At 72.7% G+C, this 84,161-nt stretch carries 77 protein-coding genes; 33 read left to right on the top strand and 44 right to left on the bottom strand.

Annotation, left to right across the window (positions count from 1 at the left end):
• Positions 1-521 precede the first annotated feature (521 nt).
• Positions 522-1,523: a tryptophan--tRNA ligase gene (gene trpS / locus AB0C73_RS32295; protein ID WP_362536943.1), complete on the top strand. Its 1,002-nt coding sequence runs from the start codon at positions 522-524 to the stop codon at positions 1,521-1,523.
• On the opposite strand, the gene AB0C73_RS32290 is transcribed toward trpS, so the two are convergent.
• On the bottom strand, positions 1,490-2,494 hold the full coding sequence (locus AB0C73_RS32290; protein WP_362536942.1) for a helix-turn-helix domain-containing protein: 1,005 nt from the start codon (positions 2,492-2,494) through the stop codon (positions 1,490-1,492). The two genes, trpS and AB0C73_RS32290, sit on opposite strands and share 34 nt — an antisense overlap.
• A 75-nt stretch (positions 2,495-2,569) precedes the next feature.
• Between AB0C73_RS32290 and AB0C73_RS32285 the strand changes: the two genes are divergently transcribed.
• The gene (locus tag AB0C73_RS32285) at positions 2,570-3,175 is read left to right on the top strand and encodes a cysteine hydrolase family protein (RefSeq protein ID WP_362536941.1); all 606 of its coding nucleotides are present in this window, start codon (positions 2,570-2,572) and stop codon (positions 3,173-3,175) included.
• Between the two features lie 16 nt (positions 3,176-3,191).
• On the opposite strand, the gene proC is transcribed toward AB0C73_RS32285, so the two are convergent.
• From proC to AB0C73_RS32260, 5 genes are all read right to left on the bottom strand, one after another.
• Complete coding sequence (gene proC / locus AB0C73_RS32280; RefSeq protein WP_362536940.1) at positions 3,192-4,001, bottom strand: pyrroline-5-carboxylate reductase; 810 nt, start codon at positions 3,999-4,001, stop codon at positions 3,192-3,194.
• Positions 4,002-4,085: 84 nt separating this feature from the next.
• Positions 4,086-4,823, bottom strand: a complete 738-nt coding sequence (locus tag AB0C73_RS32275; RefSeq protein ID WP_362536939.1) for an ABC transporter permease — start codon at positions 4,821-4,823, stop codon at positions 4,086-4,088.
• Positions 4,820-5,734 carry an ABC transporter ATP-binding protein gene (locus AB0C73_RS32270; protein WP_362536938.1) on the bottom strand — a complete coding sequence of 305 codons (915 nt, stop codon included), beginning with the start codon at positions 5,732-5,734 and terminating at the stop codon, positions 4,820-4,822. The genes AB0C73_RS32275 and AB0C73_RS32270 overlap by 4 nt, the downstream gene beginning before the upstream one ends.
• Positions 5,735-5,826: 92 nt before the next feature.
• The gene (locus AB0C73_RS32265; RefSeq protein ID WP_362536937.1) at positions 5,827-6,390 is read right to left on the bottom strand and encodes a hypothetical protein; all 564 of its coding nucleotides are present in this window, start codon (positions 6,388-6,390) and stop codon (positions 5,827-5,829) included.
• 61 nt (positions 6,391-6,451) lie between these two features.
• Entirely contained in the window at positions 6,452-6,706 is a 255-nt protein-coding gene (locus AB0C73_RS32260) for an SH3 domain-containing protein (protein ID WP_362536936.1), read from the bottom strand.
• A 180-nt stretch (positions 6,707-6,886) separates the two neighbouring features.
• On the opposite strand from AB0C73_RS32260, the gene AB0C73_RS32255 reads away from it, so the two are divergent.
• Positions 6,887-9,040, top strand: coding sequence for a PQQ-binding-like beta-propeller repeat protein (locus AB0C73_RS32255; RefSeq protein WP_362536935.1), 2,154 nt, complete (start codon positions 6,887-6,889; stop codon positions 9,038-9,040).
• A gap of 534 nt (positions 9,041-9,574) precedes the next feature.
• On the opposite strand, the gene ilvD is transcribed toward AB0C73_RS32255, so the two are convergent.
• The 4 genes from ilvD to AB0C73_RS32235 form a co-directional block, all read right to left on the bottom strand.
• Entirely contained in the window at positions 9,575-11,428 is a 1,854-nt protein-coding gene (gene ilvD / locus AB0C73_RS32250; RefSeq protein WP_362536934.1) for a dihydroxy-acid dehydratase, read from the bottom strand.
• Positions 11,429-11,635: 207 nt separating this feature from the next.
• Positions 11,636-12,283, bottom strand: a complete 648-nt coding sequence (locus AB0C73_RS32245; RefSeq protein WP_362536933.1) for a TetR family transcriptional regulator — start codon at positions 12,281-12,283, stop codon at positions 11,636-11,638.
• Complete coding sequence (locus tag AB0C73_RS32240) at positions 12,280-13,104, bottom strand: sugar phosphate isomerase/epimerase (RefSeq protein ID WP_362536932.1); 825 nt, start codon at positions 13,102-13,104, stop codon at positions 12,280-12,282. The genes AB0C73_RS32245 and AB0C73_RS32240 overlap by 4 nt, the downstream gene beginning before the upstream one ends.
• Positions 13,105-13,875: 771 nt before the next feature.
• Positions 13,876-14,802, bottom strand: coding sequence for a Ppx/GppA phosphatase family protein (locus AB0C73_RS32235; RefSeq protein WP_362536931.1), 927 nt, complete (start codon positions 14,800-14,802; stop codon positions 13,876-13,878).
• Between the two features lie 149 nt (positions 14,803-14,951).
• Between AB0C73_RS32235 and AB0C73_RS32230 the strand changes: the two genes are divergently transcribed.
• On the top strand, positions 14,952-15,752 hold the full coding sequence (locus AB0C73_RS32230) for a hypothetical protein (protein ID WP_362536948.1): 801 nt from the start codon (positions 14,952-14,954) through the stop codon (positions 15,750-15,752).
• Positions 15,753-15,777: 25 nt separating this feature from the next.
• On the opposite strand, the gene AB0C73_RS32225 is transcribed toward AB0C73_RS32230, so the two are convergent.
• Positions 15,778-17,517: a hypothetical protein gene (locus tag AB0C73_RS32225; protein ID WP_362536930.1), complete on the bottom strand. Its 1,740-nt coding sequence runs from the start codon at positions 17,515-17,517 to the stop codon at positions 15,778-15,780.
• A gap of 363 nt (positions 17,518-17,880) precedes the next feature.
• Between AB0C73_RS32225 and radA the strand changes: the two genes are divergently transcribed.
• Positions 17,881-19,284 carry a DNA repair protein RadA gene (gene radA, locus AB0C73_RS32220; RefSeq protein ID WP_362536929.1) on the top strand — a complete coding sequence of 468 codons (1,404 nt, stop codon included), beginning with the start codon at positions 17,881-17,883 and terminating at the stop codon, positions 19,282-19,284.
• Positions 19,285-19,664: 380 nt separating this feature from the next.
• A complete protein-coding gene (gene disA / locus AB0C73_RS32215) occupies positions 19,665-20,723 on the top strand; it encodes a DNA integrity scanning diadenylate cyclase DisA (protein WP_362536947.1) in 1,059 nt (352 codons plus the stop codon).
• Positions 20,724-20,809: 86 nt separating this feature from the next.
• Here disA and AB0C73_RS32210 read toward each other — a convergent pair whose 3' ends face one another.
• Complete coding sequence (locus AB0C73_RS32210; protein WP_362536928.1) at positions 20,810-21,625, bottom strand: hypothetical protein; 816 nt, start codon at positions 21,623-21,625, stop codon at positions 20,810-20,812.
• A 188-nt stretch (positions 21,626-21,813) separates the two neighbouring features.
• On the opposite strand from AB0C73_RS32210, the gene AB0C73_RS32205 reads away from it, so the two are divergent.
• The 6 genes from AB0C73_RS32205 to cseC all read left to right on the top strand — a co-directional run bounded on the left by AB0C73_RS32205 (position 21,814) and on the right by cseC (position 27,285).
• Complete coding sequence (locus AB0C73_RS32205) at positions 21,814-22,476, top strand: phosphatase PAP2 family protein (protein WP_362536927.1); 663 nt, start codon at positions 21,814-21,816, stop codon at positions 22,474-22,476.
• 33 nt (positions 22,477-22,509) lie between these two features.
• The gene (locus tag AB0C73_RS32200; protein WP_362536926.1) at positions 22,510-23,538 is read left to right on the top strand and encodes an A/G-specific adenine glycosylase; all 1,029 of its coding nucleotides are present in this window, start codon (positions 22,510-22,512) and stop codon (positions 23,536-23,538) included.
• Positions 23,539-23,805: 267 nt separating this feature from the next.
• Positions 23,806-24,423 carry a SigE family RNA polymerase sigma factor gene (locus tag AB0C73_RS32195; protein ID WP_362536925.1) on the top strand — a complete coding sequence of 206 codons (618 nt, stop codon included), beginning with the start codon at positions 23,806-23,808 and terminating at the stop codon, positions 24,421-24,423.
• Positions 24,411-25,100, top strand: a complete 690-nt coding sequence (locus AB0C73_RS32190) for a hypothetical protein (protein WP_362536924.1) — start codon at positions 24,411-24,413, stop codon at positions 25,098-25,100. The genes AB0C73_RS32195 and AB0C73_RS32190 overlap by 13 nt, the downstream gene beginning before the upstream one ends.
• Positions 25,101-25,183: 83 nt before the next feature.
• Positions 25,184-25,885, top strand: a complete 702-nt coding sequence (gene cseB, locus AB0C73_RS32185; protein ID WP_362536923.1) for a two-component system response regulator CseB — start codon at positions 25,184-25,186, stop codon at positions 25,883-25,885.
• Complete coding sequence (gene cseC, locus AB0C73_RS32180; protein WP_362536922.1) at positions 25,882-27,285, top strand: two-component system sensor histidine kinase CseC; 1,404 nt, start codon at positions 25,882-25,884, stop codon at positions 27,283-27,285. Before cseB ends, cseC begins: the two co-directional genes overlap by 4 nt.
• Before the next feature lie 122 nt (positions 27,286-27,407).
• Here the strand turns inward: cseC and AB0C73_RS32175 are convergent, their stop codons facing one another.
• Positions 27,408-29,009, bottom strand: coding sequence for an MDR family MFS transporter (locus tag AB0C73_RS32175; RefSeq protein ID WP_362536921.1), 1,602 nt, complete (start codon positions 29,007-29,009; stop codon positions 27,408-27,410).
• 115 nt (positions 29,010-29,124) lie between these two features.
• On the opposite strand from AB0C73_RS32175, the gene AB0C73_RS32170 reads away from it, so the two are divergent.
• On the top strand, positions 29,125-29,688 hold the full coding sequence (locus tag AB0C73_RS32170; RefSeq protein WP_362536920.1) for a helix-turn-helix domain-containing protein: 564 nt from the start codon (positions 29,125-29,127) through the stop codon (positions 29,686-29,688).
• Positions 29,689-29,702: 14 nt separating this feature from the next.
• On the opposite strand, the gene AB0C73_RS32165 is transcribed toward AB0C73_RS32170, so the two are convergent.
• Positions 29,703-30,419 (bottom strand): M23 family metallopeptidase, encoded by a 717-nt coding sequence (locus AB0C73_RS32165; RefSeq protein WP_362536919.1) that lies wholly within the window; start codon positions 30,417-30,419, stop codon positions 29,703-29,705.
• A 465-nt stretch (positions 30,420-30,884) separates the two neighbouring features.
• Here AB0C73_RS32165 and AB0C73_RS32160 point away from each other — a divergent pair, with 465 nt between their 5' ends.
• Together AB0C73_RS32160 and AB0C73_RS32155 are read left to right on the top strand one after the other, a co-directional pair.
• The gene (locus tag AB0C73_RS32160; RefSeq protein WP_362536918.1) at positions 30,885-31,229 is read left to right on the top strand and encodes a trypco2 family protein; all 345 of its coding nucleotides are present in this window, start codon (positions 30,885-30,887) and stop codon (positions 31,227-31,229) included.
• Positions 31,226-34,072 carry an NACHT domain-containing protein gene (locus AB0C73_RS32155; RefSeq protein ID WP_362536917.1) on the top strand — a complete coding sequence of 949 codons (2,847 nt, stop codon included), beginning with the start codon at positions 31,226-31,228 and terminating at the stop codon, positions 34,070-34,072. The genes AB0C73_RS32160 and AB0C73_RS32155 overlap by 4 nt, the downstream gene beginning before the upstream one ends.
• An 86-nt stretch (positions 34,073-34,158) precedes the next feature.
• Here the strand turns inward: AB0C73_RS32155 and AB0C73_RS32150 are convergent, their stop codons facing one another.
• The gene (locus AB0C73_RS32150) at positions 34,159-36,681 is read right to left on the bottom strand and encodes an ATP-dependent Clp protease ATP-binding subunit (RefSeq protein WP_362536916.1); all 2,523 of its coding nucleotides are present in this window, start codon (positions 36,679-36,681) and stop codon (positions 34,159-34,161) included.
• A 462-nt stretch (positions 36,682-37,143) separates the two neighbouring features.
• Here AB0C73_RS32150 and AB0C73_RS32145 point away from each other — a divergent pair, with 462 nt between their 5' ends.
• Positions 37,144-37,791 (top strand): SCO3374 family protein, encoded by a 648-nt coding sequence (locus AB0C73_RS32145; protein ID WP_362536915.1) that lies wholly within the window; start codon positions 37,144-37,146, stop codon positions 37,789-37,791.
• Here AB0C73_RS32145 and AB0C73_RS32140 read toward each other — a convergent pair.
• The 10 genes from AB0C73_RS32140 to AB0C73_RS32095 form a co-directional block, all read right to left on the bottom strand.
• Positions 37,770-38,108 carry an Lsr2 family protein gene (locus AB0C73_RS32140; protein ID WP_362536914.1) on the bottom strand — a complete coding sequence of 113 codons (339 nt, stop codon included), beginning with the start codon at positions 38,106-38,108 and terminating at the stop codon, positions 37,770-37,772. The two genes, AB0C73_RS32145 and AB0C73_RS32140, sit on opposite strands and share 22 nt — an antisense overlap.
• Before the next feature lie 154 nt (positions 38,109-38,262).
• On the bottom strand, positions 38,263-38,832 hold the full coding sequence (locus AB0C73_RS32135; protein WP_362536913.1) for an amino-acid N-acetyltransferase: 570 nt from the start codon (positions 38,830-38,832) through the stop codon (positions 38,263-38,265).
• A 9-nt stretch (positions 38,833-38,841) separates the two neighbouring features.
• On the bottom strand, positions 38,842-39,300 hold the full coding sequence (locus AB0C73_RS32130) for a BlaI/MecI/CopY family transcriptional regulator (RefSeq protein WP_362536912.1): 459 nt from the start codon (positions 39,298-39,300) through the stop codon (positions 38,842-38,844).
• Between the two features lie 147 nt (positions 39,301-39,447).
• The gene (locus AB0C73_RS32125; protein WP_362536911.1) at positions 39,448-39,630 is read right to left on the bottom strand and encodes a hypothetical protein; all 183 of its coding nucleotides are present in this window, start codon (positions 39,628-39,630) and stop codon (positions 39,448-39,450) included.
• 14 nt (positions 39,631-39,644) lie between these two features.
• On the bottom strand, positions 39,645-40,244 hold the full coding sequence (locus tag AB0C73_RS32120) for a hypothetical protein (RefSeq protein WP_362536946.1): 600 nt from the start codon (positions 40,242-40,244) through the stop codon (positions 39,645-39,647).
• A 150-nt stretch (positions 40,245-40,394) separates the two neighbouring features.
• Complete coding sequence (locus AB0C73_RS32115; RefSeq protein WP_362536910.1) at positions 40,395-41,201, bottom strand: type III pantothenate kinase; 807 nt, start codon at positions 41,199-41,201, stop codon at positions 40,395-40,397.
• On the bottom strand, positions 41,201-42,220 hold the full coding sequence (nadC, locus tag AB0C73_RS32110) for a carboxylating nicotinate-nucleotide diphosphorylase (protein ID WP_362536909.1): 1,020 nt from the start codon (positions 42,218-42,220) through the stop codon (positions 41,201-41,203). Before nadC ends, AB0C73_RS32115 begins: the two co-directional genes overlap by 1 nt.
• Positions 42,217-43,956: an L-aspartate oxidase gene (locus tag AB0C73_RS32105; RefSeq protein WP_362536908.1), complete on the bottom strand. Its 1,740-nt coding sequence runs from the start codon at positions 43,954-43,956 to the stop codon at positions 42,217-42,219. The genes nadC and AB0C73_RS32105 overlap by 4 nt, the downstream gene beginning before the upstream one ends.
• On the bottom strand, positions 43,953-44,975 hold the full coding sequence (panC, locus tag AB0C73_RS32100) for a pantoate--beta-alanine ligase (protein ID WP_362536945.1): 1,023 nt from the start codon (positions 44,973-44,975) through the stop codon (positions 43,953-43,955). Before panC ends, AB0C73_RS32105 begins: the two co-directional genes overlap by 4 nt.
• 32 nt (positions 44,976-45,007) lie before the next feature.
• On the bottom strand, positions 45,008-45,997 hold the full coding sequence (locus tag AB0C73_RS32095; RefSeq protein ID WP_362536907.1) for a DUF2520 domain-containing protein: 990 nt from the start codon (positions 45,995-45,997) through the stop codon (positions 45,008-45,010).
• A 127-nt stretch (positions 45,998-46,124) separates the two neighbouring features.
• Between AB0C73_RS32095 and AB0C73_RS32090 the strand changes: the two genes are divergently transcribed.
• Together AB0C73_RS32090 and AB0C73_RS32085 are read left to right on the top strand one after the other, a co-directional pair.
• On the top strand, positions 46,125-47,321 hold the full coding sequence (locus tag AB0C73_RS32090) for a beta-eliminating lyase-related protein (RefSeq protein ID WP_362536906.1): 1,197 nt from the start codon (positions 46,125-46,127) through the stop codon (positions 47,319-47,321).
• Positions 47,322-47,974: 653 nt separating this feature from the next.
• Positions 47,975-49,069 (top strand): DUF5937 family protein, encoded by a 1,095-nt coding sequence (locus AB0C73_RS32085; RefSeq protein WP_362536905.1) that lies wholly within the window; start codon positions 47,975-47,977, stop codon positions 49,067-49,069.
• Positions 49,070-49,080: 11 nt separating this feature from the next.
• Here the strand turns inward: AB0C73_RS32085 and AB0C73_RS32080 are convergent, their stop codons facing one another.
• From AB0C73_RS32080 to AB0C73_RS32070, 3 genes are read right to left on the bottom strand one after another with little or no spacing between them, the layout of a single operon-like run.
• Complete coding sequence (locus tag AB0C73_RS32080) at positions 49,081-49,689, bottom strand: ATP-binding protein (RefSeq protein WP_362536944.1); 609 nt, start codon at positions 49,687-49,689, stop codon at positions 49,081-49,083.
• Between the two features lie 13 nt (positions 49,690-49,702).
• Entirely contained in the window at positions 49,703-50,383 is a 681-nt protein-coding gene (locus tag AB0C73_RS32075) for a response regulator transcription factor (protein ID WP_362536904.1), read from the bottom strand.
• Between the two features lie 21 nt (positions 50,384-50,404).
• Positions 50,405-51,610, bottom strand: a complete 1,206-nt coding sequence (locus AB0C73_RS32070; RefSeq protein ID WP_362536903.1) for a sensor histidine kinase — start codon at positions 51,608-51,610, stop codon at positions 50,405-50,407.
• Between the two features lie 232 nt (positions 51,611-51,842).
• On the opposite strand from AB0C73_RS32070, the gene AB0C73_RS32065 reads away from it, so the two are divergent.
• Together AB0C73_RS32065 and AB0C73_RS32060 are read left to right on the top strand one after the other, a co-directional pair.
• Positions 51,843-52,811 (top strand): SAM-dependent methyltransferase, encoded by a 969-nt coding sequence (locus AB0C73_RS32065; RefSeq protein WP_362536902.1) that lies wholly within the window; start codon positions 51,843-51,845, stop codon positions 52,809-52,811.
• A 5-nt stretch (positions 52,812-52,816) separates the two neighbouring features.
• Positions 52,817-53,959: an NADH-quinone oxidoreductase subunit D gene (locus AB0C73_RS32060; protein WP_362536901.1), complete on the top strand. Its 1,143-nt coding sequence runs from the start codon at positions 52,817-52,819 to the stop codon at positions 53,957-53,959.
• 69 nt (positions 53,960-54,028) lie between these two features.
• Here AB0C73_RS32060 and AB0C73_RS32055 read toward each other — a convergent pair whose 3' ends face one another.
• The 4 genes from AB0C73_RS32055 to AB0C73_RS32040 all read right to left on the bottom strand — a co-directional run bounded on the left by AB0C73_RS32055 (position 54,029) and on the right by AB0C73_RS32040 (position 57,585).
• Entirely contained in the window at positions 54,029-55,096 is a 1,068-nt protein-coding gene (locus AB0C73_RS32055; protein ID WP_362536900.1) for a hypothetical protein, read from the bottom strand.
• A 131-nt stretch (positions 55,097-55,227) separates the two neighbouring features.
• Positions 55,228-56,220 (bottom strand): ABC transporter substrate-binding protein, encoded by a 993-nt coding sequence (locus AB0C73_RS32050; RefSeq protein WP_362536899.1) that lies wholly within the window; start codon positions 56,218-56,220, stop codon positions 55,228-55,230.
• Positions 56,217-56,888 carry an ABC transporter permease gene (locus AB0C73_RS32045; protein WP_362536898.1) on the bottom strand — a complete coding sequence of 224 codons (672 nt, stop codon included), beginning with the start codon at positions 56,886-56,888 and terminating at the stop codon, positions 56,217-56,219. The genes AB0C73_RS32050 and AB0C73_RS32045 overlap by 4 nt, the downstream gene beginning before the upstream one ends.
• 1 nt (position 56,889) lies before the next feature.
• Complete coding sequence (locus tag AB0C73_RS32040; RefSeq protein WP_362536897.1) at positions 56,890-57,585, bottom strand: ABC transporter permease; 696 nt, start codon at positions 57,583-57,585, stop codon at positions 56,890-56,892.
• Positions 57,586-57,715: 130 nt separating this feature from the next.
• Here AB0C73_RS32040 and AB0C73_RS32035 point away from each other — a divergent pair, with 130 nt between their 5' ends.
• Entirely contained in the window at positions 57,716-58,717 is a 1,002-nt protein-coding gene (locus AB0C73_RS32035; protein ID WP_362536896.1) for an ATP-binding cassette domain-containing protein, read from the top strand.
• Here the strand turns inward: AB0C73_RS32035 and AB0C73_RS32030 are convergent.
• The gene (locus AB0C73_RS32030) at positions 58,704-59,819 is read right to left on the bottom strand and encodes an alpha/beta hydrolase-fold protein (RefSeq protein WP_362536895.1); all 1,116 of its coding nucleotides are present in this window, start codon (positions 59,817-59,819) and stop codon (positions 58,704-58,706) included. The two genes, AB0C73_RS32035 and AB0C73_RS32030, sit on opposite strands and share 14 nt — an antisense overlap.
• Positions 59,820-59,998: 179 nt before the next feature.
• Here AB0C73_RS32030 and AB0C73_RS32025 point away from each other — a divergent pair, with 179 nt between their 5' ends.
• From AB0C73_RS32025 to AB0C73_RS32000, 6 genes are all read left to right on the top strand, one after another.
• Positions 59,999-61,843 carry a phosphatidylglycerol lysyltransferase domain-containing protein gene (locus tag AB0C73_RS32025; protein WP_362536894.1) on the top strand — a complete coding sequence of 615 codons (1,845 nt, stop codon included), beginning with the start codon at positions 59,999-60,001 and terminating at the stop codon, positions 61,841-61,843.
• Between the two features lie 41 nt (positions 61,844-61,884).
• A complete protein-coding gene (gene folP, locus AB0C73_RS32020; RefSeq protein WP_362536893.1) occupies positions 61,885-62,748 on the top strand; it encodes a dihydropteroate synthase in 864 nt (287 codons plus the stop codon).
• Positions 62,745-63,209, top strand: coding sequence for a nuclear transport factor 2 family protein (locus AB0C73_RS32015; RefSeq protein WP_362536892.1), 465 nt, complete (start codon positions 62,745-62,747; stop codon positions 63,207-63,209). The genes folP and AB0C73_RS32015 overlap by 4 nt, the downstream gene beginning before the upstream one ends.
• 133 nt (positions 63,210-63,342) lie before the next feature.
• Positions 63,343-63,702, top strand: a complete 360-nt coding sequence (gene folB / locus AB0C73_RS32010) for a dihydroneopterin aldolase (RefSeq protein WP_362536891.1) — start codon at positions 63,343-63,345, stop codon at positions 63,700-63,702.
• Complete coding sequence (gene folK, locus AB0C73_RS32005) at positions 63,699-64,298, top strand: 2-amino-4-hydroxy-6-hydroxymethyldihydropteridine diphosphokinase (protein WP_362536890.1); 600 nt, start codon at positions 63,699-63,701, stop codon at positions 64,296-64,298. The genes folB and folK overlap by 4 nt, the downstream gene beginning before the upstream one ends.
• A gap of 50 nt (positions 64,299-64,348) precedes the next feature.
• The gene (locus tag AB0C73_RS32000; RefSeq protein WP_362536889.1) at positions 64,349-64,846 is read left to right on the top strand and encodes a DUF3180 domain-containing protein; all 498 of its coding nucleotides are present in this window, start codon (positions 64,349-64,351) and stop codon (positions 64,844-64,846) included.
• A 7-nt stretch (positions 64,847-64,853) separates the two neighbouring features.
• On the opposite strand, the gene folE is transcribed toward AB0C73_RS32000, so the two are convergent.
• The 6 genes from folE to dacB all read right to left on the bottom strand — a co-directional run bounded on the left by folE (position 64,854) and on the right by dacB (position 72,430).
• Positions 64,854-65,459 (bottom strand): GTP cyclohydrolase I FolE, encoded by a 606-nt coding sequence (folE, locus tag AB0C73_RS31995; RefSeq protein WP_362536888.1) that lies wholly within the window; start codon positions 65,457-65,459, stop codon positions 64,854-64,856.
• Between the two features lie 111 nt (positions 65,460-65,570).
• A complete protein-coding gene (gene ftsH / locus AB0C73_RS31990; protein WP_362536887.1) occupies positions 65,571-67,595 on the bottom strand; it encodes an ATP-dependent zinc metalloprotease FtsH in 2,025 nt (674 codons plus the stop codon).
• A gap of 184 nt (positions 67,596-67,779) precedes the next feature.
• Positions 67,780-68,319, bottom strand: coding sequence for a hypoxanthine phosphoribosyltransferase (gene hpt, locus AB0C73_RS31985; protein ID WP_265865395.1), 540 nt, complete (start codon positions 68,317-68,319; stop codon positions 67,780-67,782).
• Between the two features lie 50 nt (positions 68,320-68,369).
• On the bottom strand, positions 68,370-69,407 hold the full coding sequence (tilS, locus tag AB0C73_RS31980) for a tRNA lysidine(34) synthetase TilS (RefSeq protein ID WP_362536886.1): 1,038 nt from the start codon (positions 69,405-69,407) through the stop codon (positions 68,370-68,372).
• Between the two features lie 207 nt (positions 69,408-69,614).
• Positions 69,615-70,754, bottom strand: coding sequence for a zinc-dependent metalloprotease (locus AB0C73_RS31975; protein ID WP_362536885.1), 1,140 nt, complete (start codon positions 70,752-70,754; stop codon positions 69,615-69,617).
• A 116-nt stretch (positions 70,755-70,870) separates the two neighbouring features.
• Positions 70,871-72,430 (bottom strand): D-alanyl-D-alanine carboxypeptidase/D-alanyl-D-alanine-endopeptidase, encoded by a 1,560-nt coding sequence (gene dacB / locus AB0C73_RS31970; RefSeq protein ID WP_362536884.1) that lies wholly within the window; start codon positions 72,428-72,430, stop codon positions 70,871-70,873.
• A 105-nt stretch (positions 72,431-72,535) separates the two neighbouring features.
• Here dacB and AB0C73_RS31965 point away from each other — a divergent pair, with 105 nt between their 5' ends.
• Positions 72,536-73,027, top strand: coding sequence for an inorganic diphosphatase (locus AB0C73_RS31965; RefSeq protein ID WP_362536883.1), 492 nt, complete (start codon positions 72,536-72,538; stop codon positions 73,025-73,027).
• Positions 73,028-73,153: 126 nt separating this feature from the next.
• Positions 73,154-74,926, top strand: a complete 1,773-nt coding sequence (locus tag AB0C73_RS31960; RefSeq protein WP_362536882.1) for a threonine/serine exporter family protein — start codon at positions 73,154-73,156, stop codon at positions 74,924-74,926.
• A gap of 177 nt (positions 74,927-75,103) precedes the next feature.
• Here the strand turns inward: AB0C73_RS31960 and AB0C73_RS31955 are convergent, their stop codons facing one another.
• Positions 75,104-75,808, bottom strand: coding sequence for a VTT domain-containing protein (locus AB0C73_RS31955; protein ID WP_362536881.1), 705 nt, complete (start codon positions 75,806-75,808; stop codon positions 75,104-75,106).
• Between the two features lie 271 nt (positions 75,809-76,079).
• Between AB0C73_RS31955 and AB0C73_RS31950 the strand changes: the two genes are divergently transcribed.
• From AB0C73_RS31950 to AB0C73_RS31940, 3 genes are all read left to right on the top strand, one after another.
• Positions 76,080-76,448 (top strand): YbjQ family protein, encoded by a 369-nt coding sequence (locus AB0C73_RS31950; protein ID WP_362536880.1) that lies wholly within the window; start codon positions 76,080-76,082, stop codon positions 76,446-76,448.
• A gap of 7 nt (positions 76,449-76,455) precedes the next feature.
• The gene (locus AB0C73_RS31945) at positions 76,456-77,751 is read left to right on the top strand and encodes an ion channel protein (protein WP_362536879.1); all 1,296 of its coding nucleotides are present in this window, start codon (positions 76,456-76,458) and stop codon (positions 77,749-77,751) included.
• An 81-nt stretch (positions 77,752-77,832) separates the two neighbouring features.
• Positions 77,833-79,251 (top strand): glutamate decarboxylase, encoded by a 1,419-nt coding sequence (locus tag AB0C73_RS31940; protein ID WP_362536878.1) that lies wholly within the window; start codon positions 77,833-77,835, stop codon positions 79,249-79,251.
• A 120-nt stretch (positions 79,252-79,371) separates the two neighbouring features.
• On the opposite strand, the gene AB0C73_RS31935 is transcribed toward AB0C73_RS31940, so the two are convergent.
• The 4 genes from AB0C73_RS31935 to AB0C73_RS31920 all read right to left on the bottom strand — a co-directional run bounded on the left by AB0C73_RS31935 (position 79,372) and on the right by AB0C73_RS31920 (position 83,198).
• A complete protein-coding gene (locus AB0C73_RS31935; protein ID WP_362536877.1) occupies positions 79,372-79,983 on the bottom strand; it encodes a PadR family transcriptional regulator in 612 nt (203 codons plus the stop codon).
• 54 nt (positions 79,984-80,037) lie between these two features.
• A complete protein-coding gene (locus AB0C73_RS31930) occupies positions 80,038-80,619 on the bottom strand; it encodes a DinB family protein (RefSeq protein ID WP_362536876.1) in 582 nt (193 codons plus the stop codon).
• 127 nt (positions 80,620-80,746) lie between these two features.
• On the bottom strand, positions 80,747-82,231 hold the full coding sequence (locus AB0C73_RS31925) for an aldehyde dehydrogenase family protein (protein ID WP_362536875.1): 1,485 nt from the start codon (positions 82,229-82,231) through the stop codon (positions 80,747-80,749).
• A gap of 94 nt (positions 82,232-82,325) precedes the next feature.
• Positions 82,326-83,198, bottom strand: a complete 873-nt coding sequence (locus AB0C73_RS31920; protein ID WP_362536874.1) for a helix-turn-helix transcriptional regulator — start codon at positions 83,196-83,198, stop codon at positions 82,326-82,328.
• 325 nt (positions 83,199-83,523) lie between these two features.
• On the opposite strand from AB0C73_RS31920, the gene AB0C73_RS31915 reads away from it, so the two are divergent.
• A complete protein-coding gene (locus AB0C73_RS31915) occupies positions 83,524-84,039 on the top strand; it encodes an ATP-binding protein (protein ID WP_362536873.1) in 516 nt (171 codons plus the stop codon).
• Positions 84,040-84,161 lie beyond the last annotated feature (122 nt).

Genomic DNA, 84,161 nt, shown 5'->3' with positions numbered 1-84,161 from the left:
GGGCCCTTCCGGCGGTTCCGACTCTATCAGATCCTTTCGGCGTCTGATTCCCAGTCAGCGGGTTTGTCTTCCCGGCCCGTTGGGCCGTTCCGACGAGTGAGACTTTAGCGGATTCCTTGCCTCCGAGCTAATCGGGGGCCGGCGCTCAAACCTTCGAACGCGGATTCCTCATTTCGCAAAAATGCACGGAAAGGCAAAACGGCGACGACGAATCGACACCATCAGGCGTTGAGTGGTTCTTGCGGAATCGCTGTCCGGGGCCGACCGGGGTCGGTGCTCACGTCGGACAACTCGGAGAACACTACGGATCGGGGAATCCCGTGTCAACCCGGGGCCCAGGGCGTAGCCTGTGCGTATGACAACGCATGCGCACAGCACTCAGTGGTGGGCCGCCTGACCGGCGGCCCGTAGCTCACGCATGCAGACAACGGCCGCCGCCTCGGCGGCCGTTCGCGTATCCCCCTCCGGGAGCCCGGCCGACGAGCCGGCGGGCATCCGACGAGAGAGGGACATCCAAGGCCATGAAGCGGATCTTCAGCGGGGTCAAGCCGACCGGGCATCTGACGCTGGGCAACTACCTCGGGGCCGTACGGCGGTGGGTCGAGGTCGACCAGCACCAGGCGGACGCGCTGTTCAGCGTGGTGGACCTGCACGCGCTGACCGTCGAGCACGATCCGGCGCGGGTGACACGGCTGAGCCGGCAGGCGGCGACGCTGCTGCTCGCGGCCGGGCTCGACCCCGAGCGCTGCACCGTCTTCGTACAGAGTCATGTGGACGAGCACGCGCGACTCTCGTACCTGATGGAGTGTGTGGCCACGGACGGCGAGATGCGGCGCATGATCCAGTACAAGGAGAAGAGCGTCCGGGCGCAGGCGTCCGGGCAGAGCGTGCGGCTCTCGCTGCTGACGTATCCGGCGCTGATGGCGGCCGACATCCTCGCGTACGGGACGGACGAGGTGCCGGTGGGTGAGGACCAGACGCAGCACGTGGAGCTGGCGCGGGATCTGGCGGTGCGGTTCAACCACCGGTACGGGCAGGTGTTCACGGTGCCCAAGGCGGTGAACCCGGTGGTGGCCGCGCGGGTCATGGATCTGCAGGACCCGACCTCGAAGATGGGGAAGTCGCACGAGAACGGGGCCGGGATCATCTATCTGCTCGACGACGCCGACACCGTGCGACGGAAGATCATGCGGGCCGTGACGGACAGCGGGCGGGAGGTCGTCTACGACCGGGAGACCAGTCCCGGGGTCGCGAACCTGGTGGATCTGCTGGCCGCCGCCACCGGCTGCCGCGGTCTGGCCGAGCTCGCCGACACGTACGACTCGTACGGCGCCCTGAAGAAGGACACCGCTGAGGCGGTCGTCGAGCTGCTGCGGCCGGTGCGGGAGCGGCACGCCGAGCTGGCGGCGGATCCGGGGTACGTGGAGAAGGTGCTGCGGGCCGGGGCCGAGCGGGCGCGCGGGATGGCGCGGCCGGTGGTCGACCGGGCCTATCGGGCGATCGGGCTGTTGCCGGCGTTCTGACGGAAGGCCTGACGGAACGCCAGGCGGTAGTCGCGCGGGCTGGTGGCGAGGTGCGAGGCGAAGTGCTGGCGCATCGTGACCTCGCTGCCGAAGCCCGCGCGGCGGGCCACCTCGGGGAGGGGGTGGTCGGTGCGTTCGAGGAGCTTCTGAGCGGCGGCCACGCGCTGGGCGATCAGCCAGCGGGCGGGGGTGGTGCCGGTCGTCGCCTGGAAGTGGCGGGCGAAGGAGCGCGGGGACATGCCGGCGCGGGCGGCGAGGCTCGCGACGGTGTGCGGCTCGTCGAGGTGGGCGAGGGCGTGGGCGCGTACGGCGGCGAGGGCGTCGGCGTCGCGGTCGGCGCGCGGGGTGGGGCGCTCGATGAACTGGGCCTGGGTGCCGGTGCGGAACGGGGCGGTGACCATGGCGCGGGCGATGGTGGCGGCGACCTCGGCACCGTGGGCCGTACGGACCAGGTGGAGGCAGAGGTCGATGCCCGCGGCCGTACCGGCGGAGGTCCAGATGCCGGTGTCCTCGACGAACAGGGCCTCGGCCTCGACGGTCACGCGGGGGTGGCGGGCGGCGAGGGCCGGGGCGAGGCGCCAGTGGGTGACGGCGCGGCGGCCGTCGAGGAGCCCGGCGCGGGCGAGGACGAAGGCACCGGCGCAGAGGGAGGCGACGGGGATGCCGTTGGCGTGGGCGCGGCGCAGTGCGTCGAGGACGGGGGCGGGGAGGTCGGCGTCGGGGTCCTCGATGCCGGGGACGAGCACGAGGTCGGTGGGGGTGAGCTCGTCGAGCCAGGTCAGGGGGCGGTCGGGGGTGAGGCTGAGGCCGCCGCGGATCGGGACGGGGGCGGTCGGGTCGGCGGCGGCGCGGCGGAGGTCGAAGGCGGGGACGCCGCGGCCGGTGCGGTCGTTGCCCCAGACCTCGGTGATGACGGAGACGTCGAAGGCGCGGATGCCGGGGAAGGCGAGGAGGGCGACGCGTTGCGGCATGGCTGGCAGTAAACCATCGATCGATGGCTTTCGCGCCTCTGGGGCCGGACTCCGGACGGCGGCAGGATTCAGGGCATGGAGATCACGGAGAACATCACGGTCGAGAACAACGCGGCGCTCATCGTCATCGACGTCCAGAAGGGCTTCGAGGACGCCTTCTGGGGCCGGCGGGACAACCCGGAGGCCGAGCAGAACATGGCGGCGCTCATCGACCGCTGGCAGGAGACGGGGCGGCCGGTCGTCTTCGTACGGCATGACTCGCCGCGGGCCGGTTCGCCGCTGGCCCTGGGGACCGAGGGCAACGAGCTCAAGGACTTCGTCGAGGAGCGGCGGGGCAAGGGGTCGGGGCCTGAGCTGTTCGTCACCAAGACCGTGAACTCGGTCTTCTACGGGGAGCCGGACCTGGACACCTGGCTGAAGGGTGCGGGAATCCGGCAGTTCGTGATCGTCGGGATCCAGACCAACATGTGCAACGAGACGACCGCGCGGATGGGCGGCAACCTCGGCTACGACGTGCTGTTCCCGCTCGACGCGATGCACACCTTCGACCTGGCCGGCCCGTTCGGGTGGAAGCAGTCGGCGGAGGAGCTGACCCGGGCGACGGCGGTGTCGCTGCACGGCGGGAAGTTCGCCCGGGTCGTGACCACGGAGGACGTGCTGAAGGGGACCGTGGCGGAGTAAGGCTCAGCCGTAGGGCTCAGCCGTTGCCGGAGGCGAGCTCGCGGCTGCGGTCGCGGGCGGCCTCCAGGGCGGCGATGAGGGCGGCCCGTACCCCGTGGTTCTCCAGCTCGCGGATGGCGGAGATGGTGGTGCCGGCCGGGGAGGTGACGGCCTCGCGGAGCTTGACCGGGTGCTCGCCGCTGTCGCGGAGCATCACGGCGGCGCCGATGGCGGCCTGGACGATCAGGTCGTGGGCCTGGGCGCGGGGCAGGCCGAGGAGGATGCCGGCGTCGGTCATGGCCTCGACGAGGTAGTAGAAGTACGCCGGGCCGGAGCCGGAGAGGGCGGTGGCGGCGTCCTGCTGGGACTCGGGGACGCGCAGGGTCTTGCCGACGCCGCCGAAGATCTCCTCGGTGTGGACGAGGTGCTCGGGGGTGGCGTGGCTGCCGGCGGAGATCACCGACATGCCCTCGTCGACGAGCACGGGGGTGTTGGGCATGACGCGGACCACGGGGGTGCCCGCGGTCAGCCGCTCCTCGATGAAGGCGGTGGTGATGCCGGCGGCGGCGCTGACGATCAGGCGGTCGGCGGTGACGTGCGGGGCGAGCTCGTCGAGCAGGCGGCCCATGTCCTGGGGCTTCACGGCGAGGATGAGGGTGTCGGCGCGCTTGGCGGCCTCGGCGTTGGAGACGGCCTCGACGCCGTAGCGGGCGCGGAGCTCCTCGGCGCGCTCCGCTCGGCGGGTGGTGACGAGGAGGTCGGCGGGGCGCCAGCCGGCGCGGATCATGCCGCTGAGGAGCGCTTCACCGATCTTGCCGGTGCCGAGGACTGCGACGGTCTGGGTCATGGCTCTGTTCACCTCGCCGGAGGGGGTACGTGCGGCCATCCTCGCACCGGCCGCTCTCCGGGTGCCGACCTGTCCGAGGGGCGGTCACGCCGTCCGGCGGCGGAGGGTCGCGGCGCCGAGGGCCAGGACCAGGACGGCGCAGCCGGCGACGATCAGGACGTCGCGCAGGAAGTCCGCGGTGACGTCGGTGTGGCGCAGGACCTCGTTCATGCCGTCGACGGCGTACGACATGGGCAGGACGTTCGAGATGCCTTCGAGCACGGGGGCCATCTGGTCGCGCGGGGTGAACAGGCCGCACAGCAGCAGCTGCGGGAAGATCACGGCCGGCATGAACTGGACGGCCTGGAACTCGGACGCGGCGAAGGCCGAGACGAAGAGGCCGAGGGCGGTGCCGAGCAGCGCGTCGAGCAGGGCGACCAGGAGCAGCAGCCAGGGCGAGCCGACGACGTCGAGGCCGAGGAACCAGATGGCGAGGCCGGTGGCGAGGACCGACTGGACGACGGCGATCAGGCCGAACGCGAGGGCGTAGCCGGCGATGAGGTCGCCCTTGGCCAGGGGCATCGCGAGGAGGCGTTCGAGGGTGCCGGAGGTGCGCTCGCGCAGGGTGGCGATCGAGGTCACCAGGAACATGGTGATCAGCGGGAAGATGCCGAGCAGCGAGGCGCCGATGTTGTCGAAGGTCTGCGGGCTCCCGTCGAAGACGTAGCGGAGCAGGAAGAGCATCACGCAGGGCACGAGCAGCATCAGCGCGATCGAGCGCGGGTCGTGGCGGAGCTGGCGCAGGACGCGGGCGGCGGTGGCGAGGGTGCGGGCGCTGCTCATCGGCGGGGCTCCTCGGTGGTGGTACGGGTCTGGGCGCGGGTGGCACCGGTGGCGTCGGCACCGGATCCGTCGGCACCTGAGCCACCAGCGGCGTCAGCACCAGCGGCTCCGACAGCGGAGGCGGCGCGGGCCGCGGCGGCGTCGACCAGGTGGAGGAAGGCGTCCTCGACGGTGGCGGTGTCGTTGCGGCGCCGGAGCGCCTCGGGGGTGTCCTCGGCGAGCAGTTCGCCCTCGCGGAGCAGGAGCAGCCGGTGGCAGCGCTCGGCCTCGTCCATGACGTGCGAGGAGATCAGGAGCGTGGTGCCCCGGTCGGCGGCGATGCGGTGGAACAGGTCCCACAGGTCGCGGCGGAGCACGGGGTCGAGGCCGACGGTGGGTTCGTCGAGGACGAGGAGTTCGGGGGTGCCGAGCAGGGCGACGGCGAGCGAGACCCGGCTGCGCTGGCCGCCGGAGAGGCGGCCGGCGAGGGCGTCGGCGTGGGAGGCGAGGTCGACGTCGCCGATGGCCCGCTCGACGGCGTCGCGGCGTTCGGCGCGGTGCGGGCGGCCGGGGAGCAGAACGGCGGCGAAGTAGTCGAGGTTCTGGCGGACGGTGAGGTCGTCGTAGACGGACGGCGCCTGGGTGACGTAGCCGATGCGGGAGCGCAGGGCGGGGTCGCCGGCGGGGCGGCCGAGGACGTCGAGGGTGCCGGTGACCTTGGCCTGGGTGCCGACGATCGCGCGCATCAGGGTGGTCTTGCCGCAGCCGGAGGGGCCGAGGAGGCCGGTGATCCGGCCGCGCGGGACGGCGAAGTCGAGGCCGCGCAGGACGGGGCGGTCGCCGCGGACGACGGTGAGGGCGGACGCGGTGATGGCGGCGGTGGCGGTGGCCTGGGCGGCCTCCGGGCCGCCCTCACCCACTTTATTCATCATGCGATGAATAATGGGCCTGAGGGTGCCGCACGTCAAGGACCCCCGGACGGTGAACGTCCGGGGGTCCTCGGGAAGTCTTTTCGGGGCGGAGATCAGCCGCGCTTCGGCCTCTTGCGGCCGGGCGAGCGGTCGGCGGGGCGGCCCGCCGGGGCCGGGCGGCCCGCCGGATTGCCCGTGCTCTTCGCACGGCGCTTCTCGAAGCGGGCGAGCGCCTCCTCGTACTCCGTGCGCCGCAGCTTCTCGCCGGGCGCCTCGGAGAGACTGCGGACGAAATAGGCGAGCAGCGAGCCGACGAAGCCGATGGCCTTCAGGCTGCGCAGCGCCTCCTCGCGGGCCGGGTCGGCCGGGCGGTGGACGAAGCCCTCCCAGGTCTTGCGGAAGGCGATCGCGCTGCAGATCGCGAACATCACGACCACCAGCGTGTTCACGAAGCCGCCGATCTTCGCGATCTCCAGGCCCTGGTAGGCGAAGCGCAGCACCAGGCAGCCGGCGCCCACGGCGGCCAGCGAGCCGACCGCCACGCCGGCCCGGCGCAGCCCGTAGCCACCGCTGTGGTCCACCCAGGTCGTACCGAAGAAGCGGAGCTCCTCGGGCCGCGGCCCGGCGGGGGTGGCGGTGGCGGTCCTGCTCTGCTTGTCGTCGCTTGCGTCGCTCACGGGATCGATTATCCCCGGGGCGGCGGAAAACCGACGTCAGCGGCGGCAGGACCGACGGGGATCAGCAGCGGCCGGCGACGAAGCCGTCGCTGCCGGTGTGCACGTACGCGTCGGAGACGTACTCCGCCCCGTCGTCGATCTTGTCCCAGATGTTCGTGGTGCCGTACGGGCCGGAGACCCACGTGCCGTACGTCTGGCAGTAGACCGCCACCGTGGCGTCGAGCGGCAGGGTGCGGATGATCGGGTACTGGGTGCCCGGGCCCGAGCGGACGTTGAGCCGGACCCCGGGCGCGACCGGGTAGCGCTGGATGCTCATGGATTCCTCCCCCGTTGGCCGGAAAGCGCCCCCGTACGACCCGTACGAAGCGCTCCCCCGGATTTCACTCACTGCGACGCGCAGGCTAGCAAGCCCCACCGACATCGGCCGCACCATGGACTAGGCTCCGTGCGTCGCGCGGGCGCGCGGACATGACGGGGAACCACACGGGGGTCGGCGATGCCGCCGTTGCGCAAGACCGGTGCCGACCGGGAAGCCGAAGGGCCCGACTACGCGGGCGAGTACCGGCTCCAGGCCTGTCTCGGCGCCGGCGGCATGGGCGTCGTCCATCTCGCCACCTCCGCCTCGGGCCTGCGGCTCGCGGTCAAGGTGGTGCACGAACAGTACGCGGAGGACCCCGAGTTCAGGGCCCGCTTCCGGCAGGAGGTCGCGGCCGCGCGGCGGGTCAGCGGGGCCTTCACCGCGCCCGTCGTGGACGCCGACCCCGATGCCGTACGCCCCTGGATGGCCACCCTCTACGTGCCCGGCCCCACCCTCGCCGACCAGGTGAAGCGGAGCGGCCCGCTGTCCCCCGCCGAACTGCGCCGGCTCACCGCCGGGCTCGCGGAGGCGCTGCGCGACATCCACCGGGCGGGCGTGGTGCACCGCGACCTCAAGCCCAGCAACGTGCTGCTCACCGACTCCGGTCCGAAGGTCATCGACTTCGGGATCTCGCGGCCCGTCGACAGCGATCTGCGCACGGAGACCGGGAAGCTGATCGGCTCGCCGCCCTTCATGGCGCCCGAACAGTTCCAGCGCCCCAGGGAGGTCGGGCCGGCCGCGGACGTCTTCGCGCTCGGGTCGGTGCTCGTGCACGCGGCGACCGGGCACGGGCCCTTCGACTCGGAGAGCCCGTACATCGTCGCGTACCAGGTCGTGCACGACGAGCCCGATCTGACGGGCGTTCCGGAAGAGCTCGCCCCGCTCGTCGCGCGCTGCCTCGCCAAGGAGCCCGGCGAACGGCCCACTCCCGCCGAGATCATGGCGGCGCTGCTGCCGCCCTCGTACGAGGCGGCGGCCTTCATACCGGCCCAGCGGCGCCCCGTCCTCCCCCCAGCCGACCCCGGGGCCGACGCCGGTGCCGCCTGGGACGCCGACACGCCCGTACGGGCCGTCGCCCCCGCGGCCGCGGCCCGGCGGCGCAGGCGGCGACGCGTGCCGCTCGCCGTCGCCGCCGCGCTGGTGCTCGCCGCCGGCGGCACCGTCGCCGCCCTGTCGTACGGCGGCGGGTCCGCGCCCGCCCCGCCGCACCCCGCCGAGGCCGCGAAGACCTTCAGCGGCTGGCGGACGGCCCTGCAGAAGGGCGGCGAGCCCGCCGCCCCCGCCTGTGTCCACGACGGCGGCGCGCTCTACTGCTCCGCGCGCGGGATCGCCGCCGCCCGGCTCGACCCGGCCACCGGGCGGATCGTCTGGTCCCGCCCCGGGCCCGCCGGCGAGATGCCGCCGCCGGCCCCGGCCCCGCTGGCCGGCGGCCGGATCGCCGCCGGACCGGCGCCGGGCGAGCTCCGTACGTACGGCGCCGACGGCACCCCCGGCTGGCAGCGGACCTCGAAGGGCAGCCGGCCCGAGAGCCCCCACGCCGCCGGGGACGTCCTCGTCCTCTCCGACGGCACCGCCGTGCTGCGGGCCGTCGACGCGGCCACCGGCCGGGAGCTGTGGCACCACGCGCTGCGCGGGCACCCGTACCCGGTGCCGGGGGCGTACGACCCGGCCACCGGGCTGCTCACCGTCACCGAGGTGCTCGCCGACGGCCGCCACACGCGCGTGAGCACCGTCCGGCCGCGCACCGGCGAGGTCGTCCGGCAGATACGGCTCACCGGCGCCCTCTCCCCCGCCGACGAGGTGCGGGACGGGGCTCTGGTCCTGGCCGCCGTGAACCCCGAGGGGCTCGCCGAGGCCGTCGTGCGCTACGGCCTCGCGGACGGCTCGGTCCACCGGACGGCCCTGCCCTACCCGGTCGACAGCCCGTCGCTCGCCGCGCACGGGAACGTCGTCCACCTGCTCACGTCCGGCGGGCGGCTGAGCGCCCTCGACGTCTCCGGGGCCCGGGGCCGCCTCCTGTGGGAGCTGGAGACCGCCGCCACGCACGTCTCCGCCCCCGTCGTCTCCCCCGACGGCACCCGCCTGTACCTGTCCGCCCCCGACGGCCGCCTCCTCGCCGTCGACGCCCACCGCGGCACCCTCCTCGGCCAGACCTCCCCCCGCCTGGCCGACGGCCGCCTCTCCACCGCCTCCCGCTTCCCGGCCCCGACCCTCGCCGACGGCCACGTGTACGGCACGGCACCGGACGGCTCGGTCTTCGCGGTGGACGCGGGGGATCCTGGGGGCTGGTAGCCCCCGGGGGGGGTGCGGGCGGGGCCGGGCGGGGCCGGGGGCTTCGCCCGGCCGGCCAGCGGGCGGTCCGGCGAGGCACCGGGCCGCCGCCACGACAGGCCCTGGGGCCGCAGGCCCGGGGCGGGGGGGCCGGGGGCGGCCGAGCCGCCGCTCCGGCGAACGCCCGGGGCACAGGCCTGGGCGCAGCCCAAGGCCCGAAGCTGGGGCACGCAGCGAGCCCGGGACTACCGGACCACCCGGGCCGGAGACCGGTGGCCGGGGGCTTCGCCCGGCCGGCCAGCGGGCGAGGCGGCGAGGCGCCGGGCCGCCGCCACGGCGAACGCCCAAGGCCGGAGGCCCGACCCGGGAGCCGGGCCGCCGGCCGACCCGGCCGACTGGCGAGGCACCGGGCCGCCGCCACGGCGAGCCCTCGGGCCGCAGGCCTGAGGGCCAAAGCCCGGGCGCAGGCCCCAGTGCACGCCCCGCGCGCGAAACGGCGGTGGTCGGGGCCCCGCGGGGTCCGGGTCACCGCCGTTTCGGCTGCGGTCCCGGCCGTCAGGCCAGCTTCGTCACGTCGCGCACCGCGCCCTTGTCCGCGCTCGTCGCCATCGCCGCGTACGCGCGCAGCGCCGCCGTGACCTTGCGTTCGCGGTTCTTCGGAGCGTAGACGCCGCCGAGGGCCTCGCGGCGGGCGGTCAGGGTCGCGTCGTCGACGAGGAGGTCGATCGAACGGTTCGGGATGTCGATGCGGATGCGGTCGCCGTCCTCGACGAGGGCGATGGTGCCGCCCGAGGCGGCCTCCGGGGAGGCGTGGCCGATGGAGAGGCCCGAGGTGCCGCCGGAGAAGCGCCCGTCGGTGACGAGGGCGCAGGTCTTGCCGAGGCCGCGGCCCTTGAGGAAGGAGGTCGGGTAGAGCATCTCCTGCATGCCGGGGCCGCCCTTGGGGCCCTCGTAACGGATGACGACCACGTCACCGTCCTTGACCTGCTTGTTGAGGATCTTCTCGACGGCCTCCTCCTGCGACTCGCAGACGACCGCCGGGCCCTCGAAGGTCCAGATCGACTCGTCGACGCCGGCGGTCTTCACCACGCAGCCGTCGACGGCGATGTTGCCGCGCAGCACGGCCAGGCCGCCGTCCTTGGAGTAGGCGTGCTCGACGGAGCGGATGCAGCCGGCCGCCGCGTCCACATCAAGGGTGTCCCAGCGCTCGGACTGGGAGAAGGCCTCGGCCGAGCGGACGCAGCCGGGGGCCGCGTGCCACAGCTCGACGGCCTCCTCGGACGGAGACCCGCCGCGCACGTCCCAGTTCTTCAGCCAGTCCGCGAGGGACGGGCTGTGGACGGCGTGCACGTCCTCGTTGAGCAGGCCCGCGCGGTGCAGCTCGCCGAGGATCGCGGGGATGCCGCCGGCCCGGTGCACGTCCTCCATGTAGTACGTGCCGCGCGGCGCGACGTTCGGGGCGACCTTGGCCAGGCACGGCACGCGGCGCGAGACCGCGTCCATGTCCGACAGGCCGTAGTCCAGCTCGGCCTCCTGCGCGGCGGCCAGCAGGTGCAGGATCGTGTTGGTGGAGCCGCCCATGGCGATGTCGAGGGCCATCGCGTTCTCGAAGGCGGCCTTCGTCGCGACGGAGCGCGGCAGGACGGACGCGTCGTCCTCGTCGTAGTAGCGGCGCGTGATGTCGACGATGGTGCGCGCGGCGTTCTCGTAGAGCGCCCGGCGCGCCGTGTGGGTGGCGAGGACGGAGCCGTTGCCGGGGAGGGAGAGGCCGATGGCCTCGGTCAGGCAGTTCATCGAGTTGGCGGTGAACATGCCGGAACAGGACCCGCAGGTCGGACAGGCGCTCTCCTCGATACGGAGGATGTCCGCGTCCGACACCTTGTCGTTGACGGCCTCGGAGATCGCGTCGACCAGGTCGAGCGTACGGACCGTGCCGTCGACGAGCGTCGCGCGGCCGGACTCCATGGGGCCGCCGGAGACGAAGACCGTCGGGATGTTGAGGCGCAGCGACGCCATCAGCATGCCGGGGGTGATCTTGTCGCAGTTGGAGATGCAGATCAGGGCGTCGGCGCAGTGCGCCTCGACCATGTACTCCACGCTGTCCGCGATCAGGTCGCGGGAGGGGAGGGAGTAGAGCATGCCGCCGTGGCCCATGGCGATGCCGTCGTCCACGGCGATCGTGTTGAACTCGCGGGCGATGCCGCCCGCGGCCGTGATGGCCTCGGAGACGATCCGGCCCACCGGCTGGAGGTGGGTGTGGCCGGGGACGAACTCGGTGAAGGAGTTCGCCACCGCGATGATCGGCTTCCGCCCGATGTCCGCGCCCGGTACACCGGAGGCGCGCATAAGGGCGCGGGCGCCCGCCATGTTGCGGCCGTGGGTGACTGTGCGGGACCTCAGCTCGGGCATCGTCGCTCGCTCCTCGTGATGGGTGGGTCTGGAGTCGAGCGTACGCTTCGACTCCAAGATCTGGACGTCCAAGTCCATAGTGCGGACGGTAGTCGGGAGGTGCCGGGCCGGGCCGGTCGGCCCGGGGGCCGGTCCGGCGGCTCGGGGGTCCGTCCGGCGGTCCGATGGCTCGGTGGTCCGGCGATCCTCGGTCCGCCGATCCCCCGCTCAGCTCTCCGTCAGATAGCGCTGCAGCGTCGGCGCCACCTGCGCCACGATCGCCTCCGGGTCCGCCGACGCCAGCGGCTCCACCTGGATCACATACCGCAGGATCGCGATCCCGATCATGTGCGAGGCCGCCAGCTCCGCCCGGAACTTCGGATCCGGTACGTCGAGTTCGCCGGCGATCCGCTCCAGGAGCCGGCGCAGTACGAAGCTCCGCAGCACCTTCGCCGCCGCCTCGTGCGTCAGCGCCGACCGTACGACGGCGAGCAGCGGGGCCCGCGACGCCGGGTTCTCCCACACGCCGATGAAGAAGCGGGCCAGGCGCTCGCCGATCGCCTCGCGCGGGCCGCCGAGGATCGCCGGGACCGCGACCGTCGGCTCGAAGGAGACCTCGATCGCCGCCGCGAAGACCTCGTCCTTCGTCCCGTAGTAGTGGTGCACGAGCGCCGGGTCGACCCCGGCCGCCTTCGCGATGCCGCGCACCGAGGTCTTGTCGTACCCCTTCTCGGCGAACAGCTCCCGCGCCGCCGCCAGGATCCGCTCCCGCGCGCCCGGGCCGCCGCCGGCCGCCGCCGTACGGGAGGGGCGGCCGCGGCGCCGGGGCGCCTCGTCGGCCGGACCGGTCCGGCTGGTCGGAGCGTCGTCGCTCACGCGCGCGTGCCCCTCGACGCGGCGGCCAGGTGGAGCCGGGTGAAGGCCAGCGCCTCGGCGAGGTCGGCCTCGCGTTCGGCGGAGGACATCGCGCGCCGGGTGTTGACCTCGATCACGACATGGCCGGAATAGGCGTTGCGGGCGAGGTGCTCCAGGAGCTCCGCGCACGGCTGGTTGCCCCGGCCCGGCACGAGGTGCTCGTCCTTCGCCGACCCGCGCCCGTCGGCGAGGTGGACATGGCCGAGGCGGTCGCCCATGCGGTCGATCATGGCGAGGGTGTCGGTGCGGGCGGTCGCGGTGTGCGAGAGGTCGATCGTGAAGTGCCGGTAGTCGCCCTTGGTGACGTCCCACTCGGGGGCGTACGCGAGCATCTCGCGGTCCTTGTAGCGCCACGGGTACATGTTCTCGACGGCGAACCGGACGTCCGTCTCGTCCGCCATCCGCCAGATGCCGGTGACGAAGTCCCGGGCGTACTGGCGCTGCCAGCGGAACGGCGGGTGCACGACGACGGTCGACGCGCCCAGCTTCTCGGCCGCCGCCTGGGCGCGCTGGAGCTTGACCCACGGGTCGGTGGACCAGACGCGCTGGGTGATCAGGAGGCAGGGCGCGTGCACGGCGAGGATCGGCACCTGGTGGTAGTCCGAGAGCCGGCGCAGCGCCTCGATGTCCTGGCTGACCGGATCGGTCCACACCATGACCTCGACGCCGTCGTAACCGAGGCGCGCGGCGACCTCGAAGGCCGTCGCCGTCGACTCCGGATACACCGAGGCCGTCGACAGGGCGACCTTCGCATCCGGGATGCGCACCGCTGGTTCTGCCACGGGGACAGGGTACGGGGCGGGGCTGTGGGCCGGGGCGTGGTTCCGGTCACGCGCGGGGCGGGCGCCCGGCCTGGCGGCGGTCTCTCGGGCGCGGGCGCCGGACGAAGCCCCGGCCGTACCGGGGGGCGCGGGTGGGAGGCAGTGCCAGGCCTCGGCGGAGCCGGGCAGAGCCCGGCTCCGTTGGAGGCGGGACCGCGGCGGAACGGGCCCTCGGGCTCAGGGAGCCGGGCGGAGCCCCGGCCCCGGCCGCAGCTGAGGCGCGGAACCCGGCCTGCCCCGCCGAACCCGGGCCGCGGGCGGACAGCCGGCCAAAGCCCAGCCGTGGACCCCGCCGACGCCGGCGGCGTCCGCGAGGACGGAGAGCCCGGCGTACGGGTGGCCGGGGTTCGGCGGAACGGGACCTCGGGCAGTGGGTTGCCCTCGGGGAGGAAGGAGGAGGTCTTGTCGATCGTGGTGTTGTTGGAGCCGGCCAGGTCGGCCGAGCCGCCCCACAGCTCCGGGACCACCGCGCCGAGCGCCTGCAGCACCTTGCCGGAGGCCGCACGCGTCGCGACACCCTTGCTGGTCTCGAAGACCGGGGGCTCAGGGAGCCAGGCTGCGCCCCGGCCCCGGGCCCGGCGCGCAGCCTGGCGGCGGCCCCTCAGGCGCGGGGATCGGGGCGGAGCCCCGGCGCGGGCCGCGCGCGGGGCCCGGCCCGCGCCCGCCGAGCCCGGCCCGTACGGGGCGGATGGGGGCGTCGTCGGAGACCAGGCCCCACCCCACGCCGTACGCCTACGGCAGGTGGTCCAGCCTCCGCAGGATCACGCCCTCCCGCAGCGCCCACGGGCAGATCTCCAGGCGGTCCACGCCGAAGAGGTCCATCGCGCCCTCGGCGACGAGCGCGCCCGCCAGGAGCTGGGCGGCGCGGCCCTCGGAGACGCCCGGGAGGAGGGCGCGCTCGGGGGAGGTCATCGCGGCGAGGCGCGGCACCCACTCCTCCAGGGCCGTCCTGGACAGGGTGCGCTGGACGTAGAGGCCCTCGCCGGAGCCGGGGGCGCCGGCGATACGGGCGAGCTGCTTGAAGGTCTTCGAGGTGGCCACCACGTGGTCGGGCCGGCCGAAGCGGCTGAACTCGCCGACCGTACGGGCGATCTGCGCCCGGACATGCCGGCGCAGCGCCTTCACGTCGGCGGCGTCCGGCGGGTCGCCGGGCAGCCAGCCCTTGGTGAGCCGGCCGGCGCCGAGCGGCAGGGAGACGGCCGCGTCGGGCTCCTCGTCGATGCCGAAGGCGACCTCCAGGGAGCCGCCGCCGATGTCGAGGAGGAACAGCTTCCCCGACGACCAGCCGTACCAGCGCCGGGCGGCCAGGAAGGTGAGCCGGGCCTCCTCCGGGCCGGTGAGGACCTGGAGCGCGATGCCCGTCTCCTCGTACACGCGGGCGAGGACCTCGTCGGCGTTGCTGGCCTCGCGGACCGCGGAGGTCGCGAAGGGCAGGACCTCCTCGCAGCCCTTGTCCTCGGCGGCGGTGAGCGCGTCGCGGACCGTGGCGACGAGCCGCTCCACGCCCGCCTCGGCGATGGCGCCGCGCTCGTCGAGCAGCTCGGCGAGGCGGAGCTCCGCCTTGTGGGAGTGGGCGGGCAGCGGGCGGGCGCCGGGGTGGGCGTCCACCACCAGCAGATGCACTGTGTTCGAACCGACGTCGAGGACTCCGAGTCTCATGGACGGAAACGCTACTGCGCGAGCCGCATACGCTTGGTGTCGTGCCAAAGACGAAAAAGGCGAAGCCGGGCAAAGCCAGTGCCGACGAGAGTGCAGCGAAGGCCGTGACGGACGTGAAGGCCGCGCGGACCGCGCACGCGGCCAAGGCCGTGAAGGCGGTCAAGGCCGGGAAGAAGCGCGCCAAGGACGCCGGGCCCGACGAGCCCGACGAGAAGGGCCTGGACTTCCCCCGCGCGTGGGTGGAGTTCGCCGACCCGGCGGACGAGGAGCAGGTCTACCGCTGTGACCTGACCTGGCTCACGTCCCGCTGGACCTGCATCTTCGGCAACGGCTGCCAGGGCATCCGGGAGGGCCGGGCGGACGACGGCTGCTGCACGCTGGGCGCGCACTTCTCCGACGAGGACGACGAGAAGCGGGTCGCCGGGCACGTGGCGCGGCTGACGCCGGAGCTGTGGCAGTTCCACGACGTGGGCACGGAGACCGGCTGGGTGCAGGTCGACGAGGACGGCGAGCGGCAGACCCGCCGCTGGCAGGGCTCGTGCATCTTCCAGAACCGGCCCGGTTTCGCGGGCGGCGCGGGCTGCTCGCTGCACATCCTGGCGATGCAGGAGGGCCGGGAGCCGCTTGAGACCAAGCCGGACGTGTGCTGGCAGCTGCCGGTGCGGCGGACGTACGACTGGATCGAGCGGCCGGACGACACCAAGGTGCTCCAGGTGTCGATCGGCGAGTACGACCGGCGCGGCTGGGGCCCGGGCGGCCATGACCTGCACTGGTACTGCACCACGGCGAGCTCGGCGCACGTCGGCGCGGAGCCGGTGTACGTCTCGTACCGGCCCGAGCTCGTCGAGATGATGGGCCGGGCGGCGTACGACGTGCTCGTCGGCCTGTGCGAGGCGCGGCTGGCCTCCCAGCTGCCGCTGGTGGCACCTCACCCGGCCGATCCCGCCTAGATCTCCTGGATCTCAGCCGGCCCCCTCAGCTCTGGGAGGGCGCCGGGTCCGTGCTGCCGCCCGGGGAGCCGGTGGACGACGAGTCCGTCGGCGCCGGGGTGGGCTCGGTCGTCGGCGGCTCGGTCGTGGGCTCGCCGGTGGGCGGCTCGGTCGTCGGATCGGTGGTGGGTTCGGTGGTCGGCGGCTCGGTCGGCGGCTCGCTGGTGGGCGGGGTCGTCGTCGGCTCGTCCGTCCGGGGCGGCGGGGTGGTGGGGTGCGTCGTCGTGGGCGGCGGGGTCGCCCCGTACCCGTCGATCCGCACCACCGCGCCCGAGGGGTTCACGCCGACCCGGGCGCTCCAGGCGCCGGCCGGCTCCCGCGAGCGGTCGACGAAGATCCGTACGGTGACCGACTCGCCCGGGCCGAGGGTGCCGGAGGCCTGGCTGACGTACAGCCACGGCGCGTCCGACCAGAGCGCCCAGGTGCCCGGGGTGCCGCCCTCGTTGGTGAGGGTGAGCAGGGTCGTCGCGCCGTTGCCGCGCGCCGTGACGGTGATCTGCGCGGGCGCGGGCTGTCCGGGCACGGCCGGGCCGGTGGGCGCGCCGGGGCTGATCACCTCGACGGAGACGTCCGGGGAGCGGCTGCCGCGGGTGAAGCGCGGGTCGGGGGTGGTGCGGGCGTTGCCCGCGTTCTCGTAGCGGTCGTACGGGCGCTTGCCCGAGCCGCCCTGGGTGTCGCCCGGCCCGTCGGCCTCGCGGGCGCTGATTCTGGCCCCGTCCGGGCCCTCGTCGCCGGCCGGGGTGCCGCGGTACGAGGTCCACAGCGCGAGCACCGGCGCGGCGACGACCGCGGCGACCACGGTGGTGGTGACGGCCCTGGCCCGCATCCGGTCGCGGCGGGCCGCGTGGTCCTTCGGGTCGAGCGGGAAGCCGGTCGGGCCGAATCGGGGCGCACCCGCGCGTGCGCGCGGGACGTGCAGCATCGCGACGTACGCGGCGGCGCGCGGCGCCTCGACGATCGGCAGGCCGCCGGCCGCCGGCACGGCGGCCGCGCCCGGCCAGGGCCCGGCGGCGCCGGCCCGTTCGGCGGCCCGGCGGCAGCGCGGGCAGTCGTCCACGTGCCGCACCAGCTCGGCGCGCAGCGCCGCCGAGAGCAGCACCTGGTGGTCCCCGGTGAGCCGGGCCACGGTCGGGCAGTCGCCGGTCTCGACGACGGCGAGGGCGGCCCGGGTGCGCTCCACCTCGCAGCCCGCGGAGGACAGCAGCTCACGGGCGGCGACCGGGTCGAGCGACAGGACGGCCGCGACCTCGCCGGCCCCGAGCCCGTGGCGTACGGCCAGCTCCAGGGCCTCCCGCTGCTCGGGCGTCGTCCCCGCGGCCTCCGGCCAGGCCAGCGCGGCGAGCTCGCCCCGGCGCCGCTCGGCGACCTCCTGCGAGACCCGGGGCGGCGCGGGCGCGGCGACGGCGGGCCGGCCGGTGTGCGCACCCTTGTGCACGCCCTGCCGACGGCGCCGCTGCTCGCCGAGGCTGCGCAGACAGGCCCAGCGCGCGAGCGCGTAGAGCCAGGCCCGCCGTCCGCTCTCGTCCGACGGGCAGCGCCCGTGGTGCCGCTCGGCCACGGCGAGGACGTCGCCGAGGACGGCGGTGGCGGTGTCGTGGTCGCAGAGCACCGAGAGGCAGTAGGTGAACAGGCCGTCCAGATACGCCTCGTAGCGCGCGGGAGGCCGCCGGCCGAGGGTCCGGGGGCCGCCGGTGCGGGTGGGGTGTTCCAGCCTGCTGCTCGTCACTGGGCGACCGTAGGCAGGAGGAAGGGGGCACTTCTCACCGCTTGCATGCTTTTAATCCGTACGGGTGAAGCCGTCATCCGAAAGGGGACACGCGGGCCCCGAGCTCGGGCCAGAGCCCGCTCGTGCGTGGTTGCGGCACGGCGTCCGCGCGCGTCGTTGCGGCGTGGCGTCCGCAACGCCGGCGGGGGCCGCGCCGGGCGCGACGCGGGCCACGCAGGGCGCGACGCGGGTCGGGCCGGGCGGGCCGGGTGGGTCCTGGGCGGCTCGGACGGCGCCCCGGTGCGGGTCCCGGTGCGGGCCCGGGTGCGGGCCCCGGTGCGGGCCCGGGCGGGGTTGTCAGTGGGGGCCGCTACGGTGTCGGTCATGGCTGCTCGTACCAAATCCGCCAAGGACCGGCCGTCCTACCGCTGCACCGAGTGCGGCTGGCAGACCGCGAAATGGCTCGGTCGCTGCCCCGAGTGTCAGGCCTGGGGGACGGTCGAGGAGTACGGCACGCCCGCCGTGCGGACCACCGCCGCCGGGCGGGTGTCGTCCGCCGCGCTGCCCATCGGGCAGGTCGACGGGCGGCAGGCGACCGCCCGGGGCACCGGTGTCGCCGAGCTCGACCGGGTGCTCGGCGGCGGGCTCGTGCCCGGCGCCGTCGTGCTGATCGCGGGCGAGCCGGGCGTCGGCAAGTCGACGCTGCTGCTCGACGTCGCCGCCAAGGCCGCGAGCGACGAGCACCGCACCCTCTATGTGACGGGCGAGGAGTCCGCGAGCCAGGTCCGGCTGCGCGCCGACCGGATCAACGCGCTCAGCGACCACCTCTATCTGGCGGCCGAGACCGACCTGTCCGCCGTCCTCGCGCACCTGGACGAGGTCAAGCCCTCGCTGCTGATCCTGGACTCGGTGCAGACCGTCGCCTCCCCCGAGATCGACGGCGCGCCCGGCGGCATGGCGCAGGTCCGCGAGGTGGCCGGCGCGCTGATCCGGGCCTCCAAGGAGCGGGGCATGTCCACCCTGCTCGTCGGCCATGTGACCAAGGACGGCGCCATCGCGGGCCCCCGGCTCCTGGAGCACCTGGTCGACGTGGTGCTGCACTTCGAGGGCGACCGGCACGCGCGCCTCCGCCTGGTCCGGGGCGTGAAGAACCGGTACGGGGCCACGGACGAGGTCGGCTGCTTCGAACTGCACGACGAGGGCATCACCGGGCTCGCCGACCCCTCCGGGCTCTTCCTGACCCGGCGTGACGTGGCCGTGCCCGGCACCTGTCTGACCGTGACCCTGGAGGGCCGCCGGCCGCTCGTGGCCGAGGTGCAGGCGCTGACGGTGGACTCGCAGATCCCGTCGCCGCGCCGGACCACCTCCGGTCTGGAGACCTCCCGGGTGTCGATGATGCTGGCCGTCCTGGAGCAGCGCGGCCGGATCAGCGCGCTCGGCAAGCGGGACATCTACAGCGCGACGGTGGGCGGCGTGAAGCTGTCCGAGCCCGCCGCCGACCTGGCCATCGCCCTCGCGCTCGCGTCCGCCGCGAGCGACACCCCGCTGCCGAAGAACCTGGTCGCGATCGGCGAGGTCGGCCTCGCGGGCGAGGTGCGCCGGGTGACCGGCGTCCAGCGGCGCCTCGCGGAGGCGCACCGGCTCGGCTTCACCCACGCCCTGGTCCCGTCCGACCCGGGCAAGGTGCCGGCCGGCATGAAGGTCACCGAGGTCGCGGACATGGGCGACGCCCTGCGGGTCCTGCCGCGCGGCCGCCGCCCGCGCGCGGAGGCGGAGGAGCGGGGGTAGGACGGTACGGCCTCCGGCACACCACCTCCCGTACGGGCACGGCTGGGGGGCCGGACGGTGGTTAGGCGCGAGCCGGACGGGGCATGAACGGCGGGTCCGTCCAGGGCCCGGTGGCGAAGGTTCGCCACCGCCCGCCGGGGGTCCGTACGGCCTCCCGGCTACGGTCGAGCGGGGCGCGCACAGCGCGTTCGCCCGGGCCCGAAAGGTGCCCGGCACACGCCCCGCGCGGGCGCCGTGACCGCGCTTCGCGGTGTGCGGGCGCGAAGGGCCTGCGGCGCGGGGCCCGGGGCGGCGGGGCGGTGTCGCTAGACTTTGCCCTGGTCTCGCCCATCCGTACGAGCCGGAGGAGTCTAGTGGCAGCCAAGGACAACGAGGCACTGATGCGTGCGTCGCTCAGCGCCGTCGCCCCCGGCACCGCCCTCCGCGACGGGCTCGAACGCATTCTCCGCGGCAACACCGGCGGTCTGATCGTGCTCGGCATGGACAAGACCGTCGAGTCGATGTGCACCGGCGGATTCGTCATCGACGTCGAGTTCACCGCCACCCGCCTGCGCGAGCTGTGCAAGCTCGACGGGGCGCTCGTCCTCGACAAGGACATCTCGAAGATCCTGCGGGCCGGCGTGCAGCTGGTGCCCGACGCGTCGATCCCCACCGAGGAGACCGGCACCCGGCACCGCACCGCCGACCGGGTCTCCAAGCAGTGCGGCTTCCCCGTCGTCTCCGTCTCCCAGTCGATGCGTCTGATCGCCCTGTACGTCGACGGCGAGCGCCGCGTCCTGGAGGAGTCGGGCGCGATCCTGTCCCGGGCCAACCAGGCCCTGGCGACCCTGGAGCGCTACAAGCTGCGCCTGGACGAGGTGGCCGGCACGCTCTCCGCCCTGGAGATCGAGGACCTCGTGACCGTCCGGGACGTGACCGCGGTCGCGCAGCGCCTGGAGATGGTGCGCCGGATCGCCACCGAGATCGCCGAGTACGTGGTGGAGCTCGGCACCGACGGGCGGCTGCTCTCGCTCCAGCTCGACGAGCTGATCGCGGGCGTGGAGCCGGAGCGCGAGCTGGTCATCCGCGACTACGTGCCCGAGCCGACGGCCAAGCGCTCCCGCACGGTCCCCGAGGCGCTCACCGAGCTGGACGCGCTCACCCACGCCGAGCTGCTCGAACTGCCGATCGTGGCCCGCGCCCTCGGCTACAGCGGTTCCATGGAGACCCTGGACTCGGCGGTCTCGCCGCGCGGCTACCGGCTGCTCGCCAAGGTGCCGCGGCTGCCCGGCGCGATCATCGAGCGGCTCGTGGAGCACTTCGGCGGGCTGCAGAAGCTGCTCGCGGCGAGCGTGGACGACCTGCAGACCGTGGACGGCGTCGGCGAGGCCCGGGCGCGCAGCGTCCGTGAGGGCCTGTCGCGGCTCGCGGAGTCCTCGATCCTGGAGCGGTACGTCTAGTCTCCACTGCCTTACGGGAGAGGCCCCGGGACGAGTCGTCCCGGGGCCTCTCCCGCAGATGCACGGACTCTCGGTCCTTCAGTCCTTCAGTCCTTGTCGAGGCGGAACGACGCCACCGACACCTTCAGACCCGGCACCGCCGCCTCCGCCAGGTAGGTGCCCGGGGCGGCCTCACCGGGCGGGACGCTCACGCACTGCGGGGCGCTGTGGTGGCGGTCCCACTCCACGGTGTGGGTGATCTCGGACTTGGCGGGGACCTTGAGGAACAACGGGGCCGCGGCGGCCGGGCAGTCCTTGGAGGACCACAGCACGCCCTCGGTGCCACGGACCGTCAACACCGCGTTCTTCGGGCCGAGATCGACCTTGCAGTCGACGGCCGAGGTGTTGGTCACCCGCAGCTGGAAGCGCGGCTTCTCGCCCGGCGCGTAGCCCGGCTTCGCACTCGCCGCGCTCAACCGCAGGGCGCCCGCAGTGCAGTTCGGCAGCGGGGAACCGGCCGGAACCTGCTGTCCGGCGCCGGTGCCCGCGCCGCCCGCGCCGTCCGTGTCGCCGTTCTTGCCGCCGGCCGAGGCCCCGGCGTCCGTACCGCCGTCGCCGCTGCCGGCACCGCTGCCGTCACCGCCCGCGGGGTCCTCCTCGTCCGAGCCCGACCCCGACTCGTCGCGGCCTCCGGGCTGTTGGCTGATCGCCGGGCCGGTGCCGGAGGGCCCGGGAGTGATGGCGGGGGCGGGCGAGGAGCCGTTGGCGGAGTCCTCGGCCTTCTTGCCTCCGCCGCCGCCGCGGGACGTGAACGCCCAGACGGCGATCAGCGCGAGCAGGGCAACCAGGCACAGCGCCACGGCCCTCCGACGCCAATAGATGGAGGAGGGAAGCGGCCCGACCGGATTGCGCAGTGATCCCACGTCACGAACCTTACGAGAGATCGGGGCCAACTCCCGCCCCCCATGCCGCTCCAGGCACCAAGTTTTGCCGATGATCACATTCGCACCCCTCCTCGCACCGCTTCCTCGCACCCCTCCTTTCGCCGCGGCACGGGCGTCACCGATGGGCCGGGGCACGGTGATCCAGGCGCCGGATAACGTCATCGACCATGGACAACCTGCCCCAGCTCTCCGACGGCCTGTATCTCGACATCAGCGAGTTCGCCCACACCACCCCGCACTGGTTCCAGAAGATCGCGGAGGTGTGGACCGAACTCGGGCTGCTGCTCTTCGGGGTGCTGTTCGTCGCCGGCTGGTGGCGCACCCGCCGCCGTTCCCCGGACGCGATGGCCCTCGCCCTGCTCGCCCCGCTCGCGACCGCCTTCGGTTACGTGGTGAGCGAGGGCCTCAAGTCCCTGGTGGACGAGGAGCGTCCGTGCCGCGCGGTGGCCGGGGCACCCGTCTCGCTGGTCGCCTGTCCGCCGCACGGCGACTGGTCCTTCCCCAGCAACCACTCGGCGATCGCCGGGGCCGCGGCCGTCGCGCTCGCGCTGTCCTGGCGCGGGATGGTCTGGCTGACCGCGCCGATGGCCCTGCTCATGGCCTTCTCCCGGGTCTTCGTCGGTGTCCACTACCCGCACGACGTGACGGTCGGCCTGCTCGCCGGCGGCGCGGTGGCGTTCGTGGCCGTGAAGGCGGGCCGGCGGCCGCTCCTCGCCCTGGTCGGGACGGCCCGGTCGAGCCGTAACGGCGCGGTGGTGTGGTGCGTGGGGAGCGGGGTGCGCTCGCACGCCTCCGCGCGCCCCGTGGGTGCGCGCCACGGCGCGCGCTGATCGTCCGGCGGACGTGCCAGGATCGGAGGTGCCATGACTTCCCACGACGCCTCCTCCCCCGCCCCCGGCGCCCCCAGCGACGCCCCCGCCCCCACCCCCGACGACGCGGCCGTGCCCTCCGCTGCTCCCGGCACCGCCGCCGCTCCGCTCGACATCGCTCCACTCGACATCGCTCCGCTCGACGTCGCGCCCGCCGCGCTGCACGGGCCCGTCCTCGCCTGGTTCGACCGGCACGCCCGCGATCTGCCGTGGCGCCGCCCCGAGGCCGGGGCGTGGGGCGTGATGGTCAGCGAGTTCATGCTCCAGCAGACCCCGGTGGTCCGCGTGCTCCCGGTGTACGAGCAGTGGCTGGCGCGCTGGCCGCGCCCTGCCGACCTCGCCGCGGAGGCGCCGGGTGAGGCGGTGCGCGCCTGGGGCCGGCTCGGCTATCCGCGCCGGGCGCTGCGGCTGCACGCGGCAGCGGTGGCCATAAAGGAACGGCACGGCGGTGACGTACCGAGCGATCACGGGCAGTTGCTCGCGCTGCCGGGGATCGGCGAGTACACGGCCGCGGCGGTGGCGTCCTTCGCGTACGGGCAGCGCCACGCGGTGCTCGACACCAATGTGCGGCGGGTGTTCGCGCGGGCGGCGACCGGTGTGCAGTACCCGCCGAACGCGACCACGGCCGCCGAGCGGCGCCTGGCCCGGGCCCTGCTGCCGGCCGACGAGCCGACGGCGGCCCGTTGGGCGGCTGCCTCCATGGAGCTGGGCGCCCTGGTGTGCACGGCGAAGAACGAGGAGTGCGGGCGCTGTCCGGTGGCGGAGGTGTGCGTGTGGCGTCTCGCGGGTAAGCCCGCTCACGAAGGACCGCCGCGCCGCGGCCAGACGTACGCGGGCACGGACCGGCAGGTGCGGGGCAAGCTGCTCGCCGTCCTGCGCGAGGCCGTGGACCCGGTGCCGCAGGCCGCGCTCGACGCGGTGTGGGACGAGCCGGTGCAGCGGGCCCGGGCGCTGGACGGCCTGGTCGCGGACGGCCTGGTGGAGCCGCTGGAGGGCGGCCGCTACCGGCTCCCGCTGGGCTGACGGACGGGTCGGCAGCCGGGCCGGCGACCGGGCCGGCCGCCGGGCTGATCCGTACATCCGGATGCCCGGCCCGGACCGCGCCTTCGATCCCAAGGAAGCGGAACCTTTGAATCCGCTGTTACACAACCGATGGACAGCCGTGCGTCCGCCGACGGCTGCCCCGCACAGCCTCGTGACAACTGCTCCGTAGCGTCGTCGGCGTAAGGGATCAGGGCAGAGACCAGGTCACTGACCAGGGCTGGTCACGGGGATCGGAGGCGGTTCGGGATGGCGCACGGCGAGACGCTCGGCGAGGTGCTCGACTTCGAGGAGTACGTACGTACACGGCAGGACGCGCTGCTGCGCAGCGCCCGCCGGCTCGTGCCCGACCCGGTGGACGCCCAGGACCTGCTGCAGACCGCGCTGGTCCGTACGTACGGACGCTGGGACGGCATCGCCGACAAGTCGCTGGCCGACGCGTACCTCCGCCGGGTCATGATCAACACCCGGACCGAGTGGTGGCGCGCCCGCAAGCTCGACGAGGTGCCCACCGAGCAGCTGCCCGACGCCCGCGTCGAGGACGCCACCGAGCAGCACGCCGACCGGGCGCTGCTGATGGACATCCTCAAGGTGCTCGCGCCGAAGCAGCGCAGCGTGGTCGTGCTGCGGCACTGGGAGCAGATGAGCACCGAGGAGACGGCCGCCGCGCTCGGCATGTCGACCGGTACGGTGAAGAGCACGCTTCACCGCGCTCTGGCCCGACTGCGCCAGGAGCTGGAGAGCCGGGCCGCCGACGGCGACGCCCGGGCCCTGGACACCTGTGCGCTGAAGCGGACGACGACCGTACGGCGGGGCGACGACGTACGGCGAGGCGACGAGCGGAAGCAGGAGCGGTGCGCGGCCTGAGACCAGGTGGGAGTGGCAGGGAGCAGGCGGCGGGTGGCGCGGCGGTGGCCGGGCTCGCCGCCTTCGGCCTGCTCGTGGCCGGCTGCTCGACCGGGGGCACCGGCTCGCGCGACGAGGGCGCGGCCCGGCCCGACCAGGTCGCCTCGACGGTCCCGGCCACCCCGAGCCCGTCCGTCCCGGGCGGCGAGGACACGCCGGCGCGGGCGGCGAAGCGGGTGGACCCGATCGCGCTGATCAAGAACGATCCGAAGGTCGGGGCACGGCTCAAGGCCGACCTCAAGCCGTGCACGGCGGACGCCTACCCGGTGGACACCTCGTACGGGAACCTCACGAACTCCGCCTCCCCCGATGTCGTCGTCAACGTGATGACCTGCGGGGACGCGGTCGGCCTCGGCACGTTCGTGTACCGCGAGGAGAACAACGCGTACACGAACGTCTTCGTGGCCGAGGACGCGGCGGTGTACGGGACGATCGACCGGGGGGATCTGATCGTCACCAAGCAGGTGTACGCGAAGGGCGACCCGGTCGCCTATCCCTCGGGCGAGGACGTGATCACGTACCGCTGGTCGGGGAACAGGTTCACCCAGCACGACTGGGTGCACAACGAGTACAGCAAGGCGGTCGGCGACGGCATCGCCGACGGCGCGGCCGCCCCGACCGAACCCCCCGCGGGCTGACCCTCGCCTCGCTCCCCCTCTTCGCACGCGGACAGACTGTGCACGCAGGCAGAGCAGACAGAAAGGCACCAGGAAGGCGCACCATGGCCGAGACCCATGTCCTGTTCGTCGAGGACGACGACGTCATCCGTGAGGCCACCCAGCTCGCCCTGGAGCGGGACGGCTTCACGGTGACCGCCATGCCCGACGGGCTCTCCGGTCTCGAGGCCTTCCGCGCGAACCGGCCCGACATCGCGCTGCTCGACGTGATGCTGCCCGGCATGGACGGCGTGAGCCTGTGCCGGCGCATCCGCGACGAGTCGACCGTGCCGGTGATCATGCTGTCGGCGCGGGCCGACTCCATCGACGTCGTCCTGGGCCTTGAGGCGGGCGCGGACGACTACGTCACCAAGCCCTTCGACGGCTCCGTGCTCATGGCCCGGATCCGCGCGGTGCTCCGCCGCTTCGGCCACGCGGGCGGGAACGGCGCCGGGGACGGCGACGCGGCGGGCGCCGACTGCGGGGTGCTGGTCTTCGGTGACCTGGAGGTCGACACCGAGGGCATGGAGGTGCGCCGGGCCGGCGCGCCGGTCGCCCTCACGCCCACCGAGATGCGGCTGCTGCTCGAGTTCTCGTCCGCGCCCGGCACCGTGCTCTCCCGGGACAAGCTCCTGGAGCGGGTCTGGGACTACGGCTGGGGCGGCGACACCCGGGTCGTGGACGTCCATGTGCAGCGGCTGCGCACCAAGATCGGCCAGGACCGGATCGAGACGGTCCGCGGCTTCGGCTACAAGCTCAAGGGATGAGCCTGGTCGAGGAGCCGGTCAGGCCCCGGCTCGGGAAGCCGTTCGGGAAACCGTTCGGGAAGCCCTTCGGGAAGCGGCTGCGCCGGAGGAAGGCCCTGCGTACGGGCGTCCGCTGGAAGATCGCCGTCGCCATCGCGGGGGTCGGCGCGCTCGTCGCGGTCACCCTCAGCCTGGTCGTGCACAACGCGGCCCGGGTCTCCATGCTCGACAACGCCCGTGACGTGCAGATGTGGCGGCTGGTCTTCGCGCAGCGGGTCTACGAGACCTCCAAGCCGAAGGAGCCGCGCTTCGGCACCAAGCTCAACGACCCCGCGCTGCCGCCCCAGCTCGACCAGCTGATGCACGACGGGCGCCGCGGCACGTACGTACAGGAGCACCGCAGCGGCCCGCCGGACGTGTGGGCGGCCGTGCCGCTCGCCAACGGCGACGTGCTGTCGCTGCACGTGCCCTTCGCCGACCGCAGCGCCACGATCATGAACGACCTCGACCGCGCCCTGATCATCGGCTCGGTGTCGGTGGTCGTCGGCGGCTGCGCGCTCGGCGTGCTCATCGGCGGGCAGCTCTCCCGGCGCCTGCGCAAGGCCGCCGCCGCCGCCGGCCGGGTCGCCCAGGGCAACACGGACGTACGGGTACGGCACGCGATCGGCGGCGTCGTACGCGACGAGACCGACGAGCTGGCCCGCGCCATCGACGCCCTCACCGACGCCCTGAACGAGCGGATCGAGGCCGAGCGCCGGGTCACCGCGGACATCGCGCACGAGCTGCGCACCCCCGTGACCGGGCTGCTCACCGCCGCCGAGCTGCTGCCGCCGGGCCGCCCGACCGAGCTGGTACGGGACCGGGCGCAGGCGATGCGGACCCTGGTCGAGGACGTCCTGGAGGTGGCCCGGCTCGACAGCGCGTCGGAGCGGGCCGAGCTCCAGGAGCTCGCGCTCGGCGAGTTCGTCGAGCGCCGGGTACGGGCGCTCGACCCGGACGCGGTCGTCCGCGTCGTCCACGAGTCCTGGGTCAACACCGACCCGCGGCGCCTGGAGCGCATCCTGGGCAATCTGCTCGCCAACGCGGCCAAGCACGGCAAGGGCCCGGGCCCGGTGGAGGTCACGGTCGAGGGCCGGGTGGTACGGGTCAGGGACCACGGCCCCGGCTTCCCCGAGGCGCTCCTCAAGGACGGCCCGAGCCGTTTCCGTACGGGCAGCAGCGACCGCTCGGGCCAGGGCCACGGCCTGGGCCTGACCATCGCGACCGGCCAGGCCCGGGTCCTCGGCGCCCGGCTGACCTTCCGCAACGCGGCGCCCGAGGGCACGCCGGACGGGGCGGGCGGCGCGGTGGCGGTGCTGTGGCTGCCGGAGCACGCGCCGACGACCACGGGGAGCTTTCCGATCCTGCGGTTAGCCGACTGAGCCGTACATCCGCGCAAGCGGCGCACATCCCAGAGGCGTACGAACGACGGCCCCCGGTGTCCCTGCGGACACCGGGGGCCGTCGGTCTTCCGGCCGGACGGGCGCGCCGGCCCTGGCCGCGCCTAGGCGGTGGCCTTCAGGGTCTTCGCCTCGGCCTGCTCGGCGTCGGCGGGGGCGTCCTGCTCGCTCTCGTCCTTCTTCGGAAGGCCGGTGCCGCGCAGCGCCACCTCCTTGACGAAGAAGGCGAGGACGAAGCCGAGGACGGCCACGATCGAGCCGACCAGGAAGGCCGAGTGCGTACCGGCGGCGACCGCGTGCTGGTAGGCCTCGCGGAGCGCGGCCGGCAGCTTGGCGAGGCTCGCGGCGTCGAGCTGGGCCGAGCGCTCGGTGAGCTGGGAGCCGCCGCGGGCGGCCATCTCGTTCTGGACCTGGTGGTTGAAGAGCGCACCCATGATCGCGACGCCGAAGGAGGAGCCGAGGGTCCGGAACAGGGTGGTCGAGGAGGAGGCCACGCCCATGTCCTTCATCTCGACGCTGTTCTGCGCGACGAGCATGGTGATCTGCATCAGGAAGCCCATGCCCGCACCGAGCACGGCCATGTAGAGGCCGGAGGTGAAGCGGGTGGTGCCGGTGTCCATGGTGGAGAGCAGGAACAGGCCCGCGACCATGAACGCGCCGCCGATGATCGGGAAGATCTTGTACTTGCCGCTGGTCGTGGTGACCCGGCCGGCGACCATCGAGACGACCATCATCGAGAGCAGCATCGGCAGGAGCAGCAGACCCGAGTTGGTCGCGGAGGCGCCCTGCACGGACTGCTGGAACAGCGGCAGGAAGAGCACCGCGCCGAACATCACGAAGCCGGTGAGGAAGCCGATCACGGACATCAGGGTGAAGTTGCGGCTGCGGAAGATGTGCAGCGGCATGATCGGGTCGCTCGCGCGGGTCTCGGTGAAGAGGAAGGCCCCGAGGGCGACGACGCCGCCGACGGCGAGGCCGATGATGGTGGCCGAGCCCCAGGCGTACTCGGTGCCGCCCCAGGTGGTGACCAGGACGATCGCGGTGATGCCGACGGTCAGCAGCGCGGCGCCGAGGAAGTCGATGCGGGTGCCGGCGGCGCGCTCCTTGCGGGGCAGGTGGAGCACGGTGGCGAGCATCGCGAGGGCGACGACGCCGAGCGGCAGGTTGATGTAGAAGGACCAGCGCCAGCCCCAGTGGTCGGTGATGGAGCCGCCGACCAGCGGTCCGCCGATCATGGCGAGCGCCATGATGCCGGCCATCATGCCCTGGTACTTGCCGCGGTCCCGGGGCGGGATGAGGTCGCCGATGATCGCCATGACGCCGACCATCAGACCGCCGGCGCCCAGGCCCTGGACGGCACGGAAGCCGATGAGCTGGCCCATGTCCTGGGCCATGCCGCTGAGCGCGGAGCCGATCAGGAAGATCACGATCGAGGTCAGGAAGACGCTTTTGCGGCCGAACATGTCGCCGAGCTTGCCCCAGATCGGGGTCGAGGCGGCGGTGGCCAGGGTGTAGGCGGTGACGACCCAGGAGAGGTGTTCCAGGCCCCCGAGCTCGCCGACGATCGTCGGCATCGCGGTGCCGATGATCATGTTGTCCAGCATCGCGAGCAGCATCGCGATCATCAGGGCGAGGAGCACGACGCGGACGCTGCGCGGCGGTGCGGCCTCCCCCTCGGCTGCCTCGGTTTTCACTGTCGTCGTCATCTTGTCCCCTTGCGTCACTTACTTGCCGCCCGGCTAGTTACTACACTGGGGAAGGTAGACCCGTAACTTGCCGGTCGTCAAGTAAGTTTGTGTGTCAGCGAGGGAAACGAGAGACATGGCCCAGGCCCGAGGCAACACCCGCCAGCGCATCCAGGACGTGGCTCTCGAACTCTTCGCCGAGCAGGGCTACGAGAAGACCTCACTGCGCGAGATCGCCGAGCGCCTCGACGTCACGAAGGCGGCGCTCTACTACCACTTCAAGACCAAGGAAGACATCATCGTCGGGATCTTCCAGGACCTGGCGCGCCCGATCGACGAGCTGGTGGCCTGGGCGTCCGAGCAGCCGCGCACCCTGGAGACCAAGAAGGAGATCCTGCGCCGCTACCACGGGGCGCTGACGCAGGCGGCCCCGCTGTTCCGCTTCATGCACGAGAACCAGGCGACCGTACGCGACCTGAGCATCGGAATGACCTTCAAGGAGCGCTTCGTCGCGCTCAACGAGTTCATCCAGGAGCCGGACGCCCCGGTGAAGGACAAGGTCCGCGCCGTCAGCGCGATCTTCGCGCTGCACGCTGGGACGTTCTTCCTGCAGAACGTCGAGGGCGACCCCGAGGAGAAGCGGGAAGCCGTCCTCGAGGTCGCCCTCGATCTGATCGAGCAGGCCGAGCAGCGGGCCTGAGTCAGTCAGGTACGTCAGATGGTGACGCCGTGGGACCGCAGGAAGGCGGCCGGGTTGATGGCGGAGCCGTAGTTCGGGGTGGTGCGGATCTCGAAGTGAAGGTGCGGGCCGGAGGAGTTGCCGGTGTTGCCCGAGAGGGCGATCTGCTGACCGGCGGCGACCTTCTGGCCGATGTGGACCTTGATCTTCGACAGGTGGGCGTACTGCGAGTACGTGCCGTTGGCGTGCTTCACGACGATCGCGTTGCCGTACGCGGGGCCGTCACCGCCGCCGTACGGGCCGGCCTTCACGACGGTGCCGGCGGCGGCGGCCTTGACCGAGGTGCCGACCGGAACGGCGAAGTCCTGGCCGGAGTGCTTGTGGGCCCACATGGCGCCGCCCTGGTTGAAGGTGGCGGACAGGGTGTAGGAGCTGACCGGCTTGACCCAGGCGGCGGCCTTCTTGGCGGCGACGGCCTTGACGGGCGTCGCGGCCTTCGCCTTGGCGACGGCGGCCTTCACCTGAGCGGCCTTGACCTCGGCGGCCTTGGCCTGGGCGGCGACCTTGGCCTGGGTGGCGGCCTGCTGGGCGACGGCGGCGGACGCGGCGACGTTCGTGGTGGACGCGACGGCGGCCTTGCCCTCGGCGGCGAACGCGGAGCCGGCTCCGGCCACCAGCGACGCTCCCAGACCCGCGGCGGCGAGGGCGACGGCGGTGGTACGGATGCTGGGCTTCATGACGCGCTTCGACATACGGGGGAGAACCTCCGGACAGAACGGGACCCGGCCTGAGAGCGGCTCAGCACCGGGCTTGCTCATCCTTGGTAACCCGGACCCCCAGCCCGGGTAAAACACCCCAACTACGACATAGCGTCGTAGCGATCTCGCCGGGAATCGATCCCGCACCCCCTCGGGAACGGTGGGGCGAAATCGGACAAATGCGACCCGCGTAGACCTGTTTAACCGCATGTCGCGCCCGCCCCGAAGCGCCGGGAACGCCGCCCCTCGCCCGATTTCGCCTTATCCGGCACCTACGCCCCGACAGTTCGCCCCGAAACACCCGGATCATGGTGAAACGCCACCACTATTCCGCCTAGTACCGCCCGAAACGCCTGTGCGCCTTGTCACCACGCCCGCCCCGCCATTGCGACCTGGGTCACGCGCCCGAAGCCCCCGAACGCCCTCCAGGACCCCTCCGCGCGGGCTAGCTTCCGAGGCATGACCGACACCACGCCCAAGATCGAACTGGCCGACGCCATCGCCTCCGTACGCGATGAACTGCTGACCGCGGCCCGCCGCGCCACCGGCCACCCCGTCTCCTTCGAGGTCGGCGACATCGAGATGGAGTTCACCGTCGAACTGCGCCGGGAACTGAAGGGCGGCGGCAAGGTCAAGGCCTGGGTCGTCGAGGCCGGCGCCGACACCACCCGCTCACGCGGCGAGACCCACCGGGTCTCCTTCACCCTGAAGCCGCGGAACGCGGCCACGGGCGGGGCGTGGCTGGTGGGGAACGAGGAGGAGGCGGACGTCTCCGGGTTCGGCGGCCTGGGCGGCGGACGGTGAGCGTCCGCTCCGCCCTCGCGGTCCTCGGCAGGCAACAGGGCAGCGGTGTCCTCGTGGCCCCTGACCTGGTCCTGACCAGCGCCCATGTCGTCGGCGACGCCTTCAGTGCCCGGGCAGCCGCACCGGACCGGCCCCTCGTGGAGTTACGGGTGGTCTGGGTGGACCACGGCCTCGACGCCGCCCTCCTGCGCTCCGCCGAGCCCCTCGGCCCCGCGCCCCGGCTCAGCGGGCTCGCCACCGACCGCCCGATCCACGGCTGCGAGATCCTCGGCTACCCCCGGATCCAGCGGTACGAGGGCCGAAAGCTGGACCTCGACCAGTTCACCGGCACCGTGCTGCCGCTGGCCGGTCAGATGCGGCGCGTCCTCACCGTCGAGCTGGACCATCCGCCCGTGACCACGGAGGACCCGGACGGCCCCTCGCCCCTGGCGGGCCTCTCCGGCGCCCCCGTCTTCGCCGCCGACGGCCTCATCGGCATCGTCCGCTCCGTCCCCCACGGCCGCGGCCACCGCCGCCTGGAGTGCGTCCCGCTCTCCACCGTCACGGCCGAGGAATCCGTACGGCAGTGGCTTCCGGACGTCCTCCTGTCCCCGGTCGACGAGCATCCGGCGGACCGCCGCTACGAGGCGGAGTACGCCGAGGCCGTCGGCGCCGCCTACCGCCGCACCCGGATCTTCGGCCTGGACGAGCTCGGCAAGCGCGCCTCCGAGTGGGACCTCGACACCGCCTACATCTCCCTGGAGGCCGCGCCCCGGGACACGGATCGCGTACGGGACCGGGAGCGCGACCGCGACCGCGACCGGGACCGGGATCGGGACCGGGCCGCCGTTCCCGTACCGCGCCGGATCGACGACCTGCTCGCCGACCGGCCGCGCGTGCTGCTGCGCGGCGACGCGGGCGCCGGGAAGACCACCCTGGTGTGGTGGCTGGCCGCGCACGCCGCCGCCGGGACCCTCGGTCCACGGCTCGCCGAGCTCAACGGGCTCGTGCCCTTCGTCGTACCGCTGCGTTCCCTGCGGGCCCGGGGCGACGGCTTCCCCGCCCCCGGCGAGCTGCCCCGGGTCGCCGGGCTCATGATCGACAGCGCGCCCGACGGCTGGGCGGGCCGGGTGCTTGCCGCAGGACGCGGGCTGCTCCTCGTCGACGGCCTGGACGAGGTCACCCAGGACGACCGCGACGAGGCCCACACCTGGCTCAGCGGCCTCCTCGCCCGCTACCCGGACACCCGCTGCGTGGCGACCGTACGCCCGCACGCCGTCGCCCCCGACTGGCTGGGCGCCGAGCGCTTCGAGGAGCTGAGCCTGCTGCCGCTGCGCGGCGAGGACATCCAGGCCTTCATCACCGCCTGGCACGACGCGGCCCGCCTCGACGCCGACGTGTACGACCGGGCCGCCCTCGACGAGCTCGAACGCGACCTCGCCCAGCAGTTCCGCCACAACCCCAACCTCGCCGAGCTGGCCCGCACCCCGCTGCTCTGCGCGGTGATCTGCGCCCTGCACCGGCTGCGGGAGGGCTTCCTGCCCGAGACCCGCTGGGAGCTGTACGACTCCGCCCTCACGATGCTGCTCGGCACCCGCGACGAGCGGCGACGCGTGCACGCCCCCGACGGCATCCGCATGTCGGTCGAGGAGCACCGCCAGCTCCTCCAGCGCCTCGCCGCCTGGCTGGTCCGCTGCGGCCAGACCGAGTTCACCCGCGACCAGGCCCTCCAGCGCCTGGAACGCGACCTGCCCGGCATGCCGCGGGTCCGTGACCAGGGCAGCCCGGAGGCGATACTCACCCATCTGATCAACCGCAGCGGCCTCCTCCAGGAGCGCACGGACGACGTCTTCCAGTTCGCCCACCGCACCTTCCAGGACTTCCTGGCGGCGAAGGAGTTCGTGGAGGACGACTGCCTCGGCGAACTGCTCCGCCACGCCCACGAGCAGCAGTGGCACGACGTCCTGCTCCTGGCCGCAGGCCACTGCCGCCGACGGGACCTTCCGGTGCTGGTCGCCGGACTGCTGGAGGCAGGCTCCGGCACCCGGAAGCGGGACCTGAAGACGACGCTGTACGTGCTGGCGGCGCTGGCCGCGCAGCACGCGGCGTGGCTGGAGGAGAGCCTGCACCGGCGGGTCCGGAAGGCGGTGACGTCGGTGATCCCGCCGCGGAACCAGGAGCAGGCCGCCCGGCTGGCGAGACTGGGTGGCTACGTGCTGCCGCTGCTGCCCGGACCGGAGGAGGTGAGGGCGAGGCCGGAGGCCGATGCTCTGGGCGTGGTCACCGAGCTGATCTGCCGGATCGGCGGCGCGGAGGCGATCCCCTACGTCGCACGCTTCGCCGAGGCCGGCGAGGCGCACCGGTTCGCGACCGCCTGGAGCGCCTTCCCCGCGCAGGCCTTCGCCGAGGAGGTTCTGCCGCACTGGGACCCCGACGAGGTCCTGCTCGTCAGCACGCGGGAGCAGCTGCGAACCCTGCACGACTGGCCTCAGGTCCGTGGGGTCCATGTGGCGGGGAGGCACGCCGCGCACGACCTCGCCCACGGGCTCGCCGGCCGTCCCCTCACCTATCTGACGATCCAGGGAGAGCGCCTCGGGAACGATCTCGACGTGCTGCGGTCGCTGGACTGCTCCCAGCTCAGACACCTCCTGGTGAGCGGCTTCGGCGCTTCCCGCCCGGAGCTCGGCGCCCTCGCCGGACTGCCGGCTCTCCGGACTCTCAGCCTCTTCCTCGACCGTGGCAGTGCACTGGACCTCACTCCGCTCCACGCCTTGCCCGCCCTGGAGGAGGTCGCCATCCACGGAGTCCTCCGCGAGGACCTTCGCGGCGCCGCCGCCCTCGGCGACGGGCTGAGGATCGACTGACCCCGGTCGGCACGCCGAAGGGGCGGCCCCAGGACCGTTTCCGGTCCCGGGGCCGCCCCTCTACGCGCTACATGCTCAGCGCAGCGTCACGCTTCCTTCGACAGGTTCGGACCCGCGCCGCCCGCCGCCTCGATCGGAGGCACGTCCGGCAGGGCCGACTTCTCCTCGCCGCGGAAGGTGAACTTGCGCTCCTCGCCCTCGCCCTCGGTGTCCACGACCACGATGTGGCCGGGGCGCAGCTCGCCGAAGAGGATCTTCTCCGAGAGGGTGTCCTCGACCTCGCGCTGGATCGTCCGGCGCAGCGGCCGGGCGCCCATGACGGGGTCGTAGCCCTTCTTCGCGAGGAGCTCCTTCGCGGACTGGGAGAGCTCGATGCCCATGTCCCGGTCCTTCAGGCGCTCGTCGACGCGGCTGATCATGAGGTCGACGATCTTGAGGATGTCTTCCTGGGTCAGCTGCGGGAAGACGATGATGTCGTCCACACGGTTGAGGAACTCCGGGCGGAAGTGCTGCTTCAGCTCGTCGCTGACCTTCGCCTTCATCCGCTCGTAGTTGGACTTCGTGTCGCCCTGGGCCGCGAAGCCGAGGTTGAAGCCCTTCGAGATGTCCCTGGTCCCGAGGTTGGTCGTCATGATGATGACCGTGTTCTTGAAGTCCACGACCCGGCCCTGGGAGTCGGTCAGACGACCGTCCTCCAGGATCTGGAGAAGGGAATTGAAGATATCGGGGTGGGCCTTCTCGACCTCGTCGAAGAGAACCACGGAGAACGGCTTGCGGCGCACCTTCTCGGTGAGCTGGCCGCCCTCTTCGTAGCCCACGTATCCGGGCGGGGAGCCGAAGAGGCGCGAGACGGTGTGCTTCTCGCTGAACTCCGACATGTCGAGGGAGATCATCGCGTCCTCGTCGCCGAAGAGGAATTCGGCGAGCGCCTTGGACAGCTCGGTCTTACCGACACCGGACGGACCGGCGAAGATGAACGAGCCACCGGGGCGCTTCGGGTCCTTCAGACCCGCACGGGTGCGGCGGATCGCCCGGGACAGACCGATGACGGCGTCCTTCTGGCCGATGACGCGCTTGTGGAGCTCGTCCTCCATGCGGAGCAGACGCGAGGACTCCTCCTCGGTCAGCTTGAAGACCGGGATGCCGGTGGCGGTCGCGAGGACCTCGGCGATCAGCTCGCCGTCGACCTCGGCGACGACGTCCATGTCGCCGGCCTTCCACTCCTTCTCCCGCTTGGTCTTCGCGGCGAGGAGCTGCTTCTCCTTGTCGCGCAGGGAGGCGGCCTTCTCGAAGTCCTGCGAGTCGATCGCGGACTCCTTGTCCCGGCGGACGGCGGCGATCTTCTCGTCGAATTCGCGGAGGTCCGGCGGCGCGGTCATCCGGCGGATGCGCATCCGGGAGCCGGCCTCGTCGATCAGGTCGATCGCCTTGTCCGGCAGGAAGCGGTCGGAGATGTAGCGGTCGGCCAGCGTGGCGGCCTGGACCAGGGCCTCGTCCGTGATGGAGACCCGGTGGTGCGCCTCGTAACGGTCGCGCAGACCCTTGAGGATCTCGATCGTGTGCGGCAGCGACGGCTCGGCGACCTGGATGGGCTGGAAGCGGCGCTCCAGGGCCGCGTCCTTCTCCAGGTACTTCCGGTACTCGTCGAGCGTGGTGGCACCGATGGTCTGGAGTTCGCCGCGGGCCAGCATCGGCTTGAGGATGCTGGCGGCGTCGATCGCGCCCTCGGCGGCGCCCGCACCCACCAGGGTGTGGAGCTCGTCGATGAACAGGATGATGTCGCCGCGGGTGCGGATCTCCTTGAGGACCTTCTTCAGGCGCTCCTCGAAGTCACCGCGGTAGCGGGAGCCGGCGACCAGCGCGCCGAGGTCCAGGGTGTAGAGGTGCTTGTCCTTGAGGGTCTCGGGCACCTCGCCCTTGACGATGGCCTGCGCCAGGCCCTCGACGACCGCCGTCTTGCCGACGCCGGGCTCGCCGATGAGGACCGGGTTGTTCTTGGTGCGGCGGGACAGCACCTGCATGACCCGCTCGATCTCCTTCTCGCGCCCGATGACCGGGTCGAGCTTGGACTCGCGGGCCGCCTGGGTGAGGTTGCGGCCGAACTGGTCGAGGACCAGGGACGTCGAGGGGGTGCCCTCGGCAGGACCGCCGGCGGTGGCGGCTTCCTTGCCCTGGTAGCCGGAGAGCAGCTGGATGACCTGCTGCCGGACCCGGTTGAGATCGGCGCCCAGCTTCACGAGGACCTGGGCGGCGACGCCCTCGCCCTCGCGGATCAGGCCGAGCAGGATGTGCTCGGTGCCGATGTAGTTGTGGCCGAGCTGGAGGGCCTCCCGGAGCGACAGCTCCAGGACCTTCTTGGCACGAGGAGTGAACGGGATGTGCCCGGACGGGGCCTGCTGGCCCTGGCCGATGATCTCCTCCACCTGCTGGCGGACCGCCTCGAGCGAAATCCCGAGGCTCTCCAGGGCCTTAGCGGCGACACCCTCACCCTCGTGGATAAGGCCCAGGAGGATGTGCTCGGTGCCGATGTAGTTGTGGTTGAGCATCCGGGCTTCTTCCTGAGCCAGGACGACAACCCGCCGCGCGCGGTCGGTGAACCTCTCGAACATCGTTAATCGCTCCTCAGAGCGGTCAGTCAGTTAGGGGTCGATCCCCTCCCTGTCCTTCCGCAGCTTAGTCCCGCAAGCGGGGACCGCTCATTCCAACTGCCGACATCCGTCCGGATCACCCCCTTACTTCTCGGGGAGACCTGCTGCCGAACAGCCGACAAATGCTCCAACTCGATGGTGCGAGACGATGTTCCCCCAGGCCAAGCCGATACCCGCGCCTCCACTACGCCGATGGCGAACGTGAGACGCTTCTGCCCGACTTCTGCCCGTGAGACGCCCCTCCTCACATGGAATGTCTTACCCGTCAGGACTGACACTCCATGCGGCGCACCCCGGGTCCCTCCGCTACGGGCGAACAACCCCGCGCGCGCGAATGCACCCGTACGCCCCCATCATGGACACACTGCGCAGCGGATCAAGGACCGGGCGTGACCAAAGTCGCCCCGTGGGCGTTCCCCCGGTATGGCCTTCACCATCCCTCCGCCTCGCACGCCGCCGGACGGCGGTGCGGCGGTGGCGCGGTGGTACGAGCACGAGCTCGGCTGGCCGGTCTCGGCCGGGCCCCCGGTCCAGCTGGTCACGGGGCTGCGCTTCGACGTCCTGGAGCTGCCGGCGACGGTCGGCCGGGGCGTGCTGCGCCAGGTGGGCGCGGCGACCGGCCCGGTGGCGCTGATGGGGCGGCGGATGCGGCTGCTCGTCGCCGCGGGCGGCGCGGAGGAGCTGCCCGGCCTGCTCGACTGGCTGGAGTGGGGCGGGATCTCACTGGATCTGGCGATGCTCGGCACCGACGGCCGGATGACCGCCCCCGTGCCCCCCGGCTGGCGGCCGACCGGCCGGAGCGGGTCCGGCGCGCCCGGGGCCGCGGTGTGGCTGAGGGCCCCGGAGCCGGGGCGCGAGGTCGAGTCCTCGCTGCCGGCCCTGCGGCCCTCGTCGCGAAGGCGCTCCACTGCCGAGGGCGGCGCCCCCTGTCTGGCGCGCCTGGTGGCCGTGGCCGCCGCCGAGTGCCATCGCGCGCGGCTGCTGAGTGCTGCCCGGGCGGACCGGCCGGAGCCGGTGGCGGGGACGGGCGCTCAGCAGCGGCTGACGGCTCAGCGGTTCGCGTCCTCGTAGGCCGCCTTGATGTCGGCCGGCACGCGGCCGCGGTCGTTCACGTTGTAACCGTTCTCCTTGGCCCACGCGCGGATCTTCGCGGTGTCCTGGCTGCCGCCGGAGACGGCGACGCGGGCCTTGCCGCGGGTGCCGGCGGTGCGGCCACCGGTGCGACGGCCACCCTTGGTGTACGGCTCGAGCAGGCCACGGAGCTTGTCCGCGTTGGCGGTGGTGAGGTCGATCTCGTAGGACTTGCCGTCCAGCGCGAACGTCACGGTCTCGTCCGCCTCGCCGCCGTCGAGGTCGTCGACAAGAAGGACCTGAACCTTCTGTGCCACCGGATTTCCTTTCATCGAAAATGCAGTACGCGGAAAGGAAACCGCTTTTCCCGGAAAAACACAAACCCCTGGCCGATGTTCAGAACCCCGGCAGCGCGGGAAACGTGCGCGATTCGGACATAGGCACTCCGATGCCATCCGCACGGTGCCTGTCTCACAGGTGCAGAAGCATCCGGCTGTTGCCCAAGGTGTTCGGCTTCACTCGTTCGAGACCGAGGAACTCCGCGACACCCTCGTCATAGGAACGCAGGAGCTCGCTGTAGACATCTCCGTCGACCGGCGTCTCGCCGATCTCGACGAAGCCGTGCTTCGCGAAGAAGTCCACTTCGAAGGTGAGGCAGAAAACCCGGCGGACACCGAGCCAGCGCGCGGTGTGCAGCAACTTGTCGAGCACCTGATGTCCCACTCCGGCGCCCTTGAAGTCGGGATCGACGGCGAGAGTGCGGACTTCGGCGAGGTCTTCCCACATCACGTGCAGGGCGCCGCAGCCGACGACGGTGGCGTCGTCGTCGCGTTCGGCGACCCAGAACTCCTGGATGTCCTCGTAAAGCGTCACGGTCGCCTTGTCGAGGAGGATGCCGCGGCGCACGTAGGGATCGACGAGCCGGCGCACCGCGGCGACATCGGAGGTACGGGCCCGGCGCACGGTGACGGCGCGGACGGACGGCGCGGAGGACTCGAAGGACTCGGAAGGTGTGGAGGACGCAGAAGGCGCGGTTGACATGGGGGGACGTTATCGCCCGGGGGCCTCGGGCCCCTCGCCGCCCTCCGCGGGGGCGGGAGCCGCCTCGGGAGCCGCCTCGCGGGTCGGCTCGGGAGCCGGGTCGGGGGTGTCGCGCTGGGCGATGCGGACGGCGTCGTTCAGCGCCTCGCGCTGTTCGGGCGACATCATGCCGAAGAAGGCGACGAGAGCGGCGGCGGGGTTGTCACTCTGCGCCCATGCCTCGTTCATGAGTGCGGCCGAGTAGGCGGCGCGGGTGGAGACCGCCGTATATCGATAGGCGCGGCCTTCGACTTCCCGGCGTACCCAGCCCTTCTGATGGAGATTGTCCAATACCGTCATGACGGTGGTGTAGGCGATGGACCGTTCCTGCTGGAGATCCTCCAGGACTTCCCGGACGGTCACCGCGCGGTTCCATTGCCAGACGCGGGTCATGACGGCGTCTTCCAGCTCTCCCAATTGACGGGGCACGACGCCACCTTAGTGCGAGATCACCGAATATGCGTCCATTCATGGATGAAACCCCCCGGAAGACGGCAAAAAGGACGTACGGCCGGAGTGGTCGTACGTCCTCGATGGCCGGGTCCGGGCCGGGAGAGGCCCGGGTTCCGGGTCCGCCTACGAGTCGGAGCCGCTGCCGTCCTGCTGGCGGGCGGCCTCGGCACGGGCGAAGGCGGCGTCCACGGCGGCGTCCTCCTTGGCCTTGTTCGTTCCACCCTGGTTCTTGACCATCGTGACGACCAGGGCCGTGAAGAGGCAGGCCATCACGACGGGGGGCAGGAGCGCGGATACGTAGTCCATGGCGACCAGCGTAGCTATCCGGCCGCGCGTTCCTCGGGCGGGGGCGGGGGTACGGGGCGGCGGCGCGGCGGGAACACCTCGGAGGGCTTGGGCACCGGCCGCTCGCCCGGCGCGGGCGCCTTGGGGCCGGGCCGGGCCGGGCCGGACGGCGCGGGTGGCTTGGGCCCCTCCTCGGAGGCCCGCCCGCCGGGCAGCGCGAGCAGCCGGGCGCGGGCCGGGAGGGCGGTCGCGGTCGCCTGGGTGACCCGGGCGAGGCGCGCCCGGACGGATCGTTCCGCCAGCACCTGGCAGCGCGCGAGCAGCACGGCGGCGCCCGGACTGCCTCGGAGTGCGCGCAGCGCGGCGAGGTCGTCGGCACCGGGGTCATAACCGGCCCCCAGAGCCTCCTGGAGCAGCTCCAGATAGCCACTGAGCGAGCCGGGCAGAGCCTCCCGGTAGCGGGCCAGATCGGCGAGGACGAACGTGCGCAGCCGCCCGGCCTCGCGCACGGCCTCGTCCACGGAGTCGGCCAGACGCAGGCAGTCCTGCACGTCGTCGTCCTGAAGGGGGGCAGGGTTCAACGCAGTGGCGAGCGCGCGCCGAAGCACACGGAGCTCGTCCGCACTGAACGCCATACCGCCGCGGGGTCCGTAGGGCGTGGGCATGGACCGACGATACGCGCTAATCGGACAAATCCCCCACTTTTCGATCTTCCCGGAGGGAGAATGAAGCCGTACGGCGCAATAGGGAGCGGTGGGGTGGGCCCGGCGCAGGCCGGGCGCCCCCTACAGCCGCGGCGCGTTGCGTTCGTACACCAGGCGGAGGCCGATCAGGGTCAGCCAGGGCTCGTGGGCGTCCATCTCCTGGGAGTCGGCGAGGACCATGGGGGCCAGGCCGCCGGTGGCGATGACCGTGACGTCGGAGGGGTCGCCGGCCGGGCCGACCAGTTCGCGCTTCATGCGGGCGACGACGCCGTCGACCTGGCCCGCGTAACCGAAGACGATGCCGGACTGCATCGCCTCGACCGTGTTCTTGCCGATCACGCTGCGCGGACGGGCCAGCTCGATCTTGCGGAGCATCGCGCCCTTGACGCCCAGCGCCTCGACCGAGATCTCGATGCCGGGCGCGATCGCGCCGCCCGCGTACTCGCCGCGCGCGGTGATCGCGTCGTACGTCGTCGCCGTGCCGAAGTCGACGACGATCGCCGGACCGCCGTACATGTCGACCGCCGCCACCGCGTTGATGATGCGGTCGGCGCCGACCTCCTTCGGGTTGTCCGTGAGGACCGGGACGCCCGTCTTGACGCCCGGCTCCACCAGGACCGCCGGAACGTCCCCGTAATAGCGCCGGGTGACCTCGCGCAGCTCGTGCAGCACCGACGGGACCGTCGCGCAGATCGCGATGCCGCCGATGCCCTCGCTCAGCTCGACGCCGAGCAGCGGATGCATGCCCATCAGGCCCTGCAGCAGGACCGCCCACTCGTCGGCGGTCCTGCGCGGGTCGGTGGAGATGCGCCAGTGCTCCACGATCTCGTCTCCGTCGAAGAGACCGAGGACCGTCTGGGTGTTGCCGACGTCGATCGTGAGCAGCATCAGGATTCGACCTCGCGCAGGTCCAGGCCGATGTCGAGGATCGGGGACGAGTGGGTGAGGCCGCCCACCGCGAGGTAGTCGACGCCGGTCGCCGCGTACGCCGCCGCGTTCTCCAGGGTGAGCCGGCCGGAGGACTCCAGGACCGCGCGGCCGGCGACCAGGGCGACCGCCTCCTCCGTCTCGATCGGCGTGAAGTTGTCGAGCAGGATCAGGTCGGCGCCCGCGTCCAGGACCTCGCGGACCTGGTGCATCGTGTCGACCTCGACCTCGATCGGCAGCTCCGGGAACTCCTTGCGCACGGCCTGGAACGCCTCGGCGACGCCGCCCGCCGCCACCACGTGGTTGTCCTTCACGAGCGCCGCGTCGGACAGCGACATGCGGTGGTTGACGCCGCCGCCGCAGCGCACCGCGTACTTCTCCAGGGCGCGCAGGCCCGGCGTGGTCTTGCGGGTGTCGCGGACCTTCGCGTTCGTGCCCTCCAGCGCGTCCGCCCAGCGGCGGGTGGCGGTCGCGATGCCGGAGAGACGGCACAGGATGTTCAGCGCGCTGCGCTCGCCGGTGAGCAGGTCACGGGTGCGGGCGGTGACGCTGAGCAGCTTCTCGCCCGCCTCGACCCGCGCGCCGTCCTCGACGTGCCGCTCGACCTCGAACTCGTCGGCGCAGACGATCGACAGGACCGCCTCGGCGACCCGCAGACCCGCCACCACACCGGCCTCGCGGGCGGTGAAGTCGGCGGTCGCGACGGCGTCCTCGGGAACGGTCGCCACCGTCGTCACGTCGACGCCGCCGTCGAGGTCCTCGGCGATGGCCAGGTGCGCGATGTCCTCGACCTGCACCGGGTCGAGCCCGGCGTCGGCGAGCAGCTCGGCGAGCGCCGGGTCGAGCCCGCACTCGTACTCCTCCGCGTCGCCGCAGCCGCAGCCGTCGCCGCAGCCACCGGCCGGCTCGGCGGCCAGGGCGTTGATCTGGATCAGGGGGACGTCCACGGGCTGCGGACGTGCTTCCTCGGGCGTGCTCACGACTGCTGCTCCCTGGGTGCGTCGGGGGTCGCCGGGTTGCCGGCGGTGGGGGTCACGGGGACCGGGGCCACGGGGGTCACCGGCGGAAAGTCTGCGCCCTCGGTGCGGGTGACCACCAGGCGCCGGTCGGGCGTCAGGCGCACGACCAGGTGGCGGCGCCAGGCGGCGTCGTCCCGGTCGGGGAAGTCCTCGCGCCAGTGGCAGCCGCGGGTCTCCGCGCGCTCACGGGCGGCGGCCACCAGGACCCGGGCCACGCACAGCAGGTTGGTGGTCTCCCAGGAGTCCACGCCCGGCTCGGCGGCCTTGCGCTCCTCCTCGGCACCGCGGCGCAGCAGCTCCAGGGCGTCGGCGGCCTCGGTGAGGCTCTCGGCGGAGCGCAGCACGCCCGCGCCGGCGGTCATGGTGCCCTGCACCTCGCGGCGGGCCTCGGGCTCCAGCAGGGGAAGAACGAGGGAGGTGTCAGCCACCGCCGGGCTGCCCTCGCGGTGCGGGCCGTGCGCCGTGATGTCGGCGGCGATCCGCTCGGCGAAGACCAGACCCTCCAGGAGCGAGTTCGAGGCGAGCCGGTTCGCGCCGTGCACGCCGGTGCAGGCGACCTCGCCGCACGCGTACAGGCCGGGCACCGTGGTGCGGCCGTGCAGGTCGGTGCGGACGCCGCCGGAGGCGTAGTGGGCGGCCGGGGCGACCGGGACCGGCTCGGTGACCGGGTCGATGCCGTGGGCCCGGCAGGCTGCCAGGATGGTCGGGAAGCGCTGCTCCCACATCTCGGCGCCGAAGTGGCGGGCGTCGAGGTACATGTGCTCGGTGCCCTGCTCCAGCATCCGGCGGGTGATCGCCTTGGCGACGATGTCGCGGGGCGCGAGCTCGGCCAGCTCGTGCTGCCCGAGCATGAAGCGGACGCCGTCGGCGTCGACGAGATGGGCGCCCTCGCCCCGTACCGCCTCGGAGACGAGCGGCTGCTGGCCCTCCGAGTCCGCGCCGAGGAAGAGCACCGTCGGGTGGAACTGGACGAACTCCAGGTCGGAGATCTCGGCCCCGGCGCGCAGCGCGAGGGCGACCCCGTCGCCGGTGGAGACGGACGGGTTGGTGGTGGCGGAGAAGACCTGGCCCATGCCGCCGGTGGCGAGGACCACGGCGGGGGCGTGGACGGCGCCGACGCCGTCGTGCTGGCCCTCGCCCATCACGTGGAGGGTGACGCCGGCGGTGTGGCCCCGGTCGTCCTTGAGGAGGTCGAGCACGAGCGCGTGCTCGATGAAGCGCACGCCCCGGTCCCGTATCGCCTCGACCAGGGCGCGGGAGACCTCGGCGCCGGTCGCGTCGCCGCCGGCGTGCGCGATACGGCGGCGGTGGTGGCCGCCCTCGCGGGTCAGCGCGATCGTGCCGTCGGCGGCCTGGTCGAAGTGGGCGCCGGTGGCGATGAGGCGCCGGACCGCGTCCGGGCCCTCGGTGACGAGGGCGCGCACGGCCGGCTCGTCGCACAGCCCGGCGCCCGCGACGAGGGTGTCGTCCAGGTGCTGCCCGGGGGTGTCGCCCTCGCCGAGCGCGGCGGCGATGCCGCCCTGCGCCCAGCGGGTGGAGCCGGCGTCGAGCCGGGCCTTGGTGACGACGACCGTGCGCAGCCCGGCGGAGGTGCAGCGCAGGGCCGCGGTCAGGCCCGCGACACCGGAGCCGACCACGACGACATCGGCGTCGATCGACCAGCCCGGGGCGGGCGCGTCCAGCCGTATTCCGGTCACTTCACGACTCCGAACGTGAGGGGGATGTTGTCGATGAGCCGCGTGGTCCCCACCCGCGCGGCGACGGCGAGGATCGCCTCTCCGTCGTGGCCGTCCTCGACCTCGGTGAAGTCGGCCGGGTCGACCAGGGCCAGATAGTCCAGGGCGAGCGGCGGCTCGGCATGGGACGCGTCGTCCAGGATGGCGCGGGCGGCGGCCCGTACGGCCTCGGCGCCCCCGCCCTCGGCGGCCTGCGCGACCGCGTGCGCGTCGGCGGCGGCACGGGCCTCGCCGAGCCGGGACAGGGCCTCGGCACGGTTCTCGGCCCGGCCGTGGGTGGCGGGCAGCGCGTCGGCGCGGGCGCGCAGCGCCGCCTGGGCGGCGAGCCGGTCGCGGCCGGCGAACAGCGCACGGGACAGCGCGAGGGCGGTGTGGCGCTCCTCGGGCGACAGATAGCGGTTGCGGCTGGACAGGGCGAGGCCGTCGTCCTCGCGGACGGTGGGCACGCCGACGATGTGGACCGGGAAGTTCAGATCGCGGGCCATCCGGCGGATGAGGGCCAGCTGCTGGGCGTCCTTCTGGCCGAAGAAGGCCAGGTCGGGGCCGGTGAGGTGGAGGAGCTTGGCGACGACGGTGAGCACGCCGTCGAAGTGCCCGGGCCGGGAGGCGCCTTCGAGGCGCTCGCCCATGGGGCCCGCGGTGATCCGCACCTGGGGCTGCCCGCCGGGGTAGACCCCGTCGACGGAGGGCGCGAAGACCACGCTCGCGCCCGCGGCGAAGGCGAGCTCCAGGTCGGCGTCGAGGGTGCGCGGGTAGCGGTCGAGGTCCTCGCCCGCGCCGAACTGGAGCGGGTTGACGAAGACGGTGACGACGACGAAGCCGTCCGGGCCGACCCGCTCGCGGGCGGCCCTGACAAGGGTGGCGTGGCCCTCGTGGAGGGCGCCCATGGTCATGACGACGGCGTTGCCGCCCGGCGTGCCGCCGAAGCGGGCGCGCGCCTCGGCCAGCTCCTCGACCGTGGAGACCAGCTCCGCCGGCAGGTGACGTCCGGCGCTCTTCTCGGCGGACAGGCTCATCGGTCGTCTCCTTGCGGCCCGTCGGCGGGTCCGGTCGTGCCGGTGGTACCGGCCGGGCCCGCCGGGATGTCGGCGGCGAGCACGCCGAGCAGGTCCTCGGCCAGTTCGGGCTTGAGCAGGCCGTGCGCGAGCGCGCGGTCGGCGGTGGCGCGGGCCATCGCGAGATAGCCGGCGACGGTGCCGGGGGCGTGCTTGTGCAGCTCCGCCACATGGGCGGCGACCGTGCCCGCGTCGCCGCGGGCGACGGGGCCGGTCAGGGCGGCGTCGCCGGACCGCAGCGCGTTGTCCAGGGCGGCGCCGAGCAGGGGGCCGAGCATCCGGTCGGGCGCGGACACCCCGGCCGTACGGAGCAGCTCCATGGCCTGGGCGACCAGGGTGACCAGGTGGTTCGCGCCGAGGGCGAGGGCCGCGTGGTACAGCGGCCGGTTCGCCTCCTCGATCCACTCGGGCTCGCCGCCCATCTCGATGACCAGGGCCTCCGCGGCGAGCCGCAGCTCCTCGGGCGCGGTGACGCCGAAGGAGCAGCCGGCGAGCCGCTGCACGTCCACGGAGGTGCCGGTGAAGGTCATGGCGGGGTGCAGCGCGAGCGGCAGCGCACCGGCCCGGCGGGCCGGGTCGAGCACCCGCACCCCGTACCGCCCGGAGGTGTGCACGACGAGCTGGCCGGGGCGCACCGCACCCGTTTCGGCCAGGCCCTCGACGAGGCCGGGCAGGGCGTCGTCGGGGACGGTGAGCAGGACCAGGTCGGCGAGCGCGAGCACCTGGGCGGGCTCGACGACGGGGACGTCCGGCAGCAGGGCCGCGGCGCGCCTGCGGGAGGCGTCGGAGACCGCGGAGACGGCGACGGGCCGGTGCCCGGCGAGCTGGAGGGCGGCGGCGAGGGCGGGGCCCACGCGTCCGGCGCCGACGACTCCGACGGCGAGCCGGGCGGGGCGGTCCTCGGCGCGGTCCGCCTGGGGGTGCCGGGGGTCTGGTGGTGCGTTCACGGTTTCGGGTCGGCCTTCCGTTCCAGTCCTCGGGGGGTACCGGACGATTTCTGGTCATGCTACGCCAGCGTTTCGCGCTCGCTCGTGGCTGTCCACAGGGTGTGGGCGGCAGTGTGATGATCTGCTCATGGCGGATCAGAGCGAGACCGAGAAGACCACCGCGAACGAGATCGCGAACGAGATCGCGAACGAGGAGTCGGGCCCGGCGTACCGGGCCCGGGTGTGGGGCGGCGCCCGGCGCAAGCTGTGGAACGCGCCGGCGGACGGCACCCTGGGCACCCGGCTGCGCGACCTGGCGGACTGGGTGGCCGGCTCCCCCTACGCCGGCCTGGCCCTCGACATGTACGGCAACGGGGTCGTCGAGGAGCTCGAACGGCGGGTCGCCGAGGAGCTGGGCATGCCCGCCGCGGCGTTCTTCCCGACCGGGACCATGGCCCAGCAGGTCGCCCTGCGCTGCTGGGCCGGGCGCACCGGCAACCCGGTGGTCGCGCTGCACCCGCTGGCCCACCCCGAGGTGCACGAGAACAACGCCTTCGCCGCGGTCAGCGGCCTGCGCACGGTCCACCCGACCGGCGAGCCCCGCCTGCCGACGGCGGACGAGGTCCGCGACCACCCCGAGCCCTTCGGCACCCTGATGCTGGAGCTGCCGCTGCGCGACGCGGGCTTCGTGCTCCCCACGTGGGACGAGCTGGTCGCCGTCGTCGACGCGGCCCGCGAGCGGGACGCGGTCGTCCACTTCGACGGCGCGCGGCTGTGGGACTGCGCCACGCACTTCGGGCGCCCGCTCCCGGAGATCGCGGGGCTCGCCGACAGCGTCTACGTCTCCTTCTACAAGTCCCTCGGCGGCATGTCCGGCGCGGCCCTGGCCGGCCCCGAGGAGCTGATCGAGGAGACGCGGATCTGGCGGCACCGGTACGGGGGCCAGGTCTTCCAGCAGTACCCGGCAGCGCTGACCGCGCTGCGGGGCCTCGACGTGGAACTCCCGCGGCTTCCCTCGTACGTCGCGCACGCGCGCGTGGTGGCGGACGCGCTCCGCGCCGCCCTCGCGGCACCGGGCGGCCCCTCCTGGTTCCGGGTCCACCCGGAGACCCCGCACACCCACCAGTTCCAGGTCTGGCTCCCGTACGACCCGGACATCCTCACGGCCGCGGCCCTCGCCCAGGCGGAACAGACCGGCACCACCCTCTTCCGCCGCTGGTTCCCCGCTCCGGCGGGCGGGCCGCGGGGCCTGGCGGTGACGGAGGTGACGGTGAGCGCGCCGGGCCTGGAGTGGACGTCGGCCGACGTGACGACGGCGGTACGCGACTTCCTGTCGCGCCTGTAGCGGCGCCCCTCGCAGGGCCTGGCGCCCTGCACCTGAACGCCCAGCCGTAGGGCGCCGCACTGATGGTGCGGGTCCAGGCACAGGGGGCGGAGGCGCCGCCAAGCGCGCCGTCCCGTGTGCCCACCCGTCCCGCCCCAGCGGGACGAATGCCCACACGGAGGTGGCGACGGCACACCCCGCACGGAAGTGCACCGCCCGGGCGGGCACCGGCCCACTCGGAGCGGGCCCAGAACGGGGACGGGTGGGCGCACACCCTGCGCGGCAGAAGTGGGCCCGGGAGGTGGCCACCGGCGGGAGTGGGGGGTGTGCAGGGGGGCGACGTTCGGGACGTAAAGCGTGATTTGTGGCGCGGGGACAGGGCGTTCACGACTGATCGGAGCCGTCCGCGCCGTAAATCATGCAGTCCCGAATGCGCCCACCGGAGCGCCCCCCACGCCACCACAGCCACCACCGCCACCACCGCACCTCCCCCGTCCCCGGGCCCGGCGGCGCAGGGGTGCCGTGCTGGGCGGCGCGGTACGTGTCGAGGGCGTGTTGCTGGAGCGCGTTCATGGGCCCACCGTGCGTCCGGCCGCCCACGCGCCGCGCGCCGATTGACGCGGCTCGTCAAACGGCGCGACAACACCGCCCACGGACCCCGCACCATAGACGGCGTGAGCGTGACCATCGACATCACCGGACTGCCGCCCGAGCGGATCACCTTCTGCCCGTCCCCACTCGCCGAACTCGCCAACGCGCTGCACGCGCTCGCCGAGCCCGCCCACCACGCCCGCCTGCACGCGTGGACGACGGCGACCTCCGCCGCCCTGAAGCCCGAGCTGGCCGACCGGCTGCACGAAGCCGACTTCATGTGGCGGTCGACGCGCTCCGACCTCCTGATGCCGGCCCAGCCGCGGGCGACCCTGGCGGAGGAGCTGGACGACCTGGACCGGATGGACGACGAGAGGTTCGTCGGCGCGGCCCTGGAGATCTCGTGCAGCACCAGCCACTACCCGAAGGGCCTGCCGTCGCCGCTCGTCGACGACCGGTCACGGCGCAGGGCACTGGATCTGGCGGCGGCGCGCGGGCCGCGCCAGGCCGCCTTCGTGGAGCGGATGCTGGCCGATCCGACCGCCACGCGCGCGTGGATCCGGCGGCTGATGGAGGACTGCGAGGACGCGTTCTTCGGGGACACCTGGCGCCGGGTCCGCGTCCAGCTCACCGCCGACGCCCGGCACAAGACGGAGCTGCTGCGCCGCAAGGGCCTGGCGGAGGCCCTTGCGGCGGCGTCGCCGGCGCTGAGCGTGGAGGAGGACGAGCACGGCGGCCGCCGGATCGTCGTGGACAAGCTGATGCACGGCCACACCGAGGCCCGCGGCAGCGCGCTGACGCTGCTGCCGAGCGTGTTCGGCTGGCCGCACCTGCTCGCGCTGTACGCGCCGGGCTGGCAGCCGGTGATCCAGTACCCGGTGGCGTCCCACGAGGTCGGCGGCACCGAGTCCGTGGAGACGGTACGGCTGCGCCTGGAGGCGCTGGCCCACCCGATGCGGATGAGCCTGTGCCGCAACCTGTCGCGCAGCGCGTACTCGACGAGCGAGCTGGCCGACGCGTACGGCATCACCGCCCCCGAGGTGTCCCGGCACCTGGCGCTGCTCAAGAAGGCGGGCCTGCTGACCACCCAGCGGCGCGGCCGGTACGTGCTGCACCAGCTGGACTTCTCGGCGGTCGCGCGTCTGGGCAGCGACTTCCTCGAATCGGTCCTGCGGTAGCCGAGCCGACGTCAGTCGAAGCGGATGTGGGAAAGCCCCACCCGCATCCGCCGCAGCCGGTGCCTCACCCGCCCGTCCCTGTCGGGCGCGATCCGCAGGCCCGCCAGCTCCGCGACCCGGTCCGCGACCTGCGGCACGGTCAGCTCGTCCGTACGGATGTGGTGGGCGAACTCCGGTCCGGCGAGCCGCTCCAGGCAGCCGTCCAGCTTCCGTACGGCGAAGCTCTCCCGCTTGAGGCCGCGCCCGAGGCCCCGCTCGGTGAGCCGCCGCAGCACCGTCTCCCGCTCCGCGAGCAGCGCGAAGTGCCGCACCCGTTCCGCGCCGTACGCGTCCCGCAGCCGGCCGACGACCTCGGCGAAGTACGCGGGCTCGACGAGCGTCATCGGCACGATCACCGGCCCGTCGTGCCGCCGCAGCGCCAGGTCCAGGACCTCGTACACGCCCTGCCGCCAGGCCACCAGATCCTGGAAGTCTCCGCGCAACCCCGCCGGCAGCGTGCGGTGCAGGCCGAAGCCGATGTGCTCGGGGTCGCAGACGACGCTGCCCGGCAGCCGTCGCCGCAGCTCGTACGCCGTCTGCGTCTTGCCGCCGCCGAACGGTCCGTTGATCCAGAGCAGCACGCCGGCGCCCACGTCAGCGCCCGCCCGCGCCGCCGCCCGCCCGCACCAGGCCCGTCTCGTACGCGAGGACCACGACCTGCACCCGGTCGCGCAGGTCCAGCTTGGTGAGGATGCGGCCGACGTGGGTCTTCACGGTCGCCTCGGAGAGGACCAGGCGGGCCGCGATCTCGCCGTTCGACAGGCCCTGCGCGACGAGCAGCATGACCTCGCGCTCGCGGTCGGTGAGCCGGTCCAGGTCCTTGTGGCCGGTGTCGTGGCCGCTCGACGGGAGCATCGGCGAGAAGCGGTCGAGGAGGCGGCGGGTGGTGGACGGGGCGACGACCGCGTCGCCGCTGTGCACGGAGCGGATCGCGGCGAGCAGCTCGCCCGGCGGCACGTCCTTCAGCATGAAGCCGCTGGCACCCGCCTTGAGCCCGGAGAAGGCGTACTCGTCGAGGTCGAAGGTGGTCAGGATCAGCACCTTCGGCGCGTCGGGCTCGGAGCAGATCCGCCGGGTGGTCTCCACGCCGTCCAGCTTGGGCATGCGCACATCCATCAGGACGACGTCCACCTGCGTGTTCCGCAACGCCTCCAGGGCCTCGACCCCGTCGCCCGCCTCCGCCACGACCTCCATGTCCGGCTGGGCGGCGAGCACCATGCGGAAACCGGTGCGCAGCAGCACCTGGTCGTCGACGAGCATCACGCGGATGGACATCTTCAGGGGTCCTTACGGTCGTCAGTGGGCGGGCTTCAGGGGGAGCAGGGCGCTGATGCGGAACCCGCCGCCGGGGCGCGGGCCCGCGTCGAGGGTGCCGCCGACCATGCCGACGCGCTCGCGCATGCCGATGAGGCCGTGGCCGCGGCCGTCCGCGCCGCCGTCCTCGTACATCTCCTGCGGCGCCCCGCGCCCGTCGTCCTCGACGAGCAGGCCGAGACCGTCGTCGAAGTAGACGAGCCGGACGCTGGCGCCGGCCTCGGGGCCGCCGTGCTTGCGCGTGTTGGTGAGGGCTTCCTGGACGATCCGGTACGCGGTGAGCTCGACGCCGCTGGGCAGCGGGCGCGCGGTGCCCTCGATCTTGAAGTCGACGGTGAGGCCGGCGCCGCGGACCTGCTCGACCAGGTCCTCGATCTGCCGGACGTCGGGCTGGGGCACGTACTCCCCGGCCTCCTGGTGCTCGCCGGTGCGCAGGATGCCGAGCAGCCGGCGCATCTCGGCGAGGGCCTGCCGGCCGGTGGACGAGATCGTCTCCAGGGCCTGCTTCGCGGTCTCGGGCGAGGAGTCCATGACGTACGCGGCGCCGTCGGCCTGCACCACCATCACGGAGACGTTGTGGGCGACGACGTCGTGCAGCTCGCGGGCGATCCGGGCGCGCTCGGCGGCGACGGCGACCTTGGCCTGCGCCTCGCGCTCCTTCTCCAGGCGGGAGGCACGTTCCTCCAGCTGCGCGAAGTAGGCGCGGCGGGTGCGCAGGGAGTCACCGAGGACCCAGGCGAGGGCGAAGGGCACGGTCATGATGACCGTGAAGAAGACCTTGGCGGCGGAGGAGTCGTTGCCGCCCTCAAGCGGCCAGCGCAGCTGGGAGAGGGTCGCGGCGCTCAGCCCGCCCGCGAGGGCGAGCCGGGAGGCCCAGCGGGGGCCGTCGTGCGCGGCGACGGTGTAGATGATCACGAGCATGGCGAAGTCGGCCATGAACGGGACGAGACCGAAGGCGAGCTGGGCGAGGCCCAGCACCAGCGCAAGGACCAGCATCTTCTCCGGCATGCGCCGCCGCAGCGCCACGACCAGGGACAGCAGCGCGGCGACGACGCCGTACGCGAGGGGCGTGGCGATCGCCCGGTAGGTGGTGCCCACCCACAGCAGGGAGAACCCGAAGAGGACGACGGCCCAGAAGGTGTCGACGCCCGTCGGGTGTCTGCGGAGGAAGTCGTAGAGGCGCTGCACGTGACCCAGCGTAGGGAACGCCGATAGGTGCAGGGGTCAATCGTGGGGGCGATCCTTCCCGCCGGGGCCGTACTCCCCAAGGTGGAGACTGGGCCGCGTGATGAATGAGACGGGTACCGGGACGGGCGAAGGGACAGACGGAGGGACGGGCGAAGGCCGGGGCGAAGGGCAGGGTGCAGGCCGGGGCGCAGGACAGCGCGCAGGACAGGGGTGGCTCGGCTGGCGCGAGGCCATGGAGCGGGCCCTGTACGGCCCCGGCGGCTTCTTCCTGCGGCCCGAGGGACCGGCCGGGCACTTCCGTACCTCGGTGCACGCCTCCCCGCTGTTCGCGGGCGCCGTGGCCCGGCTGCTCGTCCGGACCGCGGAGGAGCTGGACACGCCGACGCCCGCCTTCGTGGACGTCGGCGCCGGACGCGGCGAGCTGCTCACCGGAGTCCTCGCCGCGCTCCCGGCCGGTCTGCGGGACGGGGTCCGGGCGTACGGGGTGGAGCGCGCCGCCCGGCCGGCGGGCCTGGACCCGCGGATCACCTGGACCGACCGGATCCCCGGGGGCGAGCGCGGGCTCCTCTTCGCGAACGAGTGGCTGGACAACGTGCCGGTGGACGTCGCGCAGGCCGACGAGGACGGCACGGTCCGGTACGTGGAGGTCGATACGGGCGACGCGGGCGGTGCGGAACGGCTCGGCCCGGCCGTGACCGGCCCGGACGCCGCGTGGCTGGAGCGCTGGTGGCCGCTGCGGGAGCCGGGCGCCCGGGCGGAGATCGGCCGGCCGCGCGACGAGGCCTGGGCGGCGGCGGTCGGCGCGCTCGCGGCGGGCACGGCGGTCGCCGTCGACTACGCGCACCTGGCCCCCGCCCGGCCGCCCTTCGGCACCCTCACCGCCTTCCACGACGGCCGCGAGGTCCCGCCGGTCCCGGACGGCAGCCGGGACCTGACCGCGCACGTGGCCCTGGACGCCTGCGCGGCCGCGATGGCCGGTGGTGGCGAGACCGAGCTGCTCACCCAGCGCGAGGCCCTGCACGCCCTCGGCGTCACCGGCACCCGCCCGCCCCTCTCCCTCGCCTCCACCGACCCCGCCGGCTACCTCCGCGCGCTCGCCGCGGCCGGCGAGGCCGCCGAACTGACGGCCCGGGGCGGCCTCGGCGACTTCCTGTGGCTGATGCGGCGGGTCCCGGGCGCCGGGGGCCGCGAGGGATACTGAGCGGCATGACGGAGACCACGGTCGGCATCGGCGGCGCGGCGGAGAGCACCGACATGGTGCTGAACATCGGGCCGCAGCACCCCTCCACCCACGGCGTGCTCCGGCTGCGCCTGGTGCTCGACGGCGAGGTGGTGCGGGAGGCCGAGCCGGTGGTCGGGTACATGCACCGCGGCGCGGAGAAGCTGTTCGAGGCGCGGGACTACCGGCAGATCATCATGCTGGCCAACCGGCACGACTGGCTGTCCGCGTTCTCCAACGAGCTCGGGGTCGTCATGGGCGTCGAGCGGATGCTCGGCATGGAGGTGCCGGAGCGGGCCGTGTGGACGCGCACGCTGCTCGCCGAGCTGAACCGGGTCCTCAACCATCTGATGTTCCTCGGCTCGTACCCGCTCGAACTGGGCGGCATCACCCCCGTCTTCTACGCCTTCCGCGAGCGCGAGGAGCTCCAGGCCGTCATGGAGGAGGTCTCCGGCGGCCGGATGCACTACATGTTCAACCGGGTCGGCGGCCTGAAGGAGGACCTGCCGGCCGGCTGGCTCGGCCGGGCCCGGCAGGCGGTCGCGGACGTGCGCTCGCGGATGGACGTGTACGACAAGCTGGTGCTCGGCAACGAGATCTTCCGGGGACGCACCCGGGGCGTCGGCGTGCTGCGCCCGGAGACGGTGCACGCGTACGGGGTGTCCGGGCCGATCGCGCGCGCCTCGGGCGTCGACTTCGACCTGCGCCGGGACGAGCCGTATCTGGCGTACGGGGAGCTCCAGGACGTGCTGCGGGTGGTGACCCGGACCGAGGGCGACTGCCTGGCCCGCTTCGAGTGCCTGCTCGACCAGACGCACAACGCGCTCGAGCTCGCGGACGCCTGCCTCGACCGGCTCGACGAGCTGCCGCAGGGGCCGGTCAACCAGCGGCTGCCGAAGGTCCTGAAGGCGCCGGAGGGGCACACGTACGCCTGGACCGAGAACCCGCTCGGCATCAACGGCTACTACCTGGTGTCCAAGGGCGAGAAGACCCCGTACCGGCTGAAGCTGCGCTCGGCGTCGTACAACAACATCCAGGCGCTGACGGAGCTGCTGCCGGGGACGCTGGTCGCGGACATGGTGGCGATCCTCGGCTCGCTGTTCTTCGTGGTCGGCGACATCGACAAGTAGCACGCGCACACATACGCGGAAGGCGCCGGTGGACGGGTCCACCGGCGCCTTCCGCGTACCTGTCGGTCGTTACGAGCTGACCGCGCCGCGCAGCTCCGCCACATCGAGCTGCTCGGTCTCGTCGTGCGCGGTCAGGTCGATGACCTGGCCGACCGCGCGCTGCTCCGGGGGCAGCGGCTCGGCGGCCGCGAGGGCCTCCTCCAGGACCTCCTCGCCGACGACGTCGGCCAGGTCCGTGTCCTGGACGGCCTCGATCGCGGCGGCGGCCTTCTTCGCGCCGAGCGCGGGCCGCCCGCTCCCCTGGGTGCCGAAGTAGTCGAAGTTGCCGGAGGGACGGGGTGCGGGGCGGCGGGCGGCGTACGGGACGATCGCGGCCGCGGCCGGCACATGGCGCATGGCGGGCGCCTTGGTGTGGGCGTCGTCCTGCGCGGGCGCGGGCGCCGGTACGGGAGCGGGCGCGGCGGCCTGGGCAACCGGGGCTCCCGCCGCCGGCTCCAGCTCTGCCACCGGCTGTTCCTCCGGCTCCACCGCGGGCTCCGGCTCCGGCTGCTCGTCCGGCTCCGCCTCCTCCTTCGCCAGCCTCCGCAGCGCCTCGGCCGCCCGGCGGTAGGCCTCGGGCGTCGGCGTGGATCCGGCGGCCGGGAGTTCCTTGACGGCGCCGGCACCGGCGGCGGTCGCGGCGGAGGTCTCCAGGGCGAGCACGCGGCGCCCCTCCAGGGCGCTGGCGCGCTCGGTCTCCGCCGTGGCGTAGCGGCGGAGCAGGTCGGCGTGCTCGGTGCGCAGGCCGGCGAGCTCGACGCGCTTGGCTCGCAGCTTGGCGTCCAGGCGGGTGCGCAGCTCGCGCGACTCCTCCAGGTCGGACTCCAGCTCGGCGATCCGCTCCTCGTGCTTCCACTGGTCGGCGGTGCGGGCCCGGTCCAGCTCGGCGACCTGGCGGCCGGCGCTCCGGTCCCAACTGCGCATGAGGACGGCGCCGGTGACCGCGGCGGCCGCCGCGGCCGCGACGAGCAGCCGCAGCACCACGGGATCACCGAGCAGCCAGGCGCCCGCGGCACAGACGACCGAAGCCCCGGCGACCGCGGAGGGCGGCAGGAGCTTGTGCAGGGGTGGGGAATGGCGGTGACGTCCACGTGGCATGGCCTGAAATTTACCGTGCGTAGGCGCCGTATGGGGGGTCGGCCCGGCAATCTCTTGGCGAGTTCTCACCGTCGCCGCCCCGGCCCGTCCCCTTTACCGGACGGGCCGGGCGGACTCCCCTTCTCCCGGGCCTACTTCTTGAGCAGCCCCTTCGACTCCAGATAGGCCTTCGCGACGTCCTCGGGCTTGGCGCGCTCGGCGTCCACCCTGCGGTTGAGTTCGGCGAGATCCGCCGTGGTGAGCACCTTGGTGATCTTGTCGAGGGCGGCGGCTATCTCCGGCGATCCGGCGTCCTCGGCATTGACGACGGGCAGGACGTTGTCCGCGTTCTGGAGCTTCTTGTCGTCCTGGAGGAAGACGAGTCCGAAGGACTCCACGGTGGCGTCCGTGGTGGTCGTGAGCACGAGCTGGTCGATGCCGTCCTTGACGGCCTGCTTGGCCTGCGGGGTGCCGACGCCCTTGGGGTCGACGCCGGTCACGTCGATGCCGTAGACCTTCTTCAGACCCGGCGCGCAGAAGGGCCGGATCCCGCATTCGTCGCCCGCCGCGATCTTCACCTTCAGCTCGGCGCCGCCGAGATCGGAAAGCGTGGTCAGCTTGTTCTTCTCCGCGAATTCCCTGCTCACGGCGAAGGCGTTCTGGTCGACCGCCGCGCCGTAAGCCAGCACCTTCAGTCCGCGCGGCTCGGCGAGCTTCTTGAGGGCTTCCGTGGTGGCGGCCGGGTCTCCGGAGGCGACCGGCCTCTCCTCGGGGGCCTTCGGCCCGTTCGCCTTCGCGTTGAGGAATTCCGCGAGCGTGGCCGCGTATTCCGGTACGACGTCGATCTCGCCCTTCTCCAGGGACGGTTCGTACAGCTCGCGATTCTTCACGGTGGTGATGCTCGCGGAGTATCCGGCGTCGTCGAGCAGCTGGGCGTAGAGCTCGGCGAGCACCTTCGCCTCGGTGAACGCGGCCGCGCCGACCACGACCGAGCCCTTCTTGCCGCCGCTGCCGCTCCCGCCCCCGCCGCCGGCCTTGGACTGCTCCAGGCTGTCGCCGCCCCCGCACGCGGCGAGCGAGACGGCCAGCGCCATCGCGCCCAGTACCGCCCCCGTGCTGCGCAAGGTCCTGCTCACAAAGATCATCCCTTCGGTCGTGCGGCGCGGCCGAGCAACCGGTCCGCTGCCACGAGCAGCCCCTCCACGAGAAGGGCGAGCAGGGCCACGAGCACGGCGCCCGCGACCACCTGCGGTGTGTCGTACGTGTTGAATCCGGCGGTGATGATCCGGCCGAGGCCGCCCTGGCCGACCATGGCGGCGATGGTCGCGGTGGCGACCACCTGCACCGCCGCGGAGCGCAGCCCGGTCATCAGCATCGGCCGGGCCAGCGGCAGTTCGACCCCGCGGAACAGCTGTCCGCCGGACATGCCCATCCCGCGGGCGGCCTCGACGACCGCGCGGTCCACCTCCCGTACGCCCACATAGGCGTGGGTGAGCAGCGGGGGTATCGCGAAGAGCACGAGCGCGACGACGGTGGGCACGTATCCGGCGTTGCGCAGCGGCGAGATCGCGAAGAGGGCGAGGACGGCGAAGACGGGGACGGCCCGGCCGGCGTTGGAGAGGTTGACGGCGAGCGTCCCGCCCCGGCCGAGGTGCCCGAGCCACAGACCGAGCGGCAGGGCGACGGCGCAGGCGAGGAGCAGCGCGGTCCCGCTCACGTACAGGTGCTCGGCGAGCCGGTGCCACACGCCGCCCTCGCCCGACCAGTGGGCGCCGGTGGTGAGCCAGCTCCAGGCGTCCGCGACGACCCCCATGTCAGGCACCTCCCGTGCGGCCGGCCGCGGCCCGGACCCGGGTCCAGGGCGTGAGGAGCCGCTGGAGGCCGAGCAGCAGCAGGTCGGCGGCGACCGCGAGGAGCACGCAGAGCACCGAGGCGGCGAGCACCTGGGCCTTGAAGAAGGTGGGCAGGGCGTCCTCGATGAGGTTGCCCAGACCGCCGCGGCCGACGAGGGAGCCGACCGTGGTGAGCGCGACGGTGGAGACCGTCGCCATCCGTATGCCCGCCATCAGCGCGGGCAGCGCGAGGGGGAGTTCGACCTCCCAGAGCAGCCGGCCCGCCCCGTACCCCATGCCGCGGGCGGCCTCCCGGGTCTCGGCGGGCACGGCCGCGAGTCCGGCGAGGACCCCGCGCACCAGGATGGTCAGCGAGTAGAGCACGAGTCCGGTCACGACCAGCGCGCTGGACAGGCCGAGGAAGGGCAGCAGCAGCGAGAACATCGCGAGCGAGGGGACCGTGTAGAGCAGGGTGGTGAGGCCGAGGACCGGTCCGGCGAGGCGCGGCCGGGCCCGTACGAGCAGCGCGAGCGGGAACGCGACGGCCAGACCGAGCAGCACCGACGCGGCGGTGATGCCCGCGTGCTGGAGGGTGGCGTCGGTCAACTCCTGGGCGCGGGTGCGCAGATACTCCCCGCAGATCCAGTCGTTCGCCACCAGGCAGTTAGCCGCGGCCATGCCGTACACACCCCCCGTCCCGGACCCCGTCGCCGACGCTCTTCGCGCGCCCGAACAGTCGAACATCGTTCTGCCGACCGTCATTCCCGCCACTGACGAACGCGGGCCGCATGGGGCGAGAATGGGACCCATGATCCGGTTCGAGCAGGTGACCAAGCGCTACGCGGACGGCACGACAGCGGTCGACGACCTGACCTTCGAGGTCGCCGAGGGCGAACTGGTCACGCTCGTCGGCCCGTCCGGCTGCGGCAAGACCACCACCATGAAGATGGTCAACCGGCTCGTCGAACCCAGCTCCGGCCGGATCCTGCTCGGCGGCGAGGACGTCGCCGCCGTCGACCCGGTCCGGCTGCGCCGCACCATCGGCTACGTCATCCAGCAGGTCGGCCTCTTCCCGCACCGCACCGTCCTCGACAACACCGCCACCGTCCCGGCCCTGCTCGGCTGGAAGAAGGCGAAGGCGCGCGAGCGGGCCGCCGAACTCCTCGACCTGGTGGGCCTCGACCCCGGCACCTACGGCCACCGCTACCCCGAGCAGCTCTCCGGCGGACAGCGCCAGCGGGTCGGGGTGGCCCGGGCGCTCGCCGCCGACCCGCCGGTGCTCCTCATGGACGAGCCCTTCGGCGCGGTCGACCCGGTGGTGCGCGAGCACCTGCAGAGCGAGTTCCTGCGCCTGCAGGCCACCGTCCGCAAGACGGTGCTGTTCGTCACCCACGACCTGGAGGAGGCGGTCCGCCTGGGCGACCGCATCGCCGTCTACGGGCAGGGCCGCATCGAGCAGTTCGACACCCCGGCCACCGTGCTCGCCGCGCCCGCCACCCCGTACGTCGCCGACTTCGTCGGCGCGGACCGCGACCTGAAGCGGCTCGCCGTCACCCCGCTCACCGAGGCCGACCTGGAGCCTCGCGCCGACGGAGAGGGCCCGGACAAGGCCCCCGCCGTCCCCGCCGTCCCTCTCGGCGCATCGCTCAAGGACGCCCTCGCCGTCCTGCTCCGGCACGACTCCGGGCGCATCGCCGTCCACGCGCCCGGCGCGCCCGACCGGGTGCTCGGCTCCCTCACCGCGGCCGGGATCCACCGCGCCCTGCGCCGTACGACCACCGTGGACACGGAGCAGGTCAGCTCGCGCTGAGGCGGCCGGCCATCCACACCAGGCCCGGCGGGATCTCCCTGTTCCAGGTGTTGAAGTTGTGGCCGCCGCTGTCGAGGATGATCGACGAGACCCGGGCCGGAGCCTTCACCTTGCGCATGAACTCCTTCGTCGCCTTCAGATTGCCCTCCCCGTGGTGCGAGGACGTCACCAGGAACGAGGAGTTCCGCTGCGGCAGGTGGTCCAGGCTCCACAGCAGGTCAGCCCGCTTCCTCGCCGCCTTGTCCCCGTGGAACAGATCGCCGGTCGTCACGTCCTCCGCAGCCTTGTAGTACGCGGAGAAGCCCGCGGCCGCGGCGAACCGGTCCGGGTGGTGCAGCACGATCTTCAGGGCGCAGTAGCCGCCGGTCGAGTTGCCCATGAAGCCCCAGTTCCGCGCCCGCGTCCCGACCCGGTAGGTCTGCGAGATCGCCTTCGGCAGGTCCTCGGCGAAGAAGGTCTCGGTCTGCGGCCCGCCCGGCACGTCCACGCACTCGGTGTCCCGCGGCGGCGCGACCGTCGGCCGCAGCATCACCAGGATCATCGGCTGCATCTTCTCGTCCCTGGCCTGCTGATACGCCGTCCGGGGGTACTTCAGGCCCTTGAGCAGGTTCTCCGCCGTGCCCGGATACCCGGTCAGCACCACGGCGGCCGGGAACGTCGCCTTCGCGTACCGCTCCTGGAAGTACTCCGGCGGCAGATACACGTACGCCGGGGAGTCGATCCGCGACTTCTCACCCGCTATGACGATCTTCTGTATCTGCCCGCCGACCGAGGGACGGGAGCCGCCCGGCACGCCGTCGAGCGCCTGCGTGCCCACCACCTGCACGTCATGGGAGCCGGCCGAGCGGTCCACCACCACCCCGAGCTCCTGCTCCTGCCCGAACAGGTCCGCCCAGGAGCCGTAGAAGAGGAAGGAGTTGTTCGCCGCCAGACCGACCGAGGCGAACAGGGCCAGCTGGGTGACGAGCAGCATGCCGATCCGTCCCAGGACGGACTTCCAGCCGCCGCGCGCGAGCCGCGGCCACAGCCAGACCGTGGCCGCGAACAGCACCACGGCCAGCACGACCGCCAGCACGAGAACCTTGTTGCTGGTGAGACCCATGAGACGCCCGAGCTCTCTTCCTGAATGTTCCCTGAGATTTCCCGTAGGGCGAATGAACCCGCCCCATCGCTGCTCCGTCCTAGAAGGCGCAAAACGCAACCTCCGGCACGGCCCGCCCAAGCGCCCTGGCCCAGCCGGATCAACGATCTCTCGCGGAGCCACGGGAAGCACGGGAAGCGATGTCTGTCACGGTAGATGGGGACAAATCAGGATCGGTTCCGAATCGGGTGCGCCGGATCGTACGCGGCCCCCGACCGGAAAAGGTCCCGACACTCGTCGGCACGGCCTGCACGCTCATCGGCCTGCTCGACATCGCCGCGGGAGTCCTCCCGCGGTTCCGGGCCAGCAGGATGCACGCGGCCGCCGAGGTCCTCCCCGGCACCCTCGGGCCGCTCTCCGCCGCCCTCTCCCTCAGCGCGGGCGTGCTGCTCCTGCTCCTCGCCCACGGCCTCAAGCGCAACAAGCGCCGCGCCTGGCGCGCCGCCGTCGTCCTGCTGCCACTCGGCGCGGCCGCCCAGCTCACCTGGCGCCACTCCGTCACCGGCGCCGTGCTCTCCCTCGCCCTGCTCACCCTGCTCGGCGTGCACCGCGACCAGTTCGCCGCCCTGCCCGACCCGCGCAGCCGCTGGCGCGCCGTCGCCAACTTCGTCCTGATGGGCGCCGGCTCCCTCGCCCTCGGCCTGGTCATCGTCAGCGCCCACCCGCGCCGGGTCATCGGCAGCCCCAGCCTCGCCGACCGCCTCGAACACGTCCTGTACGGCCTGTTCGGCGTCGAAGGCCCCGTCGACTACACCGGCAACACCGGCTGGACCGTCGGCTACTCCCTCGGCGCCCTCGGCATGCTCACCGCCCTCACCACCATCTACCTCGCCTTCCGGCCCGAACACCCGGCCGCCCGGCTCACCGAGGACGACGAGACCCGGCTGCGCGCCCTCCTCGACAAGCACGGAGCCCGCGACTCCCTCGGCCACTTCGCGCTCCGCCGCGACAAGGGCGTCGTCTTCTCCCCCAGCGGCAAGGCCGCCGTCTGCTACCGCGTCGTCTCCGGCGTCATGCTCGCCAGCGGCGACCCCATCGGCGACGTCGAGGCCTGGCCCGGCGCCATCGAACGCTTCATGGACGAGGCCAAGGCCCACTCCTGGACCCCCGCCGTCATGGGCTGCTCCGAGACCGGCGGCCAGGTCTGGACCCGCGAGACCGGACTCGACGCCCTCGAACTCGGCGACGAGGCCGTCGTCGACGTCGCCGGCTTCTCCCTCTCCGGCCGCGCCATGCGCAACGTCCGCCAGATGGTCAAGCGCATCGAACGCAACGGCTACACCACCAAGGTCCGCCGCGTCGCCGACCTCAGCGAGGGCGAACTCGAACGCGTCCGCCGCGCCGCCGAGGACTGGCGCGGCACCGACACCGAACGCGGCTTCTCCATGGCCCTCGGCCGCATCGGCGGCCCCGGCGACGGGGAGGCGGTCATAGCGACCGCACACAAAGAGGACGACGACCCCACCGCCGCCGACTCCCCGTACGGCGACCTGAAGGCGATCATCCACTTCGTCCCGTGGGGCACCGACGGCATGTCCCTGGAGCTCATGCGCCGCGACCGCAGCGCCGACCCCGGCATGAACGAACTCCTCATCGTCGCCGCCCTCCAGCAGGCCCCCCGCCTCGGCATCGCCCGCGTCTCCCTCAACTTCGCGATGTTCCGCGCCGCCCTCGCCCGCGGCGAGAAGATCGGCGCCGGACCCGTCCTGCGCGTGTGGCGCGGCCTGCTCGTCTTCCTCTCCCGCTGGTTCCAGATCGAGTCGCTGTACAAGTTCAACGCCAAGTTCCAGCCCCGCTGGGAACCCCGCTTCGTCGTCTACCGCAAGAGCGGCGACCTCCCCCGCATCGGCTTCGCCGCCATGCAGGCCGAGGGCTTCGTGAACCTCTCACTCCCCCGCCCCTTCACCCGCCGCTCCCGCGCCAAGGCCCCCCGCCCCTGCGCCCACATCGTGCCCTCCCAGAGCGAGCACGAGGTCGCCGCCTGACCGGGCAGCCCCCTCACCCCATCGGGCCCTACGCTGGAGACATGAGTACGACGAACGTTCGGGGCACGGCGCTCGGCCTGCCGGAGTGGGACCGCTGCGCGGTCATGGGCGTGGTCAACGTGACCCCGGACTCCTTCTCCGACGGCGGCCGCTGGTTCGACACCACGGCCGCCGTCAAGCACGGCCTCGACCTCGTCGCCGAGGGCGCCGACCTCGTCGACGTCGGCGGCGAGTCCACCCGCCCCGGCGCCACCCGCGTCGACGAGGAGGAGGAACTCCGCCGCGTCGTCCCCGTCGTCCGCGGCCTCGCCGCCGAAGGCGTCACCGTCTCCGTCGACACCATGCGCGCCTCCGTCGCCGCCCAGGCCGTCGCGGCCGGCGCCACCCTCGTCAACGACGTCAGCGGCGGCCTCGCCGATCCCGCCATGGTCCCCGCCGTCGCCGCCGCCGAGGTCCCCTTCGTCGTCATGCACTGGCGCGGCTTCAGCGACAACATGAACAGCCTCGCCGTGTACGACGACGTCGTCGGCGAAGTCGTCACCGAGCTCCGCACCCGCATGGAAGCCGTCATCGACGGCGGCGTCGCCCCCGAGCGCATCGTCCTCGACCCCGGCCTCGGCTTCGCCAAGCTCGCCCCCCACGACCTCGCCCTCGTCGCCCACCTCCCCGAGCTCCGCGCCCTCGGCCGCCCCCTCCTCGTCGCCGCCTCCCGCAAGCGCTTCCTCGGCCACGTCCTCACCCGCGAACCCGGCGCCACCCCGCCCCCCGCCCGCGAACGCGACGCCGCCACCGCCGCCGTCTCCGCCATCGCCGCCCACGAAGGCGCCTGGGCCGTCCGCGTCCACGAGGTCCGCGCCACCGCCGACGCCGTACGCGTCGCCAGAGCCGTCGAAGGAGCCCGGTGACCCGCGCCCGCCAGGCCGACCGGGCGGCCGTCGAAGCCGCCAACACCGCCTTCTACGAGGCGATGGAACAGGGAGACTTCGACGGCATCACCGACCTCTGGCTCGACGACGGCGCCATCGAGATCTCCTGCGTCCACCCCGGCTGGCCCGTCCTCACCGGCCGCGGCGAGGTGCTCCGCTCGTACGCCCTGATCATGGCGAACACCGACTACATCCAGTTCTTCCTCACCGACGTCGAGGTCTCCCTGGCCGGCGACGTGGCCATCGTCACGTGCACCGAGAACATCCTCAGCGGCGGACCCGCCGAGGACGGCGCCGAACTCGGCCCCCTCGTCGGACAGCTCGTCGTCGCCACCAACGTGTTCCGCCGCACGTCACAGGGGTGGAAGGTGTGGTCCCACCACGGCTCCCCCGTCCTGCCCGAGACCGAGCCCGGCGAGGACGGCGACGGAACGGACTGAGGTACCGACCGATCCGCCGGTCAGGAGCCCCCGGTCCGGCTGTCGGTCCCCGCGGGTAGATTCGATGGTGGACACCCGGCCGTCCGCACCCGGCTGCGTGGCCATCCGAACTACGACAGCAGGAGTGATTCGCGTGGATCGTGTCGCGCTGCGCGGCCTCAAGGCCCGAGGGCACCACGGCGTCTTCCCCAAGGAGCGCGAGGAAGGCCAGACCTTCATCGTCGACCTCACCCTGGGCCTCGACACCCGCCCCGCCGCCGCCGACGACGACCTGACGAAGACCGTCCACTACGGCATCGTCGCCGAAGAGGTCGTCGACGTCGTCCAGGGCGAACCCGTGGACCTCATCGAGACACTCGCCGAGCGCATCGCCCAGCAGTGCCTCAAGCACGCCGGCGTCCAGGAGGTCGAGGTCGTCGTCCACAAGCCGGACGCACCGATCACCGTCCCCTTCGACGACGTGACCGTCACCATCACCCGGAGCCGCGCATGAAGCCCCAGCACAGCGATCCCACCGTGCAGCCCGTCCCCGCGGCCGTCACCGCCGCCGTCGACGCCGCCGACACGACCCTCTCCAACCCCAAATGGGCCGTCATCGCCCTCGGCGGCAACCTCGGCAACCGCCTCGACAACCTCCAGGGCGCCGTCGACGCCCTCGAAGACACCCCCGGCGTACGGGTCAAGGCCGTCTCACCCGTGTACGAGACCGAGCCCTGGGGCGTCGAACCGGGCACCCAGCCCTCCTACCTCAACGCCGTCGTCCTGGTCAGGACCACGCTGCCGCCCTCCTCGCTCCTGGAGCGGGCCCACGCCGTCGAGGAGGCCTTCCACCGGGTCCGCGACGAGCGCTGGGGCGCCCGCACCATCGACGTCGACATCATCAGCTACGCCGACGTCGTCTCCGACGACCCGGTCCTCACCCTCCCGCACCCCCGCGCCCACCAGCGCGCCTTCGTCCTCGCCCCCTGGCACGACGTCGACCCCCAGGCGCAGATCCCCGGGCACGGCGCCGTCGCCGACCTCCTCGCCGCCCTCGGCACCGAAGGCGTCGTGCCACGCACCGACCTGGAACTCCGACTCCCCGAGTAGTCGTTACGCTCGTCGAAGACACCCACCGACGAACGGACGAAGGACACCCGGTGAAACAACTGCGGCTCAAGGTGCTCGCCGGACTGTTCCTCGGCGCCGGCGTCCTGTCCTGGGGCGCCGCCCGCCTGTGGGACGCACTCGGCACGCTCCCCAGCGTGCCGCTCGCGGCCCCCATCGTGCTCGCCGTCATCGCCGTCGTCCTCACCGCCACGGCCCTCTCGATCCGCGCCCGCCTCAAGGCCCAGCGCGAGCGCCACCCGGACGCCAAGGGCGTCGAACCCCTGATGGCCGCCCGCGCCGTCGTCTTCGGCCAGGCCAGCGCCCTGGTCGCCGCCCTCGTCGCCGGCATGTACGGCGGCACGGGCGTCTTCCTCCTCGGCTCCCTCGACGTCCCCGCCCGCCGCGACCAGGCCATCTACGCCGCCTTCTCGGTCCTCGCCGGCATCGCCGTCATCGCCGCGGCCCTCTTCCTGGAACACGTCTGCAAGCTCCCGGAGGACGAGAACGGAAACGGCGAAGGCCCGAGCGGACACGCCCGGGCCTCCTGACATTCCGCTAACGGGCCAGTATCAGGGACATGGCCTCGGCTCGGGTCGTGGCGTCACGGAGCTGACCACGTACCGCCGAGGTGGTCGTCTTGGCGCCCGGCTTGCGGACTCCGCGCAGAGCCATGCACATGTGCTCGGCCTCGATCACGACGATCGCGCCACGCGCGTCGAGGATCCGCATCAGCGAATCGGCGATCTGCGTCGTCAGGCGCTCCTGCACCTGCGGGCGGCGGGCGAAGACATCGACGAGACGGGCCAGCTTCGACAGGCCGGTGATCTTGCCCGTTTCGGCCGGAATATAACCGATGTGAGCTACACCATGGAATGGGAGCAAATGGTGCTCACACTGACTGGTCAGTTCAATGTCCTTCACGAGGACCATCTCGTCGTGTCCGAGGTCGAACGTCGTCGTCAGGACATCCTCGGGCGTCTGCCACAGCCCCGCGAAGAGCTCCTTGTACGCCCGCGCCACCCGCGCCGGCGTCTCCCGCAGCCCCTCGCGGTCCGGGTCCTCGCCGACCGCGATGAGGAGCTCCCGTACGGCGTTCTCGGCGCGCTTCTCGTCGAACTCGCCGATCGTGCCCTCGCCGTCCAGCGTCACCGGGTCGGTCATCTGTGCCTCGTTCCGTCTGTCCTCTGACATGGCGCGAAATAGGCCGCGCCCCCACAGGCTAGAACCTGTGGGGGCGCGGCTTCCATTCCGGGACCCGTCCGCGGGCGGAGGCTACGGCTCCGGGGTGTCCTCCGGGGCGAGGTCGATCGACTTGGTGGTGTCGACCGGGGCGGTCGCCGCCGAGGAGCCGTTGGCGCTGTTGGTCAGGGCCAGCTCCTTCGGGGAGAGGACCGGCGGGCGGGTGGACGGGGTGCGGCGGGCCGAGCCCGTCCAGGCCGGGCGGGCCGGGCGCTTGACGATGGGGGCGAAGATCTCGGCGATCTCCTCCTTGCCCAGGGTCTCCTTCTCCAGGAGCGCCAGGACCAGGTTGTCGAGGACGTCGCGGTTCTCGACCAGGATCTCCCACGCCTCGTTGTGCGCGGTCTCGATGAGCTTCTTGACCTCTTCGTCGACCAGCGCGGCGACCTCTTCCGAGTAGTCGCGCTGGTGCGCCATCTCACGGCCGAGGAAGGGCTCGGTGTTGTCGCCGCCGAACTTGATGGCGCCGAGCCGCTCGGTCATGCCGTACTGGGTGACCATCGCGCGGGCCGTGGCCGTGGCCTTCTCGATGTCGTTCGCGGCGCCGGTGGTCGGGTCGTGGAAGACCAGTTCCTCGGCGGCGCGCCCGCCCAGCATGTAGGCGAGCTGGTCGAGCATCTCGTTGCGGGTGGTCGAGTACTTGTCCTCGTCGGGCAGGACCATGGTGTAGCCCAGGGCCCGGCCGCGGGACAGGATGGTGATCTTGTGGACCGGGTCGGAGTTCGGCGAGGCCGCCGCGACCAGGGCGTGGCCGCCCTCGTGGTACGCGGTGATCTTCTTCTCCTTGTCCGACATGATCCGGGTCCGCTTCTGCGGGCCCGCGACCACGCGGTCGATCGCCTCGTCGAGCGCCGGGTTGTCGATCAGCTTCTTGTCCGAGCGGGCGGTGAGGAGCGCCGCCTCGTTGAGGACGTTGGAGAGATCGGCACCGGTGAAGCCGGGGGTGCGGCGGGCGACGGCGCCGAGGTCGACGTCCGGGGCGACCGGCTTGCCCTTCTGGTGGACCTTGAGGATCTCCAGGCGGCCCTGCATGTCGGGGCGGTCGACGGCGATCTGCCGGTCGAAGCGGCCCGGGCGCAGGAGGGCGGGGTCGAGGATGTCGGGCCGGTTGGTGGCGGCGATCAGGATGACGCCGCCCTTGACGTCGAAGCCGTCCATCTCGACGAGCAGCTGGTTGAGGGTCTGCTCGCGCTCGTCGTGTCCGCCGCCGAGGCCGGCGCCGCGGTGGCGGCCGACCGCGTCGATCTCGTCGACGAAGACGATGGCCGGGGCGTTGGCCTTGGCCTGCTCGAAGAGGTCGCGGACGCGGCTGGCGCCGACACCGACGAACATCTCGACGAAGTCGGAGCCGGAGATCGAGTAGAACGGCACGCCCGCCTCGCCGGCGACGGCGCGCGCGAGGAGGGTCTTGCCGGTTCCGGGCGGGCCGTAGAGCAGCACGCCCTTGGGGATCTTGGCGCCGACGGCCTGGAACTTGGCCGGCTCCTGGAGGAATTCCTTGATCTCGTGGAGTTCCTCGACCGCCTCGTCCGAGCCCGCGACGTCGGCGAAGGTCGTCTTGGGGGTGTCCTTGGTGATGAGCTTGGCCTTGGACTTCCCGAAGTTCATGACGCGGGAGCCGCCGCCCTGCATCTGGTTCATCAGGAAGAGGAAGACGACCACGATGAGGACGAAGGGGAGCAGGGAGAAGAGCACCGAGACGAAGGGGGACTGCTTCTCGGGGGAGACGGTGTAGCCGCCCTCGATCTGTCCGGCCTCGAACTTCTCCTGCAGCTTGTCGGCCAGGTCGGCACCCTGGGTGCCGATGTAGTTGGCCTGGACCTTGCCGCTCTTGTCGATCTTCTGGCCGTCGACGAGCGTGATCTTGATGACCTGCTCGTCACCGGTGGTGATCTTTGCGGATTTGACCTGGTTCTTGTCGATCGCCTGGACGACCTTGCCGGTGTCCACCGTCTTGTAGCCCTCGGACGAGCCGACGACCTGCATCAGCACGACCACGGCGAGGACGGCCAGCACGATCCACATGACCGGCCCACGGAAGTATCGCTTCACGTCCATCCATACGAGGCGAGTGTGCCGCCCCGTCCCTCCTGCCCGTAGGTGAATGCTGCTGAGTAGCTGCGGTGTGAAAAAGCTGTTCTTCGGACGGTACCCCAGCTGTGGGGCCTGCGGCCGCCTTCCCTTGCTTCAACTGCTTCAACGGAGGGAAGGCGGTGCGGGTTCCCCTGGGGGACGGGGCCCCTCAGCCGCCGTAGACGTGCGGGGCGAGGGTGCCGACGAACGGGAGATTCCGGTACTTCTCGGCGTAGTCGAGGCCGTATCCGACGACGAACTCGTTGGGGATGTCGAAGCCGATCCACTTGACGTCGATGGCGACCTTGGCGGCGTCCGGCTTGCGCAGGAGGGTGCAGACCTCCAGGGAGGCCGGCTCGCGCGAGCCGAGGTTCGACAGGAGCCAGGACAGCGTCAGGCCCGAGTCGATGATGTCCTCGACGATCAGGACGTGCCGGCCCTTGATGTCGGTGTCGAGGTCCTTGAGGATGCGGACCACGCCGGAGGACTGGGTGCCGGCTCCGTAGGAGGAGACGGCCATCCAGTCCATGGTGACGGGGGTGGACAGGGCGCGCGCCAGGTCCGCCATCACCATCACGGCGCCCTTGAGCACGCCGACGATGAGCAGGTCCTTGCCCGCGTACTCCGCGTCGATCTTCGCGGCGAGCTCGGCGAGCTTCGCGTCGATCTCTTCCTTGGTGATGAGGACCGACTGGAGGTCGGCGCCCATGTCCTTCTCGTTCACCCGGGTCACTTTCGTTGCAGCTTGCGACTTTGCGGTCAGCCTTGCCGAATGACCAGTCTGCCACCCTGGCGCAGTGCCTCGACGCGTCCGGGCAGGTTGATGGCCCCCTGACCGCGCCATCCGGTGATCAGCCGGTCGACTTCTTCGATGTGGCGGGCGAACAGCGATCCGGCGGGCGCGCCCTCGGCGATCACGGCGCGGCGCAGGACGCGGCGGCGGACGGCGGGGGGCAGTCCGAAGAGCTTGGCGCATTCGAGGATGCCGGTGTCGTCGCGCACGAGGGCCTCGGCGTCGGCGGCCCAGGAGTCGAGGGCGTCGGCGTCGTCGCGGGACAGCTGGGCCGTTCGGGCGAGGGCTTCGACGACTCCCTTGCCGAGGGCCTTCTCCAGGGCGGGGAGGCCTTCGTGGCGGAGCCGGGAGCGGGTGTAGGCCGGGTCGCTGTTGTGGGGGTCGTCCCAGACGGCGAGTTCCTGGGCGATGCAGGCCTTGCGGACGGTCTGCCGGTCGAGCTCCAGGAAGGGGCGGCGGTAGCGGCCCGCGGTGCCGGAGACGGCTGCCATGCCGGAGAGGGAGCGGATGCCGGAGCCGCGGGCGAGGCCGAGGAGGACGGTTTCGGCCTGGTCGTCGCGGGTGTGTCCGAGCAGGATCGCGGTGGCGCCGTGGCGCTCGGCGGCGGCGTCGAGGGCGGTGTAGCGGGCGTCGCGGGCGGCGGCTTCGGGCCCGCCGTCGCGGCCGACGGTGACGGTGACGGCTTCGACGGGGTCGAGGCCGAGGCCGGTCATGCGGTCGGCGACGTCGCGGGCGCGCTGGGTGGAGCCGTGCTGGAGGCCGTGGTCGACGGTGATGCCGCCGGCGCGGACGGGGAGTTTGCGGGCCTCGAAGGCGAGCGCGGAGGCGAGTGCCATGGAGTCGGCGCCGCCGGAGCAGGCGACGAGCACCAGGGGCTCGGTGGTGCCGGCGCCCGGCGCATCGGGGTGCTCGGGGCGCGAGGAGGCGGAGTGGTCGGTGAGGACGTCGTGGAGTACGCGGCGGACCGCCAGGCGTATCGCCGCGACCGCAGGATGGGGACCCATGTCCGGTGCCCTTCGTGGAGAGAGTGGGGTGCCTCGGTCGGAGTCTTAACGGTCGGAAGTAGGGGTTCGGTCACTCAGAGTGCGACGATGGTGACAGAACCTGGCCGTCAGCCGAGCATTGCACGCCTCACCCGCCGTCCAGGGTCCCTCGGATGGGTGATTGGTGGGGTGTTCCGCGGTGGTCTTCCGCCGTCCGGCCCATCCGTCTCACGAGTCTGCCTTACGGTGCACCCTCGCCACCCAGTCGGCCGGGTGCGCGATCTCGGTCTTGGTGGGCAGGGTGTTGGGCGAGGTCCACACGCGGTTGAAGCCGTCCATGCCGACCTGGTCGACGACGGCGCGGACGAAGCGTTCGCCGTCGCGGTACTGGCGCAGTTTGGCGTCGAGGCCGAGGAGCTTGCGCAGGGCGAGGTCGAGGCGGGAGGCGCCGCGGGCGCGCCGCTGCTGGAACTTCTCGCGGATCTCGGCGACGGAGGGCACGACGTCGGGGCCGACGCCGTCCATGACGTAGTCGGCGTGGCCTTCGAGGAGGGACATGACGGCGGTGAGGCGGCCGAGGATCTCGCGCTGCTCGGGGGTCTGGACGAGTTCGACGAGGGAGGGGGCGGGTTCGCCCTGTTCGCCCTCGGGGCGGCCGCCGGCGAGTGCCTGGGCGGCCTCGCGGAGCCGTTCGACGACGGTGGAGGGGTCGACGTCGGTGGCGGCGAGGAAGGACTGGATCTCGCCCTGGAGGTGGTCGCGCAGCCAGGGGACGCCGGTGAACTGGGTGCGGTGGGTCTCCTCGTGGAGGCAGACCCAGAGCCGGAAGTCGTGCGGGTCGACGTCGAGCTCGCGCTCGACGTGGACGATGTTGGGGGCGACGAGCAGGAGGCGGCCGCCGCCGTCGGTGCCGGCGGGGAGTTCGCGGGTGGCGGGGGCGAAGGTCTCGTACTGGCCGAGGATGCGGGAGGCCAGGAAGGACAGCAGCATGCCGAGCTCGACGCCGGTGACCTTGCCGCCGACGGCGCTGAGGACGGTGCCGCCGGGGGTGGTGGCGCGGCGTTCCTTCATCTTGCCGAGGAGCGGGGAGAGCAGTTCGCGGAAGCCGGCGACGTTGGCCTTGATCCAGCCGGCCCGGTCGACGACGAGGACGGGGGTGTCCTCGGGGGTGTGGCCCTCGGGGATCATCCGGGTGTAGCCGCGGACGTGCGCCTCGGCGGCCTGTGCGTGCCGGCGGAGTTCGGCGACGACCTCGCGGGCCTCGTCCCGGCTCACCTCCGGGCCCGGACGCACCAGTCGGGTCGCCGTCGCGACGGCGAGATTCCAGTCGACCATCCCCGATGTGCCTGCACCACCGATGCTCGTCATGCGTCAACCGTACGTTCTCGGCGCCCGTCCGGTGAGGGTTCGGGCGGGTATTCGCCGGGGCGGGTCGGCGCGTCGGATCGGCGCGTCGGATCGGTGCGTCGGATCGGTGCGGCGGTTCAGTGCGGCGGGTCCTGCGGGCGCTTAGGGGCGGCGGCTGAGGCGAGGGCGGCGGAGAGGCGGTCGAGGGCGGTCTGGGCGGCGTCCGGGGAGCTGGTCCCGCCGGCGAGGAACGCGAAGGCGAGGAGTCGTCCGTCGGGGGTGACGACGGTGCCGGCGAGGGTGTTGACGCCGGTGAGGGTGCCGGTCTTGGCGCGGACCAGGCCGGCGCCGGAGGCGGCGGGTCCGGTGCCGAAGCGTCCGGCGAGGGTGCCGGTGAAGCCGCTGACGGGCAGTCCGGTGAGGACCGGGCGCAGGGCGGGGCGGTGGGGGTCGGCCGCGCGGGTGAGGAGGCCGGTGAGCAGGGCGGCGGAGACCCGGTCGGTGCGGTCGAGGCCGCTGCCGTCGGCGAACCGGGCGCCGGCGAGGGGGAGGCCGAGGCGGGCGAGTTCGTCGTGGACGGCCTTGCCGGCGCCGGCGAAGCTCGCGGGCTGGTGCCGGGCGAGGGCGGTCTGCCGGGCGAGGGCCTCGGCGAGGTCGTTGTCGCTGCTGGTGAGGGTGCGTTCGACGAGGTCGGCGAGGGGGGCGGAGTCGGTACGGGCGAGGGGCGCGGCCTTCTGTCCGGCGGTGCCGGCGGCCTTCTGTCCGGTACCGGCGGCCTTGGGGGCTTCGGGGGCCTTGCCGGGGGCGGGGTCGCCCTGGAGCTTCACGCCGGCCTTCCTCAGGAGTCCGGCGAAGGCGGTGGCGGTGTCGCCGGCCGGGTCGGCGGTGCGCGGTGCGGGCCCGGTGCCGTCGCCGCCGGTGCGGCCCTCGTCGGTCATGAGGGCGGTGACGGGGGCGAGGTTCTCGTTGGGGCCGATCGGGTGGCGCTCGGGACCCTTGTAGAGGCTGGTGTCGTACGTGAGGCGTACGGGGGCGGTGGCCGTTCCGGTGCCGCGGGCCTTCAGCGCGCGGGCGGTGTCGCCGGCCAGGGCGGTCAGCCGGGCCCGGTCGAGGGTGGGGTCGCCGCCGCCGACCAGGGTGACGGTGCGCCCGTCGGGGGCGGCGACGGTGGTGGTGGCGATGCGGTGCTCGGGGCCGAGGGCGGAGAGCGCGGCCGTGGTGGTGGCGAGCTTGACGGTGGAGGCGGGGGTCATCGGGGTGGCCGCGCCCTCCCCGTACAGCTGCCGGCCGGTGGCGGCGTCGACGACGGAGGCGGTGCGCAGCGTGCCGAGGCCGGGGTCGCCGAGCAGCGGTACGAGGACGGCGGCGAGGTCGGGGACGGGGGCGAGGCCGGAGGCGTCGCCCGTCCGGGTGGAGTCGCCGGTGCCGGTGGTGCCGCGGGTGGGTGCGGCCTCCGGGATGCCGAGGGCCCGCAGCACTCCGGCGGCGCTGGGTGCGGGGGCGGGGCGGTGCGGGGCGGCGGCCGGGGCGCCGGCGTGATGTGCGCCACCTCGGCCGTCGGCGTGGACCGCCCTGGCGCGCTCGGCCTTACGCTGACCGGAGTCCCACGGGCCGGCGGCGGTCACCGCCCCGGCGGCCAGGGCCAGACCGAGCACGGCGGAACCCGCCACGAACTGCCAGGTTCTCGGCTCCGGCATGTGATGACCAGCCCCTTTCGCGATCAAGAGCGTGCGTGAGAGACACTTAACCACCGCGCGTCGTCGCGAGCATTGACATGTGTTGATTCAGGAGGAGATCCACCCGTGGAGTTCGACGTCACCATCGAGATCCCCAAGGGGTCGCGGAACAAGTACGAGGTCGACCACGAGACCGGTCGGATCCGCCTGGACCGCCGCCTCTTCACCTCGACCGCCTACCCGACGGACTACGGCTTCGTCGAGAACACCCTCGGCGAGGACGGCGACCCGCTGGACGCGCTCGTGATCCTGGACGAGCCGACCTTCCCGGGCTGTCTGATCAAGTGCCGCGCCATCGGCATGTTCCGCATGACCGACGAGGCCGGCGGCGACGACAAGCTGCTGTGCGTGCCGGCGACGGACCCGCGCATGGAGCACCTGCGCGACATCCACCACGTGGCCGAGTTCGACCGCCTGGAGATCCAGCACTTCTTCGAGGTCTACAAGGACCTGGAGCCGGGCAAGTCCGTCGAGGGCGCCGACTGGGTCGGCCGCGCCGAGGCCGAGGCCGAGATCGAGAAGTCGTACACGCGCTTCAAGGAGTCGGGCGGCCACTGAGCCCCCGCACTCCCGCTGACCGCTGGTGAAGGGCGGCGCACCTCTCGGGGTGCGCCGCCCTTCGCGCGTTCATACTTGGCTTGAACGTGCGGTTCCGGTCGATGGGGAGTGAGGGCGGAGACGGTGGTGGCGAAGCCGGGCGACGGTCCGGAGGAGGGCCGGGAGGAGGGCCGGCAGGAGGGCCACGAGGACGGCCGGGGCGAGGCCCCGGAGGAGCGTGCCCCGGAGCCCCCGGAGGACCTCCCGGAGCAGCCCCCCGAGCAGCCCCCGGAGGACCGGAAGCCGCAGTCGGACGAGGCGCGCAGCGCGTTCGTACCGCCCGCCGGAGTGGCGCCGCCCGAGCCGCCGGAGGAGGAGCATCCGACCTCCGAGTTCGCGCTGCCCGAGGGTCTGGCGCAGGAACCGGAGCCGGAGCAGGAGCAGGAAGGTTCCGCCTTCGCGCCCCCGTCGACCGCCGCGGGGCAGGCCCCGCCCCCGGCCTTCACCCCCGCGTACGGGATACCGCTGGCCAATCTGCCGGCGGACGCGCCCTGGCAGGACCGGATGCGGACCATGCTGCGGCTGCCGCTGGCCGAGCGCCCGGTGCCGGAGGCGCCGCGGAAGGCGGACGAGGCCGGGCCGCCGGTGCCGCGCGTGCTCGACCTGACGCTGCGTATCGGCGAGCTGCTGCTCGCGGGCGGCGAGGGCGCCGAGGACGTCGAGGCGGCGATGTTCGCGATCTGCCGCTCGTACGGCCTCGACCGCTGCGAGCCGACGGTGACCTTCACCCTGCTCTCGGTCACGTACCAGCCGTCGCTCGTGGACGACCCGGTCACGGCGAACCGTACGGTACGGCGCCGGGGCACCGACTACACCCGGCTGGCGGCGGTGTACCTGCTGCTCGCCGACATCAACGACCCGGCGCACGACGTGTCGCCGGAGGAGGCCTACCGCCGGCTCGCGGAGATCCGGCGCAACCGGCACCCGTACCCGGGCTGGGTGCTCACCGCGGCGGCCGGGGTCCTCGCGGGCGCGGCCTCGGTGCTGCTCGGCGGCGGGGCGCTGGTGTTCTTCGTGGCGGCGCTCGGCGCGATGCTGGGCGACCGGCTGGCGTGGCTGTGCGCGGGGCGCGGGCTGCCGGAGTTCTACCAGTTCCTGGTGGCGGCGATGCCGCCGGCCGCGATGGGGGTGGCGCTGACCCTGCTGCACGCGGACGTGTCGCCCTCGGCGGTGATCACCGGTGGCCTGTTCGCGCTGATCCCGGGGCGGGCGGTGGTGGCGGCCGTGCAGGACGGTCTGACCGGCTTCTACATCACGGCCTCGGCCCGGCTCCTGGAGGTCGGCTACTTCTTCGTCGCGATCGTGGTGGGCGTGCTCTCGGTGCTGTACCTGGCGGTGCAGTTCGGCGCCGAGCTCAACCCGGAGGGCGTGCTGCGGCCGGTCGAGCGGCCGGTGGTGCAGATCGTGGCGTCGATGGTGCTGTGCGCGACCTTCGCGATCCTGCTCCAGCAGTCGCGGGCGACGGTGCTGTTCGCGACCCTGAACGGCGGGGTGGCCTGGGTGATCTTCGCGTCGATCGCGGTGACCGCGGGCGGCTCGGCGGTCATGGCGACGGCGGTCGCGGCCGGTCTGGTGGGCCTCTTCGGGCAGCTGATCGCCCGCTACCACCACACCTCGTCGCTGCCGTACGTGACGGCGGCGATCGGGCCGCTGCTGCCGGGTTCGGCGACGTACTTCGGTGTGCTCGCGATCGCCCAGAACAATCTGGACCAGGGCTTCGGCTCGCTGGCGAAGGCGGCGGCCCTGGCCCTGGCGATCGCGATCGGCGTGAACCTGGGCGGCGAGCTGGCCCGCCTCTTCATGCAGGCCCCGGGCGCGGCGGCGGCCCGCCGCGCGGCGAAGCGGACCCGAGGCTTCTGATCTATTTGTGGCTCGGTTCGCCTCCGGGCGCCTTCAGCGTGTGTCGACGGTCGACCGTGCTCGGCCCTCGTTCCTCGGGCCTGCGCGCGCTCTCCACTTTCGACACCCGCCGGCGCCCTTCGGCTCACTCGCCCTGAGGCGCGCGGAGGCGCCCGGAGGCGAACCGAGCCACAAAAATCAACGCTTGGCGTGGCGGCCGCGCTCGGCTGACGGGCTCACCTCGTGGGCGTCCGTGGCGGGGACGGGGCCGGCCGGGTTCTTCTTCGACTGGGCGCGGGCCCGCAGCAGCTCGATGGCGACCGGGATCACCGAGACCAGCACGATCGCGATCAGGATCAGCTCGATGTGCTGGTGGACGAACTCGACCTTGCCGAGCGCGGAGCCGAGCAGCGTCACACCCGCGCCCCACAGCAGACCGCCGATGAGGTTGAAGATGACGAAGGAGCGGTAGTTCATCCGGCTGACGCCGGCGATGATCGGCGTGAAGGTGCGCACGATCGGCACGAAGCGGGCCAGGATCAGCGACTTCGGGCCGTGCTTCTCGAAGAACTCGTGGGCCTTCTCGACGTTCTCCTGCTTGAACAGCTTGGAGTCGGGGCGCCTGAAGAGCGCCGGGCCGACCTTGCGGCCGAAGAGGTAGCCCACCTGGTCGCCGAGGACCGCCGCCGCGACCACCAGGGTGCACACCAGCCACAGCGGGGTGTCGAGCTTGCCGGTGGTGACGAGCAGACCGGTCGTGAAGAGCAGCGAGTCACCGGGCAGGAAGAAGCCGATGAGAAGTCCGGACTCGGCGAAGACGACGACGAGGACACCGACCAGGCCGAAGGTCTGGATCAGATGGTCCGGGTCCAGCCAGCTCGGACCGAGGGCAAGCGTGTTCACGGGTTCCGGGCTCCTGCGGTCGGGGTGGGGGCGGGGAGGGCGCGAGAAGCATGCGCAAGAGGAATTGTCGTACAGGACTGCTGCCCCAAGCTATCAACGCCGGGTGAATCCCCCTGGTTCCACCCGGCCCCCGGCCGCCCTCCCCCGGGTTCTTCCCGGGGCCGGCCCCCGGACCGGTCCCGGGCCCTCCCCCGGCCCCGACCCGCCCGGCCCTCCTCCGGATGCGCCCGGCCGCGCCCGCCGCCAGGCTGAGGCCCGGAGGTGGATGCGCATGGGCATCGAGGAGTACGGCGGCGGGCAGGGCGAGCACGCGGATGTGCTGGTGGTGACGACCAACGACGTGCCCGGCCACCGGGTGCGCCAGGTGATCGGCGAGGTCTTCGGCCTGACCGTCCGCTCGCGGCACCTCGGCAGCCAGATCGGCGCGGGCCTGAAGTCGATGATCGGCGGCGAGCTGAAGGGTCTGACGAAGACCCTGGTGGAGACCCGTAACCAGGCCATGGAACGCCTCGTGGAACAGGCCAGGGCGCGTGGCGCGAACGCGGTCCTGATGTTCCGCTTCGACGTCACGGAGGCGGCCGACGTGGGCACGGAGGTGTGCGCGTACGGCACGGCCGTCGTGATCGAGCCGCAGGTCTGAGCCGCCCGTGGCCACCGAGACCCCCGCCCCGCCTCCCGCCGCTCCGGACATCGCCCGGAAGGTCCTGCTGCCGCTGTGCGTGCCCGCGCTCGTGGTCGGGATCGGCTCGGCGCTGCTGTACCTGGGAATCAGCAAGCTGGCCGAGAGGATCCAGGACGCGGTCTGGGACACCCTTCCGGACGCACTCGACATCGGCCCGTACTCCTCGCTGTGGATCATCGTGGTGCTGACCGCGAGCGGCATCGCGGTCGGGCTCGTGGTCTGGAAGGTGTACGGGCACGCCGGCTCCGACCCGGCCGAGGGCGGGCTCCACGGGACACCGATCGCCCCCGGGGTGGTGCCCGGCCTGCTGCTGGCCAGCACCCTCACCCTGGCCGGCGGCGTCAGTCTCGGCCCGGAGAACCCGACGATCGTCGCCGCCATCGCGCTGACCTTCTGGCTGGGCCGGATGGTCCTGCCGGCCCTGCCGGGCGAACTGTGGGTGTCGCTCGCCACCGCCGCCGTCCTCGGCGCGCTCTTCGGCACCCCGGTCGCGGCCGCGCTGGTGATCTCCGAGGCCCTGGCGTCGAGGGCGGCGCCCGGGCTCGCCGGGGGCGGGCTGTGGGACAAGCTGTTCGCTCCGCTGATGGCGGCCGGCGCCGGGGCGATGACCACCCAGGTGGTCGACCACCCCAGCTTCGACATGGGCCTGCCGCCGCTCACGAACCCCGGCTTCGAGGACCTCCTCGCCGCGCTGGTCATCGCCACCCTCGGCGCGGTCTTCGGACTGCTCGCCTGCTACGCCTTCCCCTACGTCCACAGGGCGTTCCGGCGGCTGGGGCACCCGATGCTGATGCTGCCGCTCGGCGGGCTGATCCTGGGTCTGCTCGGGGCGCTCGGCGGGCAACTGACGCTGTTCAAGGGGCTCACGGAGACCAGGGAACTCGTCCAGTCCATCGGGTCCTACGGTTCGGGTGAGCTCGCCAAGTTCGCCGTGGTGAAGCTGGTCGCCCTGCTTGTGGCCGCGTCCTGCGGCTTCGTCGGCGGCCGGGTGTTCCCGATCGTGTTCATCGGCGCCGCGTTCGGCCTGTGCGCGCAGGCCCTCGTGACGGAGATCCATCCTGCGGTCGCCGTCTCGGCCGCCGTCCTCGGCCTGGTGCTCGCGACCACCCGCCAGGGGTGGGTGAGCCTCTTCATCGCCGCCGTCATCGCCTCCTCGCCCGCGATGATCCCGCTCCTCGTCCTGGCCTCCCTGCCCGCGTGGCTGGTCGTCACCGGCCGCCCCCAGCTCGAACTCGACGAGAAGGGCGACTCCCTGCACTGAGCCGGCCGCCGAGCCGACACCGAAGCCCGTAACCCGAAGCCCGTAACCCGAAGCCCGAAGCCGTACAGGAAGGAATCCACCGTGGCGCTGCACAAGGGTCCCGACGAACCGGAGACGACCGGGCGCTCCCGCCGTCTCGCCCTCAACCCGTTCTACGGCGAGGCCGACCCGATCGGCGGCATGACCGAGGCCCCGCCGCGGCACCGCCTGCCCGACCGGCCGCTGCCACCGATGAGCGCCTACCAGCTGGTCCACGACGAGCTGATGCTCGACGGCAACTCGCGGCTCAACCTGGCCACCTTCGTCACCACCTGGATGGAGCCCCAGGCCGCGGTCCTCATGGGCGAGTGCCGCGACAAGAACATGATCGACAAGGACGAGTACCCGCGCACCGCCGAGCTGGAGCGCCGCTGCGTCGCCATGCTGGCCCAGCTGTGGAACGCGCCCGACCCGACCACCGCCGTCGGCTGCTCCACCACCGGATCCAGCGAGGCCTGCATGCTCGCCGGCATGGCGCTCAAGCGCCGCTGGGCGAAGAAGAACGCCGACCGCTATCCCGGCGCCCGGCCCAACCTGGTCATGGGCATCAACGTGCAGGTCTGCTGGGAGAAGTTCTGCACCTTCTGGGAGGTCGAACCGCGCCTCGTCCCCATGGACGGCGAGCGCTTCCACATGGACGCGGCCTCGGCCGCCGCGCTCTGCGACGAGAACACCATCGGCGTGGTCGGCATCCTCGGCTCCACCTTCGACGGCTCCTACGAGCCGATCGCCGACATCTGCGCCGCCCTCGACGCCCTCCAGGAACGCACAGGGCTCGACATCCCCGTGCACGTGGACGGCGCCTCCGGCGGCATGGTCGCGCCCTTCCTCGACCAGGACTTGGTGTGGGACTTCCGGCTGCCCCGGGTGTCCTCCATCAACACCTCCGGGCACAAGTACGGCCTCGTCTACCCGGGCGTCGGCTGGGCGCTGTGGCGCTCCCCCGCCGAACTCCCCGAGGAGCTGGTCTTCCGGGTCAACTACCTGGGCGGCGACATGCCGACCTTCGCCCTCAACTTCTCCCGCCCCGGCGCGCAGGTGGTCGCGCAGTACTACACCTTCCTGCGGCTCGGCCGGGAGGGCTACCGGGCCGTCCAGCAGACCAGCCGGGACGTGGCCCGCGGCCTCGCCGAACGCATCGAGGCCATGGGCGACTTCCGTCTCCTCACCCGCGGCGACCAGCTTCCCGTCTTCGCCTTCACCACGGCGCCTGACGTCACCGCCTTCGACGTCTTCGACGTCTCGCGCCGCCTGCGCGAACAGGGCTGGCTGGTGCCCGCGTACACCTTCCCGGCCAACCGCGAGGACCTGTCGGTCCTCCGGGTCGTGTGCCGCAACGGCTTCTCCGAGGACCTGGCGGGCCTGCTCGTCGAGGACCTGAGCCTGCTGCTGCCCGAACTGCGGCGCCAGCCGCACCCGTTCACCGACGACAAGAAGGCCGCCACCTCGTTCCACCACTAGGACGGGTACGGGTACGGGTACGGGCGCGCGAACCCCGGGGCGCCCGGACCCGCTCCCGGTCGCGCGCCGCTTCCCCAGCCGCCCGGGCCTGCGGCCCAGCTCGAAACTAGTCAAACTTGATTACGCGTACGGGTTCTCCTGGCCCTCCGCCAGCACGCCCACGAAGGGCTCGCCCTCGCCCGCGAACACGTACGCCCCGCCCTCGATCCGCTCGATCAGGCCCAGCGTCCACTCCCGGCCCGAGTCGGCCGAGTGCACCCAGAGGTGCATGATCTCGCCGATGTGCCCGAGCCGGCCGGGCCCGCCCTCAGGGGTGTAGTAGCCGGTCACCGCGGACCGCCACGCGTCCAGGCCCCGCACCCGGGCGCGCAGCAGCTCGACCGCCTCCGCGCGCGGCAGGTCCACGATGAAGCCGACCGCCGCCGACAGGACGTCCATCTGCTGGTCGTACGTCGACAGCGCCTCGCGCAGCAGGCGCAGGTACTCCTCGCGGCCGGCGTCCGTGATCTCGTACTCGACCCTCGGCGGGCCGCCGGCCGTGCTCGGCGCGCTCTCGTCCGCGACGAGGAGGCCCTGCTTCGCCATCTGCTTCAGCGCGTGGTAGATCGAGCCGGGCTTGGCGTTGGACCACTCGTGCGCGCCCCAGTACTCCAGGTCGTTGCGCACCTGATAGCCGTGGGCGCGGCCGTGCTGCTTGACCGCGCCCAGCACGAGAAGGCGGATCGCCGACATTCGTTCGGACCTCCCTGGTCAGCTTTGACAAGGGTAGGTCCTCCGTGCCTCCGGCTACGCCTGCGCCTTGCTCTCCGGCTCGCGCTCCAGCTCGCGCTCCAGCTCGCTCTCCAGGGCGATGAGCTCGAAGGAGCCCTTGCCGTCGAGCGATTCGCGGATGATGTCGGCGTGGCCGGCGTGCCGGCCCGTCTCCTGGATCAGGTGCAGCAGCATCCAGCGGACGGAAACCCGGCCGTCCTTCGGGAACCAGGGCTTGTCGGGCAGCGGGAACTCCTCGTCCAGGCTGGGCACGCTCCGGACGAAGTCCTCCGTCTGCTTCGCCACGTCCGCCATGAAGGCCACCGTGGACGCGACGGTCTCGTCCCCCACGAGCTGGAAGCTCTCGTGCCAGTTCGACTCGTCCCGGCGCAGTTCGTTCGGCTGCCGCTGCGCCATCCGCAGCCAGTTGAGCTCGGCCTCGGCGACATGCTTGATCAGACCGGACAGGCTCAGCTCGCTCGCGCTGGGGCGGCTCGCCGCCTGCTCCTCGGTGAGGCCGAAGGACGCCCGGACGACCGCCGCGCGCTGGGCCTCGATGAAGTTGAGGAGTGCGCCGCGCTCGTCGCCGTACTTCTCCGCGGGAACAAGAGCAACCATGACTGCCGCCTTCCGTGGTCTTCCTTCTCGACACGGAACACGCTACGGAGGAATCAGGACAGATACGGTCCTCATTCCTCCGTAGCGCCTGGAAGGGTGTCTCGGAACGGTGCCTCGGAACGGGACCTCAGAACGGGAAGCGGCTGCGCCCGTGCTGGATCGAGATCCACTTCCGGGTGGTGAAGGCCTCGACCATGGCCTCGCCGTTGAGCCGCCCGATGCCCGACTGCTTCTCGCCGCCGAAGGGGACGATCGGCTCGTCGTGCACGGTGCCGTCGTTGATGTGGATCATGCCGGTGTGGATGCGCTTGGCGACCCGTACGCCCCGCTCGACGTTGCCGGTGTGCACGGCGCCGCTCAGGCCGTACGGGGTGTCGTTGGCGATCCGTACGGCCTCGTCCTCGCCGTCGAACGGGATGACCAGGGCCACCGGGCCGAAGATCTCCTGGTTGAGGACGGGCGCGTCGGCGGCGATGTCGGTGAGGATCGTCGGGGAGACCAGGCTGCCCTCGACGGACCCGCGCAGCAGCGCGGTCGCGCCGCCCGCCACGGTCTGCTCGACGACCGAGGCCACCGCCTCCGCCTGCTGGGAGTTGATGAGCGGGCCGATGTGGGTGGCCGGGTCGGCCGGGTCGCCGACCCGCAGGGTCTTGACCTTGGCGACGAACTTCTCGGTGAACTCCGCCTCCACGGTGCGGTCCACCAAGATGCGGTTGGCGGCCATGCAGACCTGGCCCTGGTGCACGAAGCGGCTGAAGACGGCCGCGTCGACCGCGTAGTCGACGTCGGCGTCGTCGAGGACGATCAGCGCGCTGTTGCCGCCGAGTTCGAGCACGGCGTGCTTGAAGTGCTGGGCGCAGACGGTGGCCACGTGCTGCCCGGTGCGGTCGGAGCCGGTGAAGGAGATGACCTTCGGGACCGGGTGGGTGAGCAGCGCGTCGCCGATCTCGGCGATGTCGGTGACGACCACGTTCAGGAGGCCGGCCGGGAGGCCCGCCTCCTCCAGGACCTTGGCGACCAGGGTGCCGCCGCAGATCGGGGTGTTCTGGTGGGGCTTGAGGACGACCGCGTTGCCGAGGGCGAGGGCGGGGGCCACGGACTTGATGGAGAGCAGGAAGGGGAAGTTGAAGGGCGAGATGACGCCGATGACGCCGACCGGGAGGCGGTAGACGCGGTTCTCCTTGCCGTCCACCGGGGAGGGCAGGATGCTGCCCTCGGGGCGCAGCGCGACCTGGATCGCCTCGCGCAGGAACTCCTTCGCCAGGTGCAGCTCGAAGCCCGCCTTGAGGCGCGTGCCGCCGAGCTCGGCGACGATCACCTCGGCGAGCTCGGCCTCGCGCTCCTCGACGATCCGCAGCGCCCGCTCGAAGACGAGCCGGCGGGTGTACGGGTTGGTCTCGGCCCACTCGGCCTGGGCGCGCTCGGCGGCGCGGTAGGCGCGGTCCACCTCGGCGGCGGTCGCGACGGTGATGGCGGCGAGCTTCTCCCCGGTGTACGGGTTGAAGTCGATGATGTCCCAGGATCCGCTGCCGGGCTTCCACTCGCCGTCGATGTACTGGTGCGCCAGTTCGGTGAAGTAGTCCGAATGGTCCGAAGACAGAGCAGACGCCATGGAACGAGACCCCTAACCCGCGGAGGCGGACTTCGGCACGGACGGCTGCCGAGTCACAGCCGTCTCACTGATGTCTCGTCATCGTACTGACGTATCAGCCGAGTTGAAGGAGTCCTCGGAGAAGATCACGGCTTTCGGCGGGATCGGGGCTGTCCTTCTGCAGGCGCTCCATCACCCGTCCGTACTGCCCGACCTCCTCGCGTTTGTCGAGGTAGAGGGCGCCGGTCAGCTGTTCCAGATAGACGACGTCGGAGAGATCGGACTCGGGAAAACTCAGCATGGTGAAGGCGCCGCTCTCGCCCGCGTGGCCACCGAAGCTGAAGGGCATCACCTGGAGCGTGACGTTCGGGTGTTCGGAGATCTCGATGAGATGCCGCAACTGCCCCTGCATCACGGCCCGGTCGCCGTACGGGCGGCGCAGCGAGGCCTCGTCGAGGACGGCGTGCAGATGCGGGGCGTTCTCGGAGACGAGCACCTTCTGGCGCTCCAGGCGCAGCGCGACGCGGCGCTCGATCTCGGCGACCGGGGCGCCCGGCATGCCGCGGGTGACGACGGCGTGGGCGTACGCCTCGGTCTGCAACAGGCCGTGGACGAACTGCACTTCGTAGATGCGGATCAGGGAGGCGGCGCCTTCGAGCCCGATGTACGTCTGGAACCAGCCCGGCAGCACGTCGCCGAAGCTGTGCCACCAGCCGGCCACGTTGGCCTCGCGGGCCAGACCGAGGAGCGAGCCGCGCTCGGAATCGTCACTGACTCCGTAGAGCGTGAGCAGATCCTCGACGTCTCTGGCCTTGAAGCTCACCCTTCCCAACTCCATACGGCTGATCTTGGATTCGGATGCCCGGATCGAGTAACCGGCGGCTTCCCGGGTGATGCCGCGCGATTCGCGCAGTCGCCTCAACTGGGAGCCAAGCAGTATGCGGCGCACCACGCTCCCGCTCGCCCCGCTCGATTCGCCTGCCGTCACGGCTCCAGCCTCCCCTTCACGGTGCTGCTCTTGCTGTCGAGCCCCCGTCGAGCCCCGGATTCTGCCACTAAACGCTTCAGCGCGTACACATTCGATTACGGATAGAGGGCGGGTTCCGGGCAGCCGCGTTCCGGCCCGTGGACGACTTATGCACAGAATCGGCGCGTGGGCGGACAGGCCGGGCGCGTGCACGTGCATCTGCCCTTGCATCCCTTGCATGCCTCCGGAACCATGGGGCTCGCACAGCCGCGTACCGATGTGCGCCGCCGCGCCGTTGTCGCACCGCCTTGTCGCACCACCGCCGCGATTCCCGGGAGTGCCTCGCATGGGACCGAATGGATCGACCATGCTCGAGCCGTTACGGCAGGGGCTTCCGCCGATCGATCCCGCGACCGTCTCCAACTCGGCCTCCTGCGCCCTGCCGCCCCGCTACGAAGCGGTGCGCGGCGCGCGGAAGTTCACCAGTCAGACGCTCCACAACTGGGATCTCACCGAGCGTTTCGACGACGTCGCCCTCGTCGTCTCCGAACTGGTCACCAACGCACTGCGCCACGCGGTGCCCGCGGGGACCGATCCGGCCACGGCGACGGCGCCCGAAACAGGCCTGAATCCGCCCGTCCGCCTGCATCTGATGCGCTGGGCTTCGCGCCTGGTGTGCGCCGTGCGCGACCCCAGCCGCGAGAGTCCGGAGGCCCGGGCCGGCGGGGAGGACTTCGCCGCCGAGTCGGGGCGCGGGCTGTTCCTGGTGGAGTCGTTCAGCGACAGCTGGGGCTGGCACCCGCTCGCGGGCACGCTCCAGGGCAAGGTGGTGTGGGCGCTGTTCCGGCTGGGCCCGGAGTAGGAGACGACAGAGGAGAGGGCCCCGGTGGCGGTCGCCACCGGGGCCCGCACCGCTGTGCGCGGGCGCGTGGGGGCGCCCCCGTGGCGGCCCCGAGCGCGGGGGCGGGGGTGGAGATGGGGAGG

It is taken from the genome of Streptomyces sp. NPDC048623, from assembly GCF_040650755.1.
Classification (GTDB): domain Bacteria; phylum Actinomycetota; class Actinomycetes; order Streptomycetales; family Streptomycetaceae; genus Streptomyces.
Note: the sequence above shows the minus strand (reverse complement) of the source record. Positions and strands in the feature narration are given on the sequence as shown.

Excerpts from the sequence above, each read along its gene's own strand:
- trpS (WP_362536943.1), top strand. The coding sequence starts at position 522 with ATGAAGCGGATCTTCAGCGGGGTCAAGCCGACCGGGCATCTGACGCTG.
- AB0C73_RS32290 (WP_362536942.1), bottom strand. The coding sequence starts at position 2,494 with ATGCCGCAACGCGTCGCCCTCCTCGCCTTCCCCGGCATCCGCGCCTTC.
- AB0C73_RS32285 (WP_362536941.1), top strand. The coding sequence starts at position 2,570 with ATGGAGATCACGGAGAACATCACGGTCGAGAACAACGCGGCGCTCATC.
- proC (WP_362536940.1), bottom strand. The coding sequence starts at position 4,001 with ATGACCCAGACCGTCGCAGTCCTCGGCACCGGCAAGATCGGTGAAGCG.
- AB0C73_RS32275 (WP_362536939.1), bottom strand. The coding sequence starts at position 4,823 with ATGAGCAGCGCCCGCACCCTCGCCACCGCCGCCCGCGTCCTGCGCCAG.
- AB0C73_RS32270 (WP_362536938.1), bottom strand. The coding sequence starts at position 5,734 with ATGATGAATAAAGTGGGTGAGGGCGGCCCGGAGGCCGCCCAGGCCACC.
- AB0C73_RS32260 (WP_362536936.1), bottom strand. The coding sequence starts at position 6,706 with ATGAGCATCCAGCGCTACCCGGTCGCGCCCGGGGTCCGGCTCAACGTC.
- AB0C73_RS32255 (WP_362536935.1), top strand. The coding sequence starts at position 6,887 with ATGCCGCCGTTGCGCAAGACCGGTGCCGACCGGGAAGCCGAAGGGCCC.
- ilvD (WP_362536934.1), bottom strand. The coding sequence starts at position 11,428 with ATGCCCGAGCTGAGGTCCCGCACAGTCACCCACGGCCGCAACATGGCG.
- AB0C73_RS32235 (WP_362536931.1), bottom strand. The coding sequence starts at position 14,802 with ATGAGACTCGGAGTCCTCGACGTCGGTTCGAACACAGTGCATCTGCTG.
- radA (WP_362536929.1), top strand. The coding sequence starts at position 17,881 with ATGGCTGCTCGTACCAAATCCGCCAAGGACCGGCCGTCCTACCGCTGC.
- disA (WP_362536947.1), top strand. The coding sequence starts at position 19,665 with ATGCGTGCGTCGCTCAGCGCCGTCGCCCCCGGCACCGCCCTCCGCGAC.
- AB0C73_RS32205 (WP_362536927.1), top strand. The coding sequence starts at position 21,814 with ATGGACAACCTGCCCCAGCTCTCCGACGGCCTGTATCTCGACATCAGC.
- AB0C73_RS32200 (WP_362536926.1), top strand. The coding sequence starts at position 22,510 with ATGACTTCCCACGACGCCTCCTCCCCCGCCCCCGGCGCCCCCAGCGAC.
- AB0C73_RS32195 (WP_362536925.1), top strand. The coding sequence starts at position 23,806 with ATGGCGCACGGCGAGACGCTCGGCGAGGTGCTCGACTTCGAGGAGTAC.
- cseB (WP_362536923.1), top strand. The coding sequence starts at position 25,184 with ATGGCCGAGACCCATGTCCTGTTCGTCGAGGACGACGACGTCATCCGT.
- cseC (WP_362536922.1), top strand. The coding sequence starts at position 25,882 with ATGAGCCTGGTCGAGGAGCCGGTCAGGCCCCGGCTCGGGAAGCCGTTC.
- AB0C73_RS32175 (WP_362536921.1), bottom strand. The coding sequence starts at position 29,009 with ATGACGACGACAGTGAAAACCGAGGCAGCCGAGGGGGAGGCCGCACCG.
- AB0C73_RS32170 (WP_362536920.1), top strand. The coding sequence starts at position 29,125 with ATGGCCCAGGCCCGAGGCAACACCCGCCAGCGCATCCAGGACGTGGCT.
- AB0C73_RS32165 (WP_362536919.1), bottom strand. The coding sequence starts at position 30,419 with ATGTCGAAGCGCGTCATGAAGCCCAGCATCCGTACCACCGCCGTCGCC.
- AB0C73_RS32160 (WP_362536918.1), top strand. The coding sequence starts at position 30,885 with ATGACCGACACCACGCCCAAGATCGAACTGGCCGACGCCATCGCCTCC.
- AB0C73_RS32150 (WP_362536916.1), bottom strand. The coding sequence starts at position 36,681 with ATGTTCGAGAGGTTCACCGACCGCGCGCGGCGGGTTGTCGTCCTGGCT.
- AB0C73_RS32145 (WP_362536915.1), top strand. The coding sequence starts at position 37,144 with ATGGCCTTCACCATCCCTCCGCCTCGCACGCCGCCGGACGGCGGTGCG.
- AB0C73_RS32135 (WP_362536913.1), bottom strand. The coding sequence starts at position 38,832 with ATGTCAACCGCGCCTTCTGCGTCCTCCACACCTTCCGAGTCCTTCGAG.
- AB0C73_RS32125 (WP_362536911.1), bottom strand. The coding sequence starts at position 39,630 with ATGGACTACGTATCCGCGCTCCTGCCCCCCGTCGTGATGGCCTGCCTC.
- AB0C73_RS32120 (WP_362536946.1), bottom strand. The coding sequence starts at position 40,244 with ATGGCGTTCAGTGCGGACGAGCTCCGTGTGCTTCGGCGCGCGCTCGCC.
- AB0C73_RS32115 (WP_362536910.1), bottom strand. The coding sequence starts at position 41,201 with ATGCTGCTCACGATCGACGTCGGCAACACCCAGACGGTCCTCGGTCTC.
- AB0C73_RS32090 (WP_362536906.1), top strand. The coding sequence starts at position 46,125 with ATGGCGGATCAGAGCGAGACCGAGAAGACCACCGCGAACGAGATCGCG.
- AB0C73_RS32075 (WP_362536904.1), bottom strand. The coding sequence starts at position 50,383 with ATGTCCATCCGCGTGATGCTCGTCGACGACCAGGTGCTGCTGCGCACC.
- AB0C73_RS32065 (WP_362536902.1), top strand. The coding sequence starts at position 51,843 with ATGGAGCGGGCCCTGTACGGCCCCGGCGGCTTCTTCCTGCGGCCCGAG.
- AB0C73_RS32060 (WP_362536901.1), top strand. The coding sequence starts at position 52,817 with ATGACGGAGACCACGGTCGGCATCGGCGGCGCGGCGGAGAGCACCGAC.
- AB0C73_RS32055 (WP_362536900.1), bottom strand. The coding sequence starts at position 55,096 with ATGCCACGTGGACGTCACCGCCATTCCCCACCCCTGCACAAGCTCCTG.
- AB0C73_RS32050 (WP_362536899.1), bottom strand. The coding sequence starts at position 56,220 with ATGATCTTTGTGAGCAGGACCTTGCGCAGCACGGGGGCGGTACTGGGC.
- AB0C73_RS32045 (WP_362536898.1), bottom strand. The coding sequence starts at position 56,888 with ATGGGGGTCGTCGCGGACGCCTGGAGCTGGCTCACCACCGGCGCCCAC.
- AB0C73_RS32040 (WP_362536897.1), bottom strand. The coding sequence starts at position 57,585 with ATGGCCGCGGCTAACTGCCTGGTGGCGAACGACTGGATCTGCGGGGAG.
- AB0C73_RS32035 (WP_362536896.1), top strand. The coding sequence starts at position 57,716 with ATGATCCGGTTCGAGCAGGTGACCAAGCGCTACGCGGACGGCACGACA.
- AB0C73_RS32030 (WP_362536895.1), bottom strand. The coding sequence starts at position 59,819 with ATGGGTCTCACCAGCAACAAGGTTCTCGTGCTGGCGGTCGTGCTGGCC.
- AB0C73_RS32025 (WP_362536894.1), top strand. The coding sequence starts at position 59,999 with ATGTCTGTCACGGTAGATGGGGACAAATCAGGATCGGTTCCGAATCGG.
- folP (WP_362536893.1), top strand. The coding sequence starts at position 61,885 with ATGAGTACGACGAACGTTCGGGGCACGGCGCTCGGCCTGCCGGAGTGG.
- folK (WP_362536890.1), top strand. The coding sequence starts at position 63,699 with ATGAAGCCCCAGCACAGCGATCCCACCGTGCAGCCCGTCCCCGCGGCC.
- folE (WP_362536888.1), bottom strand. The coding sequence starts at position 65,459 with ATGACCGACCCGGTGACGCTGGACGGCGAGGGCACGATCGGCGAGTTC.
- ftsH (WP_362536887.1), bottom strand. The coding sequence starts at position 67,595 with ATGGACGTGAAGCGATACTTCCGTGGGCCGGTCATGTGGATCGTGCTG.
- hpt (WP_265865395.1), bottom strand. The coding sequence starts at position 68,319 with ATGGGCGCCGACCTCCAGTCGGTCCTCATCACCAAGGAAGAGATCGAC.
- tilS (WP_362536886.1), bottom strand. The coding sequence starts at position 69,407 with ATGGGTCCCCATCCTGCGGTCGCGGCGATACGCCTGGCGGTCCGCCGC.
- AB0C73_RS31975 (WP_362536885.1), bottom strand. The coding sequence starts at position 70,754 with ATGACGAGCATCGGTGGTGCAGGCACATCGGGGATGGTCGACTGGAAT.
- dacB (WP_362536884.1), bottom strand. The coding sequence starts at position 72,430 with ATGCCGGAGCCGAGAACCTGGCAGTTCGTGGCGGGTTCCGCCGTGCTC.
- AB0C73_RS31950 (WP_362536880.1), top strand. The coding sequence starts at position 76,080 with ATGGGCATCGAGGAGTACGGCGGCGGGCAGGGCGAGCACGCGGATGTG.
- AB0C73_RS31935 (WP_362536877.1), bottom strand. The coding sequence starts at position 79,983 with ATGTCGGCGATCCGCCTTCTCGTGCTGGGCGCGGTCAAGCAGCACGGC.
- AB0C73_RS31930 (WP_362536876.1), bottom strand. The coding sequence starts at position 80,619 with ATGGTTGCTCTTGTTCCCGCGGAGAAGTACGGCGACGAGCGCGGCGCA.
- AB0C73_RS31925 (WP_362536875.1), bottom strand. The coding sequence starts at position 82,231 with ATGGCGTCTGCTCTGTCTTCGGACCATTCGGACTACTTCACCGAACTG.
- AB0C73_RS31915 (WP_362536873.1), top strand. The coding sequence starts at position 83,524 with ATGGGACCGAATGGATCGACCATGCTCGAGCCGTTACGGCAGGGGCTT.